The 113,081-nt window shown below is 73.0% G+C and carries 98 protein-coding genes, 2 tRNA genes, 1 other RNA gene and 1 riboswitch (1 of these 102 running past the window's edge); of the genes, 32 read left to right on the top strand and 69 right to left on the bottom strand.

The window, feature by feature from the left end; all coding sequences use genetic code 11:
- Window positions 1–559, bottom strand: partial view of a chitinase C-terminal domain-containing protein gene (locus ACFVXG_RS23930; RefSeq protein ID WP_387930502.1) — the start only. Its footprint begins 1,874 nt before the window's first position; the window shows 559 of its 2,433 coding nt (coding positions 1–559); it begins with the start codon at window positions 557–559; the stop codon falls past the left edge of the window.
- 257 nt (window positions 560–816) lie between these two features.
- Between ACFVXG_RS23930 and ACFVXG_RS23925 the strand changes: the two genes are divergently transcribed.
- Window positions 817–1,461, top strand: coding sequence for an HNH endonuclease signature motif containing protein (locus ACFVXG_RS23925; protein ID WP_387930427.1), 645 nt, complete (start codon window positions 817–819; stop codon window positions 1,459–1,461).
- A gap of 61 nt (window positions 1,462–1,522) precedes the next feature.
- Window positions 1,523–1,607, top strand: a tRNA-Leu gene (locus tag ACFVXG_RS23920).
- Between the two features lie 61 nt (window positions 1,608–1,668).
- Here ACFVXG_RS23920 and rdgB read toward each other — a convergent pair.
- The 4 genes from rdgB to ACFVXG_RS23900 form a co-directional block, all read right to left on the bottom strand.
- Complete coding sequence (gene rdgB, locus ACFVXG_RS23915) at window positions 1,669–2,274, bottom strand: RdgB/HAM1 family non-canonical purine NTP pyrophosphatase (protein ID WP_387930426.1); 606 nt, start codon at window positions 2,272–2,274, stop codon at window positions 1,669–1,671.
- Window positions 2,275–2,305: 31 nt separating this feature from the next.
- Window positions 2,306–2,698, bottom strand: a complete 393-nt coding sequence (locus ACFVXG_RS23910; protein WP_387930425.1) for a hypothetical protein — start codon at window positions 2,696–2,698, stop codon at window positions 2,306–2,308.
- Between the two features lie 170 nt (window positions 2,699–2,868).
- Window positions 2,869–3,594: a ribonuclease PH gene (gene rph / locus ACFVXG_RS23905; RefSeq protein WP_350504787.1), complete on the bottom strand. Its 726-nt coding sequence runs from the start codon at window positions 3,592–3,594 to the stop codon at window positions 2,869–2,871.
- Window positions 3,595–3,715: 121 nt separating this feature from the next.
- The gene (locus tag ACFVXG_RS23900) at window positions 3,716–3,949 is read right to left on the bottom strand and encodes a glucose PTS transporter subunit EIIB (protein WP_030060521.1); all 234 of its coding nucleotides are present in this window, start codon (window positions 3,947–3,949) and stop codon (window positions 3,716–3,718) included.
- 404 nt (window positions 3,950–4,353) lie between these two features.
- On the opposite strand from ACFVXG_RS23900, the gene ACFVXG_RS23895 reads away from it, so the two are divergent.
- The 4 genes from ACFVXG_RS23895 (at window position 4,354) to ACFVXG_RS23880 (ending at window position 10,315) form a co-directional block, all read left to right on the top strand.
- Entirely contained in the window at window positions 4,354–5,655 is a 1,302-nt protein-coding gene (locus tag ACFVXG_RS23895) for a PTS transporter subunit EIIC (RefSeq protein ID WP_387930424.1), read from the top strand.
- Window positions 5,656–6,227: 572 nt separating this feature from the next.
- Window positions 6,228–7,505 carry a PTS transporter subunit EIIC gene (locus ACFVXG_RS23890; RefSeq protein ID WP_387930423.1) on the top strand — a complete coding sequence of 426 codons (1,278 nt, stop codon included), beginning with the start codon at window positions 6,228–6,230 and terminating at the stop codon, window positions 7,503–7,505.
- Window positions 7,506–7,943: 438 nt separating this feature from the next.
- Window positions 7,944–9,005, top strand: coding sequence for an LLM class flavin-dependent oxidoreductase (locus ACFVXG_RS23885; RefSeq protein WP_387930422.1), 1,062 nt, complete (start codon window positions 7,944–7,946; stop codon window positions 9,003–9,005).
- On the top strand, window positions 9,002–10,315 hold the full coding sequence (locus ACFVXG_RS23880; protein ID WP_387930421.1) for an NtaA/DmoA family FMN-dependent monooxygenase: 1,314 nt from the start codon (window positions 9,002–9,004) through the stop codon (window positions 10,313–10,315). The genes ACFVXG_RS23885 and ACFVXG_RS23880 overlap by 4 nt, the downstream gene beginning before the upstream one ends.
- Window positions 10,316–10,331: 16 nt before the next feature.
- Here ACFVXG_RS23880 and ACFVXG_RS23875 read toward each other — a convergent pair whose 3' ends face one another.
- Both ACFVXG_RS23875 and ACFVXG_RS23870 read right to left on the bottom strand, forming a co-directional pair.
- Window positions 10,332–11,078, bottom strand: a complete 747-nt coding sequence (locus ACFVXG_RS23875; protein ID WP_387930420.1) for an MBL fold metallo-hydrolase — start codon at window positions 11,076–11,078, stop codon at window positions 10,332–10,334.
- A 209-nt stretch (window positions 11,079–11,287) separates the two neighbouring features.
- Window positions 11,288–11,476, bottom strand: a complete 189-nt coding sequence (locus tag ACFVXG_RS23870) for a MerR family transcriptional regulator (RefSeq protein WP_387930419.1) — start codon at window positions 11,474–11,476, stop codon at window positions 11,288–11,290.
- 189 nt (window positions 11,477–11,665) lie between these two features.
- Between ACFVXG_RS23870 and ACFVXG_RS23865 the strand changes: the two genes are divergently transcribed.
- On the top strand, window positions 11,666–12,121 hold the full coding sequence (locus ACFVXG_RS23865) for a type II toxin-antitoxin system PemK/MazF family toxin (protein WP_387930418.1): 456 nt from the start codon (window positions 11,666–11,668) through the stop codon (window positions 12,119–12,121).
- A 20-nt stretch (window positions 12,122–12,141) separates the two neighbouring features.
- Here ACFVXG_RS23865 and ACFVXG_RS23860 read toward each other — a convergent pair whose 3' ends face one another.
- From ACFVXG_RS23860 to clpS, 7 genes are all read right to left on the bottom strand, one after another.
- On the bottom strand, window positions 12,142–13,110 hold the full coding sequence (locus tag ACFVXG_RS23860; protein ID WP_387930417.1) for a PLP-dependent cysteine synthase family protein: 969 nt from the start codon (window positions 13,108–13,110) through the stop codon (window positions 12,142–12,144).
- 79 nt (window positions 13,111–13,189) lie between these two features.
- Window positions 13,190–13,468 carry a MoaD/ThiS family protein gene (locus ACFVXG_RS23855; RefSeq protein ID WP_360496886.1) on the bottom strand — a complete coding sequence of 93 codons (279 nt, stop codon included), beginning with the start codon at window positions 13,466–13,468 and terminating at the stop codon, window positions 13,190–13,192.
- A gap of 118 nt (window positions 13,469–13,586) precedes the next feature.
- Window positions 13,587–13,706 (bottom strand): putative leader peptide, encoded by a 120-nt coding sequence (locus ACFVXG_RS23850; protein ID WP_317621128.1) that lies wholly within the window; start codon window positions 13,704–13,706, stop codon window positions 13,587–13,589.
- Window positions 13,707–13,855: 149 nt separating this feature from the next.
- Window positions 13,856–14,287, bottom strand: a complete 432-nt coding sequence (locus ACFVXG_RS23845) for a Mov34/MPN/PAD-1 family protein (protein ID WP_387930416.1) — start codon at window positions 14,285–14,287, stop codon at window positions 13,856–13,858.
- Window positions 14,288–14,413: 126 nt separating this feature from the next.
- The gene (locus tag ACFVXG_RS23840) at window positions 14,414–15,856 is read right to left on the bottom strand and encodes an amino acid permease (RefSeq protein WP_387930415.1); all 1,443 of its coding nucleotides are present in this window, start codon (window positions 15,854–15,856) and stop codon (window positions 14,414–14,416) included.
- A gap of 242 nt (window positions 15,857–16,098) precedes the next feature.
- Window positions 16,099–16,671: a DUF2017 domain-containing protein gene (locus ACFVXG_RS23835; protein WP_387930414.1), complete on the bottom strand. Its 573-nt coding sequence runs from the start codon at window positions 16,669–16,671 to the stop codon at window positions 16,099–16,101.
- A gap of 84 nt (window positions 16,672–16,755) precedes the next feature.
- The gene (gene clpS / locus ACFVXG_RS23830) at window positions 16,756–17,049 is read right to left on the bottom strand and encodes an ATP-dependent Clp protease adapter ClpS (protein ID WP_387930413.1); all 294 of its coding nucleotides are present in this window, start codon (window positions 17,047–17,049) and stop codon (window positions 16,756–16,758) included.
- A gap of 140 nt (window positions 17,050–17,189) precedes the next feature.
- On the opposite strand from clpS, the gene ACFVXG_RS23825 reads away from it, so the two are divergent.
- Together ACFVXG_RS23825 and ACFVXG_RS23820 are read left to right on the top strand one after the other, a co-directional pair.
- Window positions 17,190–18,506: a nicotinate phosphoribosyltransferase gene (locus ACFVXG_RS23825; protein ID WP_387930412.1), complete on the top strand. Its 1,317-nt coding sequence runs from the start codon at window positions 17,190–17,192 to the stop codon at window positions 18,504–18,506.
- 203 nt (window positions 18,507–18,709) lie between these two features.
- Window positions 18,710–19,303 (top strand): isochorismatase family protein, encoded by a 594-nt coding sequence (locus ACFVXG_RS23820; protein WP_387930411.1) that lies wholly within the window; start codon window positions 18,710–18,712, stop codon window positions 19,301–19,303.
- 21 nt (window positions 19,304–19,324) lie between these two features.
- Here the strand turns inward: ACFVXG_RS23820 and ACFVXG_RS23815 are convergent, their stop codons facing one another.
- Window positions 19,325–20,338 carry a hypothetical protein gene (locus ACFVXG_RS23815; protein ID WP_387930410.1) on the bottom strand — a complete coding sequence of 338 codons (1,014 nt, stop codon included), beginning with the start codon at window positions 20,336–20,338 and terminating at the stop codon, window positions 19,325–19,327.
- Window positions 20,339–20,671: 333 nt separating this feature from the next.
- Here ACFVXG_RS23815 and ACFVXG_RS23810 point away from each other — a divergent pair, with 333 nt between their 5' ends.
- On the top strand, window positions 20,672–21,268 hold the full coding sequence (locus ACFVXG_RS23810; RefSeq protein WP_387930409.1) for a hypothetical protein: 597 nt from the start codon (window positions 20,672–20,674) through the stop codon (window positions 21,266–21,268).
- Between the two features lie 484 nt (window positions 21,269–21,752).
- Window positions 21,753–22,193 (top strand): RNA polymerase sigma factor, encoded by a 441-nt coding sequence (locus tag ACFVXG_RS23805; RefSeq protein WP_387930408.1) that lies wholly within the window; start codon window positions 21,753–21,755, stop codon window positions 22,191–22,193.
- Between the two features lie 46 nt (window positions 22,194–22,239).
- Here ACFVXG_RS23805 and ACFVXG_RS23800 read toward each other — a convergent pair whose 3' ends face one another.
- Together ACFVXG_RS23800 and ACFVXG_RS23795 are read right to left on the bottom strand one after the other, a co-directional pair.
- Complete coding sequence (locus ACFVXG_RS23800; protein ID WP_387930407.1) at window positions 22,240–22,806, bottom strand: DinB family protein; 567 nt, start codon at window positions 22,804–22,806, stop codon at window positions 22,240–22,242.
- A gap of 96 nt (window positions 22,807–22,902) precedes the next feature.
- Entirely contained in the window at window positions 22,903–23,286 is a 384-nt protein-coding gene (locus ACFVXG_RS23795) for a winged helix-turn-helix transcriptional regulator (RefSeq protein WP_387930406.1), read from the bottom strand.
- 205 nt (window positions 23,287–23,491) lie between these two features.
- Between ACFVXG_RS23795 and ACFVXG_RS23790 the strand changes: the two genes are divergently transcribed.
- Both ACFVXG_RS23790 and ACFVXG_RS23785 read left to right on the top strand, forming a co-directional pair.
- Window positions 23,492–24,160, top strand: a complete 669-nt coding sequence (locus ACFVXG_RS23790) for an NAD(P)-dependent oxidoreductase (protein ID WP_387930405.1) — start codon at window positions 23,492–23,494, stop codon at window positions 24,158–24,160.
- Window positions 24,161–24,216: 56 nt separating this feature from the next.
- Window positions 24,217–24,780 (top strand): GNAT family N-acetyltransferase, encoded by a 564-nt coding sequence (locus ACFVXG_RS23785; protein WP_387930404.1) that lies wholly within the window; start codon window positions 24,217–24,219, stop codon window positions 24,778–24,780.
- Here the strand turns inward: ACFVXG_RS23785 and ACFVXG_RS23780 are convergent.
- The 7 genes from ACFVXG_RS23780 to ACFVXG_RS23750 form a co-directional block, all read right to left on the bottom strand.
- Window positions 24,774–25,844, bottom strand: a complete 1,071-nt coding sequence (locus ACFVXG_RS23780; protein ID WP_387930403.1) for a S8 family serine peptidase — start codon at window positions 25,842–25,844, stop codon at window positions 24,774–24,776. The genes ACFVXG_RS23785 and ACFVXG_RS23780 overlap by 7 nt on opposite strands.
- 72 nt (window positions 25,845–25,916) lie before the next feature.
- Window positions 25,917–26,828, bottom strand: a complete 912-nt coding sequence (locus ACFVXG_RS23775) for an IS3 family transposase (protein WP_387930501.1) — start codon at window positions 26,826–26,828, stop codon at window positions 25,917–25,919.
- 5 nt (window positions 26,829–26,833) lie between these two features.
- On the bottom strand, window positions 26,834–27,145 hold the full coding sequence (locus tag ACFVXG_RS23770) for a transposase (protein ID WP_360334868.1): 312 nt from the start codon (window positions 27,143–27,145) through the stop codon (window positions 26,834–26,836).
- A gap of 263 nt (window positions 27,146–27,408) precedes the next feature.
- Window positions 27,409–28,659: a type VII secretion-associated serine protease mycosin gene (gene mycP, locus ACFVXG_RS23765; RefSeq protein WP_387930402.1), complete on the bottom strand. Its 1,251-nt coding sequence runs from the start codon at window positions 28,657–28,659 to the stop codon at window positions 27,409–27,411.
- 86 nt (window positions 28,660–28,745) lie between these two features.
- On the bottom strand, window positions 28,746–30,152 hold the full coding sequence (locus ACFVXG_RS23760) for a hypothetical protein (protein WP_387930401.1): 1,407 nt from the start codon (window positions 30,150–30,152) through the stop codon (window positions 28,746–28,748).
- Between the two features lie 29 nt (window positions 30,153–30,181).
- Window positions 30,182–30,622: a hypothetical protein gene (locus ACFVXG_RS23755; protein WP_387930400.1), complete on the bottom strand. Its 441-nt coding sequence runs from the start codon at window positions 30,620–30,622 to the stop codon at window positions 30,182–30,184.
- Window positions 30,623–30,718: 96 nt separating this feature from the next.
- The gene (locus tag ACFVXG_RS23750; protein WP_387930399.1) at window positions 30,719–31,417 is read right to left on the bottom strand and encodes an endonuclease V; all 699 of its coding nucleotides are present in this window, start codon (window positions 31,415–31,417) and stop codon (window positions 30,719–30,721) included.
- Between the two features lie 201 nt (window positions 31,418–31,618).
- On the opposite strand from ACFVXG_RS23750, the gene ACFVXG_RS23745 reads away from it, so the two are divergent.
- A complete protein-coding gene (locus ACFVXG_RS23745) occupies window positions 31,619–31,867 on the top strand; it encodes a hypothetical protein (protein ID WP_387930398.1) in 249 nt (82 codons plus the stop codon).
- Between the two features lie 34 nt (window positions 31,868–31,901).
- Here ACFVXG_RS23745 and ACFVXG_RS23740 read toward each other — a convergent pair whose 3' ends face one another.
- Together ACFVXG_RS23740 and ACFVXG_RS23735 are read right to left on the bottom strand one after the other, a co-directional pair.
- On the bottom strand, window positions 31,902–32,627 hold the full coding sequence (locus tag ACFVXG_RS23740) for an RDD family protein (protein ID WP_387930397.1): 726 nt from the start codon (window positions 32,625–32,627) through the stop codon (window positions 31,902–31,904).
- A 60-nt stretch (window positions 32,628–32,687) separates the two neighbouring features.
- A complete protein-coding gene (locus ACFVXG_RS23735; protein WP_387930396.1) occupies window positions 32,688–34,154 on the bottom strand; it encodes an RDD family protein in 1,467 nt (488 codons plus the stop codon).
- Window positions 34,155–34,622: 468 nt separating this feature from the next.
- On the opposite strand from ACFVXG_RS23735, the gene ACFVXG_RS23730 reads away from it, so the two are divergent.
- Window positions 34,623–35,039, top strand: coding sequence for an SsgA family sporulation/cell division regulator (locus tag ACFVXG_RS23730; RefSeq protein ID WP_387930395.1), 417 nt, complete (start codon window positions 34,623–34,625; stop codon window positions 35,037–35,039).
- A 125-nt stretch (window positions 35,040–35,164) separates the two neighbouring features.
- Here ACFVXG_RS23730 and ACFVXG_RS23725 read toward each other — a convergent pair whose 3' ends face one another.
- The 4 genes from ACFVXG_RS23725 to ACFVXG_RS23710 form a co-directional block, all read right to left on the bottom strand.
- Window positions 35,165–36,565, bottom strand: a complete 1,401-nt coding sequence (locus tag ACFVXG_RS23725; RefSeq protein ID WP_387930394.1) for a glycosyltransferase 87 family protein — start codon at window positions 36,563–36,565, stop codon at window positions 35,165–35,167.
- A gap of 216 nt (window positions 36,566–36,781) precedes the next feature.
- Window positions 36,782–38,368, bottom strand: coding sequence for a cellulose binding domain-containing protein (locus ACFVXG_RS23720; protein WP_387930393.1), 1,587 nt, complete (start codon window positions 38,366–38,368; stop codon window positions 36,782–36,784).
- A gap of 274 nt (window positions 38,369–38,642) precedes the next feature.
- Window positions 38,643–40,082, bottom strand: coding sequence for a sensor histidine kinase (locus tag ACFVXG_RS23715; protein ID WP_387930392.1), 1,440 nt, complete (start codon window positions 40,080–40,082; stop codon window positions 38,643–38,645).
- Window positions 40,079–40,801: a response regulator transcription factor gene (locus ACFVXG_RS23710; protein ID WP_387930391.1), complete on the bottom strand. Its 723-nt coding sequence runs from the start codon at window positions 40,799–40,801 to the stop codon at window positions 40,079–40,081. Before ACFVXG_RS23710 ends, ACFVXG_RS23715 begins: the two co-directional genes overlap by 4 nt.
- 138 nt (window positions 40,802–40,939) lie before the next feature.
- Between ACFVXG_RS23710 and ACFVXG_RS23705 the strand changes: the two genes are divergently transcribed.
- Window positions 40,940–41,488, top strand: coding sequence for a hypothetical protein (locus tag ACFVXG_RS23705; RefSeq protein ID WP_387930390.1), 549 nt, complete (start codon window positions 40,940–40,942; stop codon window positions 41,486–41,488).
- Between the two features lie 52 nt (window positions 41,489–41,540).
- Here ACFVXG_RS23705 and ACFVXG_RS23700 read toward each other — a convergent pair whose 3' ends face one another.
- Entirely contained in the window at window positions 41,541–42,083 is a 543-nt protein-coding gene (locus ACFVXG_RS23700; RefSeq protein ID WP_387930389.1) for a VOC family protein, read from the bottom strand.
- Between the two features lie 192 nt (window positions 42,084–42,275).
- On the opposite strand from ACFVXG_RS23700, the gene ACFVXG_RS23695 reads away from it, so the two are divergent.
- The gene (locus tag ACFVXG_RS23695; protein WP_387930388.1) at window positions 42,276–42,848 is read left to right on the top strand and encodes an Lrp/AsnC family transcriptional regulator; all 573 of its coding nucleotides are present in this window, start codon (window positions 42,276–42,278) and stop codon (window positions 42,846–42,848) included.
- Between the two features lie 39 nt (window positions 42,849–42,887).
- Here the strand turns inward: ACFVXG_RS23695 and ACFVXG_RS23690 are convergent, their stop codons facing one another.
- The 3 genes from ACFVXG_RS23690 to ACFVXG_RS23680 form a co-directional block, all read right to left on the bottom strand.
- Complete coding sequence (locus ACFVXG_RS23690) at window positions 42,888–43,694, bottom strand: S16 family serine protease (RefSeq protein WP_387930387.1); 807 nt, start codon at window positions 43,692–43,694, stop codon at window positions 42,888–42,890.
- Window positions 43,695–43,776: 82 nt separating this feature from the next.
- Complete coding sequence (locus ACFVXG_RS23685; RefSeq protein WP_350504754.1) at window positions 43,777–44,427, bottom strand: helix-turn-helix domain-containing protein; 651 nt, start codon at window positions 44,425–44,427, stop codon at window positions 43,777–43,779.
- A gap of 396 nt (window positions 44,428–44,823) precedes the next feature.
- Window positions 44,824–46,656, bottom strand: coding sequence for a DEAD/DEAH box helicase (locus tag ACFVXG_RS23680; RefSeq protein ID WP_387930500.1), 1,833 nt, complete (start codon window positions 46,654–46,656; stop codon window positions 44,824–44,826).
- 308 nt (window positions 46,657–46,964) lie between these two features.
- Between ACFVXG_RS23680 and ACFVXG_RS23675 the strand changes: the two genes are divergently transcribed.
- Window positions 46,965–47,393 carry an SsgA family sporulation/cell division regulator gene (locus tag ACFVXG_RS23675; RefSeq protein ID WP_387930386.1) on the top strand — a complete coding sequence of 143 codons (429 nt, stop codon included), beginning with the start codon at window positions 46,965–46,967 and terminating at the stop codon, window positions 47,391–47,393.
- Window positions 47,394–47,413: 20 nt separating this feature from the next.
- On the opposite strand, the gene ACFVXG_RS23670 is transcribed toward ACFVXG_RS23675, so the two are convergent.
- Genes ACFVXG_RS23670 through ACFVXG_RS23660 form a run of 3 tightly spaced genes read right to left on the bottom strand, consistent with a single transcriptional unit; the run spans window position 47,414 to window position 51,944 of the window.
- Window positions 47,414–49,984: a rhomboid family intramembrane serine protease gene (locus ACFVXG_RS23670; RefSeq protein WP_387930385.1), complete on the bottom strand. Its 2,571-nt coding sequence runs from the start codon at window positions 49,982–49,984 to the stop codon at window positions 47,414–47,416.
- Window positions 49,981–51,306, bottom strand: a complete 1,326-nt coding sequence (locus ACFVXG_RS23665) for an alpha/beta hydrolase-fold protein (RefSeq protein WP_387930384.1) — start codon at window positions 51,304–51,306, stop codon at window positions 49,981–49,983. Before ACFVXG_RS23665 ends, ACFVXG_RS23670 begins: the two co-directional genes overlap by 4 nt.
- On the bottom strand, window positions 51,303–51,944 hold the full coding sequence (locus ACFVXG_RS23660; RefSeq protein WP_387930383.1) for a class F sortase: 642 nt from the start codon (window positions 51,942–51,944) through the stop codon (window positions 51,303–51,305). Before ACFVXG_RS23660 ends, ACFVXG_RS23665 begins: the two co-directional genes overlap by 4 nt.
- Window positions 51,945–52,392: 448 nt before the next feature.
- On the opposite strand from ACFVXG_RS23660, the gene ACFVXG_RS23655 reads away from it, so the two are divergent.
- Window positions 52,393–53,694: a hypothetical protein gene (locus ACFVXG_RS23655; RefSeq protein ID WP_387930499.1), complete on the top strand. Its 1,302-nt coding sequence runs from the start codon at window positions 52,393–52,395 to the stop codon at window positions 53,692–53,694.
- Between the two features lie 7 nt (window positions 53,695–53,701).
- Here the strand turns inward: ACFVXG_RS23655 and ACFVXG_RS23650 are convergent, their stop codons facing one another.
- A complete protein-coding gene (locus ACFVXG_RS23650) occupies window positions 53,702–55,156 on the bottom strand; it encodes an MFS transporter (protein WP_387930382.1) in 1,455 nt (484 codons plus the stop codon).
- A gap of 96 nt (window positions 55,157–55,252) precedes the next feature.
- A complete protein-coding gene (locus ACFVXG_RS23645) occupies window positions 55,253–55,567 on the bottom strand; it encodes a DMT family transporter (protein ID WP_387930381.1) in 315 nt (104 codons plus the stop codon).
- 44 nt (window positions 55,568–55,611) lie between these two features.
- Window positions 55,612–55,678: riboswitch (guanidine-III (ykkC-III) riboswitch) on the bottom strand.
- A gap of 83 nt (window positions 55,679–55,761) precedes the next feature.
- On the opposite strand from ACFVXG_RS23645, the gene ACFVXG_RS23640 reads away from it, so the two are divergent.
- Window positions 55,762–55,833: transfer RNA gene (locus ACFVXG_RS23640), tRNA-Cys, on the top strand.
- 115 nt (window positions 55,834–55,948) lie between these two features.
- Here the strand turns inward: ACFVXG_RS23640 and ACFVXG_RS23635 are convergent.
- The 6 genes from ACFVXG_RS23635 to ACFVXG_RS23610 form a co-directional block, all read right to left on the bottom strand.
- Window positions 55,949–58,279: a xanthine dehydrogenase family protein molybdopterin-binding subunit gene (locus ACFVXG_RS23635; RefSeq protein ID WP_387930380.1), complete on the bottom strand. Its 2,331-nt coding sequence runs from the start codon at window positions 58,277–58,279 to the stop codon at window positions 55,949–55,951.
- A complete protein-coding gene (locus tag ACFVXG_RS23630) occupies window positions 58,276–59,466 on the bottom strand; it encodes a 2Fe-2S iron-sulfur cluster-binding protein (protein WP_387930379.1) in 1,191 nt (396 codons plus the stop codon). Before ACFVXG_RS23630 ends, ACFVXG_RS23635 begins: the two co-directional genes overlap by 4 nt.
- Entirely contained in the window at window positions 59,463–60,329 is an 867-nt protein-coding gene (locus ACFVXG_RS23625; RefSeq protein WP_223242080.1) for a xanthine dehydrogenase family protein subunit M, read from the bottom strand. The genes ACFVXG_RS23630 and ACFVXG_RS23625 overlap by 4 nt, the downstream gene beginning before the upstream one ends.
- 319 nt (window positions 60,330–60,648) lie before the next feature.
- Window positions 60,649–62,259, bottom strand: a complete 1,611-nt coding sequence (locus ACFVXG_RS23620; protein WP_387930378.1) for a beta-N-acetylhexosaminidase — start codon at window positions 62,257–62,259, stop codon at window positions 60,649–60,651.
- A gap of 103 nt (window positions 62,260–62,362) precedes the next feature.
- Window positions 62,363–62,644, bottom strand: a complete 282-nt coding sequence (locus tag ACFVXG_RS23615) for a DUF3039 domain-containing protein (protein WP_350504745.1) — start codon at window positions 62,642–62,644, stop codon at window positions 62,363–62,365.
- A 74-nt stretch (window positions 62,645–62,718) separates the two neighbouring features.
- Window positions 62,719–63,312: a YqgE/AlgH family protein gene (locus ACFVXG_RS23610; RefSeq protein ID WP_387930377.1), complete on the bottom strand. Its 594-nt coding sequence runs from the start codon at window positions 63,310–63,312 to the stop codon at window positions 62,719–62,721.
- Between the two features lie 300 nt (window positions 63,313–63,612).
- Between ACFVXG_RS23610 and murA the strand changes: the two genes are divergently transcribed.
- The gene (gene murA / locus ACFVXG_RS23605; protein ID WP_387930376.1) at window positions 63,613–64,953 is read left to right on the top strand and encodes a UDP-N-acetylglucosamine 1-carboxyvinyltransferase; all 1,341 of its coding nucleotides are present in this window, start codon (window positions 63,613–63,615) and stop codon (window positions 64,951–64,953) included.
- Window positions 64,954–65,022: 69 nt separating this feature from the next.
- Here the strand turns inward: murA and ACFVXG_RS23600 are convergent, their stop codons facing one another.
- From ACFVXG_RS23600 to ftsE, 8 genes are all read right to left on the bottom strand, one after another.
- Complete coding sequence (locus ACFVXG_RS23600) at window positions 65,023–65,304, bottom strand: HU family DNA-binding protein (protein ID WP_030059737.1); 282 nt, start codon at window positions 65,302–65,304, stop codon at window positions 65,023–65,025.
- A 532-nt stretch (window positions 65,305–65,836) separates the two neighbouring features.
- On the bottom strand, window positions 65,837–67,309 hold the full coding sequence (locus ACFVXG_RS23595; protein WP_387930375.1) for an NAD-dependent malic enzyme: 1,473 nt from the start codon (window positions 67,307–67,309) through the stop codon (window positions 65,837–65,839).
- Between the two features lie 348 nt (window positions 67,310–67,657).
- A complete protein-coding gene (locus ACFVXG_RS23590) occupies window positions 67,658–69,961 on the bottom strand; it encodes a HelD family protein (protein WP_387930374.1) in 2,304 nt (767 codons plus the stop codon).
- Between the two features lie 152 nt (window positions 69,962–70,113).
- Window positions 70,114–70,495: a transfer-messenger RNA gene (ssrA, locus tag ACFVXG_RS23585) on the bottom strand.
- 86 nt (window positions 70,496–70,581) lie between these two features.
- Window positions 70,582–71,058 carry an SsrA-binding protein SmpB gene (gene smpB, locus ACFVXG_RS23580; RefSeq protein ID WP_350504740.1) on the bottom strand — a complete coding sequence of 159 codons (477 nt, stop codon included), beginning with the start codon at window positions 71,056–71,058 and terminating at the stop codon, window positions 70,582–70,584.
- Window positions 71,059–71,121: 63 nt separating this feature from the next.
- Window positions 71,122–72,258: a S41 family peptidase gene (locus ACFVXG_RS23575; RefSeq protein WP_387930373.1), complete on the bottom strand. Its 1,137-nt coding sequence runs from the start codon at window positions 72,256–72,258 to the stop codon at window positions 71,122–71,124.
- 113 nt (window positions 72,259–72,371) lie between these two features.
- Entirely contained in the window at window positions 72,372–73,283 is a 912-nt protein-coding gene (gene ftsX, locus ACFVXG_RS23570; protein ID WP_350504738.1) for a permease-like cell division protein FtsX, read from the bottom strand.
- Window positions 73,284–73,360: 77 nt separating this feature from the next.
- The gene (gene ftsE, locus ACFVXG_RS23565) at window positions 73,361–74,050 is read right to left on the bottom strand and encodes a cell division ATP-binding protein FtsE (RefSeq protein WP_030059730.1); all 690 of its coding nucleotides are present in this window, start codon (window positions 74,048–74,050) and stop codon (window positions 73,361–73,363) included.
- Between the two features lie 368 nt (window positions 74,051–74,418).
- On the opposite strand from ftsE, the gene ACFVXG_RS23560 reads away from it, so the two are divergent.
- Window positions 74,419–74,613, top strand: coding sequence for a hypothetical protein (locus ACFVXG_RS23560; RefSeq protein WP_097237691.1), 195 nt, complete (start codon window positions 74,419–74,421; stop codon window positions 74,611–74,613).
- Window positions 74,614–74,701: 88 nt separating this feature from the next.
- Here ACFVXG_RS23560 and prfB read toward each other — a convergent pair whose 3' ends face one another.
- The 3 genes from prfB to ACFVXG_RS23545 all read right to left on the bottom strand — a co-directional run bounded on the left by prfB (window position 74,702) and on the right by ACFVXG_RS23545 (window position 79,266).
- On the bottom strand, window positions 74,702–75,814 hold the full coding sequence (gene prfB / locus ACFVXG_RS23555) for a peptide chain release factor 2 (protein WP_387930372.1): 1,113 nt from the start codon (window positions 75,812–75,814) through the stop codon (window positions 74,702–74,704).
- Between the two features lie 68 nt (window positions 75,815–75,882).
- On the bottom strand, window positions 75,883–77,136 hold the full coding sequence (locus ACFVXG_RS23550; RefSeq protein WP_387930371.1) for a serine/threonine-protein kinase: 1,254 nt from the start codon (window positions 77,134–77,136) through the stop codon (window positions 75,883–75,885).
- A 270-nt stretch (window positions 77,137–77,406) separates the two neighbouring features.
- Window positions 77,407–79,266 carry a protein kinase gene (locus ACFVXG_RS23545; protein ID WP_387930370.1) on the bottom strand — a complete coding sequence of 620 codons (1,860 nt, stop codon included), beginning with the start codon at window positions 79,264–79,266 and terminating at the stop codon, window positions 77,407–77,409.
- 439 nt (window positions 79,267–79,705) lie between these two features.
- Between ACFVXG_RS23545 and ACFVXG_RS23540 the strand changes: the two genes are divergently transcribed.
- Complete coding sequence (locus tag ACFVXG_RS23540) at window positions 79,706–82,543, top strand: FHA domain-containing protein (RefSeq protein ID WP_387930369.1); 2,838 nt, start codon at window positions 79,706–79,708, stop codon at window positions 82,541–82,543.
- A gap of 84 nt (window positions 82,544–82,627) precedes the next feature.
- Here the strand turns inward: ACFVXG_RS23540 and ACFVXG_RS23535 are convergent, their stop codons facing one another.
- From ACFVXG_RS23535 to ACFVXG_RS23515, 5 genes are all read right to left on the bottom strand, one after another.
- Entirely contained in the window at window positions 82,628–87,574 is a 4,947-nt protein-coding gene (locus ACFVXG_RS23535; RefSeq protein ID WP_387930368.1) for an NAD-glutamate dehydrogenase, read from the bottom strand.
- 286 nt (window positions 87,575–87,860) lie between these two features.
- Window positions 87,861–89,486 (bottom strand): L-glutamate gamma-semialdehyde dehydrogenase, encoded by a 1,626-nt coding sequence (pruA, locus tag ACFVXG_RS23530; protein ID WP_387930498.1) that lies wholly within the window; start codon window positions 89,484–89,486, stop codon window positions 87,861–87,863.
- 130 nt (window positions 89,487–89,616) lie between these two features.
- On the bottom strand, window positions 89,617–90,273 hold the full coding sequence (locus ACFVXG_RS23525; protein WP_387930367.1) for an HAD family hydrolase: 657 nt from the start codon (window positions 90,271–90,273) through the stop codon (window positions 89,617–89,619).
- 85 nt (window positions 90,274–90,358) lie between these two features.
- Window positions 90,359–90,868: a DUF6912 family protein gene (locus ACFVXG_RS23520; protein WP_387930366.1), complete on the bottom strand. Its 510-nt coding sequence runs from the start codon at window positions 90,866–90,868 to the stop codon at window positions 90,359–90,361.
- Between the two features lie 88 nt (window positions 90,869–90,956).
- Window positions 90,957–92,069, bottom strand: a complete 1,113-nt coding sequence (locus ACFVXG_RS23515) for a patatin-like phospholipase family protein (protein ID WP_387930365.1) — start codon at window positions 92,067–92,069, stop codon at window positions 90,957–90,959.
- A gap of 349 nt (window positions 92,070–92,418) precedes the next feature.
- Between ACFVXG_RS23515 and ACFVXG_RS23510 the strand changes: the two genes are divergently transcribed.
- On the top strand, window positions 92,419–92,973 hold the full coding sequence (locus ACFVXG_RS23510) for an Rv3235 family protein (RefSeq protein WP_387930364.1): 555 nt from the start codon (window positions 92,419–92,421) through the stop codon (window positions 92,971–92,973).
- 74 nt (window positions 92,974–93,047) lie between these two features.
- Here ACFVXG_RS23510 and secA read toward each other — a convergent pair whose 3' ends face one another.
- The gene (gene secA / locus ACFVXG_RS23505) at window positions 93,048–95,810 is read right to left on the bottom strand and encodes a preprotein translocase subunit SecA (protein ID WP_387930363.1); all 2,763 of its coding nucleotides are present in this window, start codon (window positions 95,808–95,810) and stop codon (window positions 93,048–93,050) included.
- Between the two features lie 242 nt (window positions 95,811–96,052).
- On the opposite strand from secA, the gene ACFVXG_RS23500 reads away from it, so the two are divergent.
- Together ACFVXG_RS23500 and ACFVXG_RS23495 are read left to right on the top strand one after the other, a co-directional pair.
- Window positions 96,053–96,610, top strand: coding sequence for a GNAT family N-acetyltransferase (locus ACFVXG_RS23500; RefSeq protein ID WP_387930362.1), 558 nt, complete (start codon window positions 96,053–96,055; stop codon window positions 96,608–96,610).
- Between the two features lie 86 nt (window positions 96,611–96,696).
- Complete coding sequence (locus ACFVXG_RS23495) at window positions 96,697–97,902, top strand: winged helix-turn-helix domain-containing protein (RefSeq protein ID WP_387930361.1); 1,206 nt, start codon at window positions 96,697–96,699, stop codon at window positions 97,900–97,902.
- A gap of 29 nt (window positions 97,903–97,931) precedes the next feature.
- Here the strand turns inward: ACFVXG_RS23495 and ACFVXG_RS23490 are convergent, their stop codons facing one another.
- Window positions 97,932–98,690 carry a response regulator gene (locus ACFVXG_RS23490; RefSeq protein ID WP_375882957.1) on the bottom strand — a complete coding sequence of 253 codons (759 nt, stop codon included), beginning with the start codon at window positions 98,688–98,690 and terminating at the stop codon, window positions 97,932–97,934.
- A gap of 317 nt (window positions 98,691–99,007) precedes the next feature.
- On the bottom strand, window positions 99,008–99,703 hold the full coding sequence (gene hpf, locus ACFVXG_RS23485; protein ID WP_350504724.1) for a ribosome hibernation-promoting factor, HPF/YfiA family: 696 nt from the start codon (window positions 99,701–99,703) through the stop codon (window positions 99,008–99,010).
- A gap of 379 nt (window positions 99,704–100,082) precedes the next feature.
- Between hpf and ACFVXG_RS23480 the strand changes: the two genes are divergently transcribed.
- The gene (locus tag ACFVXG_RS23480) at window positions 100,083–100,805 is read left to right on the top strand and encodes a ComF family protein (protein WP_350504723.1); all 723 of its coding nucleotides are present in this window, start codon (window positions 100,083–100,085) and stop codon (window positions 100,803–100,805) included.
- 31 nt (window positions 100,806–100,836) lie between these two features.
- Here ACFVXG_RS23480 and ACFVXG_RS23475 read toward each other — a convergent pair whose 3' ends face one another.
- The 3 genes from ACFVXG_RS23475 to mtrA all read right to left on the bottom strand — a co-directional run bounded on the left by ACFVXG_RS23475 (window position 100,837) and on the right by mtrA (window position 105,470).
- Window positions 100,837–102,708, bottom strand: a complete 1,872-nt coding sequence (locus tag ACFVXG_RS23475; protein WP_387930360.1) for an LpqB family beta-propeller domain-containing protein — start codon at window positions 102,706–102,708, stop codon at window positions 100,837–100,839.
- Window positions 102,683–104,665, bottom strand: coding sequence for an MtrAB system histidine kinase MtrB (mtrB, locus tag ACFVXG_RS23470; RefSeq protein WP_387930497.1), 1,983 nt, complete (start codon window positions 104,663–104,665; stop codon window positions 102,683–102,685). The genes ACFVXG_RS23475 and mtrB overlap by 26 nt, the downstream gene beginning before the upstream one ends.
- A 127-nt stretch (window positions 104,666–104,792) precedes the next feature.
- Window positions 104,793–105,470: an MtrAB system response regulator MtrA gene (gene mtrA, locus ACFVXG_RS23465; protein ID WP_030283937.1), complete on the bottom strand. Its 678-nt coding sequence runs from the start codon at window positions 105,468–105,470 to the stop codon at window positions 104,793–104,795.
- Between the two features lie 286 nt (window positions 105,471–105,756).
- On the opposite strand from mtrA, the gene ACFVXG_RS23460 reads away from it, so the two are divergent.
- The 5 genes from ACFVXG_RS23460 (at window position 105,757) to ACFVXG_RS23440 (ending at window position 111,227) form a co-directional block, all read left to right on the top strand.
- Window positions 105,757–106,917: a hypothetical protein gene (locus ACFVXG_RS23460; RefSeq protein WP_387930359.1), complete on the top strand. Its 1,161-nt coding sequence runs from the start codon at window positions 105,757–105,759 to the stop codon at window positions 106,915–106,917.
- 5 nt (window positions 106,918–106,922) lie between these two features.
- Entirely contained in the window at window positions 106,923–107,630 is a 708-nt protein-coding gene (locus tag ACFVXG_RS23455; protein WP_387930358.1) for a DUF4129 domain-containing protein, read from the top strand.
- Entirely contained in the window at window positions 107,627–108,847 is a 1,221-nt protein-coding gene (locus ACFVXG_RS23450; protein ID WP_387930357.1) for a DUF4350 domain-containing protein, read from the top strand. The genes ACFVXG_RS23455 and ACFVXG_RS23450 overlap by 4 nt, the downstream gene beginning before the upstream one ends.
- Window positions 108,848–108,873: 26 nt before the next feature.
- A complete protein-coding gene (locus tag ACFVXG_RS23445) occupies window positions 108,874–109,854 on the top strand; it encodes an AAA family ATPase (RefSeq protein WP_387930496.1) in 981 nt (326 codons plus the stop codon).
- Between the two features lie 62 nt (window positions 109,855–109,916).
- Entirely contained in the window at window positions 109,917–111,227 is a 1,311-nt protein-coding gene (locus ACFVXG_RS23440; RefSeq protein ID WP_387930356.1) for a DUF58 domain-containing protein, read from the top strand.
- Window positions 111,228–111,256: 29 nt separating this feature from the next.
- Here ACFVXG_RS23440 and ACFVXG_RS23435 read toward each other — a convergent pair whose 3' ends face one another.
- Together ACFVXG_RS23435 and ACFVXG_RS23430 are read right to left on the bottom strand one after the other, a co-directional pair.
- Complete coding sequence (locus ACFVXG_RS23435) at window positions 111,257–112,423, bottom strand: RNA polymerase sigma factor (RefSeq protein ID WP_387930495.1); 1,167 nt, start codon at window positions 112,421–112,423, stop codon at window positions 111,257–111,259.
- Between the two features lie 8 nt (window positions 112,424–112,431).
- A complete protein-coding gene (locus ACFVXG_RS23430) occupies window positions 112,432–112,839 on the bottom strand; it encodes a YciI family protein (protein ID WP_387930355.1) in 408 nt (135 codons plus the stop codon).
- Window positions 112,840–113,081 lie beyond the last annotated feature (242 nt).

Genomic DNA, 113,081 nt, shown 5'->3' with positions numbered 1-113,081 from the left:
CGTCCCCGAAGTAGCCGCCGGTCTCGGTCCAACCACCCACCGAGATCAGCGTCTTGACGTTCGGGTACTGCTTCTTGAACTTCGTCAGCAGATTGAAGTGGCCCTTGTACGGCAGCGTCGGGTCCAGCTGGGCGGCGGGCACGCCCGGGAAGTCGATCCCGGTGGCCTCGTTGGTCGGGCCGTCCGTGCCGACCGACAGCTTGTTGTCGCCGCCGACGTGCCCGAAGGCGTAGTTGAGGTGGGTGACCTTGTCCCAGGGGATGTCGCTCACCAGGTAGGGCTGGTCACCGTTCTTACCGGTACGCCAGCCGGTGAAGTACCCGATGATGCGGCGCTGGTGGTCCGCGCCCATCTTCTCGCGCCCGCCGGTGTCGTAGACCGAGCAGTACGGAACGTCCACCCCGGGCGTCTGGTACAGCCCGTCCGGGCGACAGGCCGAGTTGTCGACGGCCGCCGACGCCTGCGAGGGCGCCGCACCCAGCGTCGCCATCACCAGCCCGGCCAACGAGGCCACCGCCAACGACGCCAAGCCCGCCCGGGCCCTCTTGCGGCGGATCACAGCGGTGGGACGCCGCTCCGCCGTGCTACGGATCAACACTCGGTCCTCCAGGAGAGAGTGTCGGCGCGTGCCTGTGGGGGAGCACGCACGTGGGGGATTCAATTGGCGCCGAAGCTATGTGGTCTGAACCACATAGGTCAATAGGTCTGTACCAATTAGTCATCACTCGGCAAACCCGAGATGACCCGTGACCAAACGACCCCCCGGTCGTTCGCATACCGGGGAAGGGGCACGACAACTGCCCAAGGGAGACCGCCATGCCGGTCAAGTACACCCGCGAACTGCTCGCCGAAGCCGCAGCAGCCGCGACCACGCTGGACGAGATGCTGATCGCGCTCGACCGCGAGCCGAACCCGTACAACCGCTCATACCTGAGGCAGCGGATCAAGGCGTACGGCATCGACGCGTCGCACTTTCCCGACCCCGGGACCTTCTACACGAAGGAGCTCCTCCAAGAAGCCGTTGCCGCCTCGCAGAGTGTGGCGGGAGTGATCCGCTACCTCAACCGGCGCCAGGCCGGCGGCACGCAGGCCCATGTCGGCCGCCGCATCAAGGCCTTCGGAATCGACACCTCCCACTTCACCGGAGCGGCACACAACCGCGGCAAGCCCTCGCCCCGGCGGCTGTCGGCGGCAGAACTCCTCGTTCGTCGCCCGGCAGACGCCAAGCGAGTACCCGGCTTCCGCATCCGTCGGGCCCTGGCAGAGTTCGGTCGACCGGAGAAATGCCAGGACTGCGGCACCGGCCCCGAATGGCTCGGGCGCCCGATGACGCTGGAGGTCGACCACATCAACGGCGACTGGTCCGACAACCGGCCGGACAACCTCCGGCTGCTCTGCCCCAACTGCCATGCCGTCACTCCGACCTACTGCAGGCGCAAGAAGGTCGCCCCCGCCCAGTGACAAGCAAAACGAAGGTGCCAGCCGTTCCACACGCCCAGTAACATGTTGGCCAGCAGGACAGGCGGCCGTGGCGCAGAGGCGACGCAGACGGTTTAGGTCCGTTGGCCCGTGAGGGCTTGAGGGTTCGAATCCCTTCGGCCGCACCAGGTTTTACCTTCAAATCGAAGGCCCCGACCGAATGATTATCGGTCGGGGCCTTCATCCTTCTCAGCCGAGGAGGGCCTTGAGCACCGGGGCGAGGCCGCGGAAGGCCTGGCCGCGGTGGCTGATGGCGTTCTTCTCGTCCGCCGTCAGTTCCGCGCAGGTGCGGGTCTCGCCGAGGGGCTGGAGGATCGGGTCGTAGCCGAAGCCGCCGTCGCCCGCCGGGGCGGTGCGGAGGGTGCCGAGGAGGCGGCCCTCGACGACGCGTTCGGTGCCGTCGGGCAGCGCCAGGGCGGCGGCGCAGAAGAAGTGGGCGCCGCGGTGGGGTTCGGCGATGTCGGAGAGCTGGGCGAGCAGCAGGTTGAGGTTGGCGAGGTCGTCGCCGTGCTTGCCGGCCCAGCGGGCGGAGAAGATGCCGGGGGCGCCGTTGAGGACGTCCACGCAGAGGCCGGAGTCGTCGGCGATCGCGGGCAGGCCGGTGGCGCGGGCGAGGGCGTGGGCCTTGAGGAGGGCGTTCTCGGCGAAGGTGACGCCGGTCTCGGGGACGTCCGGGATCTCGGGGTAGGCGTCGGCGCCGACGAGTTCGACGTCCAGGCCGGCGTCGGCGAGGATGGCGCGCAGCTCGGCGACCTTGTGCTGGTTGCGGGTGGCGAGGATCAGACGGGTGGACATATCGCCCACCCTATCGAGAGAGCGGAACGGCTCAGCCGGTGCAGACCGAGGTGAGGTTGCCGGCCGCGTCGCCGAGCGGCTTGAGGTCGGGGGACTGCTTGTTGTCGACGGCCTGCTGGACCTTGTCGGCCTGCTTCTGGAGGTCGCTCACGGCCTTGGCGACGTCGGTGTTCTTTGAGTTCTTGCCGATCTGGTCGAGGTCGCCCTTGAGCTTCTGCAGCGCCTTGCCGGCGGCGGCGGAGTCGTTGCTGGCGTTGTCGTAGGCCTTGGTGAGGTCGGCGAGGTCGCCGGTGACCTTGACGGCGGTGTTGCCGCAGTCGATGGCCTTCTGGGCGGCGGAGCAACTCACCATGCTGAGCGGGAGGATCGCGATCAGTGCGGCCACGGCGAGGGCGGCGGGGCGGGCGATGCTCGACGAGGCCATCCGGTCCTCCTGGGGCGCGGGTTCCGTGGGGAGGACGCGCGCCGGCGGGGGCGCGGTTCCCGCAGCGGGGGTGCTGCGGGAACCGTACGGGCTGTGGGCCGGGCGTGTACAGCGAACCGTCGCCGGTTCAGCCCGAAGGGTTCAGCCCGACGACTTCCGCCCGAGGGGCGTCAGCCCTCGAGCGCCTTGCGCTGGATCTCGTCGAGCTCCGCGCAGCCGAGGGTGCCGAGGTCGAGCAGCCGGTCGAGCAGGGCGCGGTCGAAGGGGGCGCCTTCGGCGGTGCCCTGGACCTCGACGAAGCGGCCGTCGGAGGTGCAGACGATGTTCATGTCGGTCTCGGCGCGGACGTCCTCCTCGTACTGGAGGTCGAGCATGGGGACGCCGTCGATGATGCCGACGCTGACGGCGCTGACGCCGCCGGTGATGGGCTGGCCCTTGGCGCGCAGGAGCTTGCGGTCGCGGGCCCAGGAGACGGCGTCGACGAGGGCGACGTAGGCGCCGGTGATGGCGGCGGTGCGGGTGCCGCCGTCGGCCTGGAGGACGTCGCAGTCGAGGACGATGGTGTTCTCGGCGAGGGCGCGGTGGTCGATGACGGCGCGCAGCGAGCGGCCGATGAGCCGACTGATCTCGTGGGTGCGGCCGCCGATGCGGCCCTTGACGGATTCGCGGTCGCCGCGGGTGTTGGTGGCGCGCGGGAGCATGGAGTACTCGGCGGTGACCCAGCCTTCGCCGCTGCCCTTGCGCCAGCGCGGGACGCCTTCGGTGACGCTGGCGGTGCACAGCACCTTGGTGTCGCCGTAGGAGACGAGGACGGAGCCTTCGGCGTGCTTGCTCCAGCCCCGCTCGATGGTGATGGGGCGGAGCTGGTCGGGGGTGCGGCCGTCGATACGTGACATAGCCACTGAGCGTAGCCGTTCCGATCGGCGGTTCCGGATGTGCCTCGGCCCGCCGTCCCCCTGGGCGGGTCGGCGGGCCGTGGGTGGTGGAGCCGTGGTGATCGAGCCCGGGTGGCTCAGCTCACATCATGTCCTCGATGTCGGCGGCGATCGGGTCGGCGTCGGTGCCGATGACGACCTGGATCGCGGTGCCCATCTTGACGACGCCGTGGGCGCCGGCGGCCTTGAGGGCTGCCTCGTCGACGAGGGAGGCGTCCTTGACCTCGGTGCGCAGGCGGGTGATGCAGCCTTCGACCTCTTCGATGTTGTCGATGCCGCCCAGACCGGCGACGATCTTCTCAGCCTTGCTGGCCATGTGGTTTCTCCCTCTGTCTCGGCTCTTCGGCGGCTCTGCCGGGTGCCGTCCTGCGCTGTGCTGGGGTTGGGTCCTCGACCGTCGGGTGGTGAGGTCCGTGCCGGTGGCTGACGCGGGTTCAGCCGGGGTCGCGCTGCCGGGCAGCGCGACCAGCATGACCCGAGCCGGTCCGGTATGCCACGTTAGTCCACTTTTGGCCCATCCCGGCGCGCAGGCTCCGGACCGTCACCCGAGGATGACGATCAGCGGGGCTCGCGTCCCGGCGTCCGGCCTGCGTCCCAAAGTGGTCTACACCAATATATGTGTACTCCGATGAACGCAGGAAGGACCCCGGGTGTTCCTGACCCCCGCCCGAGGGTCCCGCAGGGGCCCACCGGCCGGCAACTGCGCTCGGAGGGCGAAGGATGAGTTCGGCAGGCGCCACGGCCCCGCAGAACGTGTGGTGGCACACCTTCTACGGCGGCCTCCAGAAGATGGGACGCTCCCTGCAGCTCCCCGTCGCGGTGCTCCCCGCGGCCGGCATCCTCAACCGGCTCGGCCAGCCGGACGTGTTCGGCAAGGACGGCCTGGGCTGGAACAACGTCGCCAAGGTCTTCGCGGCGGCCGGCGGCGCACTGCTCGACTCCTCGCTCGGCCTGCCGCTGCTGTTCTGCATCGGCGTGGCGATCGGCATGGCCAAGAAGGCGGACGGTTCGACGGCGCTGGCGGCCGTGGTCGGCTTCCTCGTCTACTACAAGGTGCTGCACGCCTTCCCCGAGCACTGCAAGGCGGGGACGGTCCAGGTCCCCGACGCGTGGACCGCCCAGTGCGTGGACTACAGCTCCGCCAAGGTGGCGGCCGCGACGTACCAGAACCCGGGGGTGCTGGGCGGCATCCTGATCGGCCTGATGTCGGCCTGGCTGTGGGTCCGGTTCCACCGCGTCAAACTGGTCGACTGGCTGGGCTTCTTCAACGGCCGCCGCCTCGTTCCGATGATCACCGCCGTGGTGGGCCTGGCCACCGCCTGCATCGCGCTCTGGGTCTGGCCGCCGATCGGCCGCGGCCTGAACGACTTCTCGCAGAACCTCGCCGATCTCGGCGCGGGCGGCGCGGGCATCTTCGGCCTCTTCAACCGCGCGCTGCTGCTGATCGGTATGCACCAGCTGCTGAACACCTTCGTCTGGTTCCAGTTCGGCGAGTTCACGAAGGCCGACGGCAGCATCGTGCACGGCGACATCCCGCGTTTCCTGGCGGGCGACCCGACGGCGGGGCAGTTCCAGTCCGGATTCTTCCCGATCATGATGTTCGCGCTGCCCGCCGCGGCGCTCGCGATCGCCCACGCGGCCAAGCCGCACCGCCGCAAGGAGATCTACGGCCTGATGCTCTCGGTCGGCCTGACCTCCTTCGTCACCGGCGTCACCGAGCCGATCGAGTACTCCTTCGCCTACATCGCCCCGGCCCTGTACGGCGTGCACGCGCTGCTGACCGGCGCCTCGATGGCGGTCACCTGGGGGCTGGGGGTGCACGACGGCTTCAGCTTCTCGGCCGGCCTGATCGACTACGTGATCAACTGGGGGCTCGCCACCAAACCCTGGCTGATCATCGTCATCGGGCTCTGCTTCGCCGCGGTGTACTACGCGCTCTTCCGGTTCATCATCGTCAAATTCGACCTGAAAACACCCGGCCGGGAGGACGAGGCCGAAGTCGAGGACGTCACCAAGGCCTGATTCCCCGAATACCGGACCGGCGCCGCCCGGCAGCACCCGGAACACCACCCGTAAAGGCCCTCGGACCCACCGGTCCGGGGGCCTTCGGCATTTCGACAAAGGACGGAATTCCCTACCCGGCGTTCACCGAAAAGGTAATTCGGTCGCGATCCGGCCGGGCGGACGTCGGCCGGCACGGGCACCGACCACCGGCGACGACCGTCCCACCGGGCACCTCCGCGACCCTCCGGTCACTCTCAGCAGCCGCCGCCCACGCCCCGGAGCGGCCGGATCGTCCGGACCCGACCCTCACGGCGACCGCCGGAGCCGCCACGACCCGGGCGCCGCACGGGCTCGGCGCTTTTTGTTGCGCAAATAGCCAAAATCACAATCGCGACTGAAATCATGATCGTCGCTCCGCATCCAGGTTTCGATTTCATAGCGCTTCCCGGCAACAGCGCTATCCGGGGTTCCCCGACTTCTCCACCCGTGCTACAAAACTGGTCTACACCACGTGTGGTGTAGACCAGTTCGCGGTTCGGCCCCCGTGCCTTCCCCCCGACCGACCGCCATGCCGTTAGGAACCCACCCCCATGAGTCAGTCTGCGCAGGCACCGGCGCCCGCCACGGCTCCGGCCTCGCCCAGCCCCGCCAAGCAGTTCGGTCAGAACCTCCTCCAGGGTCTGCAGAAGATCGGCCGCAGCCTCCAGCTGCCCATCGCGGTGCTCCCCGCCGCCGGTCTGCTGCTGCGTCTCGGCCAGGACGACGTCTTCGGCAAGGACGGCCTCGGCTGGGACAAGGTCGCCTCGGTCTTCGCCACGGCCGGCGGCGCCGTGTTCGACAACCTGCCGATGCTGTTCGCGGTGGGCATCGCGATCGGCTTCGCGAAGAAGGCGGACGGCTCCACCGCCCTCGCCGCGCTGGTCGGCTACCTGGTGTACAAGAACGTGCTGACCGCGTTCCCGATCACCGAGTACAAGATCCTCCCCGGCAAGGACGAAGCCGCGACCTACCAGAACCCGGGCGTCCTCGGCGGCATCGTGATCGGTCTGCTGGCCGCGGTGCTGTGGCAGAAGTACCACCGCACCAAGCTGGTCGACTGGCTCGGCTTCTTCAACGGCCGCCGCCTCGTCCCGATCATGATGGCCTTCGTCGGCACCGCCGTCGGCGTCTTCTTCGGCCTGGCCTGGGGCCCGATCGGCGACGCCATCAAGAGCCTGAACGACACCCTGATCGGGGCCGGCGCGCTCGGCGCGGGCGCCTTCGGCCTGGTCAACCGCGGTCTGCTGCCGGTCGGCATGCACCAGTTCGTGAACTCCTACGCCTGGTTCCAGACCGGTGACTTCACCAAGCCCGACGGCACCGTCGTGCACGGCGACCTGACCCGCTTCTTCGCCGGCGACCCGACCGCCGGACAGTTCATGTCGGGCTTCTACCCGATCATGATGTTCGCGCTGCCCGCCGCCGCACTGGCCATCGCCCACGCCGCCAAGCCGCACCGCCGCAAGGCCATCACCGGCATGATGGTGTCGCTGGCCCTGACCTCCTTCGTCACCGGTGTCACCGAGCCGATCGAGTTCGCCTTCGTCTTTATCGCCCCGGCCCTGTTCGTCATCCACGCCGTCCTCACCGCCGTCTCGATGGCCGTCACCTGGGCGCTCGGCGTGCACGACGGCTTCACCTTCTCCGGCGGTCTGATCGACTACCTGCTGGCCTGGAACAAGGCCACCGACCCGTGGCTGATCATCCCGATCGGCCTGGTCTTCGCCGCGCTGTACTACTTCCTCTTCCGCTTCGCGATCGCCAAGTTCGACCTCAAGACCCCCGGTCGCGAGGACGACGAGGAGATCGAGGACGTGACCAAGGCCTGACGCCGGTCCCGCCCGCTCCGAAGGCCCCGCCCACCGCCGCTCCCCCGGCGGCCGGGCGGGGCCTTCGGCGTGTCGGGATGTCCGCAGGGAGTTCCACCGTGCGGAAACGGCGGTTGACGAACCGCCGGAAGCCCTGGTCAACTGAACCGGTGAACGCCTCGTGCCCGCTGGTGACCCGCAGCCACATCGACTTCGGTCGTGTGTGGTCCGCGGCGTGTCGCGGCTGAGCCGACCCTTCACCCCGCCGCCGCCCGGCTGAGTCCCCGCCCGGCGCCGGCCGTCCTCTCCCCGCCCGTCGTGGGCTCCCGCCCGCCCACGGGCCGTCACCGCGCACCCGCGCGCGACCGCGCAGCCGCGGCCCCGCACCCGTACGGGGCCGCGGTCCGCGCGCCGCCGCGCACCTCCGCGCACCTCCGCACGAGGAAAGCCAGGCCCGCCATGCCCCGCCAGTTGCACCTCTCCGCCGCCATCGACAGCCCCGGCCGTTTCGACGCCGGGCACTACGCCGACCTCGCCCGCCTCGCCGAGCGGGGCGGACTGGACTTCGTCACCCTCGACGACTCCTTCACCGCCGAGCCGCGCCGCCCCGACGCGCTCGCCACCCTCGCCCGGATCGCCCCGCTGACCTCGCGGATCGGCCTGGTCCCCACCGTCACCACCACCCACACCGAGCCCTTCCACACTTCCATCTCGCTGAACACCCTGGACTGGGTGAGCGCGGGCCGGGCCGGCTGGCTGGTCGGCGTCTCCGGCACCGAGGCCGAGGCCGCCGCCTTCGGCCGCCGCCCGGTCGCCCCCGAGGACGAGCTGTGGGCCGAGGCGGCCGACGCCGCCGAGGTCGCCGCCCGGCTCTGGGACAGCTGGGAGGACGACGCGGAGATCCGCGACGCCGCCACCGGCCGGTTCATCGACCGCGACAAGCTGCACTACATCGACTTCGAGGGCCGGCACTTCTCGGTCCGCGGCCCGTCCATCACCCCGCGCCCGCCGCAGGGCCGCCCGGTGGTCGTGGTGCCGGTGGCCGCCGCCGACCTGGCCCGGGGCGCCTCCCCCGGCGGACGGGCCCGGGTCGACACCGCGATCCGGTACGCCGACGTCGTCCTCCTCGACGCCCCCGACCGGGCCGCCCGGCTGACCGCCGCCACCGAACTGCGGTTGCGCTCCGGCGAACAGCTGCGCATCCTCGCCCGGCTCGACGCCGCCCTGCCCGACCGGGACGCCGAACTGCGGCTGATCGCCGAACTCGCCGCCACCGGCACCGGCGTGGACGGCTTCCACCTCGTCCCCGCCGAGCCCGGACGCGACCTGACCGGCCTCGCCGAGCGGGTCGCCCCCGCCCTGCGCGCCACCGGGCTGCTGCGGGCCGGCCACTCCGGCCGCACCCTGCGCGACCACCTCGGCCTGGCCCGGCCGGCCAGCCGCTACGCCGCCACCACCCCGGGAAGCGCCACCACCGGAAACGCCCCCGCCACCCCCGCCCTCGCCGAGGTGACCCGATGACGGACCGTCCGCTCAAGCAGATCCACCTCGCCGCCCACTTCCCCGGCGTCAACAACACCACGGTGTGGAGCGACCCGGCCTCCGGTAGCCACATCGAGTTCGAGTCCTTCCGCCACCTCGCGCAGACCGCCGAGCGCGGGAAGTTCGACTTCTTCTTCCTCGCCGAGGGCCTGCGGCTGCGCGAGACCAACGGCCGCATCCACGACCTGGACGTGGTCGGCCGCCCCGAGTCGATCACCGTGCTGAACGCCCTGGCCGCCGTCACCGAACGGATCGGCCTGGCCGCCACGGTGAACGCCACCTTCAACGAGCCGTACGAACTGGCCCGCCGCTTCGCCTCCCTGGACCACCTGTCCGGCGGCCGGGCGGCCTGGAACGTGGTCACCTCCTCGGACGCCTTCACCGGGGAGAACTTCCGCCGCGGCGGCTACCTGGACCGTGCCGACCGCTACACCCGGGCCGCCGAATTCGTCGAACTGGCACGGAAGTTGTGGGACTCCGGCGACACCAGGGGCTTCGCGGACACCGGGGACGCCGAAGTGCGGCACGCCGGACGGCAGTTCGAGGTCCGGGGGTGGCTCTCCCTGCCCCGCCCGCCGCAGGGCCACCCGGTGGTCATCCAGGCCGGGGACTCCGACGAGGGCCGCGAGTTCGCCGCGGCCGCCGCCGACGTCATCTTCAGCCGCCACTCCACCCTCGCCGACGGCCAGGCCTTCCACCGCGACGTCAAGCGGCGGCTGGCCGGCTACGGCCGCAAACCCGACGAGCTGAAGATCCTGCCGGCCGCCACCTTCGTCCTCGGCGACACCGACGCCGACGCGGCCGAACGCGCCGCCGAGGTCCGCCGGGCCCAGGTCGGGCCGCAGACCACGATCAACTACCTGGAGCAGGTCTGGGGCGTCGACCTGTCCGGCCACGACCCGGACGGACCGCTGCCGACCGTCGACCCCGACCCGGACAGCGCGCTGGTCCAGGGCCGCGTCCGCCTCCCGGACCCGGCGGGCACCGCCGCGCGGTGGCGCGCCCTGGCCGCCGAGAAGAACCTGACCAGCCGCGAACTGGTCATCGAGGTGACCGGCCGGCAGTCCTTCATCGGCTCCCCCGCCACCGTCGCCGGGCAGATCAACCACTTCGTGCAGAACGACGCCGCCGACGGCTACGTCCTCGTCCCCCACCTCACCCCGGGCGGCCTGGACGAGTTCGTCGACCGGGTCGTCCCGCTGCTCCAGGAGCGCGGGGTGTTCCGCACCGACTACACCGGCCCGACCCTGCGCGACCACCTCGGCCTGCCGGTGCCCGGACGGCGCTAGCGCAACAGCCCGTAACTCAGATCTCGTACACCGCGCCGGCCCGGGCCAGCTCCACCGGGCCGGCGTACGCGGCGGCGGCGTCGCGGCGGTTGCGCTCGGCGTCCGTCCACGGCGGGATGTGGGTGAGCACCAGCCGGTGGGCCCCGGCGGCGGCCGCGTGCTCACCGGCCTCCCGGCCGTTGAGGTGGACGGCCCGGTAGGTGTCGCGGCCGTCCAGGTACGCGGCCTCGCAGAGGAACAGGTCGGTGTCGCGGGCGAGTTCCACCAGTTCGGGGCTCTCACCGGTGTCGCCGGAGTAGACCAGCGAGCGGCCGCCGTGCTCCAGCCGGAAGGCGAAGGCGTCCACCGGGTGGTTGACCTGCGCGACGGAGATCCGGAACGGGCCGAGTTCGAAGCTGCCCGGAGTGAGCGTGCGGAACTCGAACACCTCCTTCATTCCGGGGTTCTCCGGCATGTCGTACGCGCGGGCGAGCCGCTCGGCCGTCCCGGCCGGGCCGTACACCGGCAGCAGGTCGGGGCAGCCCTCGGCGCGGTAGTTGCGGGCGACCCAGTAGGCGCACAGGTCGACGCAGTGGTCCGCGTGGAGGTGGCTGAGCAGGACGGCGTCGACCTCGTAGAGGCCGGTGTACTTCTGCAGCGCGCCGAGCGCGCCGTTGCCGAGGTCCAGCACCACGCGGTAGCCGTCGGCCTCGACCAGGTAGCTGGAGCACGGCGAGTCGGCGGACGGGAAGCTCCCCGAGCACCCCACCACGGTCAGTTTCATCCGAGCCCCTCCGCCCCGACACGTCCTGGCTGCCCTTGGAAAACGGCATGGAAAACAGCATGGAAAACGGCAGGCCGGGCCGGTGGACCGGCCGGTAGCACTGCGTTGGTGTGTCGAGGGTAAGGGCGGAGCGGCACTTTGCCCCCGTCCCCGTGCCGGGCTGTGGCTGGAATCACCCAGACCGCCGGGGCGGGGGCCGCGGCGCCGGATCAGCGGTGCCGGGGGCGGTTGCGGGCCCAGCTGCGGATGGTCTCGGGGTACCAGCGGGGGTGTCCGCTGCCGTCGATCACGTCCGGTTCGGGCAGTAGCCCGTGCCGCCGGTAGTTGCGGACGGTCTCGGACTGGACGTTGATGTGCCGGGCGATCTCGGCGTACGACCAGAGTTCGTTCCTGTTCACGAAGGCACCTCCGGGGGGACGGGGGCGGACGTTCGTGAGGCAGCCTCTCCGGACGGCACCGGGGCGAAAGCCGCAGAACGGGCGTCGTAGCCGTTCCGTGACGAACCGGGAGCAACGCACGGACAAATGGCCAACCGTCACTGCCGCCACGGTGGTGGCGTTCACCACCGGCCCGGTACGGTTCGCGGCATGACTGGCATCTGGATCGTTCTCCTGCTGGCGGGCGTCGCCGTGCTGGCCGCCGTCGCGGCGGCGCTGGTCAGGCGCACCCGCCCCGCGTCACGCCCGGCCGCCCCGACCGGGCCGCGGCCGCACCCCGGTACCAAGGCCGGACCGCAGCCGCAGGAGATCTGGTGGGCGGAGGTGCCGTTCGAGGACGGCCCGGGCTCCAAGGACCGCCCCTGCCTGGTGCTGCGGGTGCATGGCCGGACCGCCACCGTCGCGAAGATCACCAGTAAGCACCACACCGAGCGCCCCGGTGTGCTGCCGCTGCCGCCCGGTTCGGTGGGCGACCGGCAGGGCCGGACCAGCTGGCTGGAGACCGACGAGCTGCGCGAGGTGCCGCTGTCGGCCTTCCGCCGCCGGGCCGGCACCGTGGACCGCCAGGTCTGGGCCCGGGCCCAGCGGGCGACCTCAGGCCGCTAGTCGGGGCAACAGTCGGGCCGCTAGGCCCAGAGCTGGCCCTGCAATGCCTCGACCGCCGCCTCGGTGGACTCGGCGGTGTAGATACCGGTGGAGAGGTACTTCCAGCCGCCGTCCGCGACCACGAAGACGATGTCCGCGCGCTCGCCGGCGGCCGCCGCCTTGCGGCCGACGCCGATCGCGGCGTGCAGGATGGCGCCGGTGGACACGCCCGCGAAGATGCCCTCCTGCTGGAGGAGTTCGCGGGTGCGGCGGACGGCGTCGGCGGAACCGACCGAGAAGCGGGTGGTGAGCACCTCGGCGTCGTACAGCTCGGGGACGAAGCCCTCGTCGAGGTTGCGCAGCCCGTACACCAGGTCGTCGTAGCGCGGTTCGGCGGCGACGATCCGTACGCCGGGGACCTTCTCGCGCAGGTAGCGGCCGACGCCCATCAGGGTGCCGGTGGTGCCGAGGCCGGCCACGAAGTGGGTGACGGTCGGCAGGTCGGCGAGGATCTCGGGGCCGGTGGTGGCGTAGTGGGCGCCCGCGTTGTCGGGGTTGCCGTACTGGTAGAGCATGACCCAGTCGGGGTGCTCGGCGGCGATCTCCTTGGCGATCCGGACGGCGGTGTTGGAGCCGCCGGCGGCCGGGGAGGGGATGATCTCGGCGCCCCACATCCGGAGCAGTTCGCGCCGTTCCTCGCTGGTGTTCTCGGGCATCACGCAGACCATCCGGTAGCCCTTGAGCTTGGCGGCCATGGCGAGCGAGATGCCGGTGTTGCCGCTGGTGGGCTCCAGGATGGTGCAGCCGGGGGTGAGCCGGCCGTCGGCCTCGGCGCGCTCGATCATGTGCAGCGCCGGGCGGTCCTTGATGGAACCGGTGGGGTTGCGGTCCTCCAGCTTGGCCCAGAGGGTCACCAGGCCGCCGTCGTTGCCGGGGACGGCGGCGGACAGCCGCGGGAGGCGGACCAGCGGGGTGTTGCCGACGGCTTCGAGCGGACTGTCGTATCGCAAGGGAGGCCTCCGGCCACGGCGGTGAGGGTGAAGAGGGGCGGCTCCCCCGCCCGGTGCGGCGGGAGGGGGAGCCTGGAGGTCAGCGGGCGCCGCCGGCCACGGCGGGCAGGATGGTGACGCTGTCGCCGTCGGCGAGGGCGGTGGAGATGCCCTCCAGGAAGCGGACGTCCTCGTCGTTCAGGTAGACGTTGACGAAGCGTCGCAGCTCGCCGCCGTCGAGCAGGCGGGCGGCGATGCCGGGGTGGCGGGCGTCGAGGTCGGTGAAGAGTTCCCCGAGGTTGCTGCCGTTGCCCTCGACGGCCTTGGCGCCGTCGGTGTAGGTGCGGAGGATGGTCGGGATGCGGACCTCGATGGCCATGGATGCGCTCCTGTGCGAGTCGTGGAGGTGGGTGGGCCGCAGCGGGCGCGGCGGGGCGGAGGGTGGCCTGGGCTCGACGCCGCCGGGAAGGAGCGGCGGGGCCCGGGCGGGGCGGCTCTCAGCGCGAGCGCGCGGGCGTACCGGGACAGATCGCGCCGGCGTGCCGGCACAGGTCGATGTGCAGGCGCGCCACGAGGCGGGTGCCCGGGGCCTGGTTGCTCACATCGACGGAACGCATGGGCTCATCGTATAGATTCCCCGGCCCGCTCGGACATGCCCGTCTCGGGATCCGGATGTTGTCGTTTCCGATGCTGAGATTCCCTGGAACGACAGGGGCCCGCCGACCGCTCGTGGCGGGTCGGCGGGCCGGGTCCAGGTGGGTGCTGGTCAGGCCGGGTAGGCCTCGACGACCTGGACGTCTTCCTCTGTGATCTCGCCGTCCACGATGCGGAACGAACGGAACTGGTAGGGGTCGGCCTCGTCGTTGCCCTCCGCGGTGGAGACCAGGACGTAGTGGGCGAACGGCTCGGAGGCGTAGCTCACGTCGGTGCGCGAGGGGTAGGCCTCGGTGGCGGTGTGCGAGTGGTAGACGATCACCGGCTCCTCGTCCAGGTCGTCCATCTCGCGGTAGAGCTTGAGCAGGTCGCCCGAGTCGAACTCGTAGAAGGTGGGCGAGCGGGCCGCGTTGAGCATCGGGATGAACCGCTCGGGCCGGCCGCTGCCGGCCGGTCCGGCGACCACGCCGCAGGCCTCGTCCGGGTGGTCGGCGCGGGCGTGGGCCACGATCCGGTCGCGGATTTCTCGGGTGATGGTCAGCATGTCGGTCAGGATGCCACGCACCGGCGGTCGGCCGCCGGGGCGTCCGAGGCCCGGTCGCCGGGTGTCCGCCAGCCGGTCGCGGCGGCGGACACCCGGGTACGGACACCCGGTCGCGGGCCCGGGGCGTCAGGCGCCGTCGCGGGCGTGCAGGTGGTCGTGGGCGGTGCCGTGGACGGACTGCGGGTTGCGGCGCTTGAGCACCTGGTAGCCGATCACCAGCACCAGCGCCCAGCCGGGGAAGACGTACAGCGAGATCCGGTTGTCCGCGTCCAGGGCGATCAGCACCACGACCATGGCCAGGAAGGCGAGGGCGGCCCAGCTGACCCAGGCGCCGCCGGGGGCCTTGAAGCTGGGCGGCGGCAGGTGGCCGGCCTTCCAGGCCTTGCGGTAGCGGATCTGGGAGATCAGGATCATCGCCCAGGTCCACAGCCCGCAGACCGTGGCGACCGAGGTGATGTACTCGAACGCCCGTGCCGGGACGAGGTAGTTGAGGACCACGCCGGCGCCCATCAGCAGACAGGAGACGGTGATCGCGAAGGCCGGGGTGCGGCGGGTGTTGAGCTTGGTGAGCTGCCCGGGGGCCTGGCCGCGCAGGGCGAGGTCGCGCAGCATCCGGCCGGTGGAGTACATCCCGGAGTTGCAGGAGGAGAGCGCGGCGGTGAGCACCACGAAGTTGATGATGCCGGCCGCGGCCGGGATGCCGATCTTGCCGAAGGCGGCGACGAACGGGCTGACGCCGGGCTGGAACTCGCGCCAGGGCACGAGGGAGAGGATGACCACCAGGGCGCCGATGTAGAACAGCGCGATCCGCCAGGGCAGCGTGTTGATGGCGCGCGGCAGGGTCTTCTCGGGGTTCTCGCTCTCGCCCGCGGTGACGCCGACGAGTTCGACGCCCAGGTAGGCGAACATGACGATCTGCAGGGTCATCACGGTGGCGCCGATGCCCTTGGGGAAGAAGCCGCCGTCCTGCCACAGGTGGGTGATCGACGCGGTGTCACCGGCCTTGCTGAAGCCCAGGGTGAGCACGCCGATGCCGATCAGGATCATGCCGATGATGGCGGTGACCTTGACCATGGAGAACCAGAACTCGATCTCGCCGAACAGCTTCACCGAGATCAGGTTGGCCGTGTAGAGGATGACCAGGAAGGTCAACGCGCTGGCCCACTGCGGGATGTCGGGCGCCCAGAACTTGACGTACACGGCGGCGGCGGTGGTCTCGGCCATGCCGGTGACGACCCAGAACAGCCAGTACGTCCAGCCGGTGACGTAGCCCGCGAAGGGGCCGAGGAACTCCCGGGCGTACTCGGCGAAGCTGCCGGAGACCGGGCGGTAGGTGAGCAGTTCGCCGAGGGCGCGCATGATCGCGAAGATCACCACGCCGGCCACGGCGTAGGAGAGGATCAGGCTCGGCCCGGACTTGGAGATGGCGGTGCCGGCGCCGAGGAAGAGGCCGGTGCCGATGGCGCCGCCGATCGCGATCATCTGGATCTGGCGGCTGCCGAGCCCCCGCTCGTAGCCCTCCTCGTCCGGTTTCCCGTCGACCACCTGGTCGTACGTCTGCTCGGCCATGGTCACCCGTCCTGGTGGGTCTCGTTTGTGGGGAGAAGTGGGGAGAAGTCGTACCACGCACGATCCGGATACCGGTGTTCATCTGAGCGATATTTGAGCATGGCCTGTGCCGGTTTGCCCGATTTATGTGAAAATACCCCGGCCGCTCGTCCACATGCTGGACGGAACGGCCGGGGCTTGCCCGAAAGCGGGCAGGATCGCCGGAGCGAGGGGGCGGCGGAGCGGGGGAAAGCGCTCCGGGATCAGTCGGTGATCGCCTCCAGCAGCGACTCCTGGAGCGCCCCGAGCCAGAGGTAGGCCATCACCAGCGGCTTGCGCTCGTCGGCGTCCGGCAGTTCGTAGAGACCCTGCTCGTCCTCCTCGGTGATCTCCAGCCGCGCCCCGAGGGTCAGCCGCAGGTCGTTGAGCGCGCCCAGCCAGCGCAGGCAGTCGGGGGCGGCCAGCTTGAGCACCCCGCCGCCGCCGAGGTCGTCCAGCGACCGGACCACCTGCAGCGCGTCGTCCCGCTTGCGGGCCCGCAGGTCGAGCTCGGTGTAGCGGCGGAACTCGCCGGAGGCGGCCCGCACCTCGGCGTCGGCCGGCTCGGCCGGGTCGCCGTAGGCGTCCGGGAACAGCCGGGCCAGCGCCGGGTCGGCGGGCGCCTCGGTCGGCCCCTCGGCGAACAGCGCCGCCAGCGGGTCGTCGCTCTCCCCGCCCGGGCCGGGGCCGATCAGCTCCAGCATCTGCACTTCCAGCGAGCGCAGGATGGAGGCCTCCACCTCGTCCAGCGCGATCGCCGCGCCACCATCGCCGGTGCTCTCGAACAACCCAGCCATCTGTATCGGTCAGCCCGTCTTCGTCGTCTTCGGCCGCGCCGCCGGACCGGCGGGCGGTCAGTCAGTTGTGCGCCGCGTGGGCGGTCAGTCGTGCTGCAGCGTCGCCCACAGGCCGTAGCCGTGCATCGCCTGGACGTCCCGCTCCATCTCCTCGCGGGAGCCGCTGGAGACCACCGCCCGGCCCTTGGTGTGCACGTCCATCATCAGCTTCCGGGCCTTGTCCTTCGGGTAGCCGAAGTAGGCCTGGAAGACGTACTGGACGTAGCTCATGAGGTTGACCGGGTCGTTGTGCACGATGGTCACCCACGGCGTGTCCGGTTCCGTCACCGGCTGCGCTTCGACCTCCGGGCGCTCGATCTCCACGGGCGCGACACTCACCGGCAGGCCTCCTCGTTGCACACTCGTCCGTTACTCCTCAAGCCCCATGCTGCCATCCGGGGGACACCCGGGCGATTCCGCCCCGGGTCGCTCGACGAGAAATCGTCACTCTGACGCTAAGTGGTAGTAGCATCATCCTCATGGACGCCACATCAGTGCGCGCGGCCGCGTCGACCGCGCTCCTCACCGACCGCTACGAGCTCACCATGCTGCAGGCCGCCCTGCGCAGCGGGGCCGCGCACCGCCGCTCCGTCTTCGAGGCGTTCACCCGACGCCTGCCCAGCGGCCGCCGCTACGGCGTGATGGCCGGCACCGGCCGGGTGCTGGACGCCGTCGAGAACTTCCGCTTCGACACCGCCCAACTGGACTGGCTGTCCGCCCAGGGCGTGGTCGACGAGGAGACCCTGCGGTTCCTCGCCGACTACCGCTTCCGCGGCGACATCCACGGCTACCCGGAGGGCGAGGTCTACTTCCCCGGCTCGCCGGTGCTCACCGTCGAGGGCAGCTTCGCCGAGACGGTGATCCTGGAGACGGTGATCCTGTCGATCCTCAACTTCGACTCCGCCGTCGCCGCCGCCGCCTCCCGGATGACCGCCGCGGCCGGCGGCCGACCGGTGATCGAACTCGGCGCCCGCCGGGCCCACGAGCAGGCCGCCGTCGCCGCCGCCCGGGCCGCCTACGTGGCCGGCTTCGCCGCCACCTCCGACCTGGAGGCCGGCTACCTGCACGGCATCCCCACCACCGGCACCTCCGCGCACGCCTTCACCCTGGTGCACGACAGCGAGCGGGACGCCTTCCGCGCCCAGATCGACTCGATGGGCCGGGGCACCACCCTGCTGATCGACACCTACGACCTGCACGAGGCCGTCCGCACCGCCGTCGAGGTGGCCGGGCCCGAACTCGGCGCGGTCCGGATCGACTCCGGCGACCTCATCCTGGCCGCCCACCGGGTCCGCCGTCAGCTCGACGAGCTCGGCGCCGAGAAGACCCGGATCATCGTCACCTCGGACCTCGACGAGTACGCCATCGCCGCCCTCGCCGCCGCCCCGGTGGACGGCTACGGAGTCGGCACCAGCCTGGTCACCGGCAGCGGCCACCCGACCTGCGCCATGGTCTACAAGCTGGTCGCCCGCGCCGAGACCCCGGACGGCCCGCTCGTCCCGGTGGCCAAGCGCGCGGCCGGCGGCAAGACCAGCGTCGGCGGCCGCAAGTGGGCCGCCCGCCGGCCCGACGCCGAGGGCGTCGCCGAGGCCGAGGTGGTCGGCACCGGGGCCGTCCCCGAGGAGCTGCGGCCCCACCTCGTCCAGGTGCCGCTGGTGCTGGCCGGCGAGACCGTCGGCCGCGAGCCGCTGACCGCCGCCCGCGAACGGCACATCCGGGCCCGGGCCGCGCTGCCGCTGTCGGCCACCCAGCTCTCCAAGGGGGACCCGGTCATCCCCACCGAGCTGATCGACTGATCCGCTCACGGATGTCCGCTCCGGGCGTCCGTTCCGACGGTGGACCGCGCGGACCGGCGGCCGGTCACAGGCCTTCCGCCCCCGCGCGCCACTCCCTAGAGTCAGCCGTAGAGTTCCCCTGGACTTCCTCCCGAGCCGTCAGGCGTTCGCGAGGACCCCTATCACCGGGGCGCACCCGCCCCCCACATCCGAGGATGCGAGCCATGCACCGGGCACTGATCGTCGTCGACGTGCAGAACGACTTCTGCGAGGGCGGCAGCCTGGCCGTCGCCGGTGGCGCCGAGGTGGCCGCCGCCATCACCGACCTGATCGCCGAGTCCTCCCCCGGCTACCAGCACATCCTCGCCACCCGCGACCACCACATCGACCCGGGCGCGCACTTCTCCGCCGAACCGGACTACGTCTCCAGCTGGCCGGTGCACTGCGTGGCCGGGACCGAAGGCGTGGGCTTCCACCCCAACTTCGCGCCCTCGGTGATCTCCGGGGCGGTCGAGGCGGTCTTCGACAAGGGCGCCTACTCGGCGGCCTACAGCGGCTTCGAGGGGCTGGACGAGAACAACCGCGGCCCGGTGGAGTGGCTGCGCGAACGGCAGGTCGACGAGATCGACGTGGTCGGCATCGCCACCGACCACTGCGTCCGGGCCACCGCGCTGGACGCGGCCCGGGCCGGCTTCACCACCCGGGTGCTGCTCGACCTCACCGCCGGGGTGGCGCCGGAGACCACCGCCGCCGCGCTGGAGGAGCTGCGGGCGGCCGGGGTCGAACTGGTCGGCGCGCCGGTGGTCCGGCCGGCCTGAGGGCTGACCCCTCAGGCCCTCTCAGACCACCATCAGCTCCACCACGTCCGTCCCGCCCGCCCGGTAGGCCTCGCGCAGCTCGCCGCCGACCGCCTCCGGGTCGGCGGCCAGCCGGGCGCCGGAGACGTACACCACCCGGATCCCCAGGTACTCCATCCGGTGCTGGCCGCCGCGCACCCAGGCGGCCTCGCCCTCGCTGACACAGCGCAGGTCCGAGTCCACCTCCACCGCGACGCCCTGCTCCGGCCAGTAGAGGTCCGGGACACCGATGTAGGTGCCGCCGCGCATCCGCAGCTCCGGGGCGACCAGCGGGGCGGGCAGCAGCCACTCGTCCACCAGCCGGTCGACCCGCTCCAGCACGAACTCCCGCTCCGCGGCGAGGAGTTCGTCCAGCGCGGCGCGGACCCTGGGCTCCCCGGTCAGCCCCGACTCGACCAGCTCGGCGGCCAACTCCCGTACCGTGCAGCGGTTCTCCGGACGGGCCACGGCCTCCCGCAGCACCTCGCGCACCGGCACCGGGGCGTCCACCGGGAGCCCCTCCGCCGTCCACTCACCCAGCGCGTCGGCGACCGCCCGGGCCACCGGGGCGCAGGCCAGGCCGTGCACCGACCGGGCCTCCAACTCCCGTTCGGTGCGCCGGATCCGCACCTCGCCGGCGTCCTTGAGCCGGCGCTGACGGGGCACCAGGACGTCCACCCCGGTCACCGCGGGCAGCCGGGGCACGGCGGCGAAGCCGTACAGCGCCAGCGCGGCCGCCCCGGTGATCACCGCGCCCTCGCGGCGGCCCTCCTCCCGGCCGTTCTGCGCCGCGTACAGCAGCGCGGCCCACATCCGCTGCTCCGGGGTGGGCTCGCCGCCCTGGAGCAGGTAGACCCTGGGCAGCAGCCGCTGCCAGGGTCCGCCGCGGCGGCAGTGCTCGGTGATGACCCGGGCCGGCACGCCCCGGGCGCGCAGCTGGCTCGCGGTGACGACGTTCTGCTGACGCTTCGCCAGCTCCTCCAGGGACGGCGGCGGCGAGGGGATCCGGTAGCTCATGCGCCCACCTCGCTACGCTCGGCGGGGGCATTCACCCATGCGCACCCCTCAACGAATCGCTCACTTCGTTCGCTCATGCGCCCACCATCCCCAACCGCCGCAGCTCGCGTGACACTGCCTGACGCACTGTTACTCAACCGTCGCGAAACCGGGATCAGCCTGCACTAAAGTCCCCATACCCTCACTCATTTGGAGTAAATGACGTTCATATGGCTATCAGCTTTGATCGAAAACGATCGCCGACCTGGTCGTCTGACCCAGAGTGATCAAGGGCATACGGCGAGGGACCCCCGGGGCGTCAATCGCGCCCCTGGGATTGCCTAGGCTTACGTCATGTCACGTGACGAGACCGCCGGCCTCCGCGCGGCCCAGCTCCGCCTCGGCCGTCTGCCCGGATACGTCCGCCGCCCGGACCCGGCCCGCCGCAGCGGTGAGAAGGGCCATACGTACAAGAAGGGCTGGGAGGTCCGCTTCACCGCCCGGAGCGAGGCCGAGATAGCAGAGATCCGCGACCTCGTGGTCGCCGCCGGGTTCGCCCCGGCCAGACCCTTCTTCAAGGGGCACCAACTCATCCAGCCGGTCTACGGCATGGCAGCAGTGCAGGCCTACCTGGCCGCTAGACAGGCGGCCGAGGAACACGCCGAGCGGGTCGAGCTCGGACGTCGACGACGGGCCGCGGGGGCGCGCACGGGCGCGACGCACACCGGAGGGGCGCACCCGGGCGGCGGGCACGCCACCGGGGCACCCGGCACCCGTCGGTGCGAACGCGAGGAGGCCGCCGCGGGAGCCGCGGCGGCGGCTGCGGCGGCGGCCGCGACAGCCGCCCAGCTGGCCCGGCGCCGGGCCGTCGAGTCCTTCCCCGCCCAGGTCGAACGCGGCAACGCCGTCGACGACCTGATCGCCCCCACGGAGGCCCGCCCGAACTCCTGACCGGGCGGCACCCTCCCGCCCAGCCCCGCGCCCCGGTCGCCGCAAGCCGCCGGGGCGCATTCGACGTGCCCGCCCCACCCGCACCGACGCAACCCCCGCAGTGAGTGCGGTTGCGCAGGCGGTTGTGCGGGCGCGGCTTCGCGCCCTGGGCGTGGACGCCGGACCCGACAGGCCCTACGGTGGCACCTCAACTGCCGTGCGACGACTGCCGTCCTACCTCCTCTGACCAGCTGCGACACGCTCGCACCCACGTCCCCGCACCACTGTGCAGCACTCCCCCCGACCGGGCCCCAGCGGCCCCCGACCGGCCCTCCACCCGGCAGTACCGCCGCCCGCGCCGCACCACCCGCCACCGGAACCGGACGCACCGCAGTGGGTTCCAGGCATTCCATCGGATTGGTCACCCAGCGCACCGAGGGCCTACCGTAGAGTGAGCACAGATGATCGACCGTCAGAAACCCATCTCCCCTTCCGAGAAGACGAGATGACCAACCGTCACGCGAGTGCCGCCGAACCTCCCCCGGGGCCCGGCGAACCGGAGGACGTACCGCTCGAGTTCGCGGCCTTCTGCGAACTCCACCGTCCCCGGTACCTCAGCTACGCCCGGGTGTGGCTGACCGAGCACGCCGACGCGGCCACCGCCGTCCAACAGGCGTTCGCCGAAATCGCCGTCCAGTGGCGGGAATTGCTCACCAGCCCCAACCCCACCGCGCTCGCCTGGCAGATCCTGCGCGGCACCGTCGCCGAACACACCCCGGAGGAGACCCCCGTCCCCGACCGCCACCCCGCCGACGACGACCTGGCGATCCTGCACTACGTCGTCGGCCTCGCCGCCCCCGAGATCGCCGACGTCATCGGCACCGACACCGCCAGCGTCGCCGGACGGCTCCGGCGCACCATGCTCCGCGAGGCCTCCGGCTGGTGAGCCGCCCGGCTGCCGGCGACCGGCGACCGGCGACCGGCGACCGGGGTCAGACCCGCTCGCCCGTCACGTCGAACAGGTGGTGCACCGGGTCGTGGATCAGGTAGCGGGCGAAGGACTCGACGGTGAAGCGCGCCCCGTCGCTGCGGTTCCCGGTCCGCCCCCACTGCTCCCCCGACACCGCCCCGAACGCCGCCGCCAGGGCCTCCGCGGCCTCCGCCAGCTCCCCGGCCACCACCCGCGGCAGCTGCTCCCGGTAGCGCTCGGCGGCCGCCGTCTCGTCCTGGTCCCAGTTCGCGAACAGCGGGCCGTCCTGGTCGAGCATCAGGTTCAGCCGGACCAGGAACAGCCGGAAGACGTCCCGGACGTGGCAGGCGTACTCCAGGTCCGACCAGATCTCCGGGCTCGGCCGACGGCGCAGCCCGTCCTCGTCCCCCGCCAGCACCGCCAGCCAGCCCTCCGCGTTCGCCCGGACCATGGCGGCGACATCCGTCGCGGCCACCGCCGGGGTGTCCAACCCGCAGTCGGGGCAGGCGCGTTCCAGCACCCAGGTCCAGTCCTTGGTGTCGGGGACGATCGCGTCGGCGGGGCTCACGAGGTGCTCAGGAGTGCTCATGGGCCCAGCATGGCCGCCCCGCACCCCGCCCCACCAGCGGCAAGGCCGCCAGCGACCGCCGAAATGCTGCCAGGCCGGCGCCCGTCCCCTCTCCGATCAGCCTTCGGCGCGCTCGTACTCCAGCCGGGCCGCCAGCAGACTGCCCAGGTTCTCCCTGGTCCAGTCGCACATCGCGTCCATCGGCCCGAGCAGCGTCCGCCCCATCGGCGTCAGCGCGTACTCGACCCGCGGCGGATTCTCCGCGTACTCGGTACGGACCACCGCGCCGTCCTGCTCCATCGAACGCAGCGACTCCGCCAGCACCTTCGCGGTGATGCCCGCCAACGGCACCCGCAGCTCCGAGAACCGGCGCGGCCCGTCCTCCAGGCAGCGGATGATCCGCCAGGCCCACTTGCGGCTGCCCAGCACCGGCACCGACTGCACCGGGCAGTCGGCCGGGAAGAAGTCCGCCGGCAGCGGCGCCGGCCCGGTCTGCGTCATGCCCCCGACCGTACCCGGAGGGCCGCTTCCGGTGAAGCCGGTTCCGGTTGGAGCCGGTTCCGGTTGGAGCCGGTTCCGGTTGGAGCCGGTTCCGTTGACGCCAGCTCCGTCGAAGCCGGTTCCGTTGAAGTAACCGGCACCCCTTGATCTACCGTCACGGCGACGACGGGCGACAGCGCCCGCCACCGACCCACCGGAGACCCCCATGACCGCCACCACCACGCCCCGGCAGCAGCACCTCGCGGACGTCATCGTCTACGGCGCGGGCGGACAGGTCGGCCGCGCCGTCATCACCGAGGCCCGCCGCCGCGGCCTCACCGTCACCGCCGCCGTCCGCGACCCCGAGCGCCACGCCGACCTCGCCGGCGACGGCGTCACCCTGGTGCGCTGCGACGTCACCGACCCGGCCGCCGTCGCCGCCACCGCCCCCGGACACCCCGCCGCCGTCAGCTCCGTCTACACCCCCGACACCCCGTCCACCGAGTTCTACCGCGCCGCCACCACCGCCCTCGTCGACGGCCTCGACCGGGCCGGCGTCCCCCGCCTGCTCAGCGTCGGCATCGCCACCACCCTGCAGACCGCCCCCGGCGTCGCCGTCCACGACGACCCCGAGTTCCCCGACGCCTACCGCACCTTCTCGCTCGGCCACTCCGCCGCCCTCGACCTGCTCCACGACTCCCCCGACACCCTCGACTGGGTCGTCGTCACCCCGCCCATGGACCTCGACCGCACCGCCCCCGGCACCGGCCGCTACCGGGTCGGCGGCCCCCACGTCCTCGGCCCCCGGATCGCCCAGGCCGACCTCGCCCTCGCCATCGTCGACGAACTCACCGCCCCCACCCACCACCGGCAGCAGATCGCCGTCGCCGAGTAGGCCCGCACGGCACGAATTCCCTGCACGAACCGGCCCCGCCCGGCATCCTGGGCACCATGGCCACGGACCTCTCAGCCCTCGCGGTGAAACCCACCCTGCACGGCCCCACCATCCGCCTCGTCCCCCTGGACGCCCGGCACACCGACCCGATGTGGGCCCTCTGCGCCGACCAGGAGACCAACCGCCTCACCGGCACCCGCACCGCCTTCACCCGCGACCGGATCGCCCAGTGGTGCGCCACCCGCGCCGACCAGCCCGACCGGCTCGACCTCGCCGTCGAAGACCCCGCCACCGGCCGCTTCCTCGGCGACACCGCCCTCACCGACGTCGACCCGGACAACAACTCCGCGGCCTACCGGATCGCCCTCACCCCCGACAGCGTCGGCCGCGGCATCGGCACCGAGACCACCGTCCTGGTCCTCCGCCACGCCTTCGCCACCGTCGGCCTCCACCGCGTCCGCCTCGAAGTCTTCGAGTACAACGAACGCGCCGCCCGCGCCTACACCAAGGCCGGCTTCACCCTCGAAGGCCGCGCCCGCCAAGCCCACCACTGGGACGACCGCTACTGGGACGTCCTCCACATGGCCGCCCTACGCGACGACTGGCTCAGCACTCACTGACCGGCCCCACCGTAGGGCGGCCGCGGCGGGTACGGCCCCTCAGCCGCCCGCCGCCGCCTCGCCACCACCGCCGCAGCCACCGACACCCCGACCACCACCACTACACCGGCCGCGATCGCCAGCCCGGTGCCATCACCGCCCCCACCGCCGGACGCGGCCCCGGGGACGACGGGCGCCGTGGAAGGACCGTCGGTCGCATCGTCGTCGTCAGGTGGGGTGCCCTTCGTCTCCGGCCGCTTCACCAACGGGTTCTCCTTCGGCCCGTTGTCCACGGCAGGATTCGGCGCAAGGGCCTTCGCAGGGTCAAGGAGCCCATAGCCGTAGTGGATGTTGGGAACGACCGTCCCGTTGGCGGGAGGGGCGGCCGACGTGATCAACCGGTGGATCACCTGACCAGCAGACAGGTCCGGATACTTGGACCGGATGAGCGCGGCGGTGGCAGAGACATAGGCAGTGGAGTCCGAAGTGCCGCTCGCCTCCCCGTAACTCGTCGAGGACTTCGCCGTGGCACGGTAGATCTTCACACCGGGCGCGACGAGCGTGGTCTCTGGACCGGCTGTGGACTTCTCCCACACAGCACCGTTGTTGTCCACCGCTCCCACGGCCACAACTCCCGGGAATGCTGCTGGATAGCTGACGTCCATGGCTCCGGTGTTACCCGTAGCGGCGACCAGCACGACGTCCTTTGAGACGGCGTAGTTGACAGCCTTGCGCAACACCGAATCGAATCGGTAGTTCCCCCCTAGGAAAATATTGACGACCTTTGCGCCGTGGTCCGCTGCGTAGCGGATAGCGTCCGCGAATCCGTGCCCTTGAGGAACGGTGCCGTCACCGTCGGTCCCCACCTTGAGTGGAAGGATCTTCGCCTTCGGGGCCAGGCCCATGACGCCTGCCTCGGCCCCGTGCCCGTGTCCCGCGATCAGGCTCGCCATTCCCGTGCCGTGACCGTCACTGTCAACGCGACCGTCCGTATTGCCGCCGGAGTGGTCGGCCCCGGGAATTACCTGCCCTGCCAGATCCTGATGATCTTGATTCACGCCGGTGTCAATCACGCCGACGACCACTCCGTCGCCCTGGCTGACCGTCCAGACCTTCGCGTCGGCCTTGAGCTTCCCCCGCTGTGCGGGAGGTGCTGGTTACCTGGTCAGAACGGGTGTGGGTGGCTCGACGGCCGCCGGTTCGGCCGTCGCCTGGTCGGCGTAGTGCTTCGCCTCGTACTCGTCGGGGCTGAGCCAGCCGAGTCGTTTCTGGATGCGGCGGGTGTTGTAGAAGCCGTCGATGTAGGCGAACGGTGCGAGGTCGGCGTCGGTGCGGGTCGCGAAGGTCGTGCGGCGGACGCACTCGGTCTTCAGGACGCTCCAGAAGTTCTCCGCGAGCGCGTTGTCGAACGAGTCGCCCACGCTTCCCATGCTCGGCTCGATTCCGGCCTTCAGCAGGCGGGTTGTGAGCTTGATGGACGTGTACTGACACCCGTGGTCGCTGTGATGGATCAGCTTCCCCGGCTCGACGGGCCGGCCGTGCAGCGCGTACTCCAGAGCGGTGAGGACCAGGTCGGCGTCCGCGCGCTCGCAGGTGTGCCAGCCCACGATCCGGCGGGAGAAGGCGTCGCGGATCGTGGCCAGCCACCACGGGCCCTCGCCGGTGGGGATCAGCGAGATGTCGGCGACCCACAGCCGGTTCGGCGCGGCGGCGGTGAAGTCCCGCTGCACCAGGTCCGGGGCGAGGCCGGCCGCCGGGTCGCGGCGGGTGAAGGAGCGGGGCCGGCGCGGGCTCACGCCCTGCAGGCCGGCCTGGCGCATCAGGCGCTCGACCCGCTTGCGGCCGACATGGGTGCCCTCGCGCCGCAGAACGGCGTGGACGCGCGGGGAGCCGTAGGTGGCGTCGGAGTCGGCGTGGATGCGGCGGATGTGCTCGGTCAGCTCGGTGTCGTGGCGCTTGCGCTCGCACGGCTCGTGGACCTCGCGGCGCCAGCGGTAGTAGGTGGAGGCGGGGATGTGCAGTTCCCGGAGGACGGGCTCGGCCCCGAAGCGGTCCTGGTGCTCGTCGATGAGCTTCAGTACCGTCGCCGGGTCGGGTCGAGCTCCTGGGCGAAAAAAGCCGATGCGGCCTTGAGGATCTCGCAGGACCGGCGGAGCTCGGCGTTCTCCTTTCGCAGAGCGGCCAGCTCCTCCTTCTCCGCGGTGGTCAGCCGGTCGTCGCGCTCGCCGCGGTCCGCCTCGTCCTGGCGGATCCAGTTGCGCAGGGCCTCGTGGTGCACCCCGAGATCGCGGGCCATCTGCCGGATCACGGGCTTCGGATCGGCGGCCCGGTACGCGGCAACGGCTCGCTGCCGCAACTCGGGCGGGTACTTCATTGGTGCAGCCATGGCAGAGGCTCCCTTCTCACGGCCCATCAGGCCATGTCCGGCAACCTTCCGCACCTCGGGGGAACCTCAGGGCGAAAGCCCGCAAAGGCCATTGCTGATCCCTGATCTGATCAGCCAATGCCAACGGTGCTGCGGTGCCCCAAGCCATTGCACCGGCGGCAAGGGCCGCCGCACTTCGCGCCAACCAACGGCTCGCCAAACCCGGTCACCCCACTCAACGAGGCATCCCGCAGGCCACCGACCTGCGGGATGCTAATCAGCACTCAGTGACCGGCCCCGCCGTAGGGCGGCTGCGGCGGATACAACCCCTCAGCCACCCGCCGCCTCCGCCGCCTCGCCACCACCACCGCAGCCACCGACACCCCGACCACCACCACACCGGCCGCACCGGCGCCGATCACCAGCCCGGTGCCATCACCACCCCCACCGCCGGACGCTGCCCCGGGGACGGCCGAGGGCTGGTCGGTCGCGTCGCTGTCGTCATCGCTCGGCGGTGTGCCCAACGACTCAGGCCGGTTCGCGAGCGGGTTCTCCTTGGGTCCGTTGTCCACGGTCGGATTCGGCTCCAACGCCTTCGCCGGGGCGAGAACCCCATAGCCGTAGTGGACGTTGGGCACCACCGTCCCGTCCGGCGGAGGCGTGGCCGATTTGATCATCCTGTTGATCACCTGCCCTGCGGACAGGTTCGGATACTTGGACCGGATGAGTGCAGCGGTGGCGGAGACATAGGCAGTGGAGTCGGACGTGCCGTTCCCGATCGCATAGCTCGTCAGGGACTTCGCCGAAGCATGGTAGACCTCCACGCCGGGTGCCAGGAGCGTGAGCTCGGGACCAGGCTTGGAGCTGTCCCACACAACCCCCTTGGCGTCTGCCGCCCCGACGGCCACGACCCCGGGGAAGGCGGCCGGATAGTTGACGCTCAGGTCTGCGCCGCTGTTGCCTGCTCCTCCGACCAGGACAGCATCCTTTGACACCGCGTACGCCACAGCCTTTCGGACCTGCGAGTCGTAATGAAACGGTCCCCCGATGGACATGTTGATGACTGTCGCACCGTGGTCCACCGCGAAACGGATTGCCGCCGCGAGATCGTTCTGCTCGGGCATGGGGTCGCCATTGCTCGTCCTCACCTTCACCGGCAGGATCTTCGCTTTGGGAGCCAGACCCATCACTCCGGCCTGCGCACCGTGCCCGTGCCCTGCGATGAGACTCGCCATGCCGGTGCCGTGGCCGTCAGTATCCGTGCGACCGTCCGACTTGGCGCCGGAGAAATCGGCTCCGGGAAGCACTTGCCCCGTCAGGTCCTGGTGCTCCGAATTCACCCCGCTGTCGATGACCGCGACGACGACACCCTCGCCTTGGCTCACCGGCCAGACCTTCGTCTCGGCCTCGAAGATCTTCAGGGCCCATTGCTTGTCCCTGATCTCATCAGCCGACGCTGCCGGTGCGGCAACAGCCCAGACCAATGCCCCAGCGGCAAGGACCGCCGTACCACGTGCCAACAGGCGGCTCGCCAAACCCGGTCACCCCACTCAACGAGGCATCCCGCAGATCACCGACCTGCGGGATGCGATCAGATCACCCGTCCGTTCGCGGACCGGCCTCATTCCACCACGTTCGGATTGGCCGGCGTGTCCGACGCCCAGGTCTCCTCGTCCTCGACGAGGTAGTCCGGCCGCTTGCCGTCCTTCCCCTGGTCCTTCTTGCGGCGCTGTGCCTCACTCATCGGGATACCAGGAGACATGACGCCCGTACTCCGGGCTCCGGCTTCTGTTCCCAAGCGGCTACGAGCGCCCAACCCGGATCCGCCCTCCGTGAAGGCCTGCTTGCCCCGTGCTCCGGGACCGGGAGGCGCCGTCTCACCGACGGCTCCACCGGGCCGGGCCAGTGGTCCACCAAGCTGTTTGGCGACGGATGCTCCTCGCCCCCCGGCTCCGATGCCCGGATAGACCTCGCCACTGGCACCACCGCCTCGGCCTCCGCGGGGATTCGGCCCCTCCACCGGCGCCGTGCCACTGGAAAAATCCTTACTGCCAAGGCCCGGGCTGACGGGCGGGCCCTGCACCATCGGTCCTGCATGGCTTGCAGCCGTCTGCCCACCACCGCCACCGATCGGTCCGCTGGTAGGAGGCACGGTCGACGGAACATTCACACCGGACGTCTGGGTCCCGGAGGTGGCCGGGCTCGGCACACTTCCGCTCTGGCCGGGCACCGGAGTACCCGAGATTCCCGCGCCCGGAGCACGCCCCGTGGTGGTCGGCGACTTCGAGGGCGGCTGCGCCACTCCCCCCTTGATGCCGGCATCGGTCGGAGCCACCGTGCCCTTGGGCGCGGAACTGGCCACCATCGATGTCTGGGAGGTCCTAGGCCGCGTCGGCGCGGCCACGACCGACGACCGCGCCGACGTTCCCCCGGCCCCGAACGACGCGCCTGAAACGACTGCAGCCACTGCGGCCGCCGACCCCGTCGGATCACCCTGCGGGCCCGCATCGCGGCTATCCTCAACCGGCGGCCGTTGAAGCGACGACGGAGCCTTCAAGGCTGGCGTCGCGACGCGGTAGTGCATCGCGAGGGTCTGCATCACAGCCGCCGCTTCGGCTTTCTTGGCGTCGGCGACCTGGATGTGGTCGTCCTCGGTGCTGAAGAAGTCCCCGACCTGGTCCTTGACCTTGTCCCAGGTGTCCGGTTCCTCCGGCATGGTGCGCTTCGCCGTCGCCATCGCCTCGGACATGTTGTGCAGCGTGTTGGCCGCGTCGTTGGCGTACGCGGCGGCGTCGTTGATGTTGGCGGCGAGGGTGAGCATCGAGGTGTGGAAGGAGTCGCTGGTGGTGCCGTCCCAGGCCGTGGCCGCCTCGGTGCTCACGTTGGTGAGGGTCTTGCGGATCTCCTTGAGGGTGGTCGCCGCCTTGCGCCAGGGGTCGCCGGCGGCCATCACCGCGCCGGGGTCGAGGGCCTGTGCCATCTTGCGGAGATCGGCATGGCTGTACTTGGTGAAATCGGTGTAGGTCACGGGTGGTTCACCTCCGGTCAGGCGATCGGTCAGATGGTGGCGTTGCCGCGCTGGGACGGGACCTGGTTGGCCTGGTACGCGGTCTCACTGGTGGCCGAGGGGGCGGCCACGGACCAGCCGTCGCTGGACAGCTTGAGCTTCTTGCTCACGTGCTGGTCGTGCTCCTCGTAGTTGGTCGCGGTGAGTTCGGCCTTCTTCTGGGCCTGATCAACCGCCTGCTGGAGCTGATTCAGCACGTCCCGCAACGCGTCCCGCATGGTCCCGTACCGGTCGTGGATCTCGGTGGCCTCGGCGAAGGTGCCGAAGGCGGTCTTGCCGAGGCCGGTGCGCCCGTGGGCGGTGTTGCCGTTGGCGTCCTTCTCGAATTCCTTGAGCAGCAGCCGTACTTGGCCGGCGAAGGTGCGCAGTTGCTCGATCTCGACGCGGTAGCCCTGGTTGGCTCCGCCGGTCGAGCCGGTCCCTGTTCCCATTGCGGCGCCCCCCGTGCGTCCGTTCCTGGTGTTCGGGGCCCGGGCCCCGGTGTCTCATGTCTAACACACCGGGCCGGAATCCCGCCCGGTGCACGGTCAGTTCGCGGGCGTCCTGGTGCGCAGGGCCTCGGTGAGGGCGCGGCGGCAGAGGGAGTCGGCGTGCCGGGTGGTCTCGGGTTGGCGGTAGCGGCGGGCGAGGTCGAGGGTGGTGCGGACGGCGGTGTCGAGGCCGATGCGGTGGCCGACGGAGACGTAGACGGGTTTGATGCCGGGCTGGGTGCGGACCGCGCGGCCGACCTCTTCGCCGGTGGCGGGGTCGGTGAGGGGGGTCCAGGAGCCGCGGCCGGGGTCGGGGTCGTGGTGGTCGAAGGTGAAGGGGGTCTTGGCGACGCCGAGGGTGCGCAGTCCGGTGAGGACGCCGAGGTGGCTGGCGAGGCCGAGGCGGCGGGGGTGGGCGAGGCCGTAGCCGTCGCAGACGACGGTGTCGGGGGTGCGGGTGAGGGCGGCGAGCGCGTCGAGGACGGCGGGGAGTTCGCGGAAGGCGAGCAGTCCGGGGACGTAGGGGAAGGCGATCCGGCCGACGGCGGTGGCTTCCTCGACGACGTCCAGGGTGTCCCGGTCGAGGAGGACGGCCGCGGCGACGACGAGGTCGTGGTCGTCGTCGTAGGCGACGTCGACTCCGGCGATGAGCCGGTACGGGGTGTCGTCGTCCTGGGCCCGGACGAGCGGGCGCAGTCGTTCCTGTTCGGCGAGCGCCTGGGCCTCGGAGGTGGGCCAGTCGGCGGGGATGGGCACGGTCGGTTCCCCCGGTCTGCGTGGTGTCGGACGGGTTCCACCGTACCGAGGGGTGCGGACGACCCCGGGGTGAGCCCGTGCGCCCCCTGTGCCCCCGACCTCGCGGGCTAGCCTGGTCGTGCCGAACTCCCTTGCCGGGTAGGACTTCTGGCACCGGCAGCTTTCCCGCCCGTTTCCCCCGACGTGCGAAGGACCCCCGCCATGCCACGTCCGTCCGCCGCCCAGTTCTGTCTCGGCTCGTTCACCGTCGTCGCCACCACGGTGGCGCTGCTGGCCGTATCGGGCGCCTCGGGCGTCCTGGCGGTCGCGGTGCTGGTGGGGTTCGCGTTGGCGCTCGGCACCGTGGTGACGGTGCTCTCGGCGTCGGTCTCGTCCCGCCCGTCGGCGGTCGCGGGCCGGCCGGGGGCCTCTCCGGCCGCGGCCGGGCGCGAGTACGCCCGGCAGCGCTGATCCGCCGCCGGGCGTCGTCGTCCCGCTGCCGCGGTTAGATCTCGGTGGTGACCACGACGGTTTTGGCGGCCTTGTCGTGGAGGCATTGCCGGTAGGGCTTGTCGAAGACGCCGAACAGGCCGTCGATGATCCACCACAGGCCGGCGCAGCAGAGCACGGCCGGGAGGATGTAGACGGCGGCCCTGGTCCAGGCGGCGGACTGGGTGGGCGGGTTGCCGTCGAGCAGCATGGCGACGCGGATCTTCATGGCCTTCTTGCCGAGGGTCTGGCCGTCCCGGCTGAGCATCAGGGCCTCGTAGACGAGGTAGACGGCGCAGCCGAGCCAGAAGGCCTCGGTGGTGCCCTCGCGGGTGCTGAGGTCGACGAAGGGGCCGATGACGATGACGCCGATGGCCTGCATCAGGACGTAGTCGATGAGGCGGGCGATGATCCGCTTGGGCCAGGTGCCGATCGGCGGCATGCCGGGGACGGGGCCGCCGCTGGGGGCGCCGTACGGGTCGGGGCCGGGGCCGGGCGGGGGTTGGTCGTACGGGTTCTGACCGGGGGTCGGCCCGCCGTAGCTTCCCTGGTAGGCGCCGGGGCCCCCGCCGGCCGGAGTGCCGATCGTGGCGTCGGACCGGGCGTCGGCGGGTGCGTCGGTCGGGGTGGGGCGTGGCGGTTCGCCGTCCGGCGTGCCGCCGCCCGGCGCGGGGGGCTGCTTGTCGAAGGAGGGCTGACCGCCCCCCTCCGGCTGGGGGCCTGAGGGGTCGTGGGTGCTCATCCCCCGAGTAGAACATCGCGAATTCTCAGCACTTGGAACATTTTGTCCGTTTTGCTGGGCTCAGCTGCGGACCACCCGGGTCCGGGCCGCCCGGTCCTGCCAGCCGCGCCGCGCCGGACGGTCGACCACCGGCCAGACGAGGCCGAGCAGCAGCACGGTGCCGAGCTGTCGGACGAACCAGCGCAGCAGCGAACGACCGAGGCTCAGCCGGGTCCGGCCGCCGGGGGCGTGGGCGTCCACCACCCGGATCCGGGCCAGCCGCTTGCCGAAGGTCTGGCCGGTCCGGGCGACCGGCAGCACCTCGTAGACCAGGCTGGCGAACACCAGGATGGCGAGCAGGGCGGCCGCCTTGGCCAGCACCACGTCGTCGACCAGCCAGACCTGCACCTGGCGGCGGGTGAGGGAGCTGGCCATCTTGGCCTGGTCGAGCTTCTGCTGGAGGTGGTCGGAGACCGAGCTGCCGAGCGGGATCCCGGCCGCGACGGCGACCACCAGCAGCACCGCGGTGTCCACCGCCCGGGCCGCCAGCCGCCGCCCCAACCCGGCGGGGACCGGGGGTGCCGCTCGGCGGCGTACGGCGGACTCCCGGGCCGGCCGCACCACGGGCAGCGCACCGGCGGGGGCCGCAACCGGTACGGGCTCCGGGGCCGGGACCGGGACCGGGGCCGGGACCGACGGAGCCGCCGTACGGACCGGCGCGACCCCGCGCACCGCCCCGGACGCGGCCACCTCCTCGACCACTCCCCCGACCACCGCCCCGACCGCTCCCCCGGCCACCTCCCCGGCCACCGGCACCGCCGCCTCGCGGACCGTGCCCGCCACGGCGGGTGCGACCGCCACCGCCACCTCCACGGCAACCGCAGCGCGCTCCGCCTCCGCGCGCCCCTCTTCCTCGTCGAGCGCCCCCGGAAGCACCCCCCAGGACACCCAGCGCGGCGCCCCGCCCGTCTCCATCAGACCCCGCTGCGCCCGCGGATCGGCCTGCCAGCCGGAGTCCCCGGGCAGCCCGGGCGCCCCGCCCGGGCTGCCCGGGGACTCCTCCGCCACCGGTTCGACGGTCCGGAACACCGGCCCGCCGATCGCCTCGGCGACCCGCGGCCCGACCACGAAGGACGCCCCGCCCGTCGTCTGGTCCAGGTACACCGGCCCGGTGTCCCCCGCCGCCGGAACCTCCCGCACGTCCCGCGCCTCCCGCACCTCCCGCAGCTCCAGCGCGGGCGACAGCGCGGGCGACAGCGACGGCGACGAGGCCGACACGGGCACCGGCGACTCCGACCGCGCCTGCGGCACCGGCACCACCGGCGGGGGCACCGCCCGCGCCGCCGCGACGTCGGGGACGGGCCGCCGGGTGGCGTACCGGGGCGGCTGCAGCACCTCGCCCTGGACGGGGGCGGGCCGGCTGGTGCCCGGCACCCAGGCGGAGCCGCCCCAGTACCGGACGAAGCCGGGGATGGAGGGGTCGGGGTAGTAGCCGGGCTCGGGTGCGACGGCCGGGTCGCCGTCGGCGGCGAAGGGGCGGTCCGTCATGGGGGTCTTCTTTCCTGTCGGGTCCCGTCGGGTCCTGACGAGGGCCGTTGAGGGGCGGGCCGGGCCTCGGCAGATCGAACGATCGGAACGTCGTCGGAACAGGTCGGGCCGAACGCACCCGGCCCCGGCACGCCCGCGCACACCCCGGGGCGCTCGAGGCGCTCGGGACGCTCGGGACGCGTGGGGGCGACACCGAGGGCGGACAGTCGTCAGGCAGTCACAAAGGGTAGTACCTCGCCGGAGTGCCCACGGGAAGTTGGCGATTCCCCGGACAGCGGCGGGCCTCCCGGGGTAGGGAGCCGGGCGCGCGACGGGCATCCGCGCGCCGCAGCGCCGGCGGTTCACCACCCCGCGATGAACTTCCCGGAGAAATCCCGGAAACGTGTGTAAGAACCCGCGTGGACCGCCCTCTCAAAGGTCACAGGGCCCGGAAGCGGGCACGAACCGAAGGCAGAGAGGAAGACGATCATGGACCGCCCCGTCAGCGTCGTGGAGCACGAGCTGGAGCTGAACCTGGTGCTCTCCCCGGAGCACAGCGTCCCCGTCCCGGCCCGGCTGACCTACGGCAGCCACGACCCGTACGCCGTGTACATCACCTTCCACCTGGACACCGGCTCCCCGGTGACCTGGGTGTTCGCCCGCGAGCTGCTGGTCGAGGGCACCTTCCGCCCGTGCGGCCAGGGCGACGTGCGGATCTGGCCGACCCGCTCGGGCCGGCGCAGCGTGCTCTGCATGGCGCTGAGCTCCCCCGCCGGGGACGCGCTGCTGGAGGCGCCGCTGCCGGCCGTCGCGGCCTGGCTGGAGCGGGCGCACCGGCTGGTGCCGCCGGGCAGCGAGCTGGCCGCCCTCGACATGGACGGCTCGCTCGCCGAGCTGCTCGCGTAGGCGTGCGGGTCGTGCGCCGCAGCGTGCACTGGACCGTCCAGCAGCACCAGCACGCGCAGGAGCAGGAGCGGAAGCAGGAGCAGAGCAAGCAGACGAGCAGGAGCAGTGACGGCGCCCCCGCCGGCTCAGCGGGCCGCGGGGGCCTGCTGACGACCGCGGGTGGCGTCCGGGCCGCCGCCGTCGCGCTGTCCGGGCAGCCGGACCAGCGGGGCGCCGGCGGAGCGCCGCCGTGCCCTTATCCGGACGGCGGCGACGAGCAGGAAGCAGAGTCCGACCCACGGATAGATCGAGGTGGGCAGCTGGCGCAGCGGTGACATGTGGAGCACGGCCGCGCCGAGCGGCTTGGCGGCCCACATCGCGAAGGACAGGAAGGCCAGCAGGGTGGCCCAGAACGCGGCCCGCCAGCGCAGGCGGCGGACGCCGACCGGGCGGGCGTGCTCGACGGAGGCCTCGGCGGCGAGCAGCACCAGCACCGGGACGCACCAGACCCAGTGGTGGGTCCAGCTGATCGGCGAGATCAGCACGGCCGTGACGGCGGTGACGCAGACGCCCCACGCCTCGGCCCGGGGCAGCCAGCGGCCGCTGCGGACGGCCCAGGCGGCGACGGCGAGTCCGGCCAGCGCGACCAGGCCGGCCCCGAGGGTGGCGAGGAAGCCGGGGTCGGCGCTGTGCAGCAGGCGGGCGAAGGCGCCGCGCAGCGACTGGTTGTCGACGATCTCGGTCTTGCCGACCCGGGAGGAGTCGTAGAGGTACTTGGTCCAGAAGCCCCAGGTGGCGTCGGGCAGGAAGAGCGCGCCGAGCAGGAAGGTGCCGAGGAAGGTGAGGCCGGCCGTGAAGGCGGCCCGGACCCGGCCGGTGACCAGCAGGTAGACGGCGAACAGGCCGGGGGTGAGCTTGATGCCCGCGGCGATGCCGATCGCGACGCCCTTGCTGCGGTGGCCGTCGGACCGGGTGAGGTCCCAGAGGATCAGGCAGGCGAGCGCGAGGTTGATCTGGCCGTAGCGGAGCGTGGTGAAGACGGGTTCGAGCCAGACCCCGAAGCCGGTGATCAGCACCACACCGATCGGCCGGAGCTCGCGGCGCGGCCAGCCGACCAGCTTGAAGGACAGGTGGGCCAGCAGGGCGAGCAGTCCGAGGTTGCCGAGAGTGATCACCACCCGGAGGACGGGGATCGGGAACCACGTGGTCGGGACGAACAGCATGGCCGCGAACGGCGGGTAGGTCGCGGGGAGGTTCCACTCGGTGACGCGCAGCGCGTACAGGTCGGTGCCGTTGGCGACGGCCGCGCCCTCGGCCCGGTAGACGATCATGTCGACCATCGAGGTGTGGACGAAGTGGCGGACCACTGCGTACACGACCAGCGACAGCAACGCCAAGGACGAGGCGACCAGCATCGGACGGCGGGGGGCCTCACGCAGTGCGCGCACGGGGGCACCCAGCGCGACGCGCAGCCGGTCCGACAGGGGGGCGGGCGACGGGGCGGGTACGGTCCCCACCGGGCTGCGCTCGTCTTGCACCGCTGTCACTGTCCACTCCGTCCACCGCTCGGCCAACCAGCGACGATACCGGATGCGACCGATCCCGTCCTGGGCACGATCGACTACGCAAAGTAACGAGGATGCCCCGACCGACCGTGCTCGGCTGCGGGCTGAGCACGGGCGGTCGGGGCGGTCGGCAGGCCCGGTCGGGCCGGTCAGGGGTCCCGGACAGGGCGGTCGTGAAGCCCGCCGGGCAGCGGGCGCTCAGCCGGTGTAGCCGCCGAGGGCCCGGGTGAAGTCCAGCGGCTGCTGGACGATGCTGCTGCAACTGGCGTCCGCGTAGGCCTTGGCCCCGCCGTCGCAGGCCTTGTCCCGGGTGCCGGACCACATGGCCAGCCAGGCGAGGTGCTTGCCGGCCGCGAAGTCGGCGAGCTGCTTGGCGTCGGCCACCGTGAAGACCTCGCTGGCGACGTCGTTGACGCCGATCATCGGGGTGACCGCGACCTTGCGCCAGGCGGCCGCGTCGTCCAGTCCCAGCACGCTCTTGACCTGGGCCTGGGTGGCGGTGGCCGCGGCGATCGCGTAGGTGCCCATCCGCCCCTGCGGGTTGGGGGCGACGCCGTCGCCGAAGTCCATCGCCATGATGTTGACGGCGCCGATCGCGACGCCGGCGGCCTTGGCCCCGGCGACCAGGTCGACGCCGTCCTGGGTCAGGCCGGAGGGCAGCGCGGGCAGGGTGAAGGAGACGTCGAGGGGCTTGCCCTTGGCGGCGGCGTCGCGCTGGAGCTGCGCGACGGCCTGGGCCCGTCGGGTGTTGGCGGCGGCGTCGGCGATCGCGCCGCCCTCGACGTCGAAGTCGAGCCTGGTCACGCCGTACGCGTCGATCACCTTGCCGTACGCGGCGGCCAGGTCGGCGGCCGAGCCGCAGGCGAGCGCCAGCTCGCTGCCGTTGGCGCCGCCGAAGGAGACCCGGACGTCGCCGCCGATCGCGCGCAGTGCGCCGATCTGGGCGGCCACCGCGTCGGCGGACAGGTCGCTCACCCCGCCCCACTTGGGCACGCAGCCGCCGCCGGAGACCACGAAGGCGAGGTTGAAGTTCTTCACGCCGGTGGCCTTGGCGGTGGCGACCAGGTCATAGGGCGGGTAGAGCGAGGTGTCGACGTACGGGGCAAAGCCGCCCCCGGCGCCGGCCGGGGGTGCGGGCACACCGGTCGCCGTGGGGGTGGCGGTCGGGGTGGGGGTGGTCGGCTTCGCAGTGGCGGTCGCGGTGGGCTTCGCGGTCGCGGTCGCGGTGGCCGTGGCGGTGGCGGTCGCGGTCGCGGTGGGCGAGGTCGGGCCGGTGGGCGTGACCGTGGGGGTGGTGGTCGGCCGCCCGGACGGGGTGGGCGCGGGGCCTTCGCCGGCCTTGCAGGAGGCGTCGTCGATGAGGCAGTTCCCGGGCTCGGCCTGGGCCGCTCCGGCGCCCTGGGCGACGAACCCGACCACCACGCTCTTCCCGGGGTCCAGCCGCTTGCTCCAGGCCTCCGGCTTGACGGTGACGTGCTGCCCGTCGACGGTGAAGGTGGCGTTCCAGAGCGAGTCGATCTTCGCGCCGGCCGGCAGGTCGAAGCTGAGCGTCCAGCCGTCGATCGGGTCGGCGGCCGGGTTGGTGACCAGGTACTGGCCGGTGTAGCCGGAGTCCCAGCTGCTGGTCCGGCTGTAGACGGCGCCGAGCGAGGCGGCGCTGGCCGAGGAGGCGAGTGCCACGGCCCCGCCCGCGACCAGCGCGGCGACGACCGCCGAGGCCCCGATGATCGTCCCCTTGCGGCTGCGCCTGCGGTGGCCGGAACGGCGGGTGGGTCGGGTGGTCATGGCGCGTTACCTCCGCGGGTGCCTGCGGTCGGCACCGTTGCCGGTGCCTGCGGTCGGCCTTCGTCCGGACGGGCCGCGCAGGGGTGCGCGGGGACGTCCCGGGCGGCCGGCCCGGCTCGGTCGGGTGACCGGCGGGACCGACGCTAGCCGGGCCCGGGGGCCGCGAGCCGCGGGCTGAGCGAGGGGTGAAGGTCCCTTAGGCCGCAGTTAAGGAAGAGCCCCGCACGGGAGGGGCCCGAACGGGAGGGGCCGCACGACCGCCCCCGACTCACCGTCACCTCGGGAACAGCGCGCCCCGCGCCCGCCGCCGGCCGGCCCGGGCGGGCGGGCCCTCCGCCGGGCGGGTGCGCAGCCGCAGCCTGGTCTCCGCGCCGCCGAGCACGGCGGAGCGGCCGAGTGCGAGGTCCCCGCCGGTGGACTCGGCGAGCTTGCGGACGATGTCCAGCCCGAGGCCGGTGGAGCCCTCCCCGCCGTGGCCCTCGCCGCGCTTGAGGGCGGCGGCCGGGTCGCTGTAGCCGGGGCCTGCGTCGCCGACCAGCACGATCACCGAGGATTCGGTGGCCAGCACGTCCACCGAGAAGGCGGTGCCGACGACGGTGTGCCGGAAGACGTTGCCGAGCAGGGCGTCGACGGCGGCGGCCAGGTCGCCGCGCTGGACGGGGACGGGTGCGGGCCGTTCGGCGCCGGCCAACTGCCAGCGGCGGCCCTCGTCCTCGGCCAGCGCGGACCAGAAGCCGACCCGTTCGCGGATCACCTCGGCGGCGTCGCAGCCGACCGCGACGGCGGGCGCGTCCTCGGGGGCGCGGCGGGCGGAGCGGATGATCTGGTCGACCTCGCGCTCCAGTTGGGCGACCGCGTGCCGGGTGGCGTCGGCCGCGTCGCCGTCGCCGAGCGAGGCGGCGTTGAGCCGCAGCACGGTCAGCGGGGTGCGCAGCCGGTGCGACAGATCGGCGGCCAACTCACGTTCCGCCGCGAGGAGTTGGACGACCCGGTCGGCCATGGCGTTGAACGCGTGGGCGGCTTCGCGCAGTTCCTCGGGGCTGCCGTCGACCTGCTTGCCCGCGACCGGGACGCGCACCGCGAGGTTCCCGGCGCCGAGCGAGCGGGCGGCGGTGGCGAGCCGGCGGGCGGAGGCGACGATCCGGCCGCCCATCCGGTCGGCGACCAGCACCGAGAGGGCGACCAGGCCGAGCGCGACCGCGGAGAGCACCAGCCAGGCGGTGGAGACGCCCCGGGTGAGGTCGCTCTCGGCGACGAACACCTCGACCACTGCGGTCCGCCCGGTGTCCACCGCGACCGGCTGGAGCAACGCGTAGCCGCCGGGCACCGCGACGGTGAAGGCCCGGCCCTGGCCGCCGGCCGTGGCCACGTCCGCCGCCGCGGCGCGCCCCTCCCCGATGGTCGGGCCGCCCGGCGCCGCGGAGTCCCCGGCGGCCGGCGCCCCGGCGGGCACCGGCAGGTGCACCGCCATCCGCCCCTGGGCCCCCGCGTCGGTGCTGGCCAGCGCCCGGTTGATGGCGTCCTGGTCGGTGGTGATCGCCAGGGCCGGGCCGAGGGCCGCGGCCTGCCGCTCGGCGGCGGTGAACGCCCGGTCCCGGGCGGTCTGTTGGACCATCAGGCCGAGCGGGATGAGGAAGGCCAGCGCGACCATGGTGGTCCCGGCCACCGCGGCTTTGATCAGGGCCCAGCGGAGCGAGTGCGCGAACCGCTTCATGTCCGGTGCTCCGCCGGGCCGGCCGGGCCTGCCGGGTCCGCGGTCGCCTCCAGCCGGACTCCGACGCCCCGGACGGTGTGCAGGTAGCGGGGGTTGGAGGCGGTCTCGCCGAGCTTGCGACGCAGCCAGGAGAGGTGGACGTCGATGGTCTGGTCGCCCCCGTAGGTCTGCTGCCAGACCTCGGCAAGGATCTCCTTGCGCGGTACGACCACGCCGGGCCGGGCGGCCAGGAAGGCGAGCAGGTCGAACTCACGGCGGGTCAGGTCGAGCAGCCGCCCGTCCAGGACGGCCTCGCGCCGCTGGACGTCGATGGCCAGTCCGCCGACCCGCAGCACCTGGGCGACGGGGGCGGCGCCGCTGCCGAGGCGGCGCAGCACGGCGGCCATCCGGGCGCTGAGGTGCTCCCCGGAGAAAGGTTTCACCAGGTAGTCGTCGGCGCCGTCGTTGAGCAGTCGGACGATCTCGGCCTCGTCGTCCCGCGCGGTCGAGATGATCACCGGGACGTTGGTCAGCCCCCGGATCATCTTGAGCGCCTCGCTGCCGTCCAGGTCGGGCAGGCCCAGGTCGAGGATCACCAGGTCGCAGCCGACCTGGGCGACCTCCCGCAGCGCCTCCAGGGCCGTGCCCACACTGCGGACCGCGTGACCGGTGTCGGTCAGGTGGCGGATGAGTGCGGAACGTACGAAGGGGTCGTCCTCGACCACGAGCACTGTTGCCATGGCCCTGCACGGTACGCCATCAGCGGGCAGTGGTCTGTACCTCGGGGGTGGGTCCGGACGGGCTCCGGACACGGTGCAACTCCCGCCCGTGCAGGGCCCGTCCCCGCCCACCGGGAAATACGGCAGGATGTGCGGACGATGCGGAACGGACTGGTACAGCTCTGTGCCTGGGCGGCCGCCACCGGGGCGGCGGTGGCGCTGTCCTGGCTCGGCGTGCACGCCGTGCTCGCCGGAGCCGCGTCCGAGCGGCCCACCGCGCTGCCGCTGCCCTCCCCGAAGGCCGACGGCACCCCGTTCGGCGTGACCGCCGCCCCCGGCCGCGCGCCGACCACCGACGCCCCGGCCCCGCCGGTCTCCCCGAGCACGACCCCGACCACGACCCCGACCGCGGGCGGCGCCACCCCCGCGCACGCCCCGGCCGGCACCCCGACGGCCCCGCCGACCCGGAAGCCCACCACCGCCACGTCCACGGTGAAGAGCTACCCGATCCCCGGCGGCCGGGTCGCCCTGGACATCCGCGCCGACAGCGCCTCGCTGGTCTCCGCCACCCCGGACCCGGGCTGGCAGATGCAGGTCTGGAACGGCGACCAGTGGATGCGGGTGGACTTCACCAAGGACAACCAGGCCAACTCGGTCTTCGTCTCCTGGAACGGCCACCCGCCGATCGTGGAGACGGCGATCCGCTGACCCGCCGCCGCGCGCGCCGAGAACGCCACCACGGCCCGCGCCCCCACCGCGGTCACCACCCGGCGAAGGGCTCGTACCCCGGCAGGTACGGCCCCGCGTACCCCGCCCGGTCGACCAGGGTGTGCCGCGAGCCGCCCGGCACCGCGATGGTGGCCAGCACCACCGAGCCGAACCGGTCCCGCACCTCGTACGGCTCGGCCAGCGACAGTGCGCCCCGGTCCACGGCGTAGTCGTACGCGTAGTGGACGTCCGGCACGCCCACCGCGAGGTCCAGCACCCCGTCCCCGTACCGGTCCAGGTGCGCCGCCAGCTCCCGGCCGCGCGGGCCGATCACCTGCACCGGCGAGGTGAGCACGATCCGCGTCCCGGGCCCGGCCAGCACGTACGAGACCGCCTCCGGGTCGCCGGTCTCCGGCCCGGCGTACGCGGTGCAGCGCAGCCCGAGCGCCGCCCGGTAGCGGCGGGCCGCCCGTTCCGCGTCCGCGACCACGAAGACCACCGCGTCGGCGCGGCCCGTCGGCAGCGGCCCCGGGTCCTCCGGCCCCCCGGCCGGGCCCGCGGCGAGCAGGACGGTTTCGGCGGCGGTGTCGGTCATGACGGCCCTCCCGGTAGGCGTACGGACCACCCGGCACCCGGGGTGGGGCCCGGGGCACGGGATCGTGGCTGGAGGGTGGCGCCGGGCCGACCGCCGCGCAACTGTTCCGTTTCATCCTGGTCAAGCTGCGCCCCGGAGCAGGAGAATCGGCGGCACCGCTGTACAGAATGCCCACCGGAGGACCGAGCCGCGATGCCCCCCGCCCACGCCCCCAGCTCCCCCGGCTCCCCCAACTCCCAAGAACCGTCCGGCCCGCAGAGCACCCCGGCCACCCCGGCCGCCCCCGCCACCCAGAACGACACCATCGACGCCCTGGACGGCCGGCTGATCCGGCTGCTCGCGGAGGAGCCCCGGATCGGCGTGCTGGAGTGCTCGCGCCGGCTCCAGGTCGCCCGCGGCACCGTGCAGGCCCGGCTGGACCGGCTGCAGGCCAAGGGGGTGATCGGCGGGTTCGGCCCGGAGGTGGACCCGGCGGCGATCGGCTACCCGGTGACGGCCTTCGCCACCCTGGAGATCTCCCAGGGCCAGGGCGCGGACGTGCGCGCGCACCTGGCACGGGTGCCGGAGGTGCTGGAGCTGCACACCATCACCGGGATCGGCGACATGCTGGTGCGGATCGTGGCCCGCTCCAACGCGGACCTCCAGCGGGTGATCGACCGGGTGGTGGGCTTCGACGGGATCGTCCGCTCCTCCACCGCGATCGTGCTGGAGAACCCGGTGCCGTACCGGATCCTGCCGCTGGTGGACCAGGCGGCCGCCGAGTAGGGCGCCCCGGAACGTCAGGATGCCGGACCGCCCGCCCGGTCAGCAGCTGGGGACGCTGCCGCCGCTCTTCAGCGCGTCCAGCGCCGCGACCGACTCGGCGAGCGTGCCCACCGGCACCAGCCGCAGCGTCTTGGGGGTGTTCACCTTGGCGTCCGTGCACTCCTCCTTGGGGAGCAGGAACACCGTCGCGCCGTCCCGGGCCGCGGCCTGGGTCTTCAGCGGGACGCCGCCCACCGGGCCGACCGTGCCGTCGTTGTCGATGGTGCCGGTGCCGGCGATCCTGAGCCCGCCGGTGAGGTCGCCGCCCTTGCCGTCGCCGGCGAGCTTGTCGACGATGCCCAGCGCCAGCATCTGTCCGGCGCTCGGGCCGCCCACGTCACCGAGGTCGACCTTGACCTTCACCTGGGCCGGCGAGAGGTGGAGGTAGCCGAGCGCGGCCGTGGTGGCGCTGTCCTGGGACTCGGCCATCTGCTGGGCCGTCACCTCCTCGGCCTTGACCGGGTTGCTCTGCGGGTAGACCGTCTCGGTCGGCCGGACGGCCTCCTTCGGGTCGAACCAGGCCCGCATCGCCCGCCAGAACGTGGTCCTCTGCCCCGGGTTGGTGGCCGAGATGGTGACCATCCGCAGCTCGCCCGAGGTGCTGCGCAGCGGTGCCCCGGTGATGGTGAGCACCGGCCGGTCCTGGTAGCTGCCGAGGGTGTCCGCGGTCAGGCCCGGCCAGGTGATCGTGTACGGCAGCGGGACGAAGGCCGCCACGCCGAACAGCGCGGCGACCAGGACGCCGCAGAGCGCGAGCGAGCGGGTCCGCGGGGACGGGAGGGCCTTGGGCAGCTTGGTGTCGGACACAAGGGGAATCCAAACACACGCTGCTACTCGCCCGCTCGCCTCCAGGGCGAAGGGGCCACTCGCGGACGCCCTGGCCCAGGCGCTACCTCAGCGCGTCGGCCACCTCGGTGGCCGCCTCCACCACCCGGGGTCCGACCCGCTCGGGCACCAGCCCGTTGAGCATCACCACGCCGACGCTGCCCTCGATGCCGCTCAGCCCGAGCAGCGCGGCGGCGGCCCCGCTGGCCCCGGACTGCTCCTCCGCACGGGTGATGACGAAGCCCTGTTCGGGCCGGCGCTGGCTGGGGAAGGTGCGGGCCTCCAGGATCGCCCGGCCGGCCGCGCTCTCGCCGAGCGGGTGGCGCAGGCCGGTGCGGTAGGCGACGTGGAAGTCGGTCCAGCTGGGCTCGACCACGGCGACGGCCAGCGCCTCGCTGCCGTCCACCAGGGTCAGGTGGGCGGTGGCGCCGAGGTCCTCGGCGAGGCTGCGCAGGGCGGGCAGCGCGGCCTCGCGCAGCAGCGGGTGCACCCGGTGGGCCAGTCGCAGCACGCCGAGGCCCACCCGGGCGCGGCCGCCGATGTCGCGGCGGACCAGGCCGTGCTGCTCCAGGGTGGCGAGCAGCCGGTAGACCACGGTGCGGTTGACGGCCAGCCGGGCGGCCAGCTCGGTGACGGTGAGCCCGCGCTCGGAGTCGGCGAGGAGTTTGAGGACGCGGACGCCGCGGTCCAACGTCTGGGAGGTCTCGGCTGTCACGACGGGCAGTCCTTTCCGCGGCGCTCGCGGGGCGTGCGGCGCCGAGCCAGGAGGTCGGTGTCGCGCGCAGGTGGGGGTGGCCGCGCTCGGGCCGTGCGGCGTCGTCCTTGACGACCGCACGGTCCTGCGGAGCCCGTCCCGCGGGGGTTGCCCGGCGGAAGAGCGTGGGGGAAAGGTAGTGAAGGAATTCCCGCGACGGAAGTGGTTGTCCAAAATTCGGTCGTGATCGTCATCTGCGCCGCCGGGAATTCCGGACAAACCCCGTCGATCCACCGCCCCGGCCGGGGCCTCGGCCCGCCTCCGGTCCGATGTCCGGACACTCCCGGCGGAACGGGGGCGGGTCCGGTCCGGCCGTGGCCGAACCGGACCCGCCTGCCGGACCGTTACTGCAGTTCGCTACTTCGCCCACTCCCGGATCTTGGCGATCCGCGCCTTCAGCTGGTTGGCGGTGGCCTGGGCGGTCAGCGGCCCGCCGCACTGGCGGCGCAGCTCGTTGTGGACCGTGCCGTGCGGCTGGTTGGTGCGGTGGTGCCAGGCGGCGACCAGCGCGTTCAGCTCCTTGCGCAGCTCCCGCAGCTCCTGGTGGGTGACCACCGGCCGCTGCTCGGCCGGCAGCTCCAGCAGGTCGGCCTCCTCGGCGGGCTTGGTCTTGCTGCGCTGGATCTGCCGGTGCTGGCGCTTCTGCAGCAGCATCTGCACCTGGTCCGGCTCCAGCAGGCCCGGGATGCCGAGGTAGTCCTCCTCCTCCTCGCTCCCCGGGTGGGCCTGCATGCCGAATTCCATGGCGTTGTAGAGCACCCGGTCGAAGACCGCCTCGGAGCCCAGCGCCTCGTAGGAGAACTCGTCGCCGCCGGCGCCGTCCGGCCCGTCGTTGGCGCGCTCGGCCTCGGCGAGCAGCCGGTCCTCCTCGTCGAAGAGGCCGTCGCCCTCCTTCTTCGGCCGGTCCAGCACGTGGTCGCGCTGGAGCTCCATCTCGTTGGCGAAGCCCAGCAGCATCGGGATGGTGGGCAGGAACACCGAGGCGGTCTCGCCGCGCTTGCGGGCGCGCACGAAGCGGCCGACGGCCTGGGCGAAGAACAGCGGGGTGGAGATCGAGGTGGCGTAGACCCCGACGCACAGCCGGGGCACGTCGACGCCCTCGGACACCATGCGGACGGCGACCATCCAGCGCGAGGTGCCCTCCGCGAAGTCGGAGATCCGCTTCGAGGCCTCGGTCTCGTCGGAGAGGACCAGGGTGACCTTCTCGCCGCTGATCTCGCGCAGCATCTTGGCGTACGCGCGGGCCACGTTCTGGTCGGTGGCGATCACCAGGCCGCCGGCGTCCGGGATCGCCTTGCGGACCTCGGTGAGGCGCCGGTCGGCGGCCTGGAGGACGGAGGGGATCCACTCGCCCTGCGGGGACAGCGCGGTGCGCCAGGCCTGGGCGATCAGGTCCTTGGTCATCGGCTCGCCGAGCCGGGCCTCCAGCTCGTCGCCGGACTTGGTGCGCCAGCGCATGTTGCCGCTGTAGCTGAGGAAGATCACCGGGCGGACGACGTGGTCGGCGAGCGCGTGCCCGTAGCCGTAGGTGTAGTCGGCGATGGACTTGCGGATCCCGTCGCTGCCCGCGTCGTAGGCCACGAAGGGGATCGGGTTGGTGTCGGAGCGGAACGGCGTCCCGGTCAGCGCCAGTCGGCGGGTGGCCGGTTCGAAGGCCTCGAAGCAGGCCTCGCCCCAGGACTTGGAGTCACCGGCGTGGTGGATCTCGTCCATGATCACGAGGGTCTTGCGGGCCTCGGTCCGGTTCCGGTGCAGCATCGGGTTGACCCCGACGCCCGCGTAGGTGACCACGATGCCGTGGTAGTCCCGGGAGAGCGGACCGGAGGAGTACGCCGGGTCCAGCCGGATGCCTATCCGCGCGGCGGCCTCGGCCCACTGCTTCTTCAGGTGCTCGGTCGGTGCGATGACCGTCACCTGCTGCACCAGGTGGTTGTGCAGCAGGTACGAGGCCAGGGTGAGGGCGAAGGTGGTCTTGCCTGCGCCCGGGGTGGCGACCGCGAGGAAGTCGCGCGGCTGGGTCTCGATGTACTTGTCCAGCGCACCCTGCTGCCAGGCCCGCAGCTTGCCCGCGGTGCCCCAGGGCGCGCGGCCGGGGAAGGCCGGGGAGAGGTGGTGGGAGGAGGCGGGCGCGGCGTGGCCGGCGGCCCGGACGGGGTCCTGCTGCTCCGGTGCGTCGGAGAACAGCGGCATCGAGGAGGCGGCGGCAGTACTCACGGTCTCCGAGGGGGGATCATCGCAGGTCAGAGGCGGTCTTGCGGCCCCGTCCCGCGGTCGGGCGGCGATCGGACAACCCGCCCAGCCTACCGGCCCGGGGCCGTCGGGGCCTCCCATCCCGGCCCCGCGCCGGGCCCGGGCGGCCGGAAATCGATGTGACGCAGGTCACGTAGGATGACCCGTGAAACCGGGTAATCCCCGCTGTCCCCGGGACTCTCACCAGGGTGAGGCCGCCCCAACCCCACCTGCCGTCGGGCGGCCCGCACCGAACGAAGGGACCCCCCTTGTACTCCTCCGTCGAAGAGACCGTCCAGGCCCGCCTGATCCTCTCCCCGCACCGCTCCGCCCGGCTGCGCGTGGTCCTCTCGTACCTGCCGGAGGACCCGTTCGCGGTCCGGATGGCCTTCCCGGCCGAGTTCTCGCTGGACGACGTCGTGGACGACCGGGGCGGCGAGGACATCGTCTGGGTGTTCGCCCGCCAGCTGCTCTCCTCCGGCCTGGAGCTGCCGGCCGGCGCCGGCGACGTCCACGTCCGGCCCGCGCTCGGCCGGCGCACCATGGTCGAGCTGCGGGCCCCGGAGGGCACCGCACTGCTCCAGTTCGACAGCACCGACCTGCGCCGGTTCCTGTGGCGCAGCCGGCTGGTCGTCCCCGAGGGCGAGGAGCACCTGCACCTGGACGCCGACCGCGCCCTCGCCGAGCTGCTGGGCTGAGGGGGGAGGGAGCGGGTGGTTCAGCCGGACAGCTTGCGCATCAGCCGGACCCCCTGCGCCGCCGTGAGGTGCGGCAGGTAGGCCTTGCCGATCGCCCTGGTGATGCCGGGCAGTGCGGCCGGGTCGGGGTAGGCCATGTACATCGGCCGGTACTCCGGCTGGAACTTCGCCTTGAACGCCAGCAGCGAGCGGAAGCCGTACACCGGCTCCAGCACCCGGCCCATCCAGTCCAGCATCCGCTGCAGGCCGGCCGGCTCCTCATCCTGCCGGGCGCGGGCCAGCGGTGCCCCGGACAACGACAGGAAGCGGGCGCCCTCGCCCTTGAAGCCGAGCGCGGCCGAGGCGATCAGGAACTCGTTCACGCCGCGGAAGCCGTCCGAGCGCCGCCGCATGAAGTCCAGCGTCCAGCCGACCGGCACGCCGTCCTCGTACACCGGCATCCAGCTGGTGAGCCCGTGCACCACCCGGTCCTGGTCGACCGCGATCAGCACCCGCACGTCCGGGTCGTCCAGCTCCTCCAGCCCGCCGAGCGTGAAGCCCATCTCGGGCAGGCCCTTCTCGGAGACCCACTCCTCGGAGATCGCCCGGATCTGGTCGCGCAGCGCGAGCGGCGCCTCCTGGTAGGTCCACCACTCCGCGGTGATGCCCTGCTTGCCGGCCTTGTTCAGCGCGGTGCGGATGTCCTGCCACTTGCGGCCGGTGAAGGCCAGCTCGGGCAGCGGCACCACGGTGTCCTCGGCGACCTGCACCGAGCGCCAGCCCAGCTGGGCGGCCGCCGCCCTGGTGTCGGCGCAGACGCTGTAGAAGCACGGCGTCCAGCCGCGGGAGTCGCAGTAGCGGGCGAATCCGGCCACCGCCCGGGCCCGTTCCTCCGGGGCGCCGAAGGGGTCACCGGTGGTCAGCGCCACGGTGCCGACCACCCGGTAGGCGACGGCCGTGCGGCCGTGCTCGTCGAACCAGTAGTGGTTGCCGTCCCAGGTAGTGATGAAGGACAGCGTCCCGCCGCCGTGCTCGGCGAGCAGCGCCCTGGCCCGGGCGGCCGCCGCCGTGTCGGTGTGCAGCACCGGCCGGCGGAACGCCGACAGCAGGGCGAGCAGCGCGACGATCCAGAACGCCAGGCCGCAGTACGTCTCCAGGAAGAGCGCCACCGGGCCGACCGCTATCGGGTAGTCCGGCAGCAGGTCGTTGTACGCGGGCGGGAGGAACTGGGCGGGCAGCCCGTTCACCAGCCCGCGCACACCGGCGCCCGGTTCGAACTGCCCGGCCACCAGCCGGCCGACGCCCACGTACGTCGCCGCGGCGGCCAGCGCGGCCCCGCCGACGACGACGGCCAGCCGGCGCACCGCCCGGCCGGTCAGCCGCAGCCGGAACCGCTGCCGGGTGGCCAGCAGCAGGACGGTGGTCAGCAGCGGCAGCAGCATCGCCTCGACGAAGTACTGCACCGCGTCCCCGCTGACCGGCCCGGCCTCGAAGTACAGCCAGGCCAGCAGCGCGGCCCAGAGCACCTCGGTGGCGACGCTGATCCGCCAGGCGAACCGCAGGCCCCGGCGCAGCCCCTCGGCGAGCACCAGCAGCAGGGCCGGGAACAGCGCGGCCATCAGCCGGGCGGGGGTGTCGAAGATCCGCTCGACGGCGTGCGCCCGGGCGCAGTCGTGCACCGAGACGGAGCAGAAGTCGGCCACCTCGTCGGGGCTGAGCCGGTGCGAGAAGTACAGCTCGGAGAAGGTGTTGAACGGCCCGCTGGCGTTGTCGTACAGCGAGGCGATCAGCGGTCCGCAGGCGGCGGCGACCAGGCAGAGCGCGACCAGCACCCGGGTCTCGCCGTGCGAGGAGCGGTGGGCGCGCAGGTACGGCCGGCCGCGGCTGAGCAGCGCGCCCAGGCCGAGGCCGAGCAGCGCGCCCGCGCAGCGCTGGACGCTCTGCAGGTGGCCGACGTACAGGGTCATGACCAGCGGGACGAGCAGCACCAGCAGGTGCAGCCGGCGGCGCCAGAGCACGGTGAGCCGGTAGCCGAGCACCCCGGCCAGGGCGAACAGGCCGACGGCGGGCCCGACCGAGGTCTGGTCGGCCACCGAGGCGGTCCACTGCTCCCCGGCCGAGGAGCCGAACGCGACCAGCCCGGTGCCCAGCAGGGTGCCGGCCACCTGCCCGCCGACCAGCAGCGCGAGGGTGCGCAGCCGGCCGAACCGGTGCTCGGCGGCCGGGCCGACCAGGAGCAGCAGCAGGCTGGTGAAGACGTACGAGCCGACCCCCGAGGACCAGAGCATCGAGCTGACCGGCGTCCACCAGTGGCCGTCGCCGAGGGTGGGCAGGCCGACGCCGACACTGGCGAGCAGCCGCCCGGACGGCCCGCCGGACAGGCTGCCGGTGGCCGCGCCGAGCACCCAGAGCCCGGTGAGCAGCGCCATGGTCAGCGGCGCGGAGCGCAGCCGGTCGCGCAGCGCCCGGGCGGCCCGCCGGATCCGCTGCGGCCCGGCCTCCGGCGTGGGGGTGACCGGGGCGAGGTCGGTGTCCTGCGGCGGCGCGCTCTCCGCGTCCCGCCCCTCCGCGCGCTCCCGCCCCCTGGCGACGCGCGACGCGGTGCCGATCACCGGGTCAGCCCGGTCTGCTGGGCCAGCCACGGGATCTGCCGGACGATGCCCGGACGGAAGACGACCCAGCCGTGACGTCCCGGCATCAACTCGAACTTCGCCTTCATACCGGCCTCCTGTACAAGCTGGTAGACCTTCTCCATCTGCGGCCTGAACTCGTCGTCGTGCTCGCCGACGACCATCGCCACGCTGGTGTCCGGGAACTTCCGACGGGCCATCACGTGGGCGGGGTCGACCGCCTCGAACTTGCTCTCGTCGCCGCCGAAGGCGGCCTTGACGGTCTGCTCGCGGGTGCCCAGGGTGGGCTCCTCCTGCCCGGACATGTCGAGCACGTTGCCGTACACGTCGGGCGCGTTGACCCCGAGCTGGAGGGCACAGGTGCCGCCCATCGAGGCTCCGCCGATCGCCCAGGCCTTGCGGTCGGTGGCGGTCTGCAGGTTCTGGTGGACCCACCGGGGGACGTCCACCGCGAGGTAGGTCTGCGCCTTGGCGATCTTCGAGTCGAAGCAGAGGGTGTTGGCCCAGGTCGAGCCGAGGTGGTCGGGCATCACCACGATCGGCGCCAGCCCGTGGTGCTCGGCCGCGAACGCGTCCATCGCCTCGTTGATCTGGCCGGAGAGCACCCAGTCCCCCGGCGAGCCGGGCTGGCCGGGGAGCATCACGAGCACCGGCAGCAGCGGCCGCGGGGTGGCCTGGTAGGCGGGCGGGAGGTAGACGTACGCGTCCCGGGCCCGGAAACCCGATTTGGGGCCGGGGATCGTCACCACCGAGACGGTGCCCTTCGCGGGCAGGTCCGCCGGGGGCTGCCAGACGTCCTCCAGCACCTGCTCCGGCCGGGCGGAGAGGGTCTGCGCCACCTTCGAGACGACCAGCCCGTTGGTCTTGGTCAGCCACGGTGCCAGCATCATCCGGCCGTTGGAGAACTGTCCGAAGCCGATGTTCACCTCGGAGGCGGCCAGCAGCAGGACCAGCCCGCTGAGGCCGAGCGCCAGGCCCCGGCGCGGCCAGGACAGCCGGCGCATCCGGTACCCCGCCAGGCAGAAGCCCAGCAGGGCGACGGCTATCCACCAGGTGACGTACTCGGGGGTGCCCTCCGGGAAGGGGTGCCACCAGTCGTCGACGACGACGCCCAGCAGCAGGCTGAGCGCCGCCGCGGTGATCAGCGCGGCGGGCAGGCGGACCCGCCACCAGCTGCGGCCGCGGCCGACGGCGAGCGCGAACAGCGCCGCCCAGCCGGCGACGAAGACGGCGTGCGGGATCGGGCCGTGGGTGAGCGGCCAGTCGATCGGGTTCCAGCGGGTGGCGAGGGTGAGCGTGGTCATGCGGCTTTGCCCGGAGGTGTGGTGTCGGCCAGGAATCCGTAGGCGACGACGTTCCCGTCGTAGCCGTGTTCCTCGCTGTACGCACCGCCGCAGGTGATCACCCGCAGCTGTGCGTCGGCGGCCTGGCGGTAGACCCGGTCGTCCGGGAAGTCCTTTCGGTCGTGCACTTCGATGGCGTACAGCTGGTAGACGGCGGTGGCGCCGTCGGCGCGGGCGATCTCGATCCGGTCGCCCCGGCGGAGCGCTCCCAGATGGTAGAAGACGGCCGGACCGGCCTGGTTGTCGACGTGCCCCGCCAGGATGGCGGTGCCCCGCTGGCCGGGGGTGGCGCCGCCGCGGTACCAGCCCGCGAGGTTGCGGTCGGCCGCGGGCGGGGCCTGCAGGTGGCCGTCGGGGTCCAGGCCCAGCTCGGTGACGGGGGCGTCCAGGCGGACGGCCGGGATGCGGATCCGGGTCGGGGCGGACGGGCCGAGCGGGGGGACGACGGAGACCGGGGCGAAGCCCGACAGCGACTGTCCGCTCGGCGCGGGCGGCAGCACGGGCGAGCCGCCGTCGTGCAGCAGCCAGGCTCCGAGGACGAGGGCGGCGCCGGCCGCCAGGGTGCCCGGCCAGGGGCTGCTGCTCTGCTGGACGCCCACGGATGCTCCCTCCTGCCGGCCCGGCTCCCATTCCTGAGAGTTTCCTGAGAACTCATTCAATCGGATCGGACCCTAAGGCACGTCCCCACGACGGTCGTATCCGCACCCGCCGATCGGCAGGGATGACGGCCCCGATCCTGCGCGGAGTGGGCGGACGGCCACGGATCGTGACATTCCGCTTCCGCATTCGGGGGCGGCGCCCCCACCCGTCCGAACACCTTCGACGTTCTGGCCCGCCCTTTCGGTTGCGTCAATCGGGCGATCGATCACGACCGTCCGCTGCGCCTCTTCGACCGTTCTGGTCCACATGCCATGCTGACCCGGTCACGGGGCTCCTCCCCCCTCCGGGCCGACCGCCCTTCCGCGCGCAGCGCACCGCACCCACGCCACCGGCCGCACGCCTGCCGAGCACCGCACGCCTGCCGTACGCCTCATGAACGGAGTCACCATGGACGCGCTCTCCCGCCGAACCCTGCTGGCCGCCGGAGCGGCCACCGCCGCCACCCTGGCGGCGGGCTGCGGCAGCGACCGGGCCGGCGGGGGCGGGGAGCACGCGGCCGGCGGCACGGCGGCGACCACCCCGGCGGGCGACGGGCAGAGCGCCACCCCGGCCGCGGTCCCGCAGAAGCCGCAGGCCGTCCTGCTCGGCGACGGCTCCACCTCCGACACCGGCCCCCAGCCCCACCAGCCCGTGCCGGACCGGCTCCAGCCGGGCCAGCGGCCCCCGCAGTTCGTGGTCTTCTCCTGGGACGGCGCCGGCGAGCTCGACAACGGGCTGTTCGCCCGCTTCCGCCGGCTGGCCCAGGAGCACAACGCCTCGATGACCTTCTTCCTCAGCGGCCTCTACCTGCTGCCGGAGTCCAAGAAGGACCTGTACCGCCCGCCGCAGCACAAGGTCGGCGCCTCCGAGATCGGCTACCTGAGCGACCAGCACATCCACGACACCCTGGAGAACGTGCACGCCGCCTGGCTGGAGGGCCACGAGATCGGCACCCACTTCAACGGCCACTTCTGCGGCGCCACCGGCGTCGGCGCGTGGTCCCCGGAGGAGTGGGAGAGCGAGATCCAGCAGGCGATGGAGTTCGTGACGAGCTGGCGCACCAACACCGGCTTCACCGACCTGCCGGCCCTGCCCTTCGACTACCGCAAGGAGCTGATCGGCAGCCGCACCCCCTGCCTGGAGGGCCAGCGCAACCTGCTGCCCACCGCCGTCAAGCGCGGCTGGCGCTACGACAGCAGCGGCAACGGCACCCAGGTGTGGCCGCAGAAGATCCAGGGCGGCGCGCTGTGGGACCTCCCGCTGCAGGCCATCCCCTTCCCCGGGCACACCTTCCAGGTGCTGTCGATGGACTACAACATCATGTTCAACCAGTGCGGCCCCAACACCAAGGCCGACCCGGCGCTCTACCCGGGCTTCCAGGCCCAGGCCCGGGACTCCTACCTGATGGGCTTCGACCGCACCTACAACAGCAACCGGGCGCCGTACATCATCGGCAACCACTTCGAGGAGTGGAACGGCGGCATCTACATGAACGCCGTCGAGGACGTGCTCAAGTCGATCGCGGGCAAGCCGGAGGTCCGGCTGGTCTCCTTCCGCCAACTGGTGGACTGGCTGGACGCCCAGGACCCGGCGGTGCTGCGCAAGCTGCAGGGCCTCGGCCCGGGCCAGTCCCCGAGCGGCGGCTGGGAGGCCTTCCTCGGCACCCCGGCGGCGCCACCGACCCCCTCCCCCACCGCCACCGCGTCCTGACCCCCGGTCAGGCCCGGGCCCGGACCCGGCCTGCGAGCAGCGCCCCCAGCGCCGCCACCGCGGCCATCACCAGCAGGATCACCGCGAAGGCGCCGGGCGAGCCGTCCGCCCCGGCGCCCTCGTGGGCGGCGGCGAGCGACCCGCCGCCCAGCGCCGCGAACAGCACCCCGGCCAGGCCGGTCAGCAGCACGTTGCCCAGCGCGTCGCTCATCTGCAGCGCGGCCGAGTTGGCCCCGGCGTCCTCCGGCGCGGAGAGCTTCATCATCAGCACGCTGACGCTCGCGACCGTCAGCCCCATCCCGATGCCGCCGACGCCCCAGGCCACCGAGGCCATCCAGGCCGGCACCGCCGGGACCAGCACCAGCGCGGCGGCCGCGATCGCCACCGCGGTCAGCACGAAGCCGCCCCGGATCATCGCCTCCCGGTAGCGCTCCGCCCCCGGGCGCCCCTGCAGCCAGGAGCCGAGCGCCCAGGTGAGCCCGCCGCTGGTCAGGGTCAGCCCGGACAGGGTCGGCGAGAGGCCGCGCTGGGTGGTCATCATCAGCGGGACGAAGGCCTCGGCCCCGAGGAAGGCCCCGGCCGCCAGCCCGCGCAGCAGGATCACCGTCGGCAGCCCGCGCCCGGCCCGCAGGGTCCGCTTCGGCAGCAGCCCCAGGACGGCCGGCGCCAGCAGCGCCGCCCCGGCGATCCCGGGGACCAGTCCGACCAGGTCCCGCCGCTGGCCGGCGTACTGCAGCAGACCGGCGCCGACCGCCGCCATCGCGGCCAGCAGGGTGCGGCGGCGGTCGAACCCGGCGCCCTTGAGCACCGGGTGCTCCCGCTCGGAACGGGCCAGCGCCGGGCCCATGACGGCCAGCGGCAGCAGGATCAGCACCGGCACGGCCAGGAACACCCAGCGCCAGCCGAGGTGCTGGGTGACGGCCCCGGAGACCAGCGGCCCGACGATCGAGGGCAGCACCCAGGCCGAGGAGAAGGCGGCGAACACGGCCGGCCGCAGCCGCTCCGGATAGGCCCGGCCGACCACCACGTAGAGCGCGACGATCACCAGCCCGCCGCCCAGCCCCTGGATCGCCCGCCCGGCCACGAACACCCACATGCCCGGCGCCGTCCCGGCCACCACCAGGCCCGCGCCGAACACCGCGATGCCGGTGAACAGCGGCTGCAGCGGGCCGCGCCGGTCGCACCACTGGCCGGAGACGACCAGCGCGAACAGCGTGGTGGTGAAGTAGCCGGAGAACGCGAAGGCGTACAGCCCCAGGCCGTTCAGCTGCCGGGCCGCGGTCGGCATCGCGGTGTTGACGGCGGTCGCCTCGAAGGCGATCACCAGGACCACCGACACGATCCCGAGCGTCAGGGCCCGGAAGCGGCCGCTCATGACCCCGCCGCCGGGGTCAGGCTCGGAGGGTACGGGGCCGGAGGGTATCGAGGGGGAGTCGACCGAGGTGGGGGAGGCAGTGGTCATACGTAACATCGTAAGAGCCGACTGCCCCGTTGACTCCTGACCGCAGTCCCTGACCGGATCCGTCGCAGGCCCTAGGACCGGGCCCCGGACCGGGCGTCAGTGCAGCACCTTGAGCCCCACCACACCGCAGACGATCAGCAGCAGACAGCCGATCCGGGCCATGGTCACCGCGTCCCCCAGGACGGCCATCCCGTAGAGCGCGGTGCCGACCGCGCCGATGCCGACCCAGACCGCGTAGCCGGTGCCGATCGGGATGGTGCGCATCGCGTAGGCCAGCCCGCCCATGCTGAACAGCAGCGCGACGCCGAAGACGAGGCTGGGAACGAGGCGGGAGAAGCCCTTGGACGATTCCAGGGCCACCGCCCAGACGGTCTCCAGGAGACCCGAGACGAGCAGAACGAGCCAAGCCATGACGGCCGTACCTCCGCAGTCCACAGCGGCCGGATTGCCGCTGAACTGCGTCGTCTTGTCGTCACCGGGTACGACGCGCTCGTCCGGGGTGGCGGGGAAATCAGCCACCGACTTCGACGGTAGCACACCTTGCCATACAGAATTTACACAACGTCATTGACCCCGCACGGGCCGTCCGCCATCCTGAATTCACTGGCCGTGTGCCCGAGTGGCTCAGGGAATCGTCTGCAAAGCGATGTACGCGGGTTCAATTCCCGCCACGGCCTCGGAAAGGGAATTGCCGGTCGACTTTCGGTCGACCGGCAATTCCGCGTTCCGTATTCCGCGTTCCGCATTCCGTTTCCGGCCGCCGCGCCGGGCGGCGGCCGGTCGGTGCCCGGCTCAGGCCGTGACGGCGTCCTCCGCGCGGATCGGCAGCCGGCCGACCGGCAGGCCGGTGGCGGCCCGGACGGCGGCGGCGACGGCCGAGGGGGCGACCACCGCGGGCACGGCGCTGACCGCCTTGGCCCCGAAGGTGGCGACCACGTCCCGTTCCTCCAGCAGTGCGGCGATCCGCACCTCCGGGGTGTCCAGCGAGGTCGGCAGCCGGTAGCCGGTGAGCGAGGGGTTGCCCAGCACCCCGCCGGTGGTCTGCAGGTCCTCCATCAGCGCCAGGCCCACGCCCTGGGCCACGCCCGCCTCGATCCGGTCCTCGATCTGGCGCGGGTTCAGCGCCCGGCCGACGTCCTGGGCGACGGTCATCTCGACCACCCGGACGGCCCCCAGCTCGATGTCCACGTCCACCACCGCGCGCATCGCGCAGAAGGAGATGGAGACGAAGGCGTCGCCGTGCCCGGACTCGTCCAGCGGCTCGGTCGGGTGCGGGCGGCACTGCGCGGTGGCCCAGAGCTCCTTGCCCTCCAGCGCCTCCGCGACCGGCATGCCGAGCACCCCGTCGTAGGAGGTGATCTTGCCGTCGGCGATCTGCAGCAGCTCCACCGACATCCCGAAGTTGGCCGCGATCGGCTGCAGCAGCTGGTGGCGCACCATCAGCGCGGCCCGCTCGACCGCGCCGCCGGAGACCCAGGTGTGCCGGCCCCGGGCGGCGGGCCCGGCGATCGACTGGTCGCTGTCGGCCGGCGCGATGTAGACCTCGCTGACGCCCAGTACGGTCTGCACGATCTGCCGGGCCAGCGTGGCGAAGCCCTGCCCGGCGTCGACGGCCGCGCAGATCACCGTGGCGTGGTCGCCGCTGACCCGCACCGTGGCGGTGGAGACCTCGTCCTCGCCCTCGGCGCCCAGCATGTGCACCATGCCGACGGCGTAGCCGATCCCGCGCCGCACGGCGGACGGGTCGCCCGCCCCGCCGGGACCGCCCGGCAGCAGCCACTCGGCGTCCGGGTCGTCCACCGGCAGGGCCGGCAGCGGCTCGGCGGCCACCGCGTCCAGCAAGGCTTTCACCGGGGCCGGGCAGGTGACGGCCTGTCCGGTGGGCAGCGGGTCGCCGGTGGACATCGCGTTGCGGCGGCGGATCTCCACCGGGTCCACGCCCACCCGGGCGGCCAGCTGGTCCAGCTGCGACTCGTAGGCGAAGCAGGCCTGGAGCGCGCCCTCGCCGCGCATCCGCCCGGCCGGCGGGTTGTTGGTGCGCACCGCCCAGGCGTCCACGAACACGTTCGGGCAGACGTACGGGCCGACCGAGAAGGCCGTCGCGGCGGCCAGCGCCTCGGCGGAGACGTCCGCGTAGGCGCCGCCGTCCAGCAGGATCTGCGCCTCCACCTTCACCAGGGTGCCGTCGGCGTCGGCGTGGTGGCGGTAGCGCAGCAGCGCGGGGTGGCGCGAGGCGTGGGTGTGGAAGGACTCCTCGCGGGTGAGGGTCATCTTCACCGGGCGGCCGGTGCGCAGCGCCAGCAGCGCCAGGGTGACCTGGAAGGAGAGGTCCTCGCGGTCGGTGGTGGCGCCGGGCACGCCGGTGACCACCAGGCGGACCCGGTCCGGCTCCAGGCCCAGGCAGGCGGCGGTGCGGTCACGGTCGCCGTGCGGGTCGGTGGAGGACAGGTGCAGCTCGACGCCGCCGTCCGGGCGCGGCACGGCCAGCCCGGCCTCGGCGCCGAGCGGCGCCGGGTCCTGTCGGCCGACCTGGTAGAGGCCCTCGACGATGATCTCGCCGGCCGCGTCCGGGTCCCCGGTGCGCAGCGGCAGGTGGCGGAACAGGTTGCCGTCCGGGTGCAGCGCCGGCGCGGTGAAGGACTGCTCGGGGTCGGTGACCGCCTCCAGCGGCTCGTAGTCGACCGCGATCAGGCCGACGGCCAGCCGGGCGGTGTCGGGGTGGTCGGCGGCGACCGCGGCGATCGGCTCGCCGTGGTGGCGCACCACCCCGGCGGCCAGCACCGGGCGGTCGGCGACGATCGGGCCGGCCGGGGCGCCGTCCGGCAGGCCGTCCGGGCCGGGCGGCAGGTCGGCGGCGGTGACCACGGCGTGCACCCCGGGCAGGGCGAGCGCGGCCGAGGTGTCGATGCCGCGGATCCGGGCGTGCGGGTGCGGCGAGCGCAGCACCGCGCCCCACAGCAGCCCCTCGGCCCACAGGTCGGCCGCGTACGGGTAGATGCCGAGCGCCTTGGGCAGCGCGTCGCTGCGCAGCGGGGAGCTGCCGAGGCCGAACGGCTCCGGTGCGGCGCCGCCCTCGCCGGCGTCCTGCTGGAGTGCTGCGCCGATGTCGGTAGGCGACGTCATGATGCGTGGTCGTCCTCGGGGAGCCGGATGCCGTGGGCGGGGGTGGCGCCGTAGGGGACGCCGGTCGGGACGCCGGCCTCGGCCGGGGCGCCGTGCGGGTCCGCGTACGGGGTGCCGTGCGCGGGCGTGCCGTCGTGGGCGGTGCCGGGCAGCGGGGTGCCGTGCGCGGGGGTCGGCTCGTAGACCGGGGCGTCGTAGCCGGTGTCGTAGCCGGGGTGCTGCTGGTGGCCGTCCGGGTAGCCGGCCGGCACGTAGGTGCCGTGCGCCGGGGTGGCCTGGTAGGTCTGCTCGGGGTAGCCCTGCGGCGGGTAGTACACCTGGTCGCCGGCGGCCTGGGCGGGGATGCCGGGCTGCATCCCGGTCAGCGCGGAGGTGTCGTACACGCCGGTGTCGTAGCCCGCGTCGCCGTACGGCTGCTCGGCCGGGGCCGGGGCCTGGGCGGGCACGGGGGCGGGCTCGACGGGCGGCTGCGGGACGTGCTCGATCCAGGCGTCGGCGTCGGTGTAGACCGGCGGTTCGACGACGGGCTCCGGCTCGGCCGCGGCGGGCCGGTCGGCGGGCGCGGCCCCGGCCTCGGCGGCCGGTTCGGCGGTGTTCGCCCCGGCGGCCGCGGCGGCGGCCTCCTCGGCTTCCTCGACCTCCAGCGCCCGGGCGTCCGCGACGGTCTGGACGGCGGCCAGCACGCCGCGGTAGCCGGTGCAGCGACACAGGTTGCCGCACAGCGCCTGCCGGGCCTCGACCTCGGTGGGCCGGTGGTTGCGCTGGAGCAGGTCGTGCACGGCCATCGCCATGCCGGGGGTGCAGTAGCCGCACTGCACGGCGCCGGAGGCGGCCAGTGCCTGCTGGACGTCGCTCGCGCCGCCGCCGGCCGACAGGCCCTCGACGGTGTTGATCTCGCTGTCGGCGGCCAGCGCGGCGGGCACCAGGCAGCCGGCCACCAGCTGGCCGTCGACCTGCACCGAGCAGGCCCCGCACTCGCCCTGCTCGCAGCCGTCCTTGGCACCGGCCAGGCCGAGCCGCTCGCGCAACACGTAGAGCAGGCTCTCGCCGATCCAGGCGTCGGTGACGGGCCGTTCGAAACCGTTGACCCGCAGCGTGTAGGAGGCGCACGGGCGCAGCTCCCGGCTGACCTGCGGGGTGAGGCCGAGCGGGTCGGCGTCGAGGGTCTCGATGGGGTCTGTGGTCACTTCAGCGCCCTTCCCAGTGCCCGTCGGGCCAGCACCGATACGGTACGCCGCAGCCGAACGGCCGCCGCGGTCGGCCCCTCGGTCACGGCCTCCCAGGCGCCCTCGGCGCCGTAGTTGTCGGGGACGCAGGCGGCGGCGACGTACTCGCCGAAGGCGGCGCCCGCGGCCGGGTCGATCTCCCGGCTGCCGTCCCAGTCGATGCAGCCGGCCACCCAGGCCTCGGCCTCCAGCGGGCGCAGCGGCACCGGGGCGACGGCCCCGACGGCGCAGCGCACGGCGCGCCGGGCCGGGTCGAGGACGAGCGCGACGGAGGCGGTGGCGCGGGCCGGGCCGCTGCGGCCGGTGGCCTTGAGGAAGACCTGGGGGGCGTGCAGCAGCGGGACCCGCACCCAGGTGAGCAGTTCGCCGGGGCGCACCGGGTCGAGGCCGGTGAGCAGGTGACTGACCGGTACCTCGCGGCTGGCGCCGGCCCGGGCCAGGGTGACGCTGGCCTCCAGGGCGGCGAGCACCGGGAGGGTGTCGCCGGCCGGGGCGGCGGTGACGATGTTGCCGCCGAGGGTGCCGACGTTGCGGACCTGCGGCGGGCCGGCGGTGCGGGCGGCGTCGGCGAGGGCGGGGATGAGCGCGGCGAAGTCGGGGCGGTCCATCCGGGCGTGGGTGAGTCCGGCGCCGAGCACCGCGGTGCCGCCGTCCTCGTAGCGCCAGCCGCGCAGTTCGGTGATCCGGCCGAGGCCGACCAGGGCGGCGGGGCGCAGCCGTCCGGCGTTGACGGCTTCCATGAGGTCGGTGGCTCCGGCCACCGGTACCGCGGCCGGGGCGGCGGCCAGCGCGTCGACGGCCTCGTCGAGCGAGGCCGGCAGCATGATCGTCCGGTTCACCTGGGTCCCACCGTGCTCCACTTGCTCATCGATCGCCAGCCGCCCGCGGCCGTGGCCGCACTGTCCGCGTCAGCAGCCCGGCCTGGCCGTAGGGTACGGGCGATCGGGCCGGGTTGGGCAACTCTGGCACACAATGCTCGATGATCATTTCGGGACCGGTGAACGGGACTGCCCGATTGGGACGGATACCGGGCGGTATCTGCCCCGACCCGAACAGGGCCGGGACAGATGTTCATCTCTTCTTGACGTCAGATGACCGTCCATAAGTTCCCGACGGACACATCAGCGCACCGCCCGCACCGCCTCAGCGCACCGGCGGCGGCCCCTCGATCGGCCGCCCCGCCACCCCCGGCCGGCGCTGCCAGGGGTGCGGCCCGTCGGCCGGGCGGTACTCGACCCCCAGCGCGTCCAGCACCGCCAGGTGGCCGCGCAGCCGCCGCTCGAAGTCGGCGTAGTCGCGCTCGGCCGGCACGGTCGGCAGCGCGGACCAGGCGACCTCGGCGAAGGCGACCAGCCGGGGGAAGACCCGGTAGTCGATGTCCCGGGCGCTGTCCGTGAACTCGCTCCACAGGTTGGCCTGGGTGCCGATGACGCGCCGGGCCGCGTCCCCGTCCAGTTGCTCCGGCACGGGCTCGAAGCGGTAGACGTCCTCCAGCGTGCGCACGAAGCCGACCGGGATCGGCTCGTCCGGGCCGTCCGCCTGCCGGTGGTCGAAGTAGACGTGCTGCTCGGGGCACATCACCACGTCGTGCCCGGCCTTCGCGGCGGCGATCCCGCCCCCGAACCCGCGCCAGGAGGAGACCGCCGCGCCGGGGGCCAGCCCGCCCTCCAGGATCTCGTCCCAGCCGATCAGCCGGCGGCCGCGCCCGGCCAGCCAGCGGTCGAAGTGCCGGATCAGGTGGCTCTGCAGCTCGTCCTCGTTGGCCAGGCCCAGCTCGCGGATCCGGGCCTGGGCGGCGGCGCTGTCCTTCCACTGCTCCTTGGGGCACTCGTCACCGCCGAGGTGGATGAACTCGGACGGGAACAGCTCCAGGACCTCCTCCAGCACCCCCTCGAAGAAGCGCAGGGTCTCCTCGGAGGCGTTGAGCACGTGGTGGCTCACCCCCCAGTCCGTCCAGACGCCGAGCGCGGCGGTGTCCACCACGTCGGTGTTACCCAGCTCGGGGTAGGCGGCGACGGCGGCCTGGGTGTGGCCGGGCAGGTCGATCTCCGGGACGACGGTGATCCCGCGCGCGGCCGCGTAGGCGACGATCTCGCGCAGGTCGTCCTGGGTGTAGTAGCCGCCGTGCGGGCGGTCGTCCCGGCGCTGCCCGGACCGGTCGCCGACCATCGAGCGCTCCCGCCAGGCGCCGCGCTCGGTGAGCCTCGGGTAGCGCTTGATCTCCACCCGCCAGCCCTGGTCGTCGGTCAGGTGCAGGTGCAGCACGTTGAGCTTGTGCGCGGCCAGCAGGTCGACGAAGCGCAGCACGTCCGCCTTGGGCAGGAAGTGCCGGGCGACGTCGAGCAGCGCGCCGCGCCAGCCGAACCGGGGCGCGTCCGCGATGTCCGCGCCCGGCAGCACCCAGCCCTCGCCGCGCAGCGGGGCGCGGCGGTAGGCGTCGGGCCCGAGCAGCTGCCGCAGGGTCTGGGCCGCCCACAGGGCGCCGACCGGGCCGCCCGCGGCGAGCCGGGCGTGGCCGGGGCGCACCGTGATCCGGTACGCCTCGGCGGCCAGGGTGTCGTCCAGGACCAGTTCGACGCCGGTGCCCGGCCGGCCCGGGGCGAGCGGCAGACCGGTGGCGGCGGTCAGCGTGCCGCGCAGCCACCGCTCGGCGTCGGCCAGCCCGGGCGGCGCGGTCAGCGTGGTGGCGGCGTCGAGCGGGAAGTCCTCGCCCGGGCGCCGGACGGCACTCGAAGGTGCGGGAATGAGGTCCATTCCGACATCCTGCCCAGGCCCGGAACGATTGGCATAGACCACTTCGGAAACGCGGTGCTATGCAAAACGGTGTTCCGCGAACGGCGAGGGGCCGGACGGCGGACTACTTGTCCTTGTCCCCGTCGCCGCCCTGCGGCTTGCCGATGCCGTCGTAGATCTCCTTGCACATCGGGCAGACCGGGTACTTCTTCGGGTCGCGCCCGGGCACCCACACCTTGCCGCACAGCGCCACGACGGGGGACCCGGAGAGCGCGCTCTCCATGATCTTGTCCTTCTGGACGTAGTGCGCGAAGCGCTCGTGGTCGCCGTCCCCGTTGGACACCTGCGGGACGGGCTCGACCAGGGTGCCGGTGCCGAGGCCGCGCTCGGGCTCAAGAGTGCTCATAGGTGCCAAGTCTATGGGCGCCCCGGGAAACCGGGCCAGTGTCGCGCCGCGGCCGGGGTTCCACGGGCCCGCGCTCAGTTCATCGTCGGGTCGTCCGGGTAGGTCGCCAGCAGGGCCAGCGGGCCGCGCTGGCGGCGCAGCACCGAGCGCCAGAGCCGCTCCGGCTCGGGGCTGGAGACGTCCCCGGGCTCGCAGTCCACCAGGTACCAGGCGCCGCTCTCCAGCTCCGTCTCCAGCTGGCCCGGCGACCAGCCGGCGTACCCGGCGAAGATCCGCAGGCTCCCCAGCTCCCCGGCCAGCACCTCGGGCGGCGCCTCCAGGTCGACCAGGCCGATCGCGCCGTGCACCCGGCGCCAGCCGAGCGGCTCGCCGCTGCCCGGCTCCCCCGGCGCGACCGCCAGGCCGAGCGCCGAGTCCAGCGCCACCGGTCCGCCCTGGAAGACCACCGCGGGCTGCCCGACGAGTCTGCCCCAGCCGTCCAGCACACTGCCCACCTCGACCGGCGTCGGCCGGTTGAGCACCACGCCGAGCGCCCCCTCGGTGTCGTGGTCGAGGAGCAGCACCACCGCCCGGGCGAAGTTCGGGTCGGTGAGCACGGGCGTCGCGACGAGCAGACGGCCGGTGTGCGACCGGCCTCCGTGCGAATGGGCCGCCGTCATGCCACACATGATCCCGCAGAACGGCACCGGTCGGACACCGCAACACCCGAAACCCCGCCACGCCGGACGAACACCCGTACGGCCGTACCGGCGGGCGGGAGCGGGGCCGAAGAGAGCACCATCACGGGAGAGGCAAACGGGAACCACCGGGACGCCCACTACCATCTACGGATGGTGGACGCCCCTCTACGGTGCCGACTCGGATTCTCCGGGGGCCCGAACGCGCCCGTACGCCCGTACCACCGGTCCACCAGCGGCTCCGTCACCGGAGCCGTTCCCACTCCTCTGGCACCCCGGATTGCGAGAACGATGACCGACGACGTCCTGCTGGTCCACGGCGGAAACCCGCTCGAAGGCGAGATCCGCGTCCGCGGAGCGAAGAACCTGGTCCCCAAGGCCATGGTCGCCGCCCTCCTCGGCCAGGGCCCCAGCAGACTGCGCAACGTCCCGGACATCCGCGACGTCAAGGTGGTCCGCGGCCTGCTGCAGCTCCACGGCGTGACCGTGCGCACCGGCGACGAGGACGGCGAGCTGATCCTCGACCCCTCGCACGTCGAGAGCGCCAACGTCGCCGACATCGACGCCCACGCCGGCTCCTCGCGGATCCCGATCCTGTTCTGCGGCCCGCTGCTGCACCGCCTCGGCCACGCCTTCATCCCGGGCCTGGGCGGCTGCGACATCGGCGGCCGCCCGGTCGACTTCCACTTCGAGGTGCTGCGCCAGTTCGGCGCCAGCATCGAGAAGCACCCGCAGGGCACCTACCTGGTCGCCCCGCAGCGGCTGCGCGGCACCAAGATCGAGCTGCCCTACCCCTCGGTCGGCGCGACCGAGCAGGTGCTGCTCACCGCCGTCCTCGCCGAGGGCGTCACCGAGCTGCGCAACGCGGCCATCGAGCCGGAGATCGTCGACCTGATCTGCGTGCTGCAGAAGATGGGCGCGATCATCACCCTGGGCACCGACCGCACCATCCTGATCACCGGTGTGGACGAGCTGAACGGCTACAACCACCGGGCCCTCCCGGACCGCCTGGAGGCCGCCTCCTGGGCCTGCGCGGCGCTCGCCACCAAGGGCGACATCTACGTCCGCGGCGCCCGCCAGCTGGAGATGATGACCTTCCTCAACACCTTCCGGAAGGTCGGCGGCGCCTTCGAGGTGGACGACGAGGGCATCCGCTTCTGGCACCCGGGCGGCGAGCTCAAGGCGATCGCCCTGGAGACGGACGTGCACCCGGGCTTCCAGACCGACTGGCAGCAGCCGCTGGTGGTCGCGCTGACCCAGGCCACCGGCCTGTCCATCGTCCACGAGACGGTGTACGAGTCGCGCCTGGGCTTCACCGGCGCGCTCAACCAGATGGGCGCGCACATCCAGCTCTACCGCGAGTGCCTGGGCGGCACCCCGTGCCGCTTCGGGGCGCGCAACTTCCTGCACTCCGCGGTGGTCTCCGGCCCGTCCAAGCTGATGGGCGCCGAGCTGGTCATCCCGGACCTGCGCGGCGGCTTCTCGTACCTGATCGCGGCGCTGGCGGCCGAGGGCACCTCGACCGTGCACGGCATCGACCTGATCAACCGCGGCTACGAGAACTTCATGGAGAAGCTGCGGGACCTCGGCGCCCACGTCGAGCTGCCCAGCGAGCAGCTGGTCGACGCGTAACGACCGCGCACACGGCGAGAGGCCGGGCTCCCCGTGGGGAGCCCGGCCTCTCGGGCGTTCAAGGGTGGATCAGGCGCCCTTGGCGGCTTCCTTCAGCTTGGAGCCGGCGCTCACCTTGGCGCTGTAGCCGGCCGCGATCTGGATCGGCTCACCGGTCTGCGGGTTGCGGGCGGTGCGGGCAGCGCGGTGGGTGCGCTCGAAGGTCAGGAAACCGGGGATGGTGACCTTCTCGTCGCCCTTGGCGACGACCTCGCCGACGATCTCGGCGAAGGCGGCCAGAACGGCGTCGGCGTCCTTGCGGGTCACCTCGGCGCGCTCGGACAGCGCGGCCACCAGCTCACTGCGGTTCATGTGTACTCCTGTGGTCTGTTCGCTTGCGGTGTGCGGGGGCCCATCGGTGCTCCCACCGGGGGGCACCCGGATGGGCCGCAGGTCCGCACACTGTGCTCATGCAAGGCAATGCGTGGTCGCAGGCCGGGTCCGTACCCGATGCCGCGCGCCGGAGCCGTCGAAAAGGCCCGCCCGCCTGCCTGGGAACGAATCCTGCCCCGACCGGCCCCGAGAAAGCCAATCGGGCCCCGGCCGAGCCACCCGAACATCGCCCGTCCGTCGGAGGTGTGACGCTCCGTCGGCTCCGGCGGACCGGACGAGGGCGGCGGTCGGGACGACGCGCCGGAAGACCAGGGGGACGTTCCGTACTTGTCGGACACGCCTGCCCCGTGCAGGGCTACCGTACGCCCTAGGCACGACAAGCCCAAACACGCCCCTCGCCCTTGTGTCGCAAGGGTTCGGGGCAGGCTTGGGCGGGTATGGCCGCTAATCGGACATTTGACCGAACGGCGACGCGGCGCCGGGCCGGACCCGCGGGGGCCCGGCCGGGCCCTCAGAGCTTGACGGTGGGGAAGGCCGAGGTGTCCAGGGTGCCGACGATGCCGGGGGTCGGACGGGACGGCGTCGCGGGCTCCTGGGCGTCCGCCAGGGCCGCCTCGCGCACCGCGGCGGCGACGGTCTTGGCGACGTCCTTGTTGAAGACGCTCGGGATGATGTAGTTGGCGTTCAGCTCGTCGTCGGCGACGGTGGTGGCCAGCGCGCGGGCCGCGGCGATCATCATCTCGGTGTTGACCGTGCGGCTCTGGGCGTCCAGCAGGCCGCGGAAGACACCCGGGAAGACCAGCACGTTGTTGATCTGGTTCGGGAAGTCGCTGCGGCCGGTGGCGACCACGGCGGCGGTGTGCCGGGCCACGGCCGGGTCGACCTCCGGGTCCGGGTTGGCCAGCGCGAAGACGATCGACTGCTCCGCCATGGTGGCCAGGTCGTCGCCGTCCAGGACGTTCGGGGCCGAGACGCCGATGAAGACGTCCGCGCCCGCCACGGCCTCCTTGAGGCTGCCGGTGCGGCCCGAGCGGTTGGTGTGCTCGGCGATCCAGCGCAGGCTGTCGTTGAGGTCCTCACGGCCCAGGTGGACCACGCCGTGCACGTCGGCGACGGTGGCGTGCTCGACACCGGCGGCCAGCAGCAGCTTGAGGATCGCGGTACCGGCGGCGCCGGCGCCCGACATCACCACCCGGATGTCGCCGATCTCCTTGCCGACCACCTTCAGCGCGTTGGTGAGGGCGGCCAGCACCACGATCGCGGTGCCGTGCTGGTCGTCGTGGAAGACCGGGATGTCCAGGGCCTCGCGCAGCCGGGCCTCGATCTCGAAGCAGCGCGGCGCGGAGATGTCCTCCAGGTTGATGCCGGCGAAGCCGGGGGCGATCGCCTTGACGATGGCGACGATCTCGTCGCTGTCCTGGGTGTCCAGGCAGATCGGCCACGCGTCGATCCCGGCGAAGCGCTTGAACAGGGCCGCCTTGCCCTCCATGACGGGCAGCGCGGCCGCCGGGCCGATGTTGCCCAGGCCCAGCACCGCCGAGCCGTCGGTGACCACGGCGACGCTGTTGCGCTTGATGGTCAGGCGGCGGGCGTCCTCGGGGTTCTCGGCGATCGCCATGCAGACCCGGGCCACGCCCGGGGTGTAGATCATGCTCAGGTCGTCTCGGTTGCGGATCGGCAGCTTCGAGGACATCTCGATCTTGCCGCCGAGGTGCATCAGGAAGGTGCGGTCCGAGACCTTGCCGATCGACACGCCGTCGATCGCCCGGAGCTTCTCGACGATCTCCTCGCCGTGCGCCACCGAGGAGGCCGCGACGGTCACGTCGATGCGCAGCGCCTCCAGGCCGGAGGCGGTGACGTCGAGACCGGTCACCGATCCGCCGGAGGACTCCACTGCCGTGGTGATCGCACTGACCGCGTTGCCGCGGGCCGGGACCTCCAGTCGCACCGTGATCGAGTTGGAGACACTGGGCACCGTCGCCATCGACGCTTCCTTCTTCCGTCTGTCCCGCAGGCTCAACATTTTGTTGAAGGCATCGCCTGCGCATGCTAGACCTCGATCGTCGCACCTTCCAAGGGGTTGCCAGAAATAACGTTCATTGAGTGTGCGGATCCGACAAGCCCACCGCGTCGCCCACAGTCTCCGGGCGCACACTCCTTGCCTCTCCCGGCCGATGCGTTACATTGGACGGGACACCGGCTCGATCCAAGCCCCCGGGCCCAACCTTCGTCCCTCAGAGGGACCACTTGCCGCGAGGCGAGCATGGCGGGTCGGTGTCGTAAACGTCCGAAGGCCCCTCACCACCGGTGAGGGGCCTTCGTCGTGGGTGCGTCAGCCGTGCAGCAGCGCGGGCACGCCGGCCGCGTCCGGCAGGTCGTCAGGGCCGGACAGCACGGTCAGCCGCTGGGTCGCCCGGGTGAGCGCCACGTACAGCACCCGCAGGCCCGCCTCCGACTCGCCGGCGATGCCGGTCGGGTCGGCGACCACCGTCGCGTCGTACTCCAGGCCCTTCGCCTCCAGGCTGCCCAGCACCACCGCGCGCTCGCCCAGGCCCTCGGCCCAGCCCGCCGCCTCGGCCCGGCGGTCCATCGGCACCACGATCGCCACGGTGCCGTCCACCTCGCCCAGCAGCCGCTCCAGCTCGCCCCGGGCGGCCTTGCCGAAGGCCTCCGGCGAGGGGTCGGTGACGGCCGCGAAGCGCGGCTCCACGCCCACGTGGCGCACCGCGCTCGGCGAGGGCGTGCCCGGCGCGGCCAGCGCCAGCACCTTGGCCGCGACCTCGGCGATCTCGGCCGGGTTGCGGTAGTTGACGGTCAGCGTGAAGCGGCGGCGCGGCTTGCCGGCCAGCACCTCGTCCAGCGCGGCCTGGGCCTCCTGGGGGAACGGCCAGGAGGACTGCGCCGGGTCGCCCACGATGGTCCAGGTCGCCATCCGGGACCGCCGGCCGATCATCCGCCACTGCATCGGGGTGAGGTCCTGGGCCTCGTCCACGATGACGTGCGCGTACTCCTTGCGCTCCACCGGCAGGCGCTCGCGCTGGCGGGAGTTGCGGTCGGCGAAGGTGGTGACCTCCTCCAGGCCGCTCAGCAGGTCCACCGCGTCCACCTCGCGGACCTTCGGGCGGGCCGGCTCGCCGAGCAGCAGCTGCAGCTCGTCCACCAGCGCCACGTCGTGCGCGGACAGCTCGCCCTCGCCCCGCGGCGACAGGTGGCGCCAGGAGGCGGCCAGCAGCCTGGCCTCGTCCGGGGTCACGGCGCGGCGGGCGATCCGGTTGGTGTGCCGGGTCTGCTTGAGCGTGCCGAGCACCCGGCGCGGGGTCAGCGCCGGCCACCAGGCGTCCAGGAAGTCCAGGAACGACGACTCGTCCGAGACGTAGTCGTCGAAGGACTCCTTCTCCTCCTGGCGCTGCTCCCGGCTGTAGTGGTCGGTGGGCTTGGGCAGGTGCCTGGTGGCCTCCTGCCACAGGGCGTCCAGCAGCAGCCGGCGGGCGCGCGGGCGCAGCAGGTTCAGCGGGGTGCCGCCGGAGCCCACCACGTTGCCGCGGACGGCCCTGAGCCGGCCCGCGTCCAGCTTCAGCACCTCGCCGCGGGCGACCACCTTGAGCTCCTGCGGGGCGCCCAGCTCCAGCGCCGCCCGGGCGGCCCGGCGCAGCAGGTGCACCATCCGGGCCGAGCCCTTGACCCGGGCCGCCTCCGGGGCGTCGTAGGTGCCCGCCTCGATGCCGTCCACCAGCGAGCCGACCGCGCGGATCGCGACCTGGCCCTCCTCGCCCAGCGAGGGCAGCACGCCCTCGGTGTACGAGACCAGCAGCGCGGTGGGCGAGACCACCAGGATGCCCCCGGCGTAGCGGCGGCGGTCCTGGTAGAGCAGGTACGCGGCGCGGTGCAGGGCGACGGCGGTCTTGCCGGTGCCGGGGCCGCCGGTGACGAGCGTGGCCCCGGCCGCGGCGGCCCGGATCACCTCGTCCTGCTCCTTCTGGATGGAGGAGACGATGTCCCGCATGGAGTGGCTGCGGGCGCGGCCGAGCGAGGCCATCAGCGCGCCGTCGCCGACCACGGCCAGCTCCCGGCCGCCCAGGGTCGGCGTGAGGTCGGGGCGCAGCAGGTCGTCCTCGACGCCGATCACCTTGCGGCCCTTGGAGCGGATCACCCGGCGGCGGATCACCCGGCCGGGCTCCACCGGGGTGGCGCGGTAGAACGGCGCGGCGGCCGGGGCCCGCCAGTCGATCACCAGCGGGCCGAACTCGGCGTCCAGCACGCCGAGGCGGCCGATGTGGAGGGTCTCGGCGACGGCCGGGTCGGCCGGGTCGAGCGGGGTGTTCGAGGGGATGCCGTGTTCCTCCGGGGCGTCGGCCTGCTGGAGGTCGATCCGGCCGAAGAGGAAGTCCTCGAACTCGTTGTTGAGCCGCTGGAGGTGCGCGCCGGCCCGGTAGACCTGGGCGTCGCGCTCGGCGAGCGCGCCGGGAGTGCCGACCTGGACCCGCTTGGCGGCGTCCTCCAGGATGTACTCCGCCTCGGCGAGCTTCTCCTCCAACCGGTGGTAGACGGTGTCGAGGTGCTGCTGCTCACCGGCGATCTCACGTGCCCGGACGGTCTCGTGATCGGCGGTGGGGGTGGTGTCCGTGTTGCTCTGCATGGCCTCGGTGGTTGCGACGGAATCCGGCTCCGGAAAACGAGCGGACGGATGATCCTACGCCGCGACCCCCCGCACGCGCTGCTCCGGAACGTACAAAATCCGAAGGCCGCCCTCCGCATCAGCGGTGGACGGCCTTCGGTGTGAACATGGGGTGGTGGAGATGCCGGGAATCGAACCCGGGTCCAGTGGAGTTAATTCAGGGCTTCTCCGAGCGCAGTCCGCTGTGATTTTCTCGGCCCTGGCAGTCACGCGGACAAGCCGCCAACAGGCCCAGCTGCTGTTTGATTTCCCATCCACCCCCGCAGCCCGGGCGGACGGTTGAGTTCCCTAGATTATGCCAGGGTCCGGGTCGGGAACTCCCCGGTCTGACACCCAAGCGCTATCGGTGCTTATTAGGCAGCGAGAGCGAACTGCTGGGAATCGCGCTTAGAGTTGGCGATTATTTTTTTGCGACACGTGGTTAACGAGATCATTGCCGCGTTCCTCGGCTCGCTTCCCCTGTTTCAACATCCCCTGTCGAAACCGATCATCCCCATGTTTTTTTGAGAAACAGCTCGGACGGTGACCGTCCGTGTTGCTGGCGCCATAGTACGCGAGGCGACGGGCGAGGGTCCAGCGGATTAACCCTGGCGTCGTCGGGCCGCCGCCACGGCGCGCGCCGTCTCCCGGGTGTCCTGCTTCTCCCGCAGCGTCTGGCGCTTGTCGTACAGCTTCTTGCCGACCGCCAGCGCGAGTTCGAGCTTGACCCGGCCGTCCTTGAAGTACAGGGACAGCGGGACCAGGGTGTGGCCCGCGTCGCGGACCTTGGTCTCGATCTTCTGGATCTCCATCCTGTGCAGCAGCAGCTTGCGCTTGCGCCGGGCCGCGTGGTTGGTCCACGTCCCCTGGGTGTACTCGGGGATGAAGACGTTGTCGATCCAGGCCTCGCGGTTCTGGATGTAGGCGTAGCCGTCGACCAGGTTGGCCCGCCCCTCACGCAGCGACTTGACCTCGGTGCCGGTGAGTACGAGGCCGCACTCGTAGGTGTCGAGGATCGTGTACTCGTGTCGCGCCTTCTTGTTCTGCGCGATCAGCTTGTGTCCGGTTTCCTTTGCCATAGCGCGGCCATTCTCGCACTTCGACGCCGGATCGGGCAGCCGCTTTACCGCCCGGCGGCCGGGTCAGGACCGGGTCCCGAGCCCGGCCAGGACGCGCAGGGCGAGGGCGTCGGCGTCCTCGCCCGCGGCGGCCGGGACGTCCGGGGTCAGGCCGGTGCCGTCCAGGGAGCGGCCGGCCGGGGTGTAGTAGCGGCCGACGGTCAGCTCCAGCACCGCTCCGTCGGCGAGCCTGCTGGGCTGCTGGACGGTGCCCTTGCCGAAGGTCCGGGCGCCCACCACCACGGCGCGGCTGCGGTCCTGGAGGGCTCCGGCGAGCAGCTCGGCGGCGCTCATCGTGCCGCCGTCCACCAGCACCACCAGCGGGGTGCGCCGGTCGCCGCCCGGCGGGGCGGTCAACTCCCGCTTCTCGCCGCGCTCCTGGTACGAGCCGACGGTGCCGCCGTCCAGGAAGCTCCCGGCGGTGCCGACCGCCTCGTCCAGCAACCCGCCGGAGTTGCCGCGCAGATCGAGCACCGTACCGGTGTGCGGGGCGCGCAGCGCGGCACGCACCTGGTCGGCCACGCCGCTGGTGAAGGCCCGGACGGTGATCCGCAGCACGCCCCCGTCCAGGTGCTCGGCGGTGACCTGCGTGCTGTCCAGCAGCACCCGCCGCAGCCGCAGTTCGCGCACCTCGCCGCCGTCGCGCTGGACGGCCAGCGTGACCTCGGAGCCGGCCCGGCGCTCGTCACCCTGCCCGCGCAGCCGGGCGACCACCTCGGTGACCGGCAGCCGGTCGGCCTGGTCCCGGTCGATCCGCAGCAGCCGGTCGCCGGGGGCGATCCCGGCCTCGGCGGCCGGTCCGGCCGGGGTGACCTGGGAGACGGCGGTGACGCCGTCCTCGCCGCGGCCGACCGACAGGCCGACCCCGGGGTAGCGGCCGTCCAGGCCCTGGCTGAACTCGGCGTACTCCTGGGCGCTGTAGTACGCGCCCCAGCGGTCCCCGCCGGCCGCCAGCAGGTGCTCGGCCTGCTGCTCGGACAGCGCGGCGCCCGCCGGGTCCGCCGGGAGCCCGGCGGCGGCCGGCGCGACGTCGGCGGAGGCGCGGCGCGGCGGGTCGCCCGGGTCGCCCCAGGCACCGGTCGCGGCCCCGGCCAGCAGCACGGCACCGAACACCAGGCTGAGGGCGGCCACCTGACGCGCCCTGCGCGGAGTTTGCAGCATGGCACCGGAGTGTAGACACCGCTCCGCGCGCGGCGGGCCGGAACGGCGGAGCGCGGAACGGCGACGGCCCCGTACGGCGCAGTGCCGTACGGGGCCGAAGCGACTTCCGGGGATCAGACCTTGAGGTACTTGCGCAGCGTGAAGAACGCCGCGATGCCGGCCATGCCCATACCGACCACGACCAGCAGCGGGATCACCGCCAGCACCGAGCCGAGGCCGATGAAGTGGATGAACTGCACCCGGTCCGCCAGCCAGCCCTGGACGAAGAAGTGCCCGCCGACCAGCAGGCCGGAGGCCAGCGCCGCACCGAGCAGCGCGGAGAACGCGGCCTCGGCGATGAACGGCATCTGGACGTAGAAGTTCGAGGCGCCGACCAGGCGCATGATGCCGGTCTCGCGCCGCCTGCTGTACGCCGACACCCGGACGGTGTTGACGATCAGCAGCAACGCGACGAACAGCATCAACACCATGATCACGAACGCCGCCGTCTGCAGGCCGTTGAGCAGACCGAACAGGTTCTCCAGGATCTTCCGCTGGTCCTCGACCGATTTGACGCCGGGCTTGCCCGCGAAGGCGCTCTGGATGACGTCGTACTTGGTCGGGTCGTTGAGCTTCACCCGCCAGGACTGCGGCATGGCGTCCGGGCCCAGGACGGAGATGAGCGGGTTGTCCGGGTTCATGTCCTTCCAGTGCTTGTACGCCTCCGCGGAGCTCTCGTACGTGGACGACTGGACGACCGAACTCATCTTGTCCAGCTGGTCCTTGATGTCCTGGACCTGCTGGTCGGTGGCCGCGCCCTTGTCGCACTGGGGCGAGTTGCGGGCATCCGCCTTGGTACAGAAGTAGATGCTCACCTCGACCTTGTCGTACCAGTACCCCTTCATGGAGTTCACCTGGTCGCGGACCAGGAGCGAGGAACCGGCGAGGGCGAGGGAGAGCGCGACGCTGACCACGACCGCGATGGTCATGGTCAGGTTGCGTCGGAGACCCACACCGATCTCCGACAGGACGAACTGGGCACGCATGCGGGAAACAACTCCAGGGTCGGTACTGCGTGGTCGGACGGGCCGGGCCTGCGGCCCTACGGGTCAGCGCCGGTCGGTCAGTGCTGGTATCCGTAGACGCCGCGGGCCTGGTCGCGGACGAGCAGCCCCTTGTCGAGCTCGATGACGCGCTTGCGCATCTGGTCGACGATGGCCTGGTCGTGGGTGGCCATCAGCACCGTGGTGCCGGTGCGGTTGATCCGGTCGAGCAGCTTCATGATGCCGACCGAGTTCTGCGGGTCCAGGTTTCCGGTGGGCTCGTCCGCGATGAGCAGCATCGGGCGGTTCACGAAGGCGCGGGCGATCGCGACGCGCTGCTGCTCACCACCGGACAGCTCGCCCGGCATGCGGTCCTCCTTGCCGCCGAGGCCGACCAGCTCCAGCACCTCGGGCACCACCTTGTTGATGGCGCTCTTGGGCTTGCCGATCACCTCCAGCGCGAAGGCGACGTTCTGCGCGACCGTCTTGTTCGGCAGCAGGCGGAAGTCCTGGAAGACGGTGCCCAGCTGGCGGCGCATGTGCGGCACCTTCCAGTTGGACAGCTTGCCGAGGTCCTTGCCCAGCACGTGCACCGCGCCCGTGGAGGGACGCTCCTCGCGCAGGCACAGGCGCAGGAAGGTGGACTTGCCCGAGCCGGACGAGCCGACCAGGAAGACGAACTCACCCTTCTCGATCTCCAGCGAGACGTTGTCCAGGGCGGGACGGTTCTGCTTGGGATAGGTCTTGGAGACGTTGTCGAATCTGATCACGGCTGCATCACGGAGGCCATCCTAGGCGGCGCCAGTCCTCGGTCGGTCCGCCCCGGAGGCCGGGTCCGGGGGCGGGCGATGGGAGCGCGGAGGGCCGCTCCCGGTCTGGGACCATACGCGAACCGGCGGTCGGCCCGCAGGGACAGCCCAGGACGGACTTCGGAATCTGGGGGAGAATGTCCGGTTGTGCCCCGATAATTGCGAGCCATCTCACAGCCCGGGAGCCGGAACGGCCAGAACCTGGCAGAGTGGAGGTGACGGCCGTGTCCGGCCGCTCCCCCGTACAGGGCAGACTCCCCCGTACAGGTAAGAAGAGGGAACCAAAGCCCCGTCCGGTGCGTTGGCTGTAGCAGCGAGGAGGAGATCGCATGACCTGCGACCATCTGGTGTGCGCCAACTGCAACGGCCGCGTCAGCGACGGGCGTTGCCCGGTGTGCCGCGCCAACCGGGCCCGGCTGCAGGAGCAGCAGGGGCCGTTCGCCGCGCTCTCCCCCGCGTTGCTGCTGGCCCTGCTGGCCGGGCTGCTCGCGGTGGCGCTGATCGCACGGCAGGCGCTGGCCTGAGAATTCGAGGTACGCCGAAGGGCCCCGACCGCTGCGGTCGGGGCCCTTCGCGTGTGCCTGCTGTGCGCCTCGCTGTTGCTCGGCGCTGTTACTCGGCGCTGGTCTCGCGCTGCTTGCGCCAGCGGATGCCCGCCTCGATGAAGCCGTCGATGTCGCCGTCCAGGACCGCCTGCGGGTTGCCCGCCTCGTACGCGGTGCGGACGTCCTTGACCATCTGGTACGGGTGCAGCACGTAGGAGCGCATCTGGTTGCCCCAGGAGCTGCCGCTGTCCTTGAGCGCGTCCATCGCCGCGCGCTCCTCCTGGCGGCGCCGCTCCAGCAGCTTGGCCTGGAGGACGTTCATCGCGGAGGCCTTGTTCTGGATCTGCGAGCGCTCGTTCTGGCAGGAGACCACCACGCCGGTCGGGATGTGCGTGATGCGCACCGCCGAGTCGGTGGTGTTGACGCCCTGGCCGCCGGGGCCGGAGGCGCGGTAGACGTCGATGCGCAGCTCGGACTCGTCGATGTCGACGTGGTCGGACTGCTCGACGACCGGGAGCACCTCGACGCCGGCGAAGGAGGTCTGCCGGCGGCCCTGGTTGTCGAAGGGCGAGATGCGGACCAGGCGGTGGGTGCCCTGCTCGACCGAGAGGGTGCCGTACGCGTAGGGCGCCTTCACGGTGAAGGTCGCGGACTTGATGCCGGCCTCTTCGGCGTACGAGGTGTCGTACACCTCGGTCGGGTACCCGTGCCGCTCGGCCCAGCGCAGGTACATGCGCATCAGCTGCTCGGCGAAGTCGGCGGCGTCCACGCCACCGGCCTCGGCGCGGATGTTGATCAGCGCCTCGCGGGCGTCGTACTCGCCGGAGAGGAGGGTGCGGACCTCCAGCTCCTCGACGGCCTTCTGGAGCGCCTTGAGCTCGGCCTCGGCCTCGGTGCGGGTGTCCGCGTCGTCCTCGGCCTCGGCGAGCTCGAACAGCACGCCCAGGTCGTCGATGCGGCTGCGGAGCCCCTCGACGCGGCGCAGTTCGCCCTGGAGGAAGGAGAGCCGGCTGGTCACCTTCTGTGCGTTCGCGACGTCGTCCCACAGGGTGGGGGCGGCTGCCTCCTCCTCCAGGACCGCGATGTCGGCCCGGATCTTGTCCAGGTCGAGGACGGCCTCGATCGACCCCATGGTCGTATCGAGGTTCTTGAGCTCTTCGGAAGGATCGACGGCTGCCACGCCCCCAGCGTAATGGTTCCGGGGGTGGTCATGACGACACCCCCGGTTCCGCTGCCGTTCCCCCCGGGCTACGGAGCCCGCGGAGCGGTGCTGTGCACGGCCGGGCGGGCCGGGTGGCCGGCGCCCGGTTCGGTGGCCGCGAAGGCCGTCCAGGCCGCGGCGGCGCCCGCCAGCAGCAGGACGGTGGCCAGCAGGACGGCCAGCAGCCGGCGGCGGCGCAGCAGGGCCGCGCGGTCCCGGCGGTGGCCCGGGGCGGTGCGCTGGGCGCGGGACTCGGCGGCGTACGCGGCCAGCTCGTCGGCCGAGGGGCGGCGCAGGCTGGTGTGGGTGTCCCGGGTGGAGTCCGGGGCGACGCCCGGCACCAGCGGGACGGCCGGGCCGCGGCGGCGCTTGTGGGTGCCCGGGCCGGCGTCCACCTCGGCGTAGACGGCCTCGCCCGGGGTCAGCTGCTCCTCGGCCGGGGCGCGGCCCTGCGAGGGCACGGCCAGCACCGGCAGGCCGGCCAGCGAGGGCAGCTGCTCGCGCAGCCGGGCGGCCAGCTCGGCGGCGCGCAGCCGGGAGGCCGGGGCCTTGGCCAGGCACTCGGAGATGATCCGCCACAGCCCGTCCGGCAGGCCGGGGATCGGCGGCACCTGCTCGGTGACGTGCCGGCGCAGCACCGCGCCGGTGTGGCCGCCGCCGAACGGGGTGGAGCCGGCCAGCAGTTCGTACAGCACGGTGGCGAGGGCGTAGATGTCGACGGCGGCGCGCGGCTCCAGGCCCTCGATGATCTCGGGGGCGAGGTAGTCGGGGGTGCCGATGATCCGGGTGGCCCGGGTGCGGCGCGGGGCGTCGACCAGGCGGGCCACCCCGAAGTCGGTGAGCTTGGCGCGCGGGGCGCCGCCCGGGCCGGGGGCGGCGGCGAGGTCGAGCAGGACGTTCTCCGGCTTGACGTCGCGGTGGACGATCCCGGCCGCGTGCGCGGCCGCCAGGCCGTCGGCGACGTCGGCGATGATCGAGGCGGCGGCCTGCGGCGGGAGGGCGCCGTCCCGCTCCAGCCGGGAGCGCAGGTCGGTGCCCTGGACGAGCTCCATCACCAGGGCGAGGTCGCTGCCGTCCACGACCATGTCGCGCACGCCGACCACCCGGGGGTGGTCGAGGCTGGTCAGCGCGGTGCGCTCCTGGACGAAGCGGCCGACCAGCACCTGGTCGGCGGCGAGGTCCTCGCGCAGCAGCTTGACCGCCACCGGGCCGTCGGGCCCCTCACCGAGCCAGACCGTCCCGGCCGAACCCCGGCCGATCACCTGGTGGACGGTGTACCGGCTGCCGATCTTGCGTGCCAATGCTGCTCCGTGGGCGGCGCGGGAGCGCTCCGGGGGTCCGGGTGCGCTCGGTGGGGCGGGACAACAGCGACCAACCTACGCGCCCGGACCCCCGGTGCGGGCCGCCTGGGGGCCGTGGAGCGGCACTCCGGGGCGAGAAATCTCGCGGATTGTCGACAAAGCGTCAATCCTGGCTTCCGGGCGGGGTCCGGACACCCGGTCAGCCGCCGGAGCGGCCCGCCGCCCGATCCCGTCACCCCGAGCCGTCCGGGCCCGCACCCCGGGCCCGCGTCAGTTGCCGGAGCTGCCGATGATGTTGTTCACCCAGTCCCGGGCGGTGTCGAACCAGCCCACGACGTTGTCCCAGTAGTGCGGCAGCGGCGTGAAGTTCCACAGCGCCAGCGCGGCCACCGCCAGCACCAGCAGCACCATCAGACAGCCCTTGAGGCAGCCCAGCCCCGGGATGTACATCCGGTTGCGGCTGCGCGGGCGCCGCTCGCGCGGCGGGGCGCTCTCCCGGCGGGGCTGCTCGCGCGGCTCCTCCCGGGGCGGCCGGGGCTCCCGGTACTGCGGCGCGGGCGGCTCGGCCCGGCGCGGCACCGGGGTGGGCGGGGGCGGCGGCGGGTAGCCGCCCTGCGGCTGGCCGTGGCCGGACGGGGCCTGCCGGTAGCCGCCGGGCGGCTGCGGACGGCCGCCGCCCTGGGCGCCCTGGCCCCCCTGGCCGCCCTGGTTGACCTGGTAGGGCGGCGGGGCGACCGGCGGGCGCTGGGCGTAGCCGGGCGGCGGCGCCTGCCGGCGCTGGTCCGGGCGGTAGCCGGCCGGCGGCTGCGGCTGGTAGCCGGGGGCGCCCTGGCCCCCCTGATTCGCCTGGTAGGGCTGCGGGGCGACCTGCGGGTCCTCGAAGTCCTCCGGCCCGAAGTAGCCGACCTGGGTCTGCTGGTTGCGGTCGCGCGCCGCCCGCAGCTGGGTCTGCCACGGGTGCGGCGCCTCCTCCTGCGGCCCGGGCGGCCCGACCGGCGGGGGCGGCGGCACGGCGGTGGGCGGCATCACCTGGGTGCGGTCCTGGGTGCCGTACGGGGGCGCGGGCGGCGGCTGGGTGCCCATCACCCGGGTCGCCGCGGCCGGGTCGTACTGCGGGCCGCCCGGGGGCGGGGGCAGCACCTGGGTGCGGTCCTCGGCCCCGGGGAGGCCGGGCCCGCCGGGGACGACCGGCACGGTGCCGGGCACGGCGGTCGGCTGCGGGTCCGGCAGCAGCAGGGCGCCGACCGCCAGCGCCTCGTCCACCGCCGCCGGGGAGGCGTGCACCCCGACCCCGGCCGCGACCACCCGCAGCGCGCGGGCCAGCGCGGTGGCGCTCGGCCGCTGCGCCGGGTCCTTGCGCAGGCAGCGCTCGATCACCGTCCAGAGCGGCTCGGGCATGGTGCTGGGCCGCTGCGGCTCCTGCGCCAGGTGGGCCTGGAGCACGGCCAGGGCGCTGTCGCCCTGGAACGGCTGGCGGCCGGTGACCAGCTCGTACAGCATGATCCCGGCGCCGTAGACGTCCACCGCGGAGGTCTGCGGGCGGCCCTCGGCGGACTCCGGCGCGACGTACGCGGGGGTGCCGACGAACTCGTGGGTGCGGGTGACGCCCGGGGAGTCGGCCAGCCGGGCGATGCCGAAGTCGGTGAGCAGCGGGTGCATCTGCTCGGTGCCCTGCACCAGGGTGGAGGCGAGCAGCACGTTGGCCGGCTTGAGGTCGCGGTGGACGATCCCGTCCGCGTGGCTGGCCGCCAGCGCGTCCGCGACCTGGGCCATCAGCAGGGAGCCGGCGATCGGGCTGAACGGGCCGTTGGCGCGCAGGTAGCGGGCCAGGTCGGGGCCCTCCACCAGGTCCATCACCAGCGCCAGCAGCTCGCCCTCGACGACCAGGTCGCGGACCCGGACGATGTTCGGGTGGCTCAGCCGCAGCAGCAGCGAGCGCTCGCGCAGGAAGCGCATCACGACGTCCGGGTCGGCCGCCAGTTCCTCGCGCAGCACCTTGATCGCCACCTGCTGCCCGGGCTCGCTGCCCGGCGCCTGGACGTCCTGGCGCACCAGACCGCGCCAGACCGTCCCGGTGGCACCCCGCCCCAGGGTTTCATCAAGCAGATACTTGCTGCCGACTGGCCGCACCTGTCGCACTCCTCGCCGTGCCGCCCGCGGGGCGCTCCCCCGCCGGTTCGCGGTGAGCCTGCCGGGCCCGTGTCTGCGGCCACTCTAACGGGGTCCGTACGGGTTTTTGAGGTGACCGGCGGGCCGTCGGAGCAGGGTTGGGGGACATCCCCTAGGGGACTGCCCGGAGGCGGTGGCCGGGCCCCTGCGCGGGGCGGGCCTGGCGACGGTTGACCTGACCCTCCGTCGCCTCCACCATGGCGATGATCGCAAGATCGTCAAATCCGGTACCGCGCGCGGACTGTCCACGCCGGATGGCAGGATGGACACTCGCCACTCGTGTGGCCCAAAGGGTCGCCGCGACGCGCCCCCGCGCGTCCGCGACGACACCCCGGGCAGCGGTACGACACCCGGGCAGCGGTACCAGGCATCACACCAGCAGAAGGGACCCGCGGGCGAGATGCAGATCCGGCTGACCGTCCTCCGACCGCGCAGCGGCCCGACCGCCGCCGGCTCCGCCATCCCCTACGTGGACGTGCTGGTCACCGCACCCGTCGGCACCGCGCTCGGCGCCATCGCGGGCGCGCTCGCGGGCGCCGTCGGCGTGCGCGGACCGCGGGCCGCCACCCATGTGCACCTGTACGCCGGGGCGCACCGGGTGGACGAGCACACCCTGCTCGGCCACCCCCCGCTGCTCGACGGCGCCGTCCTCAGCCTCAACGAGCCCGACCCGACCGCCGACGACCCCGACGACACCCCCGCCGCGGCCGAACTGCGCGTGGTCGGCGGCCCGGACGCCGGCGGCGTGCACCGGCTGCACGGCCGGGAGATCCGGATCGGCCGCTCGGGTGAGGCCGACGTCCCGCTCGACGACCCGGACGTCTCCCGGCTCCACCTCTCCCTCCACCTCGGCGAGGACGGCCGGACCACCGTCCGCGACCTCGGCTCCACCAACGGCACCACCCTGGACGGCCGGATCGTCCCGCCCCTGCCGCCCGAGGCCGCCGTCCCGCTCGAACACGGCGCCCTGCTGCGGATCGGCGAATCCACCCTCCAGCTCCTCGAACCGCTCGGCCGGACCAGCCGCTCCGCCCTGCCCGACGGCAACGGCCACCTCCAGCTCGCCGCCCCCGGCCCGGCCAGGCCCGCGCCGCCCGTCCACGAACCGCCCGCCGCCCCCGAGCCCGCCCCGGGCCGCGGCCGCGGCCTGTTCTCGCTGCTGCCCGGCCGCGCCGCCGAACCGCCCGGCCAGGAGAGCGCCGAACGCCACCACGCCGCGGTCCGGCTGCGCCAGGCCGCCGCCCAGCGCGAGCGCTGGCCCGACCTCGCCACCGTGCTGCTCAACGCCGTCGGCCCCGGCCCCCGGCTCTGGGAGCGCGGCCCCGGTCACCCCGACGCGCTCACCCTGCGGCTGGGCACCGCCGACCGCCCCGGCGGCCCCGGCACCACCCCCGGCACCCTGCTGCCCGCCGTCCCGGTCACCCTCGACCTGCAGACCGCCGGCAGCCTCGGCCTCAGCGGCCCGCGCGAACGCCTCGACGCGCTCACCCGCGCCGTCGTCGCCCAGCTCGCCGCGCTGCACCCGCCGACCGGGCTCAGCCTGGTCGTGGTCGACGCCGACCCGGCCCGCAGCCCCGAGGACCGCGTCGACACCTGGGCCTGGGCGCTGTGGCTCCCCCACCTGCGCCCCGCCGACGGCCAGGACTGCCGACTGCTGATCGGCCTCGACGACGACCAGGCCACCGCCCGGCTCACCGAACTCACCGCCCGGCTCAGCGGCCCGACCGGCCTCGGCGGCCACCCCGCCACCGTGGTCGTGGTGGACGGCCGCCCGGCCACCGAGGCCGCCCGGCACGCGCTCGACCTGCTGCTGCGCCAGGGCCCGGCGGTCGGGATCTTCCCGGTCTGCCTCGCCGAACAGCCCGAGCTGCTCCCCCGGGGCCTCGGCGCCACCGCCCTGATCACCGGCGAGGTCGGCACCCAGCTCTCCCTGGACCGCCCGGTCGCCCGCGGCCGGGAGACCCTGCACGAGGTCTCGCTGGACGCCGTCTCCGACACCTGGGCCGAGCGGCTGGCCCGCGTCCTCGCCCCGCTGCGCGAGGCCGCCCCCGCCTCCCGCGGCCCGCTGCCGGACGCGCTGCGGCTGCTCGACCTGCTCCAGCTCGACACCGTCACCCCGGCCAAGCTCTCCGCCCGCTGGGCCGCCCACGCCGGCGGCATCGGCGCCGCCACCGCGCTGCTCGGCACCACCCGGGACGAGCTGTGCACCCTCGACCTGGCCGACCCCGAACTCGCCCTCCCCTCCCCCGACCCGGGCGGCCCGCACCTGCTGATCGGCGGCGCCCGCGGCTCCGGCAAGACCGAGCTGCTGCGCACCCTGGTCGCCTCGCTCGCCGTCTCCGAGCGGCCCGAGCGCCTCGCCGTCACCATCATCGAGGGCCGGGCCACCGGCGACGACCAGGACGGCCTGGACGGCTGCACCGAACTGCCGCACGTCACCGGCCGGGTGAACGCCGCCGCCGACCCGCGCGCCGCACTCCTCGCCGCCGAGGCGCTGGAGGACGAACTCGCCCTGCGGGAGAGGCTGTTCGACGGCCTGGACTTCGCCTCCTGGCACGCCACCCGGATCTTGGACGAGCACAGCCTGGACGGACACAGCCTGGACGGCCACGGCGCGAACGCCGTACCGGTGCCCGCCACCGTCGGCGCCGGCCCGGCCTCCGCCGTGCCCCGGATCATCCCGCCGCGCAGCGCCGACGGCCCCCGGGCCTCCGCCGCGCCCGCCGCTCCCGTCCCGGCCCGGCTGATCGTCGTCGTCGACGACTACGACGCGCTGCTCTCCCCCGTCTCCCCGGTCGGCCGCCCGCTGGCCCGCGCACTCGCCGCCGTCGCCCGGCGCGGCGGCCCGCTCGGCATCCACCTCGCCGTCGCCACCGGCCGCCCGGAGGAGAGCGCCGGCACCGAGGTCGACGAGGCCGCCCTGCTGCGGATCGCGCTGCGCACCGAGGACCCGGCCGACTCCGACCTGCTGATCCACCTCGGCGACGCGGCCGCCCTCCCCGAGGACACCCCCGGCCGCGGCTACCTGCGCCGCCCGGACGGCGGCGTCACCGCCTTCCAGACCGCCCGGATCAGCGGCCGCATCCCCCGCACCGCCACCCTGCGCCCCACCGTGGTCGCGATAGACCCGCTCCAACTCGGCGCCCCACCCGCCCGCCGCCCGGTCCGCGAACTCGGCAACGGCCCCACCGACCTCGCCCTCCTCGCCAGCGCCCTCCAACGCGCCGCCTCCCGCTAGGCCCGCGCGGGGCGATAAGGGGAAGGGGTGGGAATGCGGAAGGGCCCGCGTCCGAGGACGCGGGCCCTTCCGTACAGCCGTCCGTCAGCGCATCGAACCGGTGCGCAGCAGGGTGCGGATGACCCGCATCGCGACCGAGAGGCTGGACAGCTCGTAGTTGTCCGAACCCCTTATGTCGTCGAGGGTGGCCTTGGCCCGGTTCAGCAGGGTGGAGTTGAGGTCCGCCCAGGCGGTGTAGCGCTCCTCGGGGCTGGCGCCGTCGGGGCCGCAGGCCAGGATGTCGGCGGTCAGCGCCGCGTGCGCCGCGAAGAGGTCCTCGCGGATCGCGGCCCGGGCCATCGACGACCAGCGGTCGGTGCGGGGCAGGTCGATGATGCGGTCGAGCAGGTGCGAGATCTGCAGGCGGTCGCCCAGGTCGTAGTACAGCTCGGCGACCTCGGCGACGTCCTTGCCGGAGCGGTCCGCGACCTCGGTGATGTCCAGGGTCGGGAAGACCGAGGACAGTCCGGCGATCCGGGTGGCCAGCGCGTCCGGCACGCCGGCCGCGGCGAGCTCGCCCTGGATGCCCTCGAACCAGGTCAGGTCCTCGCCGCGGAGCGGCTTGGGCAGGGAGCCCCAGACCTGGTGGATCCGGTCGTGGAAGAACTCGATGGTGCCGGCGATGTCGAGCGGCTGGCGGCGGTTGTTGAGCATCCACCGGGTGGCGCGCTCGACCAGGCGCCGCGAGTGCAGCCGCATCTTGGTCTGGATCCGGGCCGGGACCTTGTTGTCCAGGCCCTCGATCTCGGCCCAGATCTCCTCCAGGCCGAAGACGGCCCGCGCGGCGGTGTGCGTCCGGGCGATCTCCTCGTAGGTCGCGCCGGTCTCCTCCTTCAGGCGGAAGGCGAAGGTGCAGCCACCGCGGTTGATCGTGTCGTTGACGATCAGCGTGGTGATGATCTCGCGGCGCAGCGCGTGGTTGTCGATCGCGTCGGCGAACTTCGCCCGCAGCGCGCTCGGGAAGTAGTCGTGCAGCGCGGTGCGGAAGTACGGGTCGTCGGGCAGGTCGGTGGCCAGCAGCTCGTCGGCCAGGATGATCTTGGTGTAGGCGAGCAGGACGGACATCTCCGGCTGCGACAGCCCGCGGCCGTTCTGCTGGCGCTCACGGATCTGGCGCTCGGCGGGCAGGAACTCCAGCCCGCGGTCGAGCCGGCCGGCCGCCTCGAACCGGTTGATCATCCGGGCGTGGACGTTGACCATGCTGTGCGCCTGGGCGACGGCGTTGGCCAGCACCACGTTCTGCGCGTAGTTGTTGCGCAGCACGAGGTGGCCGACCTCGTCGGTCATCTCGGCGAGCAGGGTGTTGCGCTGCTTGACCGTCATGTCGCCCTCGGCGACGACCTGGTTGAGCAGGATCTTGATGTTGACCTCGTGGTCCGAGGTGTCCACGCCGGCCGAGTTGTCGATGGCGTCGGTGTTGATCCAGCCGCCGGCGCCCTCCGGGCCGCCGGTGGCCGCGTACTCGATGCGGCCGAGCTGGGTGCAGCCGAGGTTGCCGCCCTCGCCGATGACCCGGGCCCGGACCTGCTCGCCGTTGACCCGGATGGGGTCGTTGGCCTTGTCGCCGACCTCGGCGTTGGTCTCGGTGGAGGCCTTGATGTAGGTGCCGATGCCGCCGTTCCAGAACAGGTCGACCGGCGCCTGGAGGACGGCCTTCATCAGCTCGGCCGGGGTCAGGCGGGTCTCCTGGATGCCCAGGGCCGCCCGGACCTGCGCGCTGACCTGGATCGACTTGGCGCTGCGCGGGAAGACCCCGCCACCGGTCGAGATCAGCGACTTGTCGTAGTCGTCCCAGGAGCTGCGCGGCAGCTCGAACAGCCGACGGCGCTCGGCGTACGAGACGGCCGCGTCCGGGTTCGGGTCCAGGAAGATGTGGCGGTGGTCGAAGGCCGCGACCAGCCGGATGTGCTCGCTGAGCAGCATGCCGTTGCCGAAGACGTCGCCGGACATGTCGCCGATGCCGACGACCGTGAAGTCCTCGGTCTGGGTGTCGTGGCCCAGCTCGCGGAAGTTGCGCTTGACCGACTCCCAGGCCCCGCGGGCGGTGATGCCCATGCCCTTGTGGTCGTAGCCGGCCGAGCCGCCGGAGGCGAAGGCGTCGCCCAGCCAGAAGCCGTACGACTCCGCGACGCCGTTGGCGATGTCGGAGAAGGTCGCGGTGCCCTTGTCGGCGGCGACCACCAGGTAGGTGTCGTCCTCGTCGTGGCGGACCACGTCGGCCGGGTGGACGACCTCGCCGGCCACCAGGTTGTCGGTGATGTCGAGCAGCGCCGAGATGAAGGTCTTGTACGAGGAGACGCCCTCGGCCAGCCAGGCGTCGCGGTCCACCGACGGGTCCGGCAGCTGCTTGGCGACGAAGCCGCCCTTGGCGCCGACCGGGACGATGACGGTGTTCTTGACCATCTGGGCCTTGACCAGGCCGAGGATCTCGGTGCGGAAGTCCTCGCGCCGGTCGGACCAGCGCAGACCGCCGCGGGCGACCTTGCCGAAGCGCAGGTGCACGCCCTCGACCTGCGGCGAGTAGACCCAGATCTCGAACGCCGGGCGCGGGGCCGGCAGGTCCGGGATGGCCTTCGGGTCGAACTTCATCGACACGTAGGAGTGCCACTCGCCGGAGCCGTCGTGCTGGAAGAAGTTGGTCCGCAGGGTGGCCTTGATGAGGTTCAGGAAGGAGCGCAGGATGCGGTCCTCGTCCAGCGAGACGACCTCGTCGAGCGCGCCGGCCAGCTCCTCCAGGATGCCCTCGGTCAGCTCCAGGGCACCGGAGCGGTGGCTGGGGCTCAGCCGGGCCTCGAAGAGGTTGACCAGCAGGCGGGTGGTGTGGGTGTTGTTGCGGAGCGCGTCCTCCATGTAGTCCTGGGAGAACGTGGAGCCCGCCTGGCGCAGGTACTTGGCGTAGGCGCGCAGCACCATCGCCTGGCGCCAGTTCAGCCCGGCGGTGAGGACCAGCTCGTTGAAGCCGTCGTTCTCGGCCTTGCCGGTCCAGGTCGCGGCGAAGGTCTCCTGGAAGCGCTCGCGGGCCTCGTCGGTGAGCTCGGTGGCCTCGCGCAGCTTGAGGCCGAAGTCGTACACCCACGCGGTGGTGCCGTCGGAGCGGCGCAGCGCGTACGGGTGCTCGTCCAGGACCTCGACGCCCAGGCGCTGGAGCACCGGCAGGACCTCGGTGAGCGAGATCGGGCCGCCGACCCGGTAGATCTTGAAGCGGCGCTCGTCGTCGCCCGCGCCGACCGGCTGGTACAGGTTCAGGCGGAAGTCGCCCGCGCCGTGCAGCGACTCGATCTGCTTGATGTCCGAGACGGCGGTGCGCGGCGGGAAGTCGGCGCGGTAGCCGTCGGGGAAGGCGTTGGCGTACTTGTGGCCGAGCTCGGCGGCCTTCTCCTCGCCCAGTTCGGTGTGCAGCTGGTCGTGGAAGCCGTCCATCCAGAACCGGGCGGCCTCGGCCAGCCGGTTCTCGATCCGCTCGATGTCGGAGTCGGTGAGCCGGGGCAGCTCGGTGCCCGGGGCGACCCGGACCACGAAGTGCAGGCGGGTCAGCACCGACTCGGTGGCGTACACCGTGTAGTCGATGGTGGCGCCGTTCAGCTCCTCCTTGAGGATGTCGGTGAGCAGCAGCCGGATGCGCGTGGTGTAACGGTCGCGCGGCAGGTAGATGAAGGCGGAGAAGTAGCGCCCGTACTCGTCCTGGCGCAGGAAGAGGCGCAGCTTACGGCGCTCCTGCAGGTAGAGCACGCTGGTGGCGATGGAGAGCAGCTCGGCGGCCGAGGTCTGGAAGATCTCGTCGCGCGGGAAGGTCTCCATAATCTGCAGCAGGTCGCGGCCGTCGTGGCTCTCGCTGGAGAAGCCGGAGCCGTCCAGCACCTCCTGGACCTTGCGGCGCACGACCGGGATGCGGGTGACCGACTCGGTGTAGGCGGCGGAGGAGAACAGGCCGAGGAAGCGGCGCTCGCCGGTCGGCTCGCCGGCGGCGTTGAACTTCTTGACGCCGACGTAGTCGAGGTAGGCCGGGCGGTGCACGGTGGAGCGGCTGTTGGCCTTGGTCAGGACGAGCAGCTTCTTTTCGTGGGCCTTGGCGCGGACCGGGGCGGACAGCCGGCCGAAGGCCTCGGAGACCGAGTGGTGGCGGTCGTCGTGGCTGTGCGGGTCGGAGCGCAGGATGCCGAGGCCGGTCCCGGCGACGGCCTTGAGGACCTCCTCGCCCTCGTGCTCGACCAGGTCGTACTCGCGGTAGCCGAGGAAGGTGAAGTGGTCGTCGGCGAGCCAGCGCATCAGCTCCCAGGCCTCGCCGACCTCCTGCTCGGGCAGCTCGGCCGGGGGCTCCTCGGCCAGCTCGTCGGCCAGGCGCAGCGCGCTGTCGCGCATCTTGCCCCAGTCCTCGACGACCTCGCGGACGTCGCCGAGCACGCGGCGCAGGTTGGTCTCGATGGTGCGCAGGTCGTCGCGGTCGGTCTCGCGGTCGATCTCGATGTGCATCCACGACTCGACGCTCGCGTCGGCGGGCCACTCGGCGCCGGCGGCCTGGCTGCGGGCGCAGGCGTCGACGTCCAGGATCTCCAGCAGCTTGCCGGTGATGTCACGGCGGACGACCAGCTGGGGGTGGACGACGAGGTGGATCGCGCGGTCCTGGCGGGAGAGCTCGTTGGTGACGGAGTCGACCAGGAAGGGCATGTCGTCGGTGACGACCTCGACCACGGTGTGGCCGCAGGACCAGCCGTTCTCCTCGACCGAGGGGGTGTGGACCCGCACCTCGGCGGTGCCCTGGGGTCGCTTGAGGCCCAGGCGGTAGTGGGAGGCGGCCGCGCCGTACACGTCGACCGGGTCGAGGTCGACCAGGTCCTCGGGCGCGGTGTGCAGGTAGTAGTGGTGCAGGTACGCGGTCAGAGCACCGTTGCTCAGACCCTCCCCAGGCGCCGCTCCCCCCACCTGGCTGTTCTCAGCGGCTGCGGCTGCCTTCTTGAGCAGTTCGGCCTTGGCTGCGTCCAGCTTGGTCTGCATGACTTCTTGGCTCCTGTCGCGCGCCGTTGCGTGACTCGGTGGTGTGTGGGTGTACACCGACTGGTCGCTCGCAATCCTGCCGCACCGTCCGACTGAAAGGGGCTCATGGCACGCATGAAACGCCCTCCCAGCGGGTAGGACGATTCGTTCGTCCTGCAAGCCACCCGACGACGTCAGCCAGCCTAACCGGATCAATCGAAGGTGCACAGGGACAGGGAGGCGCAATCCCGCAGGATGTCGGGTCCGTCCTGGACACCATGTCCAAACCGGAGCGTCGTGTTCGCTTTCAGCCCATATGCGGGTAACCGTGCTGGGTCGGCGGGACGAAGGTCTCCTTGATCGCCCGGGCCGAGGTCCAGCGCAGCAGGTTCTGGGCGGCGCCCGCCTTGTCGTTGGTCCCGGAGGCCCGGGAGCCGCCGAAGGGCTGCTGGCCGACCACGGCGCCGGTGGGCTTGTCGTTGATGTAGAAGTTCCCCGCGGTGAAGCGCAGTTCCTCCACCGCCTGGGCGATGGCGTAGCGGTCCTGGGCGATCACCGCGCCGGTGAGGCCGTACGGGGCGCCCGAGTCGATCCGGCCGAGCACGTCGTCCCAGCGGGAGTCCTCGTAGACGTGGACCGCCAGGATCGGGCCGAAGTACTCGGTGCGGAAGATCTCGCCCCGGTGGTCCGAGGAGACCAGCACGGTCGGCCGGACGAACCAGCCGATCGCGTCGTCGTACTGGCCGCCGGCCACCAGCTCGACGGTCGGGTCGGCCTTCGCCCGCTCGATCGCGGTGCGGTTCTTCTCGAAGGCGCGCTCGTCGATCAGCGCGCCCATGAAGTTCGACAGGTCGGTGACGTCGCCCACCGTCAGGGCGTCCACCTCGGCCAGGAAGTCGTCCTTGATCTTCAGCCAGAGGCTGCGCGGCAGGTAGGCGCGGGAGAGCGCCGAGCACTTCTGGCCCTGGTACTCGAAGGCGCCGCGGATCAGCGCGGTCCTGAGGATCTCCGGGTCGGCCGAGCGGTGGGCCAGCAGGAAGTCCTTGCCGCCGGTCTCGCCGACGATCCTCGGGTACGTGCGGTAGCCGCCGATGTTCGCGCCGATGGTCTGCCAGAGCGACTGGAAGGTGGCGGTCGAGCCGGTGAAGTGCAGCCCGGCGAGGGCCGGGTCGGCGAGCGCCACCGGGGAGACCTGCAGGCCGTCGCCGGTGACCAGGTTGATCACCCCGGGCGGCAGGCCGGCCGCCTCCAGCAGTCGCATCAGGTGGTACGCGGCCAGGGTCTGGGTCGGCGCGGGCTTCCAGACCACGGTGTTGCCCATCAGCGCGGGGGCGGTGGGCAGGTTCCCGGCGATCGCGGTGAAGTTGAACGGGGTGACCGCGTAGACGAAACCTTCCAGCGGGCGGTGGTCGACCCGGTTCCACACCCCCGGGGAGGAGATCGGCTGCTCCGCCAGGACCTGCCGGGCGAACCCGACGTTGAACCGCCAGAAGTCGATCAGCTCGCAGGCCGAGTCGATCTCGGCCTGCTGCGCGGTCTTGGACTGGCCGAGCATGGTCGCCGCGTTGAGCGTCTCCCGCCACGGCCCGGCCAGCAGGTCGGCCGCCCGCAGGAACACCGCCGCCCGGTCGTCGAAGGACAGCGAGCGCCACTGCCGCCCGGCCGCCAGCGCCGCGTCCACCGCCGCCCGGGCGTCCTCCCGGGTGGCGTTGCCGAGCACGCCCAGCTTGGCGGCGTGGTGGTGCGGCTGGACGACGTCGATCCGCTCACCGCCGCCGAAGCGCTGCTCGCCGCCGATGGTCATCGGCAGCGGGACCTGCTCGGCCGCCAGCTCGTCCAGCCGCCGGACCAGCCGGTCCCGCTCCGGGCTGCCGGGCGCGTACGACCGCACCGGCTCGTTGACCGGGGTCGGCACCTCGGTGACTGCGTCGATGGGCATGGCGGCTCCGTCCTGGCGGCTGGGGGTTCGACTCCAGCCTGACCAGGGCGGGACGGTTCCGCCCGTCCGGACACGCCAACGGCGGACGTGGCGCCCGCCACGTCCGCCGTGCCGACGGCAGTGCTCAGCCCGTCAGCCGGCCCGCCAGCTCGACCGCCTCGGCCAGGCTGTCCACCACCGGGACGCCGACCGGCTCCAGCTTCTCCCGGGTGTGCGAGCCCCCGGTGTACAGCACCGCGCGGGCCCCCGCGTGCAGCGCCGCCCGGGCATCGTCCGCAGCATCGCCGATCAGCACCGTACGGGCGGGGTCGACCCGCTCGCCGAGCTCGGCCAGGTGCCTCGTCAGCTGCTCCGCCTTCTGGCCGCCGGACGGCCCGCTGCGGCCGTCCACCCGCAGGAAACTGCCGGTCAGGCCGAAGCCGTCGACCAGCGGGACGAGCTTCTCGTGCTCGTACATCGACAGCAGGGACTGGCTGTGCCCGGCCGCCTGCCAGCCCGCCAGCAGCTCCGGCACGCCCGGAGTCAGGCCGCAGGCCGGGCTGAGCTCGACGTAGCGGTCGTGGAAGGCGTCGTCCAGCTTCAGCCACTCCTCCGCGGAGGGCATCCGGCCGAGCAGTCGCTGGTAGAAGCGGGGGATCGGGATCTCGTACTGCTCCCGGTACTCCCGCATGCTCATCGGCCCGATGCCGATGGTCGCGAACGCGGCGTTGCTGGCGCCGAGGACGGCGTCCATGTCGTGGAAGAGCGTCCCGTTCCAGTCCCAAACGATGTGAGTGCGCACGGGATCAAACGGTAACCCGAACGGCCGACACGCCGGTAGGAGCGGGATCACCCCCGCGACGGTCCGGAGGCGTGTCCGGCACGCCCTAGGCCAGCAGGGACGGGATCTCCTGGGTCGCGTACCAGAGCAGGTCGTGGTCCTCGGCGCCGTCCACGGTGAACTGGGCGTCCTGGTCGCCCGCGTCGGCCGCGGCCACCGCCGCCACCGCAGCGGCGACGTCCTCGACCACCTCGTCGTCGGCCACGTCCGCGTGCACCGCGGCGGCCTTCGCCAGCTTCACCGGGCCGGCCAGCACCACCCGGCCGAGCGAGGCCTGGTCCTGGTACTCGTCACCGGGGAAGGGCCGCACCGCCGAGTCGGCCACGTCCAGCGCCACCACGACGCGCCGGCGCGGGGAGTCCGGGTCGGCCGCCAGCAGCCGCAGCGAGGACTGCGCGGCCCGGTTCAGGGCCGCGTACTCCAGCTCCTCCAGGTCGTCGCTGACGTACCACTCGCGCAGCGCGGGCGTCACGGCGTACGCCGCGGACTGGTCCAGGGCACCGCCCTCGCGCGCCGCCGCCAGGCCGGTCAGGGTGGTGGGCACGTACACGCGCATCGGTGGCACTCTCCGGTTTCCGCGAAGCTACTCCAGCGCCCCAAGAATAAGCTCAGCCGCACCGGGTGTGATCACCTGAGCCCGGAAACTACCGCGCCGCCCGCAGCGCCTCCCGGACGCTGCGCAGGCCGCTCTCCAGCACCTCACCGCGGCGGGCCGGGTCCATCAGGTTCGGGCCCATCACCGCCAGGTCGGCCAGGGTCGGCGCGAGCAGCCGCACCCGGACCCCCTCGGCCCGCAGCAGCGCGGCCTCGCGCAGCAGCTGCCGGGTCACCGCGCGCCGGTAGCGGCTGACCAGCTGGGCCAGCACGCCGCGCGGGCGGTCCCGGGCCCGCCACTCGCGCAGCGCGGCCGCCGTGCCGCGGCCGCTGCGCTCGGCCCGCGGGCCCAGCCGCAGGGCCATCGGGGCGAGCACGTACACCTCGTCCAGGCCGCGGCCGAGCAGCAGGTCGGCGTTGGTGGCCGACCAGCAGCCGCCGTCCACGTAGGCCGAACCGTCCAGGCGCACCGGCGCGAACCAGCCGGGGATCGCGCAGGAGGCCATCACGGCGTCGGCCACCGGGACGTCGGGGGCGTCCGGGTCGCCGAAGACCACCCGGTGGCCGCTGCGGTAGTCGACCGCGGCCACCCGCAGCGGGGCGGCGGCCGCGCTCGGCGGGACGGCGCCCGGCGCCTCGTCCGGCGCCTCGCCCCCGCCTCCGCTCCCGTTCCCCGGAGCCGGCCAGCCGCCCGGGCCGAGCAGCCCGCGCACCAGCTCGCCGACCGGGGCCAGCGAGCCCCGGCCGTGCGGCGCCATCGCCGAGACCATGGTCAGCAACGGGTACTCGCGCGGGTGCCGGACGGCGTCCCGCAGCAGGTCCGGCGAGCCGATCCCGGCCCGCGGCCGGGGCGGCAGGGCCCCGCCCACCGCGGTGTCGTAGTCGAAGGCCACCCCGGCCAGCGGGCCCTCGGTGATCGGCAGGCCGCGCTGGTGGGCGCGCAGCTGCTCGGGGCGCACGCCCCCGGCCAGCATCGCGGCCAGGATCGCGCCCGCCGAGGTGCCGAGCAGCACGTCCGCCTCGCCCGGCCCGTGCCCGGCGGCCTCCTCGACGGCGCACAGCGCGCCGACCGTCCAGGCCGCGCCGAGCATCCCGCCGCCGCCCAGCACCAGGCCGCGCCGGGGTGCGCCCCCGGCTCCGGCGGTCGTGCTCGGCCCCGCCACCGCCCGTGTGGTCGTCCCGACTGTCGTCATCCCGGCCGCCCGTCGTCATCGGGTTCGGGTCAGGCTCCGATGGTGCGCGCGGGCGGCCGGGCGGCGCAACGGGAGCCGGGCCCGGGGCCACCCGGTCCGCCGTACCGGGGCGTCCCCTTTCGAGCCGTACGGCCCGTCCCCGCACGTCAACGGGGTGGCGCCGGGGCGCCCGCCGGGCCCGTCGCCGCACTGGCCGCCTCACCCGGATAGGTGAACTTCGCACCGGCCCCCGGGTCGTGCGCAAAGGCGTTGCCGCCCGGTGATCACCGCCGCCAGCCTGGACCCGTCCGTACCCGTACCACCCTTGCCGGGAGCCACCGTGACCGCCAGCCTCAGCACCCAGCCGACCGCCCAGCCGACCATCCACCCGACCGCCCGGCCGACCGACCAGCCGACCGCCCACCTGACCGCCCGCCCGCACCGCCGGGTCCGCGCCACCGGCGGCTGCGACCCGGCCGGGCGGCGCCCGCGCCACCCGCGCGCCGCCTGCTCCGCCCCCGGGCCCGCCGGCCGTCCCGGGCCCGCGCCCGGGTCCGGCCCCGCCCGGCACGACGCCGGGGCGCTCGCCGCCCGGTTCGCCCACCAGCTGGTCGAGGTGCTCACCGGCGCCCGGCCCTCCGGGCAGCTGATGCGGCACACCAGCCTGGACGGCTACGGGCAGCTCGCCTCGCTGGTCCGGGCCGGTGCGCTGCGCCGCGGCGGCCCCGCCGACCGGCCCCGGCTCGGTCCGGTGCACGACCGATCGCCCTCGCCCGACGCCGTCGAGGCCTGCGTCCGGGTCGACCTCGGCCGACGGCACCACATGGTGGCCTTCCGGCTGGAACAGCGCGGCCCGGCCGGTCAGTGGCAGTGCACCGCCGTGGAGGCCCGGTGACGACTGCGGCGGGGACGGCGCAGGGCGCCGCCCCGGTACGGGAGCGGCGCCCTGTGCGGCGTCCTGCGGCTCGCTCAGCCCTTGCGGCGGCGGCCCTTGGCGGACTTGGCGGCCTTGCGGCGCTCGGCGCGGGTCAGCCCGTCACCCTCGTCGTCCGGCACGGCGTCCTCGAAGTCGCCCTCGATGACACCGCCGCCGACCTCGTCCGAGGGGGCCGTGTAGTGCAGCCGCTGCGGCTTCGGGGCCTCCAGGCCCTTGGCCTTGATCTCCGGGCGGGCGGCGTCCTTCTCCAGCTTGTCGAGCAGCACCTCGGCGTCCTCCACCGGCACCTCCTCGACCTGCTGCTCGACCTGGACCTCCAGGTTGAACAGGTAGGCGACGGACTCCTCCTTGATGCCCTCCATCATCGCGGTGAACATGTCGAAGCCCTCGCGCTGGTACTCGACCAGCGGGTCGCGCTGCGCCATGGCCCGCAGGCCGATGCCCTCCTGGAGGTAGTCCATCTCGTAGAGGTGCTCGCGCCAGCGGCGGTCCAGCACCGACAGCACGACGCGGCGCTCCAGCTCGCGCAGGATCTCCTCGCCGAGCTGGTCCTCGCGGGCGCCGTACTGCGCCTGGACGTCCTCCTGGACGACCTTGATCAGGAAGTCGGGGGTCAGGCCGGCCGGGCCGCCGACCTCCTCCTCCAGGTCCGCGAGGTCCAGGGTGATCGGGTAGAGCTGCTTGAACGCGGTCCAGAGCTTGTCGAGGTCCCAGTCGTCCTCGAAGCCCTCGCCGGTGGCCGCCTTGACGTAGGCCTCGACGGTGTCGTCCATGAAGTGGCCGACCTGCTCCTGGAGGTCCTCGCCCTCCAGCACGCGGCGGCGCTCGCCGTAGATGACCTCGCGCTGGCGGTTGAGCACCTCGTCGTACTTCAGGACGTTCTTGCGGATCTCGAAGTTCTGCTGCTCGACCTGGGTCTGCGCGGAGGCGATCGCGCGGGTGACCATCTTGGACTCGATCGGCACGTCCTCGGGCACGTTGGCCATCGAGAGCACGCGCTCGACCATGCCGGCCTTGAACAGGCGCATCAGGTCGTCGCCCAGCGACAGGTAGAAGCGGGACTCGCCCGGGTCGCCCTGACGGCCGGAACGGCCGCGCAGCTGGTTGTCGATCCGGCGGGACTCGTGCCGCTCGGTGCCGAGGACGTAGAGGCCGCCGGCCTCCTTGACCTCGTCCTGCTCGGCCTTGACCGAGGCCTTGGCCTTCTCCAGCGCGGCCGGGAACTCGGCCTCGTACTCCTCCGGGTTGTCGCCCGCGGAGAGCCCGCGCTGGGCCAGCTCGGCCGACGCCAGGTGGTCCGGGTTGCCGCCGAGCATGATGTCGGTACCGCGGCCGGCCATGTTGGTGGCGACGGTGACGGCGCCCTTGCGGCCCGCCTGGGCGACGATCTGCGCCTCGCGCTCGTGGTGCTTGGCGTTCAGCACCTCGTGCGGGATGCCGCGCTTGCGCAGCTCCTGCGACAGGTACTCGGACTTCTCGACCGACACGGTGCCGACCAGGACCGGCTGGCCCTTCTCGTGCTTCTCGGCGATGTCCTCGACCACGGCGGCGAACTTGGCCGGCTCCGACTTGTAGATCAGGTCGGGCTGGTCGATGCGCAGCGGCGTCTTGTTGGTCGGGATCGGCACCACGCCGAGCTTGTAGATCTGGTGGAACTCGGCGGCCTCGGTGGTGCCGGTACCGGTCATGCCGGAAAGCTTGTCGTACAGGCGGAAGAAGTTCTGCAGGGTGATGGTGGCCAGCGTCTGGTTCTCGTTCTGGACCTCCACCCCCTCCTTGGCCTCGATCGCCTGGTGCATGCCCTCGTTGTAGCGGCGGCCGGCCAGGATGCGGCCGGTGTGCTCGTCGACGATCATGACTTCGCCGTTCATGACGACGTAGTCCTTGTCCTTCTTGTACAGCTCCTTCGCCTTGATGGCGTTGTTCAGGAAGCCGACCAGAGGGGTGTTCACCGACTCGTAGAGGTTGTCGATGCCCAGGTAGTCCTCGACCCGGGTGACGCCCTCCTCGAGGACGCCGACGGTGCGCTTCTTCTCGTCGACCTCGTAGTCGCGGTCGATCTTCAGGCGCAGCACCAGCTTGGCGAAGTCGGCGTACCACTTGGTCGCCTGGTCCGCCGGGCCGGAGATGATCAGCGGGGTGCGGGCCTCGTCGATGAGGATCGAGTCGACCTCGTCGACGACCGCGAAGTTGTGGCCGCGCTGGACGAGTTCGTCCTTCGACCAGGCCATGTTGTCGCGCAGGTAGTCGAAGCCGAACTCGTTGTTCGTGCCGTACGTGATGTCCATCGCGTACTGGCGCTTGCGCTCGGCGGGCGTCATGTTCGCCAGGATCACGCCGACCTCGAGGCCGAGGAAGCGGTGCACCCGGCCCATCCACTCCGAGTCGCGCTCGGCGAGGTAGTCGTTGACCGTGATCAGGTGAACGCCCTTGCCGGTCAGCGCGTTCAGGTACGTGGGCAGGGTGCCGACGAGGGTCTTGCCCTCACCGGTGCGCATCTCGGCGACGTAGCCGAGGTGCAGGGCCGCGCCGCCCATGATCTGGACGTCGTAGTGGCGCTGGCCGAGCACGCGCTTGGCAGCCTCGCGGACGGTGGCGAACGCCTCGGGGAGGATGTCGTCCAGCGTCTCGCCGTCGACGAGCCGCTGCTTGTACTCGTCGGTCAGCGCGCGCAGCTCGGCGTCGGTGAGGTTGACGAAGTCCTCTTCGATGGAGTTGACCTGGGCAGCAATCCGCTGCAGCTTGCGAAGGATCTTGCCTTCGCCGGCGCGCAGGATCTTGTCGAAGACGGACACTTGAGCGGGCTCCTTGCCTGTATTGGCACTGGACGACTGCACGGGGGGTCCACCCCACCGCACGGGCCATCGTATGCGAGGAGTCCAATACCCCGGGAGGTGCGTCAGCACGGTATTCCCGTGTCACCCGCGCGAGCACATGGACCGATAGCACCGTCCACCGGGACAAATGGGTCGACGGGTCGGGGAGTTGGCCCGGAATCCGGATGCCCCCATTCCCCCTGTGGGGAAATAATCCGCCCATGGAAGAACCCCGGAGCGAACTCGTCACCCTCACCACCGACCGCCTCGTCCTGCGGGCCCCGCAGGAGTCGGACATCGACGCGGTCTTCGAGGCCTGCCAGGACGCCGAGATCCAGCGCTGGACGGTCGTCCCGGTCCCCTACCGCCGCGAGGACGCGGAGTTCTTCGTCCGCACCCTGGCACCCGAGGGCGTGGCCAAGGACTCCGAGTTCATCTGGTGCGTGGTCGAACGCGGGACGGGCCGCCTGGTCGGCACCCAGGCGGTCACCCGCAAGGCGGGCGACCCGGCCGCCGCCTCGGTGGGCTGGTGGACGGCGAAGGAGCAGCGCGGCCGCGGCTACACCGTCGAGGCGGCCCGCGCGGTCGCCCGCTGGGCACTCACCGACCTCGGCCTGCGGCGCCTCCAGTGGCTCGCCTACGTCGGCAACGAGGGCTCGCGCGCGGTCGCCGAGCGGGTCGGCTACCGCCACGAGGGCACGCTGCGCTCGTACGCCGAGCAGCGCGGCACCTTCCACGACGCCTGGGTCGCCTCGCTGCTCCCCGCCGACCTGGACTGACGGCCCGCGCCGACTACCCGGTCAGGCGCGTAGGGGCGCCCCCGGCCCCGGGCCCGGTGTCAGTGCCCCCGGCTACGCTCGCCGGCATGACCGCTGCCGCTGCCGGGCCCGCCCCCGTCACCGTCCTGGGCGCCGACGACGCCCGCCGGATCGCCCTGCGCGCCCAGGGGCTGCTGGGCGCGCCCGACCGCCGGGCCGGGGTGCGCGGGGTGCTGCGGCACCTGGGCGCCGTCCAGCTGGACACCATCTCGGTGCTGGCCCGGTCGCACGAACTGGTGCCCTACGCCCGGCTGGGCGCGGTCGGTCGCCCGGCGGTCGAGGCGGCCTACTGGGGCGCGGGCACCACCTTCGAGTACTGGTCGCACGCGGCCTGCGTCCTGCCGGTCGAGGAGTGGCCGCTGTTCGCCTTCCGGCGCCGCCGCTACCGCGACCGCGGCAACCTCTGGAGCCACCAGGTCTCGCCGGAGACGTACCGGGCGGTGCTCGACAAGCTGCGCGCCGAGGGGCCGTTGACCGCCACCGAGCTGGGCGGGGCCAAGCGCACCGCCGAGTGGTGGGACTGGTCCGACACCAAGATCGCGGTGGAACGCGCGCTGGCCTTCGGCGACGTGGTCTGCACCGACCGCCGGAGCTGGAAGCGGGTCTACGCACTGGCCGAACAGGCCGTCCCCGACGCCCTGTTCGGCGCGGACCGGTCCGACGAGGAGTGCCTGCGCACCCTGGTGGCCCAGGCCGGGTCGGCGCTCGGCGTGGCCACCCGGGCCGACCTCCAGGACTACCACCGGCTGCGCGCCGAGGACTTGGACCGGGTGCTCGCGGACAGCGGGCTGGTCCCGGTCGAGGTGGCGGGCTGGGGCCCGGACGGCACCCGGGCCGCCGCCTGGGCCGACCCGGCCGCCCTGGCCACCGCCCCGCGCGGGCGCCACCGCACCACGCTGCTCTCGCCGTTCGACTCGCTGGTCTGGGACCGCGCCCGCACCGAGCGGATCTTCGGCATGACGCACCGGCTGGAGGCCTACACCCCCAAGCACAAGCGGGTGCACGGCTACTTCGCGATGCCGCTGCTGGCCGGCGGCCGGCTGATCGGCCGGGTCGACCCGGCCCGGGAGGGCCGCACGCTGGTCGCCCGGCAGGTCTCGCTGACCGACGACCGGGGCGCCGCCCGGCAGGTCGAGGCCCTGGCCGCCGCCCTGCGCGAGGCGGCCGCCTGGGTCGGCTGCGACGGGGTGCGGGTCGAGGCCCTGCACGACGAGCGGCTGCGCCCGGCCCTGGAGAAACTCCTCGCGCAGTAGGCAGGCAGTAGGACGGCGGCCGGCGCCGGTCACCCTATTTCGAGGATCTTCTCCCGCATCGCGTACACCACGGCCTCCATCCTGGAATGCAGTTGGAGCTTCTCCAGGATGTTGCGGACGTGGTTCTTCACGGTGTTCTCGCTGATGAACAGCTCCTTGGCGATCTCCCGGTTGTTCATCCCGGTCGCCACCAGCTTCAGCACCTCCAGCTCCCGGTCGGTGAGCCGGGGGGCCGGGACGAGGTCCCGGTCGTCGGAGCGCCGCTGGATCATCGACTTGAACTCGGTGAGCAGCTTGGAGGCCATCGACGGGCTGATCTGCGACTGCCCGTCGGCGACCGCCCGGATCGCGGTGGCGACCTCGTCGGTGGAGATCTCCTTGAGCAGGTAGCCGGTGGCCCCCGCCTTGATCGCCTCGTAGAGGTCGGCCTCCTCGTCGCTTATCGTCAGCATGATGATCTTGGTGCTGGGCGCCACGTCCTTGATCGCCGTGCAGGCCTCGATCCCGCTGCGGCGCGGCATCCGGACGTCCATCAGGATGATGTCGGGCAGCAGGTCGGCGGCCTTGAGCACCGCCTCGGCGCCGTCGCCGGCCTCGCCGACGACCTTGATGTCCGGCTCCTCCGCCAGCACGATCTCCAGCCCGCGGCGAAACAACGCGTGGTCGTCCACCACCAGGACGCGGATCGGCTCACCCCGGCGCGGCGCGTACGCGGGTTCCTCCTCCGGCCCCGGCGGCAATCCGGTGACCGGTCCCCCAGCGGGCCCCAGCCCGAAGTGATCCCCCATCCGCTCCTCCCCCTTCGCGGGTCGACGTGCGCCCAATCATTCCACGCCCCGCCACCGCCGCGGTCACCCTCCGACGCCGATTGCCCCGCATCGGGTGACCCCTGCACCGAGCGGGCCCCCGCACCGTTCGAACCCGTCCCACCGGCCGCCGCCCGGAACGCGAGGAACGCCCCGAAACGCCGGTGACCCCGGCGGCCGCTGCCGCCGGGGTCACCCCTCCGTCTTCACTCGTCCTCACTGCCGGGACGTTCACTCAGGGCGTTCACTCCCGGGACATTCGCTCCCGGGCGCCGCCCGGACGCCGACTCCCGGGACGGTCAGTCCTCGTCGTCGGACCGACCGATCGCCCCGCCCGCGCCGCTGGCCACGCCGGCCGCCATGTCCGGCTGCACGTGGATGACGCCGTAGTGGTAGCCGTGCCGGCGGTAGACGACGCTCGGCAGGCCGCTGTCCTTCTCCACGAACAGGTAGAAGTCGTGGCCGACCAGCTCCATCTCGTAGAGCGCCTGGTCCAGCGCCATGGGGGCGGCCGAGTGCGTCTTCTCCCGGACCACCAGCGGGCCTTCGCCCTCCACTTCCAGGGATCCCATCATGGTCTTGCGGACGGCCCCGTTGGTCTCGCCCTCGTGCGCCGTGGTCTCGGGCAGGGCGGCCAGGGCCGCGGTCGCCTCGGCGACGCTGATGGGGGTGCGGCCGTTCGCGCCGCCCTTGTGCACCCGACGCCGGTCCGCGGACTTGCGCAGCTGCGCGTCGAGCTTCGCCGAGGCCAGGTCGAGCGCCGCGTACGGGTCGCCGGCGGCGGCTTCGGCCCGGATCACCGGGCCACGGGTACGGAGAGTGATCTCCACGCGGTCGGACCGGTCGGCCTGCCGCGGGTTGTGCTCCTTGGACACCTCGACGTCGAGGCTGATCACCTTGCCGTCGAACTTCTGGACCTTCTCCAGCTTCTCGGCCACGTGCTCGCGGAACCTCTTGGGCACCTCGGTCTTGCGGCCCTTGACGACGATGTCCACGCAGAACTCCGATCCCTCGTGCTGACGCCGATCCGGGTGCTACCGGACCGGACTGAGCTCCAGCTGGACCAGCCCATCCACTGCCGGCCCCCCGCTCCGCCGCCAGCGGCGGAAACGACTGGCCCTCATCTCACTTCCTCCCCATCAGGGACGGTTGAAACCCCCTGGAGCCTTATCGAACACCTCACGCGGGGTTTTCGCCTCCCCGGGCAGGAGGGAGGGTAAGACCCGATACTGCGGGCGGCGCCTGGAGTGGGCGGTCAAGCTGTTGCACCCTGTCTACCCTCCAGGGAGTGAAGTATGGGTAAATACCTGGACAACGACCCCCATACGGCGGATCCTTTGCTGACTCTCCGTGCCGACGCCGCCAGGAGCAGCCGTGCCGCCGTCCCCCTCCCCCGCCCGTCCGCCGTCCGTACGGACACCGTTCGGCCACGCACTGGCCGGGCTGCTGGACGTCCTGCTCCCCGCGGACTGCGCGGGCTGCGGCGCCGAACGCACCCAGCTCTGCCCGGCCTGCCGGCACGCCCTGGCCGCCGCCCGGCCCGGCCCCACCCTGCTGCCCTGGGCGCACGCGGCCGCGCCGTACGCCGACCCGGTGCGGCAACTGCTGCTCGCCCACAAGGAACGCGGCGCGCTGCGGCTGGCCGCGCCGCTCGGGGAGGCGCTCGGACGGGCGGTGCGCTCCGCCCTGGGGGCCCGCGCCGGGGACGCGCCGCTGCTGCTGGTCCCGATGCCCTCGGCCCGGGCCGCGGTGCGCGCCCGGGGCCACGACCCGACGCTGCGGCTGGCCGGGGCCGCCGCCCGCTCGCTGCGCCGGGCCGGGCTGGACGCCCGGGCCGCGTCGCTGCTGCGGCACGCCCGTCCGGTCGCCGACCAGGCCGGGCTGAACGCCGCCGAGCGTCGGCGCAACCTGCACGGCGCGCTCACCGTCCTGCCGCGCGCCCGCCGGGGCCTGGCCGGCCGTCAACCGGTGCTGGTGGACGACCTGGTGACCACCGGGGCGAGCCTGGCCGAGGCGGCCAGGGCGCTGGCCGACGCCGGACTGCCGGCCCGGGCCGCCGCCACCGTCGCGGCGACCGCGGTGCACCCGGCGGGCTGAGGTGCGCCGGGTGCACCGACCGGTCCGGCGGTCAGCCCGCGTAGAAGTACGAGCGGGCCTTGTCCACGAACGGCGCCTCCCGCCACTGGTTGTTGACCAGCCGGTAGACGGTGCCGGCCGCCACCGCGAGCACCGGCGAGGGCTGACGCAGGAGGTACCCGCGGGACTCCGCGGTCGAGATGGACTGCGGAGAGGGCGGCAGGACGTTGCCGGTCTGAAGCTGACTGTCCGTGCCCTGCGAGCCGTCGGTGCTGATGTAGTACAGCTGCTGGGGCCGGTCGGACTCCTTGCCGAGGACCAGCAGCTGGTCGGCCTCCGACCAGGACACCGAGGCGACGTCCACGAGCGAGGGGGCCGCCGAGCGCACGCCGGTGATCCGCACGGTCGGCGCCTGTGGCGTGCCGCCGTGCTCCACCCGGCCGAACGCCAGTGAACTGCCGTTCACCCCGGGCGACTTCATCACCAGGGCGATCCGGGTGCCGTCCGAGGAGACTTTCAGCGCCTGCACCGTCCGCCCGGTCAGGTTGTCGACCGGCACGGTGTACGTCTTGCCGTCGCGCACCATGACCACGCGCGGGTCCTGCGGGTTGCGGTCCACCACCCAGAGGTCGCCGCGGCCGTCCCAGCTGGGCGAGGTGAGGCCGTCGTCCTTGGCGCCCGGCTTCACGGGGGAGCTGAGCACCGGTTCGGGCATCGCGACCGTACCGGGCGTCAGCGGCACCGAGTAGAGCTGGTGGCCGTCGTCCGAGAGCGCGGCGGCCTGGGCGCCGTTCCGGCTGATCGCGACGGTGCCCAGCACGGGCGCGCCGTTCGCGTGCGGCTTGCCGAGCACCCCGGCCACCGGGTCGCCGTTGTGGTCCTCGTCGGCCACCATCAGCACGCCGTTGTCGGCCCGCTGGTAGTACTGCTGCGGGGTCTGCAGGAGCCGGCCGGCCAGCGCGCCGGGGCCGACGGCCGGCTGATCGTCGCGGCTGACCGTGCAGGTGCCCCGCTGCCCCTTCAGTTCGGTCCGGTCGACCTGCCCCTTGCCCTGGTCGGCGAAGGTGTAGAAGAGCTGGGTCGCCATCCGACGGCAGGCCACCGGATCGCCCAGGTCGGCCCCGCCGACCTGGACATGGGCGACCCGGCTGTCGTCGACGGTCACCTTGTCGACCGTGGTGCCGGTCGGGAAAGCCGTCCGCGCGACCGGCGAGAGCCAGGTCGACGGCCCGCCGACCAGCGCCTTGGCGGCCGAGGCCAGCGGGTCGACCCGGCGGCGCAGGTAGATCGGGTCGGCTATCAGCACCTCCTGGCCGCCCGGCGCGGACGGGTCCGGGGCGGTGTAGAAGAACCGCTCGACCTGCCGGAAGCTGTTCCGGAAGTTGGTCTCGTTCATGATCACGCCGGGCGGCAGGGAGTCGATCCGCCACTCGCCGTCCTTCTCCCGGACGAAGGTGAAGTTGAACGCGTCGGTGGGCTGCGCCCCGACCGCCAGCGAGTACGAGTGCTTGTCGTCGACCTTGGCCAGCAGCTGCCCGGACACCGTCGAGGAGTACGTGGTGTCGGTGTCGGCGACCTGGTCGAGCGGGATCTTGGTGGTGGAGAGCACCTTGATGCTCTCGTCCGGGTTCCAGCTCGCCGAGGCGCGCTCGGTGAGGTACTTGCGCGCGGTCTCGTAGCCCTCGTCGGCGGTCACCGCGTCCAGGAACCCGGTCAGCAGCTCGCGCGGCTTGGCGCCCTTGCCGGGCGCCACCGGGAAGACCCTGGCCTGCAGGTTCTTGTCGGCCGAGCCCTGGGACAGCTCCACCTTGGTGATGCCGCCGGAGTCCGGCATGGCCGCGCAGCCGCTCGCCGCCAGGGCGCCGAGCACCACGCCGGCCACCGCCACCAGCCGACGGTCAGTCCTGTTGCTCGTCCTTCGCACGCTGCGACCCCTCCAGGTCCGTCCCACCCGTCACGTCCGGCTCCGCCGTCCGCTGCGCCACCGACTGCCGTCCGGGCGTCGGGTCCACCATGACCTGGGCGCCGATGACGCCGTAGCCGGCCCCCGTCGTCCGCACGTCCGAGGGGTCGGAGCGCGGCCCCTCGGGCATCCGGCTGCGGCCGAGTCCGGGGCCGATGTTCAGCACTCCGCCGAGCCCGCTGCCCAGCCCGTTGCCGGTGCCCTCCGGTGCCTCGGCCTGCTCCTCGGCGGCGGTCATCGCCGTCGAGCCGGCCGGGGCGATCGCCCGACGGTACGGCGTGCCGTAGGCGCCCAGGCCCCGGTTGTTGCGGGAGTCCTCCGGCTCCAGCCGGAACGGCGCCCGGTTGATCTCCCCGCCGCGGGTGCGCGGCAGGGTGAGCCGGAAGTGCGAGCCGCCGCCGGGCTCGCCCCAGGCCTGCAGCCAGCCGCCGTGCAGGTGGGCGTCCTCGACCGCGATGGACAGGCCCAGGCCGGTGCCGCCGGTGGTGCGCACCCGGGACGGGTCCGCCCGCCAGAAGCGGTGGAACACCCGGGAGGCCTCGCCCGGCTTGAGGCCGATGCCGTAGTCGCGCACGCCGACCGCGACGGCGCCGTCCGCCGAGCCCAGCCGGACCACCACGTCGCGGCCCTCGCCGTGCTCCAGCGCGTTGACCACCAGGTTGCGCAGGATCCGCTCGATCCGGCGGGAGTCCACCTCGGCGAGCACCGGCTCGCCGTCGCCGCGGATCACCACGGTGCTGCCCTTGGCGTCGGCCAGCGGGTCGGCGGCCTCCACCACCCGGGCGACGATCTCGCGCAGGTCGACCGGCTCGGCGTCCAGGACGGCGGCGCCGGCGTCGAAGCGGCTGATCTCCAGCAGGTCGGCCAGCAGCGACTCGAAGCGGTCCAGCTGGCCCTGCAGCAGCTCCGCCGAGCGGGCCGCCATCGGGTCCAGGTCCTCGCGGCTGTCGTAGATCAGGTCGGCGGCCATCCGGACCGTGGTCAACGGGGTGCGCAGCTCGTGCGAGACGTCCGAGACGAAGCGGCGCTGCACCCGGGACAGTTCCTCCAGCTGGCGGATCTGCGCCTGGAGGGCGTTGGCCATCCGGTTGAACGACTCCCCGAGGCGGGCGATGTCGTCCGTCCCGGTCACCTTCATCCGCTCTTCCAGGTGCCCGTCGGCAAGCCGCTCGGAGATGCCGGCGGCCATCCGGACCGGGGTGACCACCTGGCGCACCACGACCCAGGCGATGCCGCCCATCAGGATCACCACGAACACGCCGGCGGTCGCCAGGGTGCCGGTGATCAGGTTGAGGGTGTCGGTCTCCTGGCCGAAGGAGAACACGTAGAACAGCTGGTACCGGGTGTCGGCCGGGCCGACGAACTGCATGCCGAGGGCCAGTCCGGGCTCGCTCTTGCCGCTGGCCTCGGGCGAGCGGTGGATCCGGGTCGGCTGGTCGAACATCTGGCCGGGCTCTTCGAAGAGCTTGGCGCGCAGGCTGTCCGGGACGCTGCTGGGCTGGATGTCGCCCGAGTAGCGCGGGGCGAAGCCGGCGCTGTCCGGGACGACCGTCCCGGTGCCGGGGGCCATCGCGATCACCGAGTAGACCGTCTGCCCGCTCGCGGCGAGGTCGTTGACCTGGCGCAGCAGCCAGGTGCCGGTCTCCCCGGTGGTCGGGTCGACGGCGCCGCGCAGGGCCTGGTCCCGGGCCTCGTCGATCTTCTTCTGCTCGACCTGGAAGCCGATCCGGGCCTGCGCCCGGGCCGCGTCGATCTTGGTGTCCAGCAGGCCGTTGCGCACCTGCGCCACCACGACCACGCCCAGCACCAGGACCACCGCGATCGAGGCCAGCAGGGAAACCGCGACCACGCGCAACTGGATCGACCGGCGGTAGAGCGCGGTCACCCGGCGCGCCGGGCGCTTGAGCTGGCGTTTCATCAGACCGAAGACTCCGGAGGGGCCGCCGCGGCGGCGGCGGGTGGTCGAACTCAGCACGTCCCCGCGCACGGCCCCCGCCCCGTCGGTCGCGGAACCCGACGGGGTGTCCTCAGCCCGGTCCGTCACGTCAGCTGGGTCCGGCCTTGTAGCCGACGCCGCGGACGGTCACCACGATCTCGGGGCGCTCCGGGTCCTTCTCGATCTTGGACCGGAGGCGCTGCACGTGGACGTTGACCAGGCGGGTGTCCGCCGCGTGGCGGTAGCCCCAGACCTGCTCCAGCAGCACCTCACGGGTGAACACCTGCCAGGGCTTGCGGGCCAGCGCGACCAGCAGGTCGAACTCCAGCGGGGTCAGCGGGATGCTCCGCCCGTCCCGCTTCACCGAGTGGCCGGCCACGTCGATCACCAGGTCGCCGATGGTCAGCTGCTCGGGCGTCGGCTCCTCGGCACGGCGCAGCCGCGCGCGGACCCGGGCCACCAGCTCCTTGGGCTTGAACGGCTTGGTGACGTAGTCGTCGGCACCGGACTCCAGGCCCACCACCACGTCGACCGTGTCGGTCTTGGCGGTCAGCATGACGATCGGCACGCCGGACTCGGCCCGGATCTGCCGGCAGACGTCGATGCCGTCCCGGCCGGGCAGCATCAGGTCCAGCAGGACCAGGTCGGGCTTGCTCTCCCGGAACGCGGCTAGCGCCTTGTCCCCATCCGCGACGAAAAACGGCTCAAAACCCTCACCACGCAACACGATGCCGAGCATCTCGGCCAGTGCGGAGTCGTCATCAACGACGAGGACGCGTCCCTTCATGGGTCCATCTTCTCATTACCGGATTGTGACCTGCCGCACAGCAGTGCCAATGCGCCACAACGGCCAAGTCCCCCGCCGTCGAATTCCGGCCATACCGGGCGAATAGCCCTCGTCAGAGCACCTCCGAACAGTCCAGAACCGGCCGTCCGACCCCCCGGCGGGCCCCGTTGCCGATCAGCAACCGGATACCCCTGGGGCGTCTCCGGGCCCCATGGCACGATGGGCGCTGCGCGCGGGCGAAAGATCGCCCGGAGCCGCGCCCAGGACGCCCCTCCGAGGAGCAGTGATGACCGACACTCCGGGCTGGGCCTCGCCCAGCTCGTCCGAGCCGCCCCGCGACGGCGCCCGGCCCCCGGCCGACGCGCCCGCCGCCGTGCCCGGGCCGTCGGCACCCCCTCAGGCCACCCCCGCGCCGAGCGCCCAGTACGGACAGCCGAACCGGGGCACCCAGCCCTCCGGCCAGGGCCCGTACGGCTGGGAGGCCGCACGCAGCCCCCGGCCCGGCGTCATCCCGCTGCGCCCGCTCAGCGTCGGCGAACTGCTCGACGGAGCCGTCACCACCGTCCGCCGGCACTGGCGCACCGCGCTCACCCTCTCGCTCGGCATCGCCGTCCTCGACCAGGCCGGCGCCTTCGCCGCCAAGCTCCTGGTCAAGGGCCGCACCGGCGCCTCCACCCAGCTGCTCACCCTGCTCGCCACCATGCCGCTGACGCTGCTGCTCGACGCGCTCGCCGTGGCCCTTCTCACCATCGTGGTCAGCCGTGCCGTCCTCGGCCGGCCGGTGACGGCCGGCGACGCCTGGCGCGACGCCCGTCCCCGACTGCTGCAGCTGCTCGGGCTCACCGTGCTCACCACCCTGATGAGCGTCGGCGTGGTGCTGCTCGGCTTCACCCCGCTGATCGGCTACACCGCCGGCGGCACCGGCACGCCCGGCACCGCGGGCCTGCTGTTCCTGGTCGGCGTGCTGACCGTCCCGGTCGGCCTCTGGCTGCTGATCCGCTACAGCCTGGCCGCCCCCGCGCTGATGCTGGAGAAGCAGGGCGTGATGGCGGCGCTGTCCCGCTCCCGGCGGCTGGTCCGCGGCTTCTGGTGGCGGGTCTGCGCCGTCGTCCTGGTGCTGAGCCGGATCCTCGCCGTGATCGTCGGGGCGACCCTGCTCATCCCGTTCCGCTTCCTCGGCCTGGTGCTCGGCTTCGGCTCCATGGACCGCCTCGGCGACGCCGGCCACGAGTCCATCGGCATGATGGTGCTCACCGCGGTCGCCGGGATCATCGCCTCCGCCCTGACCACCCCGTTCCTGGCCGCCGTCGGCGTGCTGGTCTACATCGACCAGCGGATCCGCCGCGAGGCCCTGGACATCGAGCTCGCCCGCGCCGCCGGACTGCCCGAACAGGGCGGCACCGGCTGGAGCGGCCGAGCCGCCGACCAGACCACGGCGAGGCGCTGAACCGGATGCCCAGCTGGGGGGACAGGCTCCTCGCCGCCGGCGGCGCCCCGGTCACGGTCCCCCGTGACCCGGCCCGTGACGCCGCCCGCGACGAGCTGCTGAAGGCCGAGTACCACAAGAATGACCCGAGCGTCCTGGAACGCGTCGTCGACTGGATCTGGGACCACATCGACCGCGCCCTGGGCAGCGTCTCCGCCGGGGGCACCGACGGCACCACCGGGCTGGTGCTCTTCCTGCTCGTCGCCGTGGTGATCGCCGCCGCCGTCTGGTGGCGCCTCGGCGCGCCCAAGCGCGCCGCCCGCACCGACTACGGCGTGTACGGCACCGACGGCCCCCGCAGCGCCGCGCAGTACCGCACCGACGCCGCCGGGCACGCCGCCGCCGGACGCTGGACCGAGGCCGTCCGCGAGCAGATGCGCGCGCTGGTCCGGGCCCTGGAGGAGCGCACCCTGCTCGACACCCGCCCCGGCCGCACCGCCGACGAGGCCGCCGCCGAGGCCGGCCGGGCCCTGCCCGAGCACGCCGCCGCGCTGACCGCGGCCGCCCGCACCTTCGACGACATCGCCTATGGCGAGCGCACCGCCGACCAGGCCGCGTACCGGCTGCTGCTGGACCTCGACCGGACCCTGGAACGCAGCCGCCCGGTGCTCGCCCACGCCTCCGCCGCAGCCGCCGCCCCGGCGACGACCCCGCCCCCGGGAGGAGCGGCATGACCGCCACCACCCCGGCTCCCCCCGCCGACCAACCCGCCGCCGCCGACGCCGCACCGACCAGCCTCGCCCCCACCGGGCGCGGACTGGTCCGCCGGGCCCGCTGGTACCTGGTCGTCCTCACCGTCCTGCTGGTCGCCGCCGTCGGCATCGCTGTCCTCAACACCGACCACCGCTACCCGCCGATCGACCCGCGCTCGTACGACGCCGACGGCGCCCACGCCGTGGTCGCGCTGCTCCAGGGCCAAGGCGTCAAGACCGCGCTCAGCACCGAGCCCACGGCCGCCGCGAACGGCGCCGACACCCTCGTGCTGCCCGAACCCGACCTGCTCAGCCCCGCCGAGCTGCGCGCCGTCGCCGCCGCCCGGCACCAGCGGCTGGTCCTGATCAACCCGGGCCCGGCCGCGCTCGGCGCGCTCGCCCCCGGCATCCGCACCTCCGACGAGGTCGGCGGCGTCCCGTACATGAGCATCCGCAGCACCCAACCGAGCTGCGCGCTGCCCGAGGCCGTCCGGGCCGGCACCGCCTCGATGGGCGGCACGCTCTACACCAGCGGCAGCCGCGGCGACGGCTGCTACTCGCACAGCCACGGCTACCCGCTGGTCAGCACCCCCAGCGGGGGCGGCGACGTCATCGTGGTCGGCAGCGGCCAGTTCCTGCAGAACGGCCACCTCGCCGAGGACGGCAACGCCTCGCTCGCACTCGGCCTGCTCGGCTCGCAGCCCCGGCTCACCTGGCACCTGCCCGACTACTCCGCGCCGGTCGCCGAAGGCACCCAGCGCAAGAGCTTCGACGACTACATCCCGGCGGGCTGGCACTGGGCCTTCTACCAGCTCGCCGTCGCCGCCGGACTCGCCGCCCTCTGGCGCGGCCGCCGGCTCGGCCCGGTGGTCAGCGAGAACCTGCCCGTGGTGGTCCGCGCCGCCGAGACCACCGAGGGCCGCGCCCGCCTCTACCGGCGGGCCAAGGCCCACGGCCGCGCCGCCGAGGCCCTGCGCCGCGCCACCGCCCACCGCCTCGCCCCCGCCCTGGGCCTCCCGGTCCAGGCCGGCGGACCCGAGCCGGAGGCACTCTGCGCGGCCGTCGCCGGCCGCCTCCCCGAACGACCCGCCGGGGACGTCCGGGCCCTGCTCTACGGCCCGCCCCCGACCGACGACGCCGCGCTGCTGCGGCTCGCCGACGACCTCGACGCCCTCGAAAGGCAGGTACGGAACCCGTGACCGAACAGGCGACCGCCCAGCTCCGCATCACCCCCGGCACGGAACCCGCTACCCCCGTCACCGACCCCCGGGCGGCGCTGACCGCCCTGCGCGCCGAGATCGGCAAGGCCGTGGTCGGCCAGGACGCCGCCGTCACCGGCCTGGTGGTGGCCCTGCTCTGCGGCGGCCACGTGCTGCTGGAGGGCGTCCCCGGCGTCGCCAAGACCCTGCTGGTCCGCACCCTGTCCACGGCGCTCAGCCTGGAGACCAAGCGCATCCAGTTCACCCCCGACCTGATGCCCGGCGACGTCACCGGCTCGCTCGTCTACGACGCCCGCACCGCCGAGTTCTCCTTCCAGCCCGGCCCGGTCTTCACCAACCTGCTGCTCGCCGACGAGATCAACCGCACCCCGCCCAAGACCCAGGCCGCCCTGCTGGAGGCCATGGAGGAGCGGCAGGTCACCCTCGACGGCGAACCGCGCGCGCTGCCCGTCCCGTTCCTGGTCGCCGCGACCCAGAACCCGGTCGAGTACGAGGGCACCTACCCGCTGCCCGAGGCCCAGCTGGACCGCTTCCTGCTCAAGCTGATCCTGCCGCTGCCCGACCGCGACCAGGAGTTCCAGGTCCTGTCCCGGCACGCCTCCGGTTTCGACCCCAAGGACCTCGCCGCCGCCGGCGTCCGCCCGGTCGCCGGGCCCGAGCACATCGCCGCCGCCCGCGAGCAGATCGCCAGGCTCACCGTCGCGCCCGAGATCCTCGCCTACATCGTCGACCTCTGCCGGGCCACCCGGCAGTCCCCGTCGCTGTCCATCGGCGTCTCCCCGCGCGGTGCCACCGCACTGCTCGCCGCCTCCCGCGCCTGGGCCTGGCTGGCCGGACGGGACTACGTCACCCCGGACGACGTCAAGGCCCTCGCCCTGCCCACCCTGCGGCACCGCGTCGCGCTGCGCGCCGAGGCCGAGATGGAGGGCGTCACCGCCGACTCCGTCATCCAGGCCGTCCTCGCCCAGACGCCCGCCCCCCGCTGATCCACCACCGGTAGGCGTACCGGGTCCTCGAACACACCGGGCTTCCGAAGGAGCGCACCCGCATGGCCCTCACCGGGCGAACCGCCCTGATCGCCGCGCTCGGCGCGCTCTTCGTGGGCCTCCTGCTGCCCTCCTGGACCGGGATCGGGGCCGTCACCGGCGCCGTCCTGCTCGCCGCCCTGGTCGACCTGGTGCTCGCCGCCCCCGTCCGCAGCCTGCGGATCGCCCGGGGCGGCGACACCACCGTCCGGCTCGGCGACACGGCCTCGGTCGAACTGACCGTCACCAACACCTCCGGACGGCCGCTCCGGGCCCTGGTCCGCGACGCCTGGGCCCCCTCCGCCTGGCGGGCCGGCACCGCCGAGACCGCCTCCCGGCACACCCTCGCCGTCCCCGGCGGCGAACGGCGCCGAGTGGTCACCGTGCTCACCCCGGGCCGCCGCGGCGACCACCACGCCCACCGGGTGACGGTCCGCTCGCTCGGCCCGCTCGGACTGGCCGGCCGCCAGGGCTCCCACCACGTCCCCTGGACGGTCCGCGCCCTCCCCCCGTTCACCAGCCGCAAGCACCTGCCCTCCCGGCTCGCCCGCCTGCGCGAACTCGACGGCCGCACCTCGGTGCTGACCCGCGGCCAGGGCACCGAGTTCGACTCGCTGCGGGAGTACCTGCCCGGCGACGACGTCCGCTCCATCGACTGGCGCGCCAGCGCCCGCCGCAACACCGTCGCCGTCCGCACCTGGCGCCCCGAACGCGACCGGCACATCCTCGTCGTCCTCGACACCGGCCGCACCTCGGCCGGCCGGGTCGGCGACGCCCCCCGCCTGGACGCCGCCCTCGACGCCGCCCTGCTGCTCACCGCCCTCGCCACCCGCGCGGGCGACCGGGTCGACCTGCTCGCCCACGACGCCCACAAGCGCGCCGCGGTCATCGGCAGCTCCGCCAACGAGATCCTGCCGTCCTTCACCAACGCGATGGCCCTGCTGGAGCCCGCGCTGCACGAGACCGACATGCGCTCCCTGGTCTCCACGGCGCTCAAGATGGCGCCGCACCGCTCGCTCGTCGTCCTGCTCACCGGCCTCGACGCGGCCCCCGTCGAGGACGGCCTGCGCCCGCTGCTGCCACTGCTCACCAAGCGTCACGAGGTCGTCCTCGCCTCCGTCGCCGACCCGCACCTGGACGTGCTGGCCGCCGGCCGCGGCACCGTGGAGGCCGTCTACGGCGCCGCCGCCGCCGAACAGACCCGCGCGGACCGCCGCCACACCGCCGACCGGCTCACCCGCAGCGGCGTCACCGTCCTCGACGCCCCGCCCGCCCGGATCGCCCCGGCGCTGGCGGACGCCTACCTGGCGCTGAAGGCGGCCGGGCGGCTCTGAGCCTGGCCCGGCGGGTCGACGGCTCCGGCTCAGCCGTCGCGGCGGGCGTCGCGGGCGTTCAACCGGGCATTGAGCCGGGCGGCCTGACGCGTCAGATGGTCGCGCTCGGCCAGGTTGGACGCCCGGCGAGCCGCCTCCGCATACAGCCGCGCCGCCGCCACCACGTCCCCGTCGCGCTCGTGGAGATACGCGGCCGCAGCCGCGTACCGGGGCAGCGCCGCGTCCAGCTCCCCGAGCGCCGCCAACCCGGCCCGCGGCCCGTCCGCCTCACCGACCGCCACCGCACGGTTAAGCCGCACCACCGGACTGTCCGTCAGCCGCACCAACTCGTCGTACCACTCGACGATCTGCACCCAGTCGGTCTCCCCGGCGCTGGGCGCGTCCGCGTGCAGCGCCGCGACGGCCGCCTGGGCCTGGAACTCGCCCAGCCGGTCCCGGGCCAGGGCCGCCTGGAGGATGCCGACGCCCTCCGCGATCAACCCGGTGTCCCAGCGGCCCCGGTCCTGCTCCGCGAGCGGCACCAGACGGCCGTCGGGCCCGGTCCGGCCCGCCCGCCGGGCGTGGTGCAGCAGCATCAGCGCCAGCAGCCCCGCCACCTCGGGGTGGTCGATCACCGCCGCCAGCTGCCTGGTCAGCCGGATCGCCTCGGCGGCGAGGTCGACGTCCCCGGAGTAGCCCTCGTTGAACACCAGGTAGAGGACCCGCAGCACGGTGGCGACGTCGCCCGGCTGATCGAGGCGGACCGCCGAGACGGTCCGCTTGGCCCGGCTGATCCGCTGCGCCATGGTCGCCTCGGGCACCAGGTAGGCCTGGGCGATCTGCCGGGTGGTCAGCCCGCCGAGCGCGCGCAGGGTGAGCGCGACCGCCGACGACGGCGTCAACGACGGGTGCGCGCACAGGAAGTAGAGCTGCAGGGTGTCGTCCACCGAGGCCGCCGGGCCGGGCTCCGGCTCCTGGTCGACCAGGTCCTCCCGGCGTCGGCGGGCGGTGTCCGCCCGGGTCGCGTCGAGGAACTTCCGCCAGGCGACGGTGACCAGCCAGCCCTTCGGGTCCCGCGGCGGATCGCTCCGCCAGCCGCGGACCGCCTCCACCAGTGCCTCCTGCACGGCGTCCTCGGCCGCCGCGAAGTCTGCTCCGCGGCGGACGAGGACACCCAGCACACCCGGGGTGAGGCTCCGGATCAGGGCCTCGTTCATCGGGGAGGTCACTCCGTGATGGTCGGCGGCATGGCCAGGAACGGACGCAGCTCCAGCCACTCGTGGATCGGCTCGCCGCCGGCACCGGGGGCCGCCGACAGCTCTCCGGCCAGCTCGACGGCGCGCTCGTGGCTGTCCACGTCGATCACCATCCAGCCGGCGATGAGGTCCTTGGTCTCCGCGAACGGACCGTCCGTCACCGGCGGCCGCCCCTCGCCGTCGTAGCGGACCCACGTCCCCTCGGGCGCGACCGCCTGGGCGTCGACGAACTCACCGGTCTGCTCCAGCCGGGCCGCGAAGTCCTGCATGAACTTGATGTGCGCCGTGACCTCCTCCGGCGTCCACTGGTCCATCGGCGCGCAGTTGACCGGGGTCGGGGCGCCTCGGTAGTGCTTGAGCAGCAGGTACTTGGCCATCGTGCTTCTCCTTCGGAGCTCGTGCGACCCATTGTGGCCGCGCTCACCCCTGGGACGGAGCCGGCCACGGGTTCTCGACACGACCGGCCAAGATTTTTTTCGGAGATTTCTCGGACGCCCCGGAAACGCGAAGAACCCCCATCCGGAATCCGGATGGGGGTTCTTCTGAATGATTGTTCGGCGGCGTCCTACTCTCCCACAGGGTCCCCCCTGCAGTACCATCGGCGCTGTGAGGCTTAGCT

Source organism: Kitasatospora sp. NPDC058162 (assembly GCF_042884005.1).
GTDB lineage: Bacteria > Actinomycetota > Actinomycetes > Streptomycetales > Streptomycetaceae > Kitasatospora.
The sequence above is the reverse complement of the archived record's forward strand: the minus strand, read 5'-3'. Positions and strand labels throughout refer to the sequence as shown.

Bases quoted from the DNA above. Each gene is read 5' to 3' on its own strand.
- ACFVXG_RS23925 (WP_387930427.1), top strand. From the start codon at position 817: ATGCCGGTCAAGTACACCCGCGAACTGCTCGCCGAAGCCGCAGCAGCC.
- rdgB (WP_387930426.1), bottom strand. From the start codon at position 2,274: ATGTCCACCCGTCTGATCCTCGCCACCCGCAACCAGCACAAGGTCGCC.
- ACFVXG_RS23910 (WP_387930425.1), bottom strand. From the start codon at position 2,698: ATGGCCTCGTCGAGCATCGCCCGCCCCGCCGCCCTCGCCGTGGCCGCA.
- rph (WP_350504787.1), bottom strand. From the start codon at position 3,594: ATGTCACGTATCGACGGCCGCACCCCCGACCAGCTCCGCCCCATCACC.
- ACFVXG_RS23900 (WP_030060521.1), bottom strand. From the start codon at position 3,949: ATGGCCAGCAAGGCTGAGAAGATCGTCGCCGGTCTGGGCGGCATCGAC.
- ACFVXG_RS23895 (WP_387930424.1), top strand. From the start codon at position 4,354: ATGAGTTCGGCAGGCGCCACGGCCCCGCAGAACGTGTGGTGGCACACC.
- ACFVXG_RS23890 (WP_387930423.1), top strand. From the start codon at position 6,228: ATGAGTCAGTCTGCGCAGGCACCGGCGCCCGCCACGGCTCCGGCCTCG.
- ACFVXG_RS23885 (WP_387930422.1), top strand. From the start codon at position 7,944: ATGCCCCGCCAGTTGCACCTCTCCGCCGCCATCGACAGCCCCGGCCGT.
- ACFVXG_RS23880 (WP_387930421.1), top strand. From the start codon at position 9,002: ATGACGGACCGTCCGCTCAAGCAGATCCACCTCGCCGCCCACTTCCCC.
- ACFVXG_RS23875 (WP_387930420.1), bottom strand. From the start codon at position 11,078: ATGAAACTGACCGTGGTGGGGTGCTCGGGGAGCTTCCCGTCCGCCGAC.
- ACFVXG_RS23865 (WP_387930418.1), top strand. From the start codon at position 11,666: ATGACTGGCATCTGGATCGTTCTCCTGCTGGCGGGCGTCGCCGTGCTG.
- ACFVXG_RS23855 (WP_360496886.1), bottom strand. From the start codon at position 13,468: ATGGCCATCGAGGTCCGCATCCCGACCATCCTCCGCACCTACACCGAC.
- ACFVXG_RS23850 (WP_317621128.1), bottom strand. From the start codon at position 13,706: ATGCGTTCCGTCGATGTGAGCAACCAGGCCCCGGGCACCCGCCTCGTG.
- ACFVXG_RS23845 (WP_387930416.1), bottom strand. From the start codon at position 14,287: ATGCTGACCATCACCCGAGAAATCCGCGACCGGATCGTGGCCCACGCC.
- ACFVXG_RS23840 (WP_387930415.1), bottom strand. From the start codon at position 15,856: ATGGCCGAGCAGACGTACGACCAGGTGGTCGACGGGAAACCGGACGAG.
- ACFVXG_RS23835 (WP_387930414.1), bottom strand. From the start codon at position 16,671: ATGGCTGGGTTGTTCGAGAGCACCGGCGATGGTGGCGCGGCGATCGCG.
- ACFVXG_RS23825 (WP_387930412.1), top strand. From the start codon at position 17,190: ATGGACGCCACATCAGTGCGCGCGGCCGCGTCGACCGCGCTCCTCACC.
- ACFVXG_RS23820 (WP_387930411.1), top strand. From the start codon at position 18,710: ATGCACCGGGCACTGATCGTCGTCGACGTGCAGAACGACTTCTGCGAG.
- ACFVXG_RS23815 (WP_387930410.1), bottom strand. From the start codon at position 20,338: ATGAGCTACCGGATCCCCTCGCCGCCGCCGTCCCTGGAGGAGCTGGCG.
- ACFVXG_RS23810 (WP_387930409.1), top strand. From the start codon at position 20,672: ATGTCACGTGACGAGACCGCCGGCCTCCGCGCGGCCCAGCTCCGCCTC.
- ACFVXG_RS23805 (WP_387930408.1), top strand. From the start codon at position 21,753: ATGACCAACCGTCACGCGAGTGCCGCCGAACCTCCCCCGGGGCCCGGC.
- ACFVXG_RS23800 (WP_387930407.1), bottom strand. From the start codon at position 22,806: ATGAGCACTCCTGAGCACCTCGTGAGCCCCGCCGACGCGATCGTCCCC.
- ACFVXG_RS23795 (WP_387930406.1), bottom strand. From the start codon at position 23,286: ATGACGCAGACCGGGCCGGCGCCGCTGCCGGCGGACTTCTTCCCGGCC.
- ACFVXG_RS23790 (WP_387930405.1), top strand. From the start codon at position 23,492: ATGACCGCCACCACCACGCCCCGGCAGCAGCACCTCGCGGACGTCATC.
- ACFVXG_RS23785 (WP_387930404.1), top strand. From the start codon at position 24,217: ATGGCCACGGACCTCTCAGCCCTCGCGGTGAAACCCACCCTGCACGGC.
- ACFVXG_RS23770 (WP_360334868.1), bottom strand. From the start codon at position 27,145: ATGGCTGCACCAATGAAGTACCCGCCCGAGTTGCGGCAGCGAGCCGTT.
- ACFVXG_RS23755 (WP_387930400.1), bottom strand. From the start codon at position 30,622: ATGGGAACAGGGACCGGCTCGACCGGCGGAGCCAACCAGGGCTACCGC.
- ACFVXG_RS23745 (WP_387930398.1), top strand. From the start codon at position 31,619: ATGCCACGTCCGTCCGCCGCCCAGTTCTGTCTCGGCTCGTTCACCGTC.
- ACFVXG_RS23740 (WP_387930397.1), bottom strand. From the start codon at position 32,627: ATGAGCACCCACGACCCCTCAGGCCCCCAGCCGGAGGGGGGCGGTCAG.
- ACFVXG_RS23735 (WP_387930396.1), bottom strand. From the start codon at position 34,154: ATGACGGACCGCCCCTTCGCCGCCGACGGCGACCCGGCCGTCGCACCC.
- ACFVXG_RS23730 (WP_387930395.1), top strand. From the start codon at position 34,623: ATGGACCGCCCCGTCAGCGTCGTGGAGCACGAGCTGGAGCTGAACCTG.
- ACFVXG_RS23720 (WP_387930393.1), bottom strand. From the start codon at position 38,368: ATGACCACCCGACCCACCCGCCGTTCCGGCCACCGCAGGCGCAGCCGC.
- ACFVXG_RS23715 (WP_387930392.1), bottom strand. From the start codon at position 40,082: ATGAAGCGGTTCGCGCACTCGCTCCGCTGGGCCCTGATCAAAGCCGCG.
- ACFVXG_RS23710 (WP_387930391.1), bottom strand. From the start codon at position 40,801: ATGGCAACAGTGCTCGTGGTCGAGGACGACCCCTTCGTACGTTCCGCA.
- ACFVXG_RS23705 (WP_387930390.1), top strand. From the start codon at position 40,940: ATGCGGAACGGACTGGTACAGCTCTGTGCCTGGGCGGCCGCCACCGGG.
- ACFVXG_RS23700 (WP_387930389.1), bottom strand. From the start codon at position 42,083: ATGACCGACACCGCCGCCGAAACCGTCCTGCTCGCCGCGGGCCCGGCC.
- ACFVXG_RS23695 (WP_387930388.1), top strand. From the start codon at position 42,276: ATGCCCCCCGCCCACGCCCCCAGCTCCCCCGGCTCCCCCAACTCCCAA.
- ACFVXG_RS23680 (WP_387930500.1), bottom strand. From the start codon at position 46,656: ATGCCGCTGTTCTCCGACGCACCGGAGCAGCAGGACCCCGTCCGGGCC.
- ACFVXG_RS23665 (WP_387930384.1), bottom strand. From the start codon at position 51,306: ATGACCACGCTCACCCTCGCCACCCGCTGGAACCCGATCGACTGGCCG.
- ACFVXG_RS23655 (WP_387930499.1), top strand. From the start codon at position 52,393: ATGGACGCGCTCTCCCGCCGAACCCTGCTGGCCGCCGGAGCGGCCACC.
- ACFVXG_RS23650 (WP_387930382.1), bottom strand. From the start codon at position 55,156: ATGACCACTGCCTCCCCCACCTCGGTCGACTCCCCCTCGATACCCTCC.
- ACFVXG_RS23645 (WP_387930381.1), bottom strand. From the start codon at position 55,567: ATGGCTTGGCTCGTTCTGCTCGTCTCGGGTCTCCTGGAGACCGTCTGG.
- ACFVXG_RS23635 (WP_387930380.1), bottom strand. From the start codon at position 58,279: ATGACGTCGCCTACCGACATCGGCGCAGCACTCCAGCAGGACGCCGGC.
- ACFVXG_RS23625 (WP_223242080.1), bottom strand. From the start codon at position 60,329: ATGCTGCCGGCCTCGCTCGACGAGGCCGTCGACGCGCTGGCCGCCGCC.
- ACFVXG_RS23620 (WP_387930378.1), bottom strand. From the start codon at position 62,259: ATGGACCTCATTCCCGCACCTTCGAGTGCCGTCCGGCGCCCGGGCGAG.
- ACFVXG_RS23615 (WP_350504745.1), bottom strand. From the start codon at position 62,644: ATGAGCACTCTTGAGCCCGAGCGCGGCCTCGGCACCGGCACCCTGGTC.
- ACFVXG_RS23610 (WP_387930377.1), bottom strand. From the start codon at position 63,312: ATGTGTGGCATGACGGCGGCCCATTCGCACGGAGGCCGGTCGCACACC.
- murA (WP_387930376.1), top strand. From the start codon at position 63,613: ATGACCGACGACGTCCTGCTGGTCCACGGCGGAAACCCGCTCGAAGGC.
- ACFVXG_RS23600 (WP_030059737.1), bottom strand. From the start codon at position 65,304: ATGAACCGCAGTGAGCTGGTGGCCGCGCTGTCCGAGCGCGCCGAGGTG.
- ACFVXG_RS23595 (WP_387930375.1), bottom strand. From the start codon at position 67,309: ATGGCGACGGTGCCCAGTGTCTCCAACTCGATCACGGTGCGACTGGAG.
- ACFVXG_RS23590 (WP_387930374.1), bottom strand. From the start codon at position 69,961: ATGCAGAGCAACACGGACACCACCCCCACCGCCGATCACGAGACCGTC.
- smpB (WP_350504740.1), bottom strand. From the start codon at position 71,058: ATGGCAAAGGAAACCGGACACAAGCTGATCGCGCAGAACAAGAAGGCG.
- ACFVXG_RS23575 (WP_387930373.1), bottom strand. From the start codon at position 72,258: ATGCTGCAAACTCCGCGCAGGGCGCGTCAGGTGGCCGCCCTCAGCCTG.
- ftsX (WP_350504738.1), bottom strand. From the start codon at position 73,283: ATGCGTGCCCAGTTCGTCCTGTCGGAGATCGGTGTGGGTCTCCGACGC.
- ACFVXG_RS23560 (WP_097237691.1), top strand. From the start codon at position 74,419: ATGACCTGCGACCATCTGGTGTGCGCCAACTGCAACGGCCGCGTCAGC.
- ACFVXG_RS23540 (WP_387930369.1), top strand. From the start codon at position 79,706: ATGCAGATCCGGCTGACCGTCCTCCGACCGCGCAGCGGCCCGACCGCC.
- ACFVXG_RS23535 (WP_387930368.1), bottom strand. From the start codon at position 87,574: ATGCAGACCAAGCTGGACGCAGCCAAGGCCGAACTGCTCAAGAAGGCA.
- ACFVXG_RS23520 (WP_387930366.1), bottom strand. From the start codon at position 90,868: ATGCGCGTGTACGTGCCCACCACCCTGACCGGCCTGGCGGCGGCGCGC.
- ACFVXG_RS23500 (WP_387930362.1), top strand. From the start codon at position 96,053: ATGGAAGAACCCCGGAGCGAACTCGTCACCCTCACCACCGACCGCCTC.
- ACFVXG_RS23495 (WP_387930361.1), top strand. From the start codon at position 96,697: ATGACCGCTGCCGCTGCCGGGCCCGCCCCCGTCACCGTCCTGGGCGCC.
- ACFVXG_RS23490 (WP_375882957.1), bottom strand. From the start codon at position 98,690: ATGGGGGATCACTTCGGGCTGGGGCCCGCTGGGGGACCGGTCACCGGA.
- mtrB (WP_387930497.1), bottom strand. From the start codon at position 104,665: ATGAAACGCCAGCTCAAGCGCCCGGCGCGCCGGGTGACCGCGCTCTAC.
- mtrA (WP_030283937.1), bottom strand. From the start codon at position 105,470: ATGAAGGGACGCGTCCTCGTCGTTGATGACGACTCCGCACTGGCCGAG.
- ACFVXG_RS23460 (WP_387930359.1), top strand. From the start codon at position 105,757: ATGACCGACACTCCGGGCTGGGCCTCGCCCAGCTCGTCCGAGCCGCCC.
- ACFVXG_RS23455 (WP_387930358.1), top strand. From the start codon at position 106,923: ATGCCCAGCTGGGGGGACAGGCTCCTCGCCGCCGGCGGCGCCCCGGTC.
- ACFVXG_RS23450 (WP_387930357.1), top strand. From the start codon at position 107,627: ATGACCGCCACCACCCCGGCTCCCCCCGCCGACCAACCCGCCGCCGCC.
- ACFVXG_RS23440 (WP_387930356.1), top strand. From the start codon at position 109,917: ATGGCCCTCACCGGGCGAACCGCCCTGATCGCCGCGCTCGGCGCGCTC.
- ACFVXG_RS23435 (WP_387930495.1), bottom strand. From the start codon at position 112,423: ATGAACGAGGCCCTGATCCGGAGCCTCACCCCGGGTGTGCTGGGTGTC.
- ACFVXG_RS23430 (WP_387930355.1), bottom strand. From the start codon at position 112,839: ATGGCCAAGTACCTGCTGCTCAAGCACTACCGAGGCGCCCCGACCCCG.